This is a genomic window from Janthinobacterium svalbardense (assembly GCF_002327145.1).
Lineage (GTDB): Bacteria > Pseudomonadota > Gammaproteobacteria > Burkholderiales > Burkholderiaceae_D > Janthinobacterium > Janthinobacterium tructae.
Window position 1 is genome coordinate 5500875 of record NZ_CP023422.1, and the last position, 115088, is coordinate 5615962.

Below are 115088 nucleotides of genomic sequence, written 5' to 3' on the forward strand. Positions count from 1 at the left end.
ACAAGGCGGCGCCGGAAGGCACGGGCAAAGCAAGCCTGCAAGACGTGAAAGAAGCCGGTTACGCCTCGTCACAGCATATCCGTGGCTGCCTGGCCACGATAGCACTCGATGGCAAGAAGATGGGCTATGCCTATACCGTCGCGCGCGACGACAGCGGCAGCAAGAGCCGCATCAGCTATACGGGTGCGCAACCGTTGCTGGTCAAGGCGCGCTTTGGCACCATCCGCGATGGCGACTTTGCCCAGCAAGCCAAGCCCCTGGGGCGCGAGGCGCTGGAAAAGGCTTTCCGCGACGGCATGGATGGTGCGCGCATCATGCCCCAGCCACGGCAAGCGTTTTCGCTGACGCAATCGATGGAGCGCACGCGCGAAATCGCCGAAATCGAACCGCTGGCGCCATGCAAGGAAATCTCGCCGGGCATCTATTCCTGCCGCCTGCTGATCGAACGCAATGACGCCTTGCTGGGCATGCTCAACGGCGGCACGGCGGTGATGCAGGAAGGCGAGTTTACCTTCCAACGCGACGCTGCCGGCAATGGCTGGTCGGTAACGCCACAATTTGCCCTGGAGCTGCGCCAGGCCAAAATAAAAGAGTAAATAAAAGAGTAAATTCATGCATACCGAACCACCCCACGCATCGCTGGACCAGCTGCACCAGCTGGGCCTGATCACCGCGCAGGAACTCGACGAGGCCAACTCGGAACGCGATGTCGCCGCCCATGAGCGCCTGCACCCGCCCGAGGAGCCGGTCGACATGCCGGAACTGGCGCAGGACGCCGACCTGGTCACCACCCTGGGCTGGCTGCTGCTGACCGATCTGCTGCCCAAGAATGACTTCGACAAGCGCGCGGCCACACTGCCACCCCGGCAACAGGCGCTGGCAGCAGAGGGGGTGCGGTACTACAACCGCCGCGAGGTCGACGCCTTGTACGAGCTCGATTTGCTGAACCAGTTCCAGCGCGATGCTGCACATGCGGCGGTGCCGGCCGACCGCATGTTGTATACGCCGTGGATCGCCATGCGCTGGCTGGTGGTAAACGACATCCTGCCGACGGCGCAGTTCGAGGCGCTGGAAGTGCACGTGCGTGAACATGGCAGCGCACTGGCGCGCGAAATCATGGAAGCGTCCAGGCTGCGTCATGGTCACGACCGCATCCCGTACAAGCGGCCACCGGCCTGGAAAAGCGCCTTGATCGTGCTGGGCATGATCCTGGTGATGTCCGTGCTTTACGGGGTTGTGACCGGAGGCCTGCGGCCATGAGCACCGATCCGCGCCTCAAACCGCTCGGCGAACTGCGGCAACTGGACCTGATCACCAGCGACGAATACGACGATACGCTGGCCGAGCTGCAGATCATTGAGATCCAGCGCGCGCACAACGCCGCCGAAGACATCGATGTGCCCGAACTGGCGATGAATGCCGACCAGATCAAGACGCTGGCCTGGCTGCTGAGCGCCGAACTGGTGCCCGAGGAGCGTTTTTTCAGGACGCTGCGCAAGCTGCCCGCCGATGAACCACGCCGGCAACTGGCCAGCGCCGCGCTGCGGCAGGTGAACCGGCAAGCGGTCGATGCGCTGTACCAGCAGAACCTGATCAACGCCTGGCAGCGCGACGCCGCCCACGACAGCCTGCCGGCCGATCACCTTGCCGCCACGCCCGTCACGGCCTTGCGCCAGATGCTGAAACAGGGCACGCTATCGCCGCTGCAATACAAGGAGCTGCAAGCGCGCACGCGCGCGAACGGCTCGCAACTGGCGCGCTTGATCGTCGACGCCGCCGGCAAACCGCCGACTCAATATGGCCGGCCCCGCCCGCGCCCTTCCACCATCATGGCTGCGGCACTGCTGCTGGCGATACTGACGATGCTGACGTATGCAGGACGCGCATGGTTCAAGCGCGAGCAAGCAGTGCCTGTGGCACCGCTGGCGCAGCCGGCCGACACGATCGAACGCACGGACCTGCAACAGCGCGCGGCAAGCATGGTGGAGGGCGCCCGCCAGCCAGGCGCGGATGCGCCCCAATTTGAGGTGCAGGTAATACAGGACAAGCCGCCTCAGTAAAGCAGGGCCGGCAACAGCATCGCCGGTTTTGCTATCACAAAAATCCGTTACAGGGTACAATCCGTCCTTACTTTTTTATTTCGGCCTCGTCGGCCCACGCGATGTCGTCAACTCCCTCTCCTTCGGCCGTCAAAGCCTATTTGCTCGATTTGCAAAGCCGTATCGTGCAGGCGCTCGAAGCGCAGGACGGCAAGCCGTTCCTGACCGATGCCTGGCAGCGCCCCGAGGGCGGTGGCGGCATTTCGCGGCTGATCGAGGAAGGCAATGTGTTCGAGCGTGGCGGCGTGAATTTTTCGCACGTCACCGGCGCCGCACTGCCGCCATCGGCCGCAGCCGCGCGCCCTGAACTGGGTGGCAAGGCATGGGAAGCGATGGGCGTGTCGCTGGTGCTGCATCCGCGCAATCCCTACGCACCGACGGTGCACATGAACGTGCGCTTTTTCAGCACCGTGAATGCCGATGGCGCTCCCGTATGGTGGTTCGGCGGCGGCATGGATTTGACGCCGTACTACGGCGACGCGGGCGACGTGAAGCACTTTCACCAGGTATGCCATGCTGCGCTGGCGCCGTTTGGCGCGCAGCTGCATCCGAAGTTCAAGCAGTGGTGCGATGATTATTTCTACCTGAAGCACCGGCGCGAAGCGCGCGGCGCCGGTGGCATCTTCTTCGACGACTTCAATGCCCTGGGCTTTGACGACAGCTTTGCCATGCTGCGCAGCGCCGGCGACGCCTTCATCGACGCGTATGTGCCGATCCTGGCGCGGCGCAAGGACACGCCCTACGGCGAACGCGAACGCGATTTCCAGTGCTACCGGCGCGGACGCTATGTCGAGTTCAACCTGGTATTCGACCGCGGCACCCTGTTCGGCCTGCAGTCGGGCGGACGCACCGAGGCGATCCTGATGTCGATGCCGCCCGTGGTCAAGTGGCGCTACGACTGGCACCCGGAAGCGGGCAGTCCCGAAGCGGCGTTGTATACTGACTTCCTCGTGCATCGCGACTGGCTGCAGGCGTGACCGAAGTTGGCACGGCGGGTAGTACGGCATGCGTGGCGCTGCTGGGTGGCAGCTACGATCCGGTGCACATGGGCCATGTCGCGCTGGGCACGCATTTTTCCAGCCTGCTGCACGCCGATGAGCTGCGCGTGATTCCGGCGGGCGCGCCCTGGCAAAAGAGCAAGCTGGGCGCCACCGGCCAGCAGCGCGCCGAGATGGCCGGCCTGGCTTTTGCCGGCCTGTCCTTGCCCGTGGTGATCGACCGCCAGGAAATCGAGCGCAGCGAACATGGCCAGGCCAGCTACACCATCGATACCTTGCGCCAGGTACGCGCCGAGCTGGGCGCGCGCGCTTGCATCGTTTTCCTGATGGGCGCCGACCAGCTGCAGCGGCTCGCGACATGGCGCGAATGGCAGCAATTATTTGAATACGCGCATATCTGCGTCGCGGCCCGCCCCGGCTTCGCGCTGAATGACACAGCAGTACCGCAAGTGGTCGCCGACGAATTTTCGCGCCGCCTGGGGTCGCTGGACAGCATCCGCAACACGCCGCACGGTCTGACTTATCTGGCACAGGACTTCGCGGTGGATATCTCCGCCACCGAAATACGTGCGGCATTACAACGGGGGAATCGGGCAAACTCGCTTGTTTCCCCGCTAGTGCTAGACTATATTGAACAACATAATTTATACAAAAGCTAAATGGACATCAAAAAACTGCAAACCCTCGTCGTTGACGCCCTTGAAGACGTCAAAGGCCAAGACATCGCCGTCTTCGAAACGAGTCACCTGACCAGCCTGTTCGACCGCATCGCGATCGTCTCCGGTACCTCGAACCGTCAAACCAAGGCGCTGGCCGCCTCGGTGCGCGACAAGGTCAAGGACGCTGGCGGCCAGATCATCGGCATGGAAGGCGAGGAAACGGGTGAATGGGTGCTGGTCGATCTGGGCGACATGATCGTCCACATCATGCAAGCGCCTATCCGCGCCTACTACCGCCTGGAAGAAATCTGGGGCGACACCCCGATCAAGCTCGGTGCCGCCAAGCGCGCGCCGAAAAAAGCCGGCGACGATGAGCCGAAGAAAATCAGCGGCCATCTGGCGGCGAGCAAGGCCAAGGTCGAAGTTTCGCCTGTGATCGAAAAGAAAACACCAGCGAAGAAAGCCACGACAGCCTCCGCCGCCAAGAAAGCCCCGGCGAAAAAAGCCGCCTCGAAAGCTGTCGGCAAGACCGTGAAAATCGCACCGACCAAGACCGAAGCGGCTGCCGTGAAAGCCTTGAAAGCGCTGCCAGAGAAAAAAGTGCGCACCCCGCGCGCGGCCAAACCGGCAGCCGATGCTGCACCGGCAAAAACCGTGATCAAGCGTATCAAAAAAGTCGAAGCGTAAGCCTCGATGCAGCTCATCATCGCTGCGGTCGGCCATAAAATGCCGGCCTGGATAGAGACGGGCTTCGCGGAATACGCGAAGCGCATGCCGCCGGAACTGCGCATCGTGCTGAAAGAAATCAAGCCGGTGGAGCGTTCCGGCAGCAAGACCGCCGCTACGGCGATGGCGCTGGAACGCGAACGCATCGAAGCCGTCCTGCCCAAGGGCGTGCGCATCATCGCCCTCGACGAACGTGGCAAGGATCTGACCAGCGTCGGCCTGTCGCAGCAGTTGATGGCGTGGCAGCAGGATGGCCGCGACACCGCCTTTTTGATCGGCGGTGCCGACGGCCTCGATCCGCAGCTCAAGGCGCGTGCCGAAGGCATGCTGCGCATTTCCAGCATGACCCTGCCGCACGGCGTGGTGCGCGTGATCCTCGCCGAGCAGCTGTATCGTGCCTGGTCGATCACGCAAAACCACCCCTACCACCGCGTCTGAACTCCCCCATGAAAACGGCTGATCACAAGATCTACCTCGCTTCCAAAAGTCCGCGCCGGCGCGAATTGCTGCGCCAGATCGGCATCGATTTCGAATTGCTGCTGCTGCGCAGCGATGGCCCGCGCGGCGCCGACGTCACCGAGGAAGTCCTTCCCGGCGAATCGGCGCTCGACTATGTCGCCCGCGTGGCGAATGAAAAAGCCGCCTTCGCCTGGGACCTGGTGCGCCGCCGCCACCTGACCCCGCGCCCCGTGCTGGCGGCCGACACCACCGTCACCATCGACGGCGTCATCCTCGGCAAGCCGGCCGACCGGGCGGAAGCTGTGGCGATGCTGCAGCAGCTGTCGGGCCGCACGCATCAGGTACTCACCTCGATCGCCGTGCACTACAAGGACTTCGCCGAGCAGCACACGCAGGTGTCGCAAGTGCGCTTCGGCGTGCTCTCGCCCGCGTCCATCGCCGCGTATTGCGCCACGCCGGAGCCGTACGACAAGGCCGGCGGCTACGGCATCCAGGGCAGCGCCGCGCTGTTCGTCGAACATATCGAAGGCAGCCATTCCGGCATCATGGGCCTGCCCCTGTACGAGACGGCGCAATTGCTGCGTGAAGCAGGTTTGCCCCTGCCCTGATCCCGGGTATGATGTCATTCGTTGCCTCCACTACCGCGCCTCCATGAACGAAGACATCCTGATCAATATCACGCCGCAAGAAACGCGCGTCGCCCTCATACTCCAGGGCGCCGTGCAGGAATTGCACATCGAGCGCACGCTCACGCGCGGCCTGGCCGGCAATGTGTATTCCGGCAAAGTGGTGCGGGTATTGCCGGGCATGCAATCGGCCTTCATCGACATCGGCCTGGAACGCGCCGCCTTTCTGCACGTGGCCGACATCTGGGAAGCGCGCGGTCACGAGGGCCAGAACGCCACGCCCGCTCCCATCGAAAAAATCCTCTTTGACGGCCAGGTGCTGACGGTGCAGGTGATCAAGGATCCGATCGGCACCAAGGGGGCGCGCCTGTCGACGCAGATTTCCATCGCCGGGCGCATGCTGGTGTACCTGCCGCAAGACAAGCACATCGGTATCTCGCAGAAAATCGAAAAGGAAGCGGAACGCGAGCAATTGCGCGTGCGCCTGCAAAGCCTGCTGCCGCCCGATGAAAAGGGCGGCTACATCGTGCGCACCATGGCCGAGGACGCTTCCGACGCAGACCTGAAGGCGGACGTCGACTACCTGCGCAAGACCTGGAGCACGATCACGCACGGCGCACGCACGCGTCCCGCCACCAGCCTGCTGCACCAGGACTTGAGCCTGGCGCAGCGCGTGCTGCGCGACTTCGTCGGCGATGAAACGGCCACCATCCAGGTCGACTCGCGCGAAAACTATGTGAAATTGCGCGAATTCGCGGAAATCTACACGCCAAGCGAACTGACGCGCCTGCAGCACTACACGGGCGAGCGCCCCCTGTTCGACCTGTACGGCGTGGAAGAAGAGATTCTGCGCGCACTGGGCCGCAGAGTCGACCTGAAATCGGGCGGCTACCTGATCGTCGACCAGACGGAAGCGATGACCACCATCGACGTCAACACGGGCGGCTTTGTGGGTGGACGCAATTTTGCCGACACGATTTTCAAGACCAACCTGGAAGCGGCGCACGCCATCGCGCGCCAGCTGCGCCTGCGCAACCTGGGCGGCATCATCATCCTCGACTTCATCGACATGGACAATGCCGAGCACCGCAACGCCGTGCTGGCCGAGCTGAAACGCACGCTGTCGCGCGACCGCACCAAGGTGTCGGTGAGCAATTTCTCGCCGCTGGGCCTGGTGGAAATGACGCGCAAGCGCACGCGCGAGTCGCTCGCCCACATCCTGTGCGAGCCGTGCCCCGCCTGCGCCGGCAAGGGACAAGTCAAGACCTCGCGCACGATCTGCTATGAAATCCTGCGCGAACTGCTGCGCGAAGCGAAACAGTTCAACCCGCGCGAATTCCGCATCCTCGCCTCGCAAGAAGTCGTGGATTTGTTTTTAGAGGAAGAATCGCAGCACCTGGCCATGCTCGGTGATTTCATCGGCAAGAAAATTTCGCTGCAGGTGGAAAATGCCTACCACCAGGAGCAATACGACGTGATTCTGATGTAGCCATGCCGGGCACTGCCTTCTTCTGGCGCGGCCCGGCGCTGCCCCACGTGGAGAGCCGGCGCGCCTGCCACAGCCGGGCGTGCTACAAGCCGCACAGCCATCCCACGTTTTCGATTGGCGCCGTCGACGCTGGCGGTAGCATCTTTACGGGCAGCAAAGACGGCAAGGTCGCCCTCGGCAATGGCAGCCTGGTGCTGGTGCCGGCCGGCTGCGTGCACGCCTGCAATCCCCTGCCTGACGCCTTCTGGAGCTACCAGATGCTGCATCTCGATGCGCAATGGCTGCAAGCACACGCGCCGGCGCTCGATGGCGACACGGCGACGGTGTTGCACTGCCCGCGGCTGTACGCGCAATTTTGCGCCATGCATGCGCTGCTGTTTTCAAGCGCCGGCGCAGCAGAGAAGGATGCTGCGCTGCTGGCGTTCCTGGGCGCTTGCGCCGATACCCGTGCAGACCTGCTGCCATCGGAACGCAAGCCGCTGCCGCTGCAACTGGCGCGCGTGCTCGAAACGCTGCAGGCGCGCCCTTCGGCCAGCCTGCGGCAACTGGCGCAAGCGGCGGGCCTGAGCCCTTATCAATTGATCCGCGCTTTTCGCGCCGCCACGGGCATGACGCCGCATGCCTACCAGCTCAATATGCACGTCAACCGCGCGCGCAGCCGCTTGCAGACGGGGGCAGCGTTGGCTCAACTGGCGCATGAGCTGGGTTTTGCCGACCAGAGCCATCTGCAGCGCGTCTTCAAGGCGCATGCAGGCATCACGCCGGGGCGCTATCGCGGCCAGGGCAGCTGAGACGCCCGCAATTTTCTTCAATACAGACTGTCGTCAGCCCCGGCATACTCGCGCATCGCCATTGCCGGAGCCAAACTCCATGCAGGATTTCCTCTTCATCGCCGCCGCCCACTTTCTTTCCCTGCTGTCGCCCGGTCCCGATTTTTTCCTGATCGCACGCACCTCGCTGGCCCACGGCTGGCGCGGTGCCGCTGGCACATGCGTGGGCATTACGCTGGCCAATGCGGTGTTTATCGTGGCGGCGTTTGCGGGACTATCGGTGCTCAAGGCGGGTAGTACAGCATTTCTGGTGGTGCGACTGGCCGGATGCGCCTATCTGCTATACCTGGGCTGGCTGTTCTTGCGCCATGCGGGCAAGAGCAGCCTGGATGCAAAGCCCGCCACCGGCAAGGCGCGCTGGCGCGGCGGTGTCGCGATGGGATTTGTCTCCGCCATCCTGAACCCGAAGAATGCGCTGTTCTACGTCAGCCTGGCCACCGTGCTGGCCGCCAGGCAGACGAGTCCCGTTGCGATGGTGGCGTATGGCGCGTGGATGATTTTTGCCGTGCTGGCGTGGGATATGGCGGTGGCGCTGGCCATCGGCAGCAGCGCCCTGCGGCAGCGCTTTGCGCGCGCGCTGCCGCTGCTGGAACGGCTGTCGGGCGTGATGCTGATCGTGCTGGCGGTGGTGCTGCTGGCGGATCAGGCTGGCAATGGATCCAGGTAAAACACGGCGTACACTTTCAGTGGCGACGTCTCTGTCGCTTTTTCCGAGCGCACGACGGAGCAGTCGTCGGCGGCCAGGCTGCGCCAGTTCTGGATGCCCGCCTTGGCGAACATCGCGTGGGCCGGGGCATTGGCGGCCAGGTCCAGCACCAGGCAGGCGTTGCGCGGGCCGGCGCCGTAGTTGACGGCGCGGATCTCGATGCCGAAGGTCGTCATCCACGGTTCCCACAGGCCTTTTTCCTTGCCGGCGGCAATACGCTCCAGCATTTCGCCAAAGCTCAAGCCTTTCTTGACAGTGTCGCGCAGGGCTTGCAACGACGGCGCCAGACGGGGATCGGGCTGCTTGTTGCCAGCGCGAATTTCGGCGATCGCCTTCAATTCCTTGATGATGGCCGCATCGCGCTCCGTGTAATCGCGCATGCGTGCGTAAAACTCGGCATCGAGGAAAGGATTGACGGTCAGCTTGGCGACGCCCTCTTCGCGGCGTTTCGGGGAAGGCGTGGTGGTTTTGGTCATGGCGGTGGAGGGCAAAATACGTTGAGGGGCGCCAGTGTACCACCTTGCAGCGGCGCGGCCACTGGTGTTGCATCAGCCCCTGGGAGCGGCCGTCGATTCGCGCACCACCAGTTCGGGTTTCAGGCGCACATCGAGCACCGCGGAATCGGGCGAGGCGATGGTTTGCAGGATCAGCCGCGCCGCTTCCGTGCCGATGCCGTGGTGGCGGATGCGGATGGTGGTGAGCGGCGGACGGATCATGTCCATGTACGGCATGTCGTTGTGGCCCACCACGGAAATATCTTCCGGGCAGCTCAAGCCCAGTTCGCGGATGGCATCGTAGCAGCCGATGGCCACCAGGTCGCTGCCCGTCACCACGGCCGTCGTCTGCGGCGACTGGCGCAACAGCGCCAGCAGGGCCGCCTTGCCGCATTCGCGCGAATAGCCGCTGCTTTCAAACACGAACGCTTGCGAGGGATCGAGTTCGCTGGCCTGGATGGCGGCCAGGAAACCGAGGCGGCGCACATGCCCCGTGGACAGGTTTTCCGGGCCGGCAATGTGCGCGATATGGCGGTGGCCCAGCGCCAGCAAGTGCTCGACGGCCAGGCGCATGCCGACCACGTCGTCGCTGACGACGCAGGAAGCAACGCCCGTCTCGTCGCTGCGGTTGACGGTGACGACAGGCACATTCTGGTCGATGCACATCTTGATGACAGGATCGTGGCGCCGTGCGGTAGCCAAAATCAGGCCGTCGACCTGCTGCCCCAGCAGCCGGTTGATGACGAACAGCTGCTCTTCCTCGTCGGCACCGACGTTGGCGACGATGGCCAGATAGCCATGCTTGCGCAAGCCTTCCTCGATGCCCAGCAGAATCGGTGGAAATACCGCATTGGTAATGTCGGGCAAGACCACGCCGATGATGCGCGACTTGCGCGTGACCAGGGTGGAGGCGGCGCGATTGGGCCGGTAGCCGAGCCGGCCCGCTTCGGCCAGCACACGCGTGGCCACCTCGGCGCTGACCATTTGCCGCGTTGCCGGGTTCATCACGCGCGAGACGGTGGAAAAGTGCACGCCGCTGGCCCGCGCGACGTCGCTTAAGGTGGGGTTCTTGTTTGTCATGGGCTTCCCGGATCGCAATACGCTGATTTTATCGCAAAAAATGCCCATGCCGTCAAAAACCGAGCAAACGCTTGCATTGTAATAATGCCGTTGCCCAAAGCGGTTTTGAGACTCTTAAGTACAATCCAGCCTTGACAGCGTGCAAACGCTTGCATAACATGACCCGGATTGACCACTCGGGCCTGGTTGCCCTTCCCAGAATTCTTATGTCTACTTCCCACAGCAAGCACGCCGAACAGAACGGCGAAACCTTCAACCTGAAAGAAGCCGCCCTCGCCTATCACGCGGAACCCCGCGCAGGCAAGATTTCCGTGACGCCAACCAAACCACTGGGCGACGCCCGTGCCCTGACCCTGGCGTACTCGCCGGGCGTGGCCTTTGCCTGCGAAGCCATCGTGGAAGATCCGCGCACGGCCGGCATCTACACCTCGCGCAGCAACCTGGTGGCCGTGATCACGAATGGCACGGCGGTGCTGGGCCTGGGCGATATCGGCCCGCTGGCCAGCAAACCGGTGATGGAAGGCAAGGCTTGCCTGTTCAAGCAATTTGCCGACGTCGACGTGTTCGACATCGAACTGGCGGAGAACGATCCCGACCTGTTCATCGACACCGTGGTGCGCATGGAGCCGACCTTCGGCGGCATCAACCTGGAAGACATCAAGGCGCCCGATTGCTTCTATATCGAGCAGCAATTGCGCAAGCGCATGAACATTCCGGTCTTCCACGACGACCAGCACGGCACGGCCATCATCGTCGCAGCCGGCATCCTGAACGGCCTGGAACTGGTGGGCAAGGATATCGGCAATGTGAAAGTGGCCGTCTCGGGCGCCGGCGCAGCGTCGATTGCCTGCCTCGACCTGCTCGTCTCGCTAGGCCTGAACAAGTCGCTGCTGAAAGTGTGCGACAGCCAAGGCGTGATCTACCCGGGCCGCGATGCCAGCATGGAAGAGAACAAGGCGCGCTACGCGAACGACACGAGCGACCGCGACCTGGCCGACGCCATGCTCGGCGCCGACATCTTCATCGGCGTCTCGAAGGGCGGCGTGGTCAGCGCACAGATGGTCGAATCGATGGCCGCCAAGCCTTTGATCTTCGCCCTGGCCAATCCGCATCCGGAAATCGCCCCGGAAAAGGTGCATGCCGTGCGCGACGACGCCATCGTGGCCACGGGCCGCTCGGATTACCCGAACCAGATCAACAACGTGCTGTGCTTCCCGTACATCTTCCGCGGTGCGCTCGACGTGGGCGCCACCACCATCAACGAAGAGATGAAGCTGGCCTGCGTGCGCGCCATCGCCGCGCTGGCAAAAGAACCATTGCCGGGCCACACCACCAGCGCGCTGACGCCGCTGCAACTGATACCGTCGCCGTTCGACGAGCGCCTGCGCAGCTGGGTCGCGCCTGCCGTGTCGCAAGCGGCCATCGCCACCGGCGTGGCCACGCGCGTGCCAGCCAGCGCCTGAAACGCATGACCGGCCTGCCGGGCTTGGCAAAATAACAGCAAGTTACCATTGCTTACAAAAAAACCATGGCTAAAAACCATGGTTTTTTTCATTTCGCCCTTGAGACCACCCATATAGTTATCGAAGAGTAAATTCCCGCTGAGCGTTTTTGCTGCCACCTTCGATTACAATGACGCCTACTTTATGTTGCTACAGTTGCCATAATGGCGACGTCGTGCGTTACCAAGGATATTCATGTTCGGCCTGACTTCTGTTTGTGTTTTTCTTTTTTTGGCATTGGCGCTGGCTGTCAACAGCGGATACTCCCTTGGCGCGCTGCTACTGCTGCTGGCCAGCAGCTGGCTGCTATGGAAACGCCCCCGCCTGCATCTGCAGCGCCGGGACTATCTGCTGATGGGCGTGATGCTGGCTTACTTCCTTATTTTCACCGCCAATATGCTGTACCACGGCGATCCTGGACGCGAATTCGACATACCATTGAGGGCGCTGCTGGCCGTGCCGGTACTGCTGCTGCTGCTGGCTTATCCGCCGCGGCCAGAGGCTTGGTGGAGCGGTGTCCCCATCGGAGCCGTTGCCGGAGCCGCACTGGCTTTTTGGCAACTCATTATACTGAACGTGGAACGCCCCCAGGCGGCAACAAGCAACGCTATCCATTACGGCAATGTGAGCATGTTGCTAGGCATGCTATCGCTGAGCGGCCTGGTCTGGGCCCGCGAACAACGCCACCGCGCGGCATGGTCTGCACTCTTGCTGGTCGGCGGCCTGGCCGGGATACTCGGCTCTGTCGTCAGCGGCAGCCGCAGCGGCTGGCTGGCCTTGCCCGTTTGCGCTGGCATCATTGCCCTGCATTACGCGAAAAAGGATGGCAAACGCTATATCGCCAGCGCGGCCATCGCGATCGTCGCGCTGGGTGCGGTCACTTACTCCATGCCTGATTCCCAGATACGCAAGCGCATGCATGCCGCTGTGGAGGAGACGCAGAATTTTGAACATGGCGCCGATCTCAAATGGTCGTCTGTCGGACAGCGCCTGGAAATGTGGCGCACGGCCTTGCTGATATCGCGTGACCATTTGGTGGTGGGCATAGGCCGTACCGGTTACCTGGAAGCGAAGCGCGTGCTGGTGGCGGAAGGTAAGATGAGCAATGTCATCAGCGACTACACGAATGCGCATAACGACTATCTCGACACCTTGGTTAAACGCGGCATCACCGGCGCAATGGCCCTGCTGGCCCTGTTCCTTGTACCGCTGGCTCTCTTCGCGCGCGCCTTGCGGCGCGGCAGCGCCGCGGCCCAGCCCTATGCGCTGGCCGGCGTGGTGCTATGCACGTGCTACATGATTTTTGGCCTGACAACGAACTCGCTCACCTTAAATATCGGCATCATCATGCTGGTTTTCCCGATGGTGATATTGTGGTCCATGCTGCGCCAGCAAGAACGCACTTCCTGAGCTCGTTTTCCGCCTGACCGTTTTTGCTGTCCCCTGCAAGGAACCATACCGATGCTCACGCCCGACCTGAAGCGCCTCACCGCGCTGCACGCGCCCTATAAGAAACACCTGGCCCTGGCCTTGCTGGCGATGGTCGTCACGGCGGCCACGGAGCCGCTGTTGCCGTATGCACTCAAGTTACTGCTCGACAATGGCTTTGGTGGCAAGGTCAATTTTTCCTTCTGGCTGGTGCCGCTGATCGTCATCGGTATCTTTGCCATGCGCGGCGCATCGACGTTTGCCAGCAGTTACCTGATGAGCTATGTCTCCACACGCATCCTCAACGAACTGCGGCGCAGGATGTTTGCCAGCATGCTGAACTTGCCCATCGACTTCTACAACACGCACACGGTGGGCAAAGTCATCAACTCCATCATGTTTGAAGTGCAGCAGATCATCGAAATGGTGACCAAGGTGTTTACGTCGATCGTGCGCTCCTCGCTGACAGTGCTGGGCCTGCTGGCGTGGCTGCTGTACCTGAACTGGGTGCTGACCCTGGTGACCCTGGTGCTGCTGCCCCTGCTGACCATCGTCGTGCGCACCACGGGCAAGCGCCTGAAAAAACTCAACCGCGACTCGCTGGCCGTCAATGCCGAGCTGACCCAGGTCATCGAGGAAACCACGCGCGCCCAGCAAGTGATCAAGATCTTTGGCGGCCAGGAATACGAAAAATCGCGCTTCGAAGAGCGTGCCGAGCAATTGCGCCGCTACAGCATGCGCATGACGACGACCTTTTCCGCCACCGTGCCCATCACTCAGGTGATCACTGCCGCCGCCGTGGCCCTGGTCATCGTGATGGCCCTGTTCCAGTCGGAGCAGGGCCAAATCACGGTCGGCGGCTTCGTCTCCTTCATCACGGCCATGCTGATGCTGCTGACACCGTTAAAACAGCTGGCCGAAGTCAATGGCCCCCTGCAGCGCGGCATGGCCGCCGCCGAGGAAGTCTTCCAGCTGATCGACAAGACGCCGGAACGCACGGGTGGCAAGCCGCTCGCTGGCCGCAGCAAAGGCCGCATCGAATTCAAGGACGTGAGCTTTGCCTACCCTGGACATCAGGAGCCGGCCCTGCGACATATCGACCTGAGCATCGCGCCAGGACAAACGGTCGCCTTTGTCGGCATGTCAGGTGGCGGTAAATCGACCCTGGTCAGCCTGCTGCCCGGCTTTTACTCGGCCAGCAGTGGCGAGATCTTGCTCGATGGACAGAATATCGATGCCATCGCCCTGACCAGCCTGCGCAGCCAGATCGCCATGGTCAGCCAGCAAGTGGTGCTGTTCGACGATACCCTGGCCGCGAATATCGCGTATGGCGATGCGGCGCCGGACCGGCAGCGCATCGAAGCGGCCGCCGCAGCCGCCTTCCTGTCGGACGTCATCGACGGCTTGCCCGATGGCCTGGAAACACGCTTGGGCGACAACGGCTCGCGCCTGTCCGGCGGCCAGCGCCAGCGCGTGGCCATCGCCCGCGCCATCTACAAGGATGCGCCCATCCTGATCCTCGATGAAGCCACCTCGGCACTGGATACGGAGGCGGAACGGGCCGTGCAAGCGGCACTGGAGCACCTGATGCAAGGTAAAACCACCTTAGTTATTGCTCATAGGCTATCAACAATTGAACGTGCGGACCGTATCGTGGTATTGTCACATGGGAAAATAATGGAAACCGGCAGTCACCAGCAATTATTGGATGCCAACGGCGCGTATGCCAATCTGCATCGCCTGCAATTTTCCCAGCAAGTAGTTTGACACCATCGAATGAATACCTGAAATCGTACTGATACATGACGCCTTTGATTCCCGCCGAACTTCTACAAAAGTCGGACAAAATTCTTTTCATCGCCCATCTGGCGCTGGGAGACTTTACCTACCTGCAAAACGGTTTCCGCGCCTTTGCCGCGGCCTATCCCCATATGCAGATCCACCTGTGGGTCGACGAAGTGCGCCGCACGTCCGACGCCAGGCAATGGGAAGGCTTGCGCACCTATTCGCTGTATGACTGGGTAGAACAGTCGGGCCTGTTCTCCAAGGTATACCGCAAGACCTACAGCCCCGCGCTCTACGAAGAGTCACTGCGCGAAGCGCAGGCGGAGCACTATCCCGTCGTCGTGTCGCTGGCCCACGTACGGCCGCAGCAGTACGCTGATCTTGCCCGCGCGATCAGCCCGCGTGGGCTGGTGATCGGCACGCGCAAACCGTTCAGCCCGCTACGCCCCTGGCATTACCTGGCCTACCGCAAGATTGACGCCGTACTGGCCTCGTATGCGGGCCAGGATGCCGGCGAGCACCATATCAGCAGCGTGTATGCGGACTGGTTCCATCAATTGACGGGACTCGACATTCCCGTGGCAGAACGCTATCCCTTCGTGCACATTCCCGAACTCGCGTTGCAACAGGCGCAGGAACAGTTGAACGCCTGGGGCTTCGCCCCGCGCCAGGGTCCGCTCGTACTCCTGAACCCGTTTGCCAAGTCGCACAAGCGCGGCTGGCCGCTGGAGCGCATCGTCGAGCTGATCGCGCGCATGCAGGCCATGCCGAAGTGGGCAAATGCCTGCTTCCTGATCAATGCCATGCCGCAGGAACTGGCCAAGGTAACTGCCGTGGTACAAGCGCATGGCTTGCCGCGCACGCAGGCATTCAGTGCCGTCGACAACTTTTTCCAGCTGCCGGCCATGCTGGCGCAATGCGACCTGATTATTTCGGTGGAAACGTCGATCATGCATCTGGCGAACGCCGTGCATGTGCCCGTAGTGGCGCTGATGCGCAAGAAAAATCCGGAATGGGCGCCGTTCGACAGCGCCAACAGCACCGTCATCACGGTGGCGCGACGCAGCGACTGGGTCAAGGCGATCTCGGTCGATCAGGTATTGCAGACCATCGCCTAGACAACGCTGCAGCGGCTAACCGGTGCCCAGCATGCTGATGCGCACCAGGTCGGCCACATTATCGACACCGAGCTTGTCCATCAGGCGCGCCTTGTGCACCTCCACCGTGCGCACGGAAATGCCCAGTGCCGGGCCGATATCGCGGTTGTGCTGGCCCGTCACCACCAACTGCATCACCTCGCGCTCGCGCGGCGTCAAGGCGCGCAGCAAGGCTTGCCCTTCCACCTGGCGCTGCAACTGGCCGCGTGCGTGCGCCTCGCGCGAAAACGCTTCATCGATGGCGGCCAGCAGCTTGTCGTGGTCAAATGGTTTTTCCAGGAAATCGCTGGCCTGCGCCTTGAATGCCTGACGTGCCAGCGCCACGTCGCCATGCCCCGTGATGATAATGACGGGCAGCATGCAGTTGAGCTCCAGCAGGCGGCGCTGCAGACTCAGGCCATCCATGCCCGACATGCGGATATCGATCAGCAGGCAACCGGCCCACTCGGGCCGCCAGCTGTGCAGGAAATCCTCGCCACAAGAAAACAGGGCCGTGCGGTAGCCGCGTATGCCCAATAGCAAACCCAGCGCATCGCGCACGGCGGGATCGTCGTCCACGATAAACACCGTCAAATTACTTGTCACCACACTCTCCCGTCGCGGCTGCCCTGGCGTGCGCCAGGGGCAGGATAAAACGAAACATCCCATGCTTGCCCACTTCGGCCCATAACTGGCCGCCATGCGCTTCGACGATGCTGCGGCTGAGCACCAGCCCCAGCCCCAGGCCGCTGGCCTTGGTCGAGACAAACGGTTCGAACAGGCGTGCGGCCAGACTGTTGGAAATGCCGGGCCCGCTATCTTCCACGGACAGGCGCAGCCGGCCACCCTCGAGCGGCTCGGCCGAGACCGTGATGCGGCGCTGGCCGCGCGGCTGGCCCATCACCGCATCCTGTGCATTGGCCAGCAAGTTACGCAGTACCAGCTCGATTTGCAGGCGGTCCGCATTGACGGCCAGCGGCGACGGCGACGCCAGCAGCAGCTCGATGCCATGTTCATGGAACAGCGGCGTAAACTGGCGCGCCAAGCCTTCGATCAAGGCGCTTGCCTCCACCGCCTCGAGCTGCATCGCGCCGGTACGGAAAAAGTCGCGCAAGCGGCGCACCACGTCTGCGGCGCGTCCCGATTCCACAATCATATGCCCCACTGCGCCCTGCAGCAAGGCGCCGGTCTCGCCCCGCTCCAGCAGGTATTCACACGCCTTGCCATAGGTCGACAGGGCCGTCAGCGGCTGGTTCAGCTCGTGCGCCAGGGCGGCTGCCATTTCGCCGGCGGCCGCCAGGCGCATCGTGTGCTTCAGCTCGTCAGCCACCTGGCGCATTTCATCGACGACGATGCCGATAAAAAATCCCACCAGCGCCAGCACAGCATCGAGCAGTTGCAATTCATAAAACTGAATATCGACCGCATGCGACCATTTCACCAGGGTGATGATGCATAGTTGCAATACAAACACGGCCAGCACGGCGCCATGCAGGCCCTGGCGCGAGGCGGCCCAGATCACGGGAAGAAACAGGAAATAGAAATGCTTGTATTCGGAACGCACGATGGAACCGAAGACACTCCACAGCACGAAGCTGGCCAGGGCCAGATACGCCAGGGTTTCCCAGCGCCAGACGGCGGCATGCAGGCGCTCCCGCCCGCGCTCGCTGAACAGTACCCAGATCAGCGGCATCGACACCAGCATGCCGACCGTGTCGCCGATGCCGAAACGCCATACGGCCGTGCCCCACTCGCCGGCCGGTATGCGTCCCGTGAGCGACAGCAATGAAATATAGCCGAGCGCATTGAGCACGGTGCCCAACAGCACGATGGCGACCCAGGCACCCAGGCGGCGCCGGTTGTCGAAGATATCGCCGCTGCTGAAACTGCGGCGCAAAGCGGCGCCGATACCGCCATAGCCGAGCACCAGCCACGCCGAACAGAGCAAGGTCAGGGGCAGACCTGCCGGCGTGCCGCGCACCAGCACCTCGCCAGCCAGCAAGGCAATAAACCACGGCAATGCCGCCTTGCGGCCGTGGATCAGCCAAAACACCAGGCCCAGCGCGGGATCGGGATTCCAGGGGGTGATGTTCAGCCCGTACATCGGGTCGATGTACGTGGCCCAGTCAAACAGCAGATACAGGCCGACAAAGGCGGGATACGGCAGGTAGCGGGACAGGAATGGGCGCATAACGGTGTTTTTTTAACTGTCCCGCATTATGCATCGCAAGCGTGCGCCACGCCATGTCATCTTGCGTTGTAAGCACATGCAATAATCTTCATGCAATGTCGCAAGGCGCGCCAGCGCCCTCAGGCCTCGGCCAGCGGCAAGCGCACCTCCACCAGCAAGCCCAGGCCGCCATTACCTCTGTGCAACTGAATCGTGCCGCCGTGCTGGCGCACGACGGAAGCGACGATGGACAAGCCCAGGCCGCTGCCCGGCTGCACCTGCTGCGGCGCACGGAAAAAGCGGTCGAACACGCGTTCATACAGCGCCGGCGCGATGCCCGGCCCCTGATCGGCCACATGCAACACGGCCTGGCCCCGCTCCGCATGCAGCGACACCGTCACGCTGCTGCCGCGCGGGCTGTACTTGATGGCGTTTTCCACCAGATTATCGATCAGCGAAACCAGGCTCTCGCGCTGTCCGGGCACGCTGAGCGAAACGCTGGCCTGCAACTCGAGCTCGATATCCCCCGCCTGGGCCAGGCCGGACAGGGCCGCCAGCCGATCTTGCAGCAAGGTATCGAGCGCCTGCCGCCGCGGCAGCTCGCCAGCACCAGCCTGCACTTCGCTGCGCGTCAGCTGCAGCAGCTGCCCCACCAGGCGCGCGGCACGGTTGCCACTGTTCAAGATGCCGTCCAGCAACTCTTGCTGGCGCGGGTCGCTGGCCTGGGCCTGCAAGGCCTCGACATTCACGCGCATGGCCGCCAGCGGCGTGCGCAGCTCATGCGTGGCGTCGGCGATGAAGCTGCGTTCACGCGCGGCACTGGCATCGACCCGTTGCAGCAGGGCGTTGATATTGTCGACCAATGCCGCCAGTTCGCCATGCGGCGGCTTGAACGCCAGCGGACGCAAATCCTGCGGCCCGCGCGCCGCTACCTCCTGCGCCACCTTGCGCCACGGGCGCATGGCAAGACGGATCGACAGCCAGGCCGGCACCAGCAAGAACGGCAGGCTGATCAGCAGCGGCAGCAGGTAATAGCCATGTGAATTGATCGTGATAAAAAACTGCCAGGGGCCGCCCACCTCGAGCACCGTCACGCGCGTGGCCCCCTCAGTCAGGCTACGGCTGCGCCAGGCCTGTCCCTTGATGTAGATCACTTCCATCTGATCAGGACCGGCGCTGCGAATACCGCTGGGCGCTGCGGGAGACTTGTAGACCAGCTCGCCGCCGCGCCAGACCAGGATGCGCGGCGCCAGTTCCGGCACTTTCCCCATTTCAAACTCTTCGCGCAAGGCTTCGTCGATGGCGCGCAAGCTTTGCTCCTGTCGCTGCGGCTGCTCGGCCAGGTTATCGGCCACGCTGATAATGGCGTGCAAGACGCCACGGCCCACATTGCTCGCTTCGCCCGTACCATCGATCAGCACATACGCGACCGCCAGACTCCACAGCACGGTCAGCATCAGCATTTGCGCCAGCATCAAACGGCGCAGCAGCGTAGGCCGGCGCAGCATGGCCCAGACACGCCCCATCATGCGCCGGCACCCGGCGGGGTGGATGTCTCGCCTTGCTGGTCGATGACATAGCCGACGCCGCGCACGGTGCGGATATAGCCCTCGCCTATCTTGCGGCGCAAGTTACCCATATGCACATCGAGGGTATTGCTGGCGTTGGCCAGGCCACCGGGCAGGATATGCTCTTCCAGCACACGGCGCGTGATGACGCGGTTGGCGCGCATCAGCAAGGTCTTCAGCAAGGCATATTCACTGGCGGTGAGCTCCACCGGCCGCCCATGCACGCTGACACGGCGCGTGGGCACCTGCAGCAGCAGGCCGCGCAACTCGATGGTGTCGCCATCGAAGCCATAGCTGCGGCGTGCCAGGGCGCGCACGCGCGACAGCAGTTCGGCCAGCACAAACGGTTTCACCAGGTAGTCGTCGGCGCCGCCATCGAGGCCGCGCAAGCGCTGTTCCAGCGTATCGCGGGCGCTGAGGATCAGCACCGGCAGGCGGGCTGCGCGCAGCCGGGCCAGCAAATCGAGGCCATCGCCGTCCGGCAAGCCCAGATCCAGCAGCACCAGCTCGCAACTGTCGTGTTCGATGCTGCGCGCAGCATCCTCCAGGCTGCGCACCCACACCACTTGCATGCCCTGGTCGCGCAAGGCAATCCGCACGCCATTGCCCAGGTCCATGTCGTCTTCTATCAGCAATATCTTCATGTGGCGTATTAAACCACCGCAAGCTGAAGAATGGGTAAAGAAGCGCTCTTCATGCAATCTTAATAAAAGGCTCATTTTTCCTTCATGGCACAGGCCGATACTAGCCGCAGTCAATCGAGCCACTCCGGACTCGGTTCTCCACCTGACGGATAACTCCATGCACGCACCTACAACCCTGTTGACCTCGCTGGCACTGGCCTGCGGCCTGAGCCTGAACCCCCTGGCCGCCGCGGCGGCCGAACCGGCTGCGGATAATGTCTTCACCATCGGCGGCGGCGTCGCAGCCGTGTCCAGCTATTCCGGCTCCGACAAACTGTCGGCTTCGCCGCTGATCATCCTCGACTATGCCATGGCCAATGGCCTGTTCATCAGCACCTCGCGCGGCATCGGCTATGGCGGCCAGGCTGGGTCCTTCAGTTATAGTGCCGCGCTGGGCTACCGCGGCAAGCGCGAAGACCACAAGCGCACGGGCGTCAACGGTTTCGGCGGCAGCGATTACCTGAAAGGCATGGGTGAAGTCAAGGGCAACGCCAGCGCCTTGCTCAGCGCAGGCTATTCGCCATTGCCGGGCCTGTCGCTGAGCGTGTCGAGCGACATTCCCCTGTCGAATCGCGAAAATGGCGCGAACGTGCATTTCGGCGCAACAGGCCAGATCTACGGCCGCAACGATGCCAAAGGCGTGCAGCAGGACAGCGTCAGCATCAGCGGCCAGCTGGGCTGGGGCGAACGCAAGTACGTGCAGACCATGTATGGCGTAACGGCCACCCAGGCCGCAAATACTTCGTTCAAGCAATACACGCCCAAGGGCGGTTTCTATGAAGCACAGGCCACCGTCAACTGGGAGCACCGCTTCGATGCGCGCTGGGGCATCAATACCCTGGTCGGCGTCGAGCACCGCATGGGCGACGCGGCCGAGAGCCCCATCGTGCAGCGCAAAACATCCCCGATCGGCGCCGTATATGTCACCTACCGCTATTAAAACCGGGGCGACATAAGGGGAACCCGTACGCTGTTTCGCTAATTTACAGAGGGGAATGGCATGGATAAGATGACATGGTTTTCCGACTATGGCCATCCCTTCCATGCATGCATCGCGCCTTGCCCCGCACAGCACCGGGGGCACCCGGCCTATCCAAATACACATGGAACCCTTTGATGACACAAGCCATTACCCTGCATGCGGGCCTGAGCAATATGCAGCCGGGCATGTCCCGCGTGCGCGAGCTGCTCAAGCTGCAATTGCGGGCGCAGCTTCAGCGCCGGCAGACGCGCATCTGGTTACAGCTGCTCAATTCCCATCCCGTCTTCAAGGACTTGCTGCAAGCCTATCCGCGCATGATGCACAAGGTGTACCGCCATTACCTGAGCACGAACCTGTCATGCCGCCAGCGCGTCGCCTTGCTGGTCGAGCACTATCATTTCATCCTGCAACAAGGCTGGGGCAAGTTGATGACGCAGGCGGCGCGCGCGCCCGTGCGCCTGGGTAGCGTACCGGGAAAATCGGGTGCGCCCTACCACCTGCAGCTGTGTTCGCTACAACCGATGGACCGCGAAGGCGAGATGGTGCTGCAACTGGCGCATGGCGATGATGTGATCTACTCGGTCGCGTTTTCCTTTTTCGGTTCCCGCGCACGCGCCAGCATGGGCGTGGGCATCGGCTGCCTCCAGGGTCCGCGCGGCGCGGAAGGCTTGCGCCGGGTGCGCGAAGCCACGCGCGACCTGCATGGCATGCGCCCCAAGGCCCTGATGGTGCGCCTGGTGCGTCAGCTGGGACATGAACATGGCTGCCGCAACATGGTGCTTGTAGGCAACGCCAATCGGGCCGTCCACCATTCCGCCAAAAAGGGCAGGCTGTTCGCCGACTACAATTCCCTTTGGCAAGAACTTGGCGCCCAGGTACGCAAGGATGGCGATTTTGAGCTGCCATGCGAAAACCTGCCCCTGCCTGCCCTGGAAGACATTCCGTCAAAAAAACGCTCGGAAGCACGCAAACGCCACGAACTGACGCTGGCCATGATCGGCAGCCTGCGTAGCGGCCTCGACGCCCATCGCAGCCCGGTGCAGGTCGCCACGGCAGGCGCTGTGGCAGCCGCCAACGAGGCACGGCAAGCGACCGACCTGGAAGACAACGATTACGCTGCCGCCTGAGCCCCCTGCGGCACACGCTTCAACCCATGCGCGGCCCAATCCTGTTACGCTAGCGCTATCGGTATGCATTACGGTGCGCCGGTTCCCCCAACGTTTACTAGGAGGCATTCATGCGCGTAGACATCTACCGCCGGGCCGAGCACGACGGCATTTTTTCCTACCTCGCCGTGCCGGAAGGAAAGATCATTCCTGAAGAGGTGACCAATACCGACTGGCAACTCGAAGTACGCGCCAGCGAAGTGGCCGACGATGCCGAGATCTTGCCCGACTATCATATCGAACAGCCGCACCAGCAGATCGCTGCCAAGGGTTACGCGATCACGGGCCTGAAAGACATGTAAACCAATAAAGCCAAACCAGCATGTCTGCGGTTTGGCTTTGTTGTACGCGCCGGGCGGTGCTGGTCAGTATTCGACCGCCACCTCTTGCGCGCCCAGCATCTGCTCGAGTGCCATCTGCAATTCATCCGATGGCGCCACTTTCCACTCGTCCCCGAACTGCAGCACGCAGCTGACGCCTTGCGGGCTGACCCGCGCAGCGATCGGCAAGCCCGTCTCGGCCCGGTGCGGCATGATCACGTCACGGATACGCTTGGCGTCCAGCGTGGCCGGCAAGGTCAGGCCCAGCTGGCGGCCATACTGCACGCGCGCGGCGATGATGTCGAAGGCGCTCTCGGCCGTGATACGCAAGCCGCCCGAGAAACGGTCTTCCGACACCTTGCCCACGACGGCCAGAAATTCATCTTCCTTGAAGATTTTCCGGTTGGCATCGAACAATTCGCCATACACGGTCACTTCCACCGTGCCGCTCTTGTCATCCAGGGTGACGATGAGAATCTTGCCGCGCTGCGTCATCTGCGTGCGCAAGCCCGTGATGACGCCGGCCATCATGCGCGGTTCGCGCGACGGCGACAATTCAGACAATTTCGTGCGCGCAAAACGGCGCGCCTCGGGCGCATACGAATCGAACAGGTGGCCGGACAGATAGAAACCCAGGGCGATCTTTTCTTCCGTCAGGCGCTGCTTGTCACTCCACACGGGCACTTTGACGTACTCGGGCGGCGCCACCATGTCGCTGTCGTCGCCGCCGAACAGGCTCACCTGATTCGCCGCCTTGGCGGCCTGGTCGGCGCATTCCATGGCGAACGCCACGGATGCGAGCAGGATGGCGCGGTCGACCTTCAGGCAGTCGAAGGCGCCGCTGCGTATCAGGGACTCGATGGTGCGGCGGTTAATTTGCTTTTTATCCACCCGCTTGCAGAAATCGAACAGACTGGTGAAGGGGCCACCCGCCTCGCGCGCGGCGATGATGGCTTCGATGGCGTTCTGGCCGGAACCTTTCACGGCGCCCAGGCCATAGCGGATCTGCGTGACTTTCTTGCCGCTCACGGACGGCGCCGCGCCGCTCGGCGTGAAGCGGTAGTCCGATTCGTTGATATCCGGCGGCAACAAGGTCAGCTTGCAGATTTCCAGCGAGTCTTCCACCAGGATCTTGATCTTGTCCGTGTCGTCCATGGCCAGCGACAAGTTGGCGGCCATGAAAGCGGCCGTGTGGTGCGCCTTCAAATACGCCGTGTGGTACGACAGCAGGGCGTAGGCGGCGGCGTGCGATTTGTTGAAACCGTAACCGGCAAACTTTTCCATCAAGTCGAAGATCTCGTCGGCCTTGGCGGCCGTCAAGCCATCCTTGGCCGCACCGGCACGGAAGATCTCGCGGTGCTCGGCCATCTCTTCGGCCTTCTTTTTACCCATGGCGCGGCGCAGCATGTCGGCGCCGCCCAGCGAGTAGCCGCCGACGATCTGCGCCATCTGCATCACCTGCTCCTGATACACCATGATGCCGTAGGTTTCGGACAGAATCGCTTCCGTGCGCGGATCGGGGTAATCAAAACGCTCGCCGTGCTTGCGCTTGCAAAAATCGGGAATCAGGTCCATCGGGCCCGGACGGTACAGGGCCACCAGCGCGATAATGTCTTCGAAACGGTCGGGACGCGCGTCTTTCAGCATGCCCTGCATGCCGCGCGACTCAAGCTGGAACACGGCCACGGTCTTGGCCTTGGTCAACAGGTCGTACGACGGCTTGTCGTTCAGCGGCAAGGTGGCCAGGTCGAAATCGGCTTGCGCGGGATCGAGCTGCTTGATGTAGCGCACGGCGCGGTCAAGGATGGTGAGCGTGGTCAGACCCAAAAAGTCGAACTTCACCAGGCCAACGGCCTCCACGTCATCCTTGTCGTACTGCGACACGACACCCGAGTCGCCACCCTGCGTGTACAGCGGGCAAAAGTCTGTCAGCTTGCCGGGGGCGATCAGCACGCCCCCCGCGTGCATGCCGATATTGCGCGTGATGCCTTCGACTTGCTGCGCCAGCTCGAGCAACTGCTTGACCTCTTCCTCGTTTTCCAGGCGCTCCTTGAGCAACGGCTCTTCCTCGATGGCGTCGGCGATCGACACGGGTTTACCCGGCTTGAACGGGATCAGCTTGGAAATACCATCGCAGAAGTTGTAGCCGAAGTCCATCACGCGGCCCACGTCGCGGATCGCGCCCTTGGCCGCCATGGTACCGAAGGTGGCGATCTGCGAGACGGCCTCCTTGCCGTACAAATCCTTGACGTGCTGGATGACGCGGTCGCGCCCTTCCTGGCAAAAGTCGATATCGAAGTCGGGCATCGATACGCGTTCGGGATTCAGAAAACGCTCGAACAGCAGGTTGTATTGCAGTGGGTCCAGATCGGTAATCAGCAGCGAATACGCCACCAGCGAACCGGCACCCGAACCGCGGCCCGGGCCGACGGGCACGCCGTTTTCCTTGGCCCACTGGATAAACTCGGCCACGATGAGGAAGTAGCCGGGAAATTTCATGTTGCAAATCGTATCCGTCTCGAACTTCAGACGCGATTCGTAGCGCGGACGCTCCTTTTCGCGGCGCTCGGGATCGGGATACAGCTGGATCAAACGCTTTTCCAGGCCGGCCTGCGATTCGGCAACGAGGAACTCGTCGATCGTCATGCCGGGCGGCGTGGGGAAGTTCGGCAGTTGCGGCTTGCCCAGGACTAACGTCAAATTGCAGCGCTTGGCGATTTCCACGGAATTGGCCAGCGCGGCGGGCAAGTCGGCGAACAGCTCCGCCATATCGGCCTGCGACAGGAAGCGCTGGCTGTCATTGAAACGTTTCACCCGCTTGGCGTTGGCCAGCATTTCGCCTTCGGCGATACAGGTGCGGGCTTCGTGGGCAATAAATTCCTCAGGGGAAATGAATTGCACGGGATGCGTGGCAACAACAGGCAAGCCCAGCTTGGCCGCCAGTGCCACCGCATGGCGTACCTGCGCTTCCTGGTTGGCCTGGCCGCCGCGCTGGATCTCGACATAAAAATGCCCGGGGAAAATCTCGGCCCAGCGCTGCGCATTGCGCTCGGCCAGGGCCAGGTTGCCATTCTCGATAGCAATACCAACATCGCCGAAATGCGCGCCGGACAGGGCGATCAAGCCATTCGCCGCGCTTTCGCCCGGGTACAGGTCGTAGGTATTCGTCGCCAGCGCCTGCAGCCACTCGGTGCGCAGTTCCGCGCGTCCCTTGTACTGGTTGGTCAGCCAGGCCATCGACAGCAGTTCGCACAGTTGCAAATAGCCCATGCGATTCTTCGCCAGCAACAGCAAACGCGACGGCTTTTCGCGGTTGTCGTCATTCGTGATCCACACGTCGACGCCGACGATGGGCTTGATGCCCTTGCCGCGCGCTTCCTTGTAAAACTTGACCATGCCAAACAGGTTCGACAAGTCGGTGACGGCCAGCGCCACCTGCTTGTCCTTCGCCGCCGCCTTGACCACGTCGTCGATGCGCACCAGGCCATCGACGATCGAGTACTCCGAGTGCACGCGCAAGTGGACGAAGGCGGGCCCTTGCGGGGCTTGCGGTGAACCTGCCGGAGCGCCGGCCTCTTGCATTACCATTTCCATCTGTGTGTACCGTTTCGTGCAAAATTCAATGGGGTCTATTCTACCGCGTCGCGCGTACGGACCGGGTATCCGGCCTGGCCTGTCGGGCTTATAATATCGGCTGTTCAGTCTAAGCCGATCGCCATCATGCAAGCCATCACCCCAGCAACACCCGCCGTTTCCGCCGCCGTCAGCCCGCTGGCCGCCACGTTTGTCAATATCGCCGCGTATAAATTCATCACGCTAGCCGATACGGAAGCCATGCGTCCCTTGTATCAGGAGCAATGCCTGGCGCTGGAACTGAAGGGGACGATCCTGCTGACGCCGGAAGGCATCAACATGTTCCTGTCGGGCACGCGCGAGCATATCGACAGCTTCCTCGCCTGGGTCCGCAGCGACGAGCGTCTGGCCGATCTGGAATGGAAAGAAAGCTTATCGAATGAGCAATCGCACAAGCGCATGCTGGTCAAGCTAAAAAAAGAAATCATCACCATGCGCATGCCGCTGATCCAGCCGGAACTGGGCCGCGCCCCGTCCGTCGATGCGCACACGCTCAAGCGCTGGCTCGACGCCGGCGTGGACGACGCGGGCAAACCCGTGGTCATGATGGAAACGCGCAACGCCTTCGAAGTGGACGTGGGCACGTTCAACAACACGCTTGATTATCGTATCGACAAGTTCACGGAATTCCCGGCTGTTGCCGCCGCGCACAAGGAAGAACTGGAAGGCAAGACCGTCGTCACCTTCTGCACGGGCGGCATCCGCTGCGAAAAGGCCGCCATCCACATGAAGGAAATCGGCTACGACAGCGTGTACCAGCTCGACGGCGGCATCCTGAAATATTTCGAGGAAGTGGGCGGCGAGCACTATACGGGCGACTGTTTCGTGTTCGACTACCGCACGGCCCTGAACCCGAAACTGGAACCGACGGAAACCGTGCAATGTTTCGTCTGCCGCGCCGTCGTCACCCCGCGCCAGCAACTGGCGCCGGAATATGTGTACGAGGTGTCTTGTCCGCATTGCTACGGGAAAAAGACGAGCTGAGAGCACCACGGCCACCAGCTGGCCGTAGTGCCCTCAGCCTGACTAGGCAAAAATTTCAGCCAACCAACTTCTCAAGCTATAGCGGCAGTACATATCGTCAGGCAAACTGACGTAGGCGGTGCGCAAGAAATCCGCGGGCAAGTCAGTCGTCTGGCGGTCCACCACCAGGATATTCTCGGGACGGTAAAAATCATAGCTGACGACATCGGCATTCGTCGTGATCATTTTTTTACCGGCTCCCAGGCACTCGATGGTACGCATCGTCAAGCCCGTCTGCCCAGGGTGATGAATGTCGAGCACGATCTCGCTACGCGAAAACAAGTCGAGAATCTGTTGCTTGTTCAGCGAGTGCCATTGGACATCCTTCCACGGTATGGCGCGAAAATCACGATCAAACAATTTTCGAACTGCCATCACCCATTTGCTTTGATAATAAAAATGCGTGTAGACGGGCAGCGTCATGCCCGCGCGCCGTGCTGCCGCCACAATGCGCCGGACTACTGCGTAGCGGTCAGAATGCACTGTGCCGAGAAACAGCATGCCAATATCGTTGGTGTTTTTTTCCGCCTGCCTGGCCGCCATCGCTTCATACACACTGATATAAAACAGCGGCAGGTGCCGCACGTGCGGGATATTGACGGTGTCTAGCCGGTCGAAACTGTATGCCTTGTCAAAGTACGATAGCTTGACTTCGCCATTCTTGAAATTTTTTAAGGAATCCCACGAATAATAAAGGAAACGTGCCGTTGGCTGGCTTTCGCGCAGCATCCTGAGCCGCTCCGCCGAAATGGCTTCGCCCTTGATGACAAACACGGCATCGTAGGCAATGGCACGTGCGTCATGAATGATGCGGTCGAAATAACGGTCGCACATGGTGGCCACCAGCTCGGGCCGAAAACGTATCAATGCCTTTACCAGCGGCGTCGACGCCGGGCGGTCATCATGCCAGTCGACTTGACAGCCCGCCAGTTCCAATTCCGCCTTGATTTCTTTCTCGTAATCGAACGTCCTCGGAGAAATAAATAAAACGCGCGCTCCCTTTTGAATCATGTGACTTCGCCTTGCTTGAGAATTTTTGCTGGAATACCGCCGACGGTAGCGCCTGCGGGGACATCGGCAAGCACCACGGCATTGGCGCCCACGCGGGCACCATTGCCGATCATGACGCCACCAAGGATCTTGGCGCCGGAACCGACGATCACGTTATCGCCCACAGTGGGACGCGACTGCTCGGAGAAATTCACATCGATTTCACGCGCGCCAAAGGTGACATTATGGTAAATCGTGGCGTTTTCACCAATGCTGTTTACGCCAATCACCGTGCCCTGAGTGTGCGGAAGATACAAGCCTTTGCCAATATCACAGCGGATGGCGATTTCGAGACCGAACACGACAAAATTGAGCAATGAAAACAACTTGGCCAGCGGTGACAGTTTGTGCCGGTAAAACCAATGGGACAGCCGAAAAATTACCACCGGCGCGAAGCGGGGCGACAGGGTTCCCAGTATCACGCCCATGATGCCCGGCATGCGGCCAGGCTGGCCATTGGCCGCATATTGCCGCGCCAAATCGGCCAGCAAGGTTTTTTTTAACGTCATGGTTGACGGCTGGAGCCCATCAGCCCCTTGTCGGCAAGTTCACTGACCGAGCGCGCATAGGCGGCCTTGTCTTCTGCCGGCTGCTGCGAAGCCCAGGTCAGGAAATGCTTCAAGCCGTCCTTGAACTGTACGCCTGGCGTAAAGCCCAGGACGTCAGCGGCAACCGAAACATCGGCGATATTATGGCGAATGTCGCCGACGCGGAATGCGCCGGTGACGGTAATCTCGCTATCGCTGTTAAAGAATTGCTTGATCTCTTGCGCGACGGTCATCACGCTGGTGGCTTGGCCGGAACCGACATTGAGCGCACCGACGAAAGGGCCGGCGTGGTTGACACTGCGCACCGTTGCTTCAACAACATCGTCGATATACACAAAGTCGCGCGACTCTTCGCCATCTTCATAGATTTCGATCAGTTGATTCTGCCGCGCCAGATTCGAAAACACTGCCAGGATTCCGGTATACGGGTTCTTCAGCGACTGGCCCGGACCATACACATTCTGATAGCGCAGGCCAAAACCGTTGATGCCGCGGGTACGCGCAAACAACAGCACGGCCTGTTCCTGCACCTGTTTGGTCAGGCCATACATCGACATCGGCAGGAAAGGCGCCGTCTCCGCCGTCGGCAACAGCGCCACCGGCTTGATGCAGACAGGACAGACGGGTTCAAACATACCGGCGGACAGGTGTTCGCGCGTACGCTGATGCGGGAACACCGTGCCATGCGATGCGCACTGGTAAGCACCTTCACCATACACGGCGCGGCTCGAGGCCACGACGATGGAGCGCAAGTCCTTGGCGCAATCTTCGTTCTGCAGCAAATCTAGCATCGTGGCGGTCCCCTGCACGTTGACGCTGAAATAGCGGTCGATTTCATACATGGACTGACCGGTGCCCGTTTCGGCAGCCAGGTGCACGATGGCATGCACACCTGTCAGTGCCTGCTTCATCGCATCCCGGTCACGCACATCGGCCTTGATCAGTTCAACCTTCCCGGCCAGATCGTCAGGCAGGACATCGCTTGCATGAATCTGCGGGCTGAAATTGTCCAGCACGCGCACCTGCATGCCCTGGCCAAGGAAGGCGCGACACAAGCGTTGTCCGATAAAACCCGCGCCGCCGGTAATGAGTACTGTTTGGTTCATGCCATTCTTCTTTCTTACGTAATGAATCTGATGGTTGGTGTTATGCCCTGCCGAGCACTTTCAACAGGCAATAGGCCCGGAACTGCATTTTTTTAAGAAAACTATTAGTGCTGGCACTACCGCCACTCGAAACGTTGGCACCGTGACGGCGATACAGGATCAGCGGCTCCGCGATAAGTTCTACCCGATAATAAAGCTCGGCGACCAAGGTCAGCCACAAGTCGTGCGGGCACAGCTTGCGATTGCCGGGAAAGGGCAGCGCCTTGCGCAGAATGCTGCGCTTGAAGGCCATGCAAGCGCCCAGATAGCGTGATTTAAGCAGGTTTTTCCAGAACCCCTGGCCGCCGCCACGCAGGGAAAACAAGGTCGTGTCCAGTGGCGTCAGGACATGGTCCGTGAACTGCGCATTACACACCACCATGTCGCAACGCTCCAGGGCGGCCAACATTTTCTGCACCCGGTCGGCGAGCCAGACATCATCCTGGTCGGACAGGAAAATCACCTCGCCTGTCGCGTGCCGGATGGCATTTTCAAAATTGCCGCTATACCCCTTGTCGAGCTCATTGGCGATGATACGGATGCGTGCATCGCCACATGTCCGGATCTTCTCCAGCGTCAGGTCCGTCGACCCGTCATCCGACACGATCAACTCGTCGTCAACGGACAGTTGTCCGAGTATCGATTCAATTTGCTCCAGAATATATTTTTCGCCGTTATATACGGCCATGCAAACGCTTATTTTAGGCATACGGCTATCATCTTATTCTAGTTTTCAAGCGGTCCCAGGCGGCCAATGACACCATGCACAAAGCCGCGGCAACAATACACAATGTTTTTCAGATGCTGATCGCCAAACAGACTGAACGCCACCATATAGCGTAACGATTTGAGGAAAATACCCAGGCGCACACCCGCTCCCAGATATTTCTTGCCCAATGCAATGGCAATGCCATTCCTGACAATATAATAATTGCGCTGCGGCGTGTGCAGCGAATACGTTTTCGCGCCCACCTTCACGGCGCCATCACCCAGGGTATGGCGGATAACCACGTTGCGGCAGCCGACGATACGATAGCCATGGGCGCGCGCGCGCCAGCACCACTCGAAATCGACCCAATCGATAAACAGCGCCTCGTCCATCATGCCCACGTGGGCCAGGGCCGCATTATTGATGATCATCCCCGAGGCAATCACTTGTGCAACCTCGACCAGGGATTGGCTGGACGTCACCTTGACCGAGTTGACCCCCTGAAGTTCGAAAAAACCTTCTCCCTCGCCGCTGGCCTTGTTTTCCTCCTGAAAATCTGGGGCAATCGCCGCCAAGCGGCCAGCATCGCCAAGACTGCGGTAGTTCTCGAGCATGTTTGCCACATAGTCATGCGGATAGATGGTGTCCTGGTCGCTCAGCAAGGACAGGTGGGCGCCCTGCGCCATGGCCTTGACCATGCCCATGTTCTGCGCCTTGGCAATGCCGACATTACTCTCCAACAGCAACAGCCGCGTGTTCGGCACGTTCGCTTCCAGCGCCCGCAATTTATTGGCCACTTCAGCACTGGCTGAATTATCTACAATATAAATCGTGCGGACCTGGTTTTTTATACTATTCAATGCCTGTTCAAAAACAGAAAAATCCGGCCTGTACGTTACGAAAACGGCATCAATATCATAAACCATCGATTTTCCTAAAAATTGAATAATTCATGCAAGATGACATTATTGAAAAATATGACAAAAAGCCATGCATACGCGATCAACAACACTTCGTTGCGTCCCCTGATCTTGTGCACCAGCGCCGGGATGACAATGACAATCACCACTCCCAGCATTTCAGAGATACGCACGGCGACCACCGGCAGGAAAGACATCGCATAATAAATCCCCAGCGACCAGCCGAGTATTTTTATGCAAAGCACTTCATATTTCGAACTGAATTTATGTATGTTAAATATGCATAAATAATAAACAAAAATCACGCTCAGATAGTACAGGCTGAAAAGGTTAATGGGCGCCTTTTCCTCGCTCTCCAACAATGTCAGATAGATCGAAATCTTGTAACCCAGCACTTCCGGCAACGCCAGCGCGAGAAAAGCCATTGCCTGCAACAGCAAGCCATTCACCAGTGAAAATGCGAGCGTTGCCAGCGGCAGAATCGCATACAGCTTGAAGTCGAGCCTGTTCAAACGGATCAGGTAAAGGGGAACCAGAATAATCGCCGAGTAATGGAACAAGGTTGCCATCCCCACCTTGATGAGAAAATCCTTGAGGCGGCGATCCGCAATATCGGGGATTGCCAGCAACAACAGGCCACAAGCGATGCTGGCCCGAATTTGTGTCATGGTGTGCAATGGGAAGTACAAAAAGACAAAGCAAATCAGCGCCATGATGGGATATGGCGAGATTTTCTGGATGGCCTTGACGTTGATCGCCATTCCCAAAGCAGCATACGCCAACAGGACCCAGCGGAATCCATCGCCGGGCAACATCTTGGCTATCGCCGTGATCAGCCAGAACGTCGGCTCCCGCGTTTTGAAGTCGGCGCCCAACAGCCCTGAAAATTGCTGATAGCTCTCCAGATATTGCAGGGAGTCACGGTCAAATCCCACTTGCCGAAAACCGGCGATGCATACCAGCAAAAAAGCAAGTCCCAACAGCAGGCGGGTTTGCGATGTGTCCGTCAAACGTATCGGCTTCATTTTTTCGCGTTGTCACCAAACAGGGTACGCACGAAGATCGCCATCATCTTGGCCGATACGGTTTTCCACGAAAATGCCTGTGCAGTCAGCAATCCCGCAGCGATCTTCGCCCGGCGCGCGGCTCCATCCCGGACCAATTCCTGTATGCGCTCAACAATAGTTTGCACATCCTTGTTTTTCACAAGCCAGGCAGTATCTTCCGTCGCGCCCATATAGCCGGTTGTCACCACGGCCGCACCCGTTGCCAGTGCCTCCAGCACGGGATAATGGGGTGCGCCATGCTGAACCGTACCAGGAGAAACAAGAATATCGACGCTGCGGTAATAATCGGCCAGTTCGGCATCGCTTTTGGGCACGACGACTTCACATTTTTCGTGCTGCCATCCTTGCGGCAAATTTCCATACGCTACGCGCAAGCGGAAACGCGGATCGAGTTTCGCCAGTTGCTCAAACGCCTGCAACACGTAGATGGTGCCTTTTTCAGGTTCATGGCGCCCAATGCAGCCGATGATGATGGTCTCGTTGCTATCGATATCGCGGGGCACTGCCAATGGTTTAAAGATGTCAAGATCCATTCCAGGTGGAACAAAATCGCTGGCCCGCAGATTTTTATAACGGAAATATACCGGCGCATTCACGATTCTCTTGAGCGGCAACTGGTATGACAGGGCGGAAATCGCTGCCAGGACCAGGTCCTTGGCCGTCTTCATGTTGACATAGTATTCCGCCTCATACGCCTGCACGTAGTAGGCCTTCCTGGCGTTGCCGCACGATGCCAGGGCCACGGGCCATGCTGTCAGCGACTGATTGGCCAGAATCAGCTCGTACTCGGCCCCCACGGCCTTCAGGCCCGCATACAGCGATTGCAAATGATAGCGGCCACTGGGCTTGGCCAGTGGATTGCGCTCGGCCGCAATCTGTCCTTTGTCATTCACCCACAGGATCCGGGCAATAGTGGGAAAGTAGGGAGCGTCGCTACTGTCAGGACACAAGAAGGCCACGTCGTTTCCTGATTTGACCCATTCATTCGCCAGCTCGGACAATACCCTGCTACCGCCTGAACGGGCAAAAATCAAAATGGGAATCAGAATCTTCATGTAACTTTCTCAGGGTATATATACGATCGAATGGAAATGCATTGCCTGGCATTGCGCCCAAGCGGCGCGGTCTTCGCAACTGTCCGCTTTCAAGCGAGCGGCGCACTGCCTCTCAGCGGGAAAAATTCCGGACGTTTGCCCAGGCAAATATCAGGTAACAAAAATAGCTGACCGCATAGGCCGCGTTTGCACCATGCGCGCCATATTGGCCAATCAAAAATAGGACAATACGATAAACAGCAGGGCAAAAATCACTTCGGCAGCCATGAACCAGCATGTGGCGCCTCTGGATACCATCGGATAGGCATACAGAAAAGACAGTATTTTTAGCACGTCGCCGACAAGCTGCATGGCGAAAAGATCACGCGCAGCACGGAATGCTTCGGTAAACAACAAGGTGAGCGCGACATCGCGCAACACATAGACGCCCACGGCAAGCAGAGCCACGATCGGCATGACGATCTTTGCGGTGCTGCGGATCTCTTTCAAGATCGCATCACTCCCGGTCAGTGAGACCAGTTTGGGCAAGAAATACGTGCTCAGCGCCATTGTGATCACCCCAAGATACACTTCGGAGATCTTCCACACCGCCTGCCATTGGCCGGCCTGCTCCCATCCCGTTTTACTGACCAGAATGTTACGTACCACGAGCAAGGCCATGGGCATGGTCAATGCCGTTGTCACCGCCATTACCACATAGGCGCCAATACCGCGCAACTCAGCCTTGCTGGCCCTGCCCCACCAGAAGCGCAGGCGGCACCATGGCTGCCGTATTACACCAAGCAACATGACAAGGCCGGAGATGCCGGAGAATAGCACTGCCGCGATCAGGGCGCCATTCAGGTTCTCGCGCACCACGAGCACAACCATGATCACCGTGGCAATCAGCACGGAAACAATGCCCAAGCCCACGTAACGACGATATTGCTGCTGGCCGTTGAGAATCGACGCGATCAAGATATTCGCAGCAGAAAATGGCAAAGCCAGGGCCACCATGATAACCAGCCAGAAATAGCGCGCCTCGCCGAACACCAGGATGGCCAACGGTTGCGCGCACAGGCAAATCACAGGAATCATAACTGCCATCAACAAGCAGATCCAGTTCAGCGCCGCCTTCCACCACGGTGCGCATGCCTGCGGGCCAGCTTCATGGTGCTGGGCCGTATAGCGCACGACACCGTTGCCCGCAGGCGCCGCCACCACGCCGTTGAGAGCGGTGATGAGGCTTTGAACTTGCCCGAGCATGGCGATGCCGCTCGGTCCTGTGTACACCGCAACAACCTTGGCAATGACAAAACCGCTGGCCATGCGCAGCAACGTCAGCAAGCCACTGAACAAAGTGACCGTCAGTAATTTCTTCACTATCGGATCATATCAGACTGCTGAGCACGGCATCGACGACTTGCTCAACGTCCGATTCCGACATGGTTGGCCCCATGGGCAAGCTGATAATCTGCTGGTGCACCTGTTCCGCGATGGGAAAATCGCCCGTCTTGTAACCCAGCTCAACATAGGCGGGCTGCAGATGCGGCGGTATCGGGTAATGGATCATGGTGCCGATGGACTTATCGCCCAATGCCGCTTGCAGGGCACCCCGTCCTGGCGTGCAAATGACATACAAATGCCAGACAGGGTCGCACCACTCAGGCACATGGGGCAAGACGATGCCAGGGACATCCTTCAATTTGTCATTGTAAATGCGGGAAATCTCGCCACGCCTGCTGTTCGAAGCGTCAAGATCTGGCAATTTGACGCGCAGCAATGCCGCCTGCAACTCGTCAAGACGCGAATTGAAGCCCGCCACTTCATTATGGTATTTGATACGCGAGCCGTAGTTACGATACACGCGCAGATTGTCCGCGAGGACGGCATCATTTGTCGTCACCGCACCCGCATCGCCCAGCGCGCCGAGATTTTTCCCGGGATAAAAACTGAACGCCGCGGCATCGCCCAGGCTACCGACACGGCGGCCCTTGTACAAAGCGCCATGCGCCTGGGCCGCGTCCTCGATCACTTTCAAGCCATGCTTCTGCGCAATGGCATTGATGGCATCCATGTCGGCAGGCTGTCCGTACAGGTGGACGGCAATGATGGCCTTGGTATTCGCGGTGATGGCAGCTTCAATTTTCGTCGGATCGATGTTGTAGGTACGTGCGTCCGGCTCGACGGGCACAGGCACTGCGCCACAATGCGTCGCCGCCAGCCAGGTGGCCACATAGGTATTGCTGGGAACAATCACCTCGTCGCCAGGTCCGATGCCATAGGCCTTGAGGATCAGAAAGATGGCATCAAGTCCATTGGCCACGCCAACCGTGTGGTCCGCTTGGCAATAACGAGCAAACTCTTGCTCGAAAGCCTCGACTTCTTTGCCCAGCACATACCAGCCGGAATGCAGCACACGGTGAAACGCGCTTTCAAGTGCTGCTGCATGCTCAAGATTAATTGCTTTTAAATCAAGGAAAGGGATAGCCATAATTATTTTTTCTGCTCAATCGGTGAAGATACCGGATCCGCACCGGATAAGGATGCGGTAATGCGAAGGAAATCGCTGTAATCGCGAATATAGTCGTCCGCATCATACACATGGGATGCAAAAACCAGTAACACGGCGTCTGGAGAGTATTTGTATTGCACACCCCAGGTGAGCGGCGGCAAATAAATACCCAGGTTGGGAGCGTCCAGCATATATTCCTGGCGCACATTGCCATCATCCGCTACGACAGCGCAAGAACCATGAACGCAGATCAGGAATTGATGGCATGCATGGTGTGCATGTTCGCCGCGCAGCTCCTTGCTGGGAACGTCAAATACGAGGAAATAGCGTGCTGCATCAAAGGGGATTTCCTTCTGGAATTCACCCACAGACAAGGAGCCACGAATGTCCTTAATCAAGGGGAACTTGTACAGACGCACGCCATTGACATTCGAAAGCGCTCCGTCCTTGGTAAATTCCGACGAAGCGGCGGTGCCAAGCAGTGGCCCATGCTCTGTACTCGGACTGGCGTTCGTATAGCCGACCACGCGCGCCGGGTTGCCGACGACGATGGCATGAGCCGGGACGTTCTTGGTCACGACCGCACCGGCACCCACCATCGCATTTTCGGCAATGATGATACCAGGCAGGATGACAGCGCCGGCGCCGATAGAGGCGCCGCGGCGTATGCTTGTCCGCGCGACTTGCGCCAGATACTGTTTGCTTCTGGGGAATTTGTCATTGGCAAAGGTCGCGTTCGGACCGATGAAGACATCGTCGCCAATGGTGATCCCATCCCATAATTGCACGCCACATTTGACGGTGACCCGATCGCCCAGCACCACGTCATTTTCAATGAACACATGATCGCAGATATTGCACTCGGCACCAATGCGCGCACCACCCAAGACATGCGCAAACGCCCACACATTGGTCGCGGCGCCAATCGAAGCTCCTGGCTCGACAATGGCGTGGGAATGGATATGTTTTTTTTCAGTCATTAAAGGCCTTGCAATCGCGATTATCAAAAATACCACTTCACTTCGTATCCCCCCCAATAGCCGTCACTCGCAGGGACGGCTCTGTGGGCATCAATGCATGCACAATCTTAGTGCATCGTCCCATGCAGGCAAATCACAAAATGCCTGCTTCAGGCGCTCGCAAGACAAGACAGAGTACGCTGGGCGGGGCGCAGGCAATGGGTACGCATCGGTCGTGATTGCCGTGACAACCGGCGACTTGGCCAATGCGGCATTGTCCAGGATTGCCTGTGTGAAACCGGCCCACGTTGTTTGCCCCTGTGCCGTCAGATGATAAACGCCGGAATGCCGTTGCCACCAGGACTGCAGATCGCCACTCGCCTGTGTTTGCGCGAGAATATGCGCTGTCGTATCGGCAATGGAACGGCACCATGTTGGCGATCCATGCTGGTCGCCAACAATACGCAATTCATCGCGTTCCTGGGCAAGGCGCAGCACGGTCAGCAGAAAATTCTTTCCACGCATGCCATAGACCCAACTCGTGCGGAAAATCAGATGGGGGATGCCAGCCGCCTGGATAGCTTGCTCACCAGCAAGCTTGCTGCGGCCGTACACATTGATCGGACAGGTCGGGTCATCTTCCACGTACGGGCTGCCTTTAGTGCCGTCAAAGACATAATCGGTCGAGTAATGAATCATTGCAGCCCCAAGCGTCTTCGCCTCCTGCGCCATGACGGCCGGAGCTTCCGCATTGATGCGCATGGCCAGTTCAACCTCGGTTTCCGCCTTGTCGACTGCCGTATATGCGGCAGGATTGACGATCAACCCAGGTTCTACCGTGCGAATGACATCGCGTATCTGGTCAAGATTCGACAAATCAAGTTCGCCGCGCCCCAAGGCCACGATCTCGCCGAGCCCCTGCAAGCTGCGCTCAAGCTCATAACCCAACTGGCCTGTATTTCCCGTAAGCAAAATCTTCACTCAAATACCTCGGCATCAGCCAACAACTTGCCAAGTTGATCCTTGGCGGACAAGAGAGGAGCTTCTCCCTCATGGAGTGGCCAAACGATGTTCAGTGCAGGATCGTTCCATAAAATACAGCGCTCAAATTCAGGCGCCCAGTAATCTGTCGTCTTGTAGAGAAATTCCGCGTTGTCGCTGGTCACCATGAAGCCATGTGCAAAGCCAGTCGGTATCCACAACTGCCGCTTGTTCTCCGCAGACAAGACTACGCCAACAGACTGACCGAAAGTGGGCGAGTTCTTGCGCAGGTCAACGGCAACATCGTAGACGCTGCCCGCAGTCACGCGAACCAGTTTACCTTGCGGCTGGCGGATTTGATAATGCAAACCGCGCAGTACGTTTTTTGCGGATCTGGAATGATTGTCTTGCACAAAGTCGGGCGCAATTCCCGCCAGCTTTTCAAACTGCGCGGCATTGTAACTCTCGAAGAAGAATCCCCGGTCGTCGCCAAACACCTTGGGTTCAATAATCAGTACATCGGGTATTGCAGTCGCATGGATTTGCATAATCAGAAGATCTTTTCATTCAATAAACGCAAGAGATACTGCCCATATGCATTTTTCTTCAAGGGCTGGGCAAGCTGAAGCAACTGCTCCGCATTGATATACCCTTTGCGATACGCGATTTCTTCAGGACAAGCCACTTTCAAACCTTGGCGATTTTCGATGGTGGCAATGAATTGTCCCGCTTCCAGCAGGGATTCATGCGTACCGGTATCGAGCCAGGCCATGCCACGTCCCATGCGCTCGACATTGAGCTGGGCGCGTTCCAGATAGACCCGATTGACATCGGTAATTTCCAGTTCGCCCCGCTCCGACGGCTTGATCTCAGCAGCGATATCACAAATCTGCTTGTCATAAAAATATAAGCCGGTTACCGCATAGGAAGACTTCGGTGCTGTGGGCTTTTCCACGATGCTGATCGCCCGGCGCTGCGCATCAAATTCCACTACGCCGTAACGCTCCGGATCATGTACATGGTAGGCAAACACCGTGGCACCTTCATGACGGTTGCTCGCGGCGCACAGTTGCGCCTCGAAATCATGGCCATAGTAAATATTATCGCCCAGTATGAGTGCCGAAGGCGCATCGCCGATGAAGTCGCGGCCGATGATGAATGCCTGCGCCAGGCCATCAGGCGTGGGCTGCACCGCATAGCTCAAGCTGATGCCCCATTGACTGCCATCTCCCAGCAGCTCTTGGAAGCGCGGCGTATCCTGCGGCGTCGAAATGATCAATATTTCTTTAATGCCCGTCAACATCAAAGTGGTCAGCGGATAATAAATCATCGGCTTGTCATAGACAGGCAATAACTGTTTGGACACGGCCATCGTCACTGGGTACAGGCGGGTGCCAGAACCGCCGGCAAGGATGATGCCTTTGCGCGCCAGCACTGGCGCGCTCATGGCGCCTCCTTGCGCGCCGCGTAATTCTTTTCCATCCAGTTCAGATAGGCGCCCGATTGCACATCGGCCACCCATTCCTGGTTAGCCAGATACCACTGCACCGTTTTTTTGATGCCACTCTCGAAGGTTTCCGCAGGCCGCCAGTCCAACTCCCGCTCGATTTTACGGGCATCAATGGCATAGCGACGGTCATGACCTGGACGATCCGCCACATACGTGATCTGCTCCCGGTACGATCCGCCAGACGCCTTCGGCGACAGCTCGTCGAGTATGTCGCACAGGGTATACACGACATCCAGGTTAGCTTTCTCATTCCATCCGCCAATGTTGTAGGTCTCGCCCAAACGCCCATCCTCAAGTACGCGGCGAATGGCGGCACAATGGTCACTGACATACAGCCAGTCGCGAACCTGTTGTCCATCGCCATAAATGGGCAGCGGTTTGCCAGCCCGCGCGTTGGCGATAATCAACGGAACCAACTTCTCGGGGAAGTGATACGGCCCATAATTATTCGAACAATTTGTCGTCAGCGTCGGCAAGCCATACGTATGATGATAGGCGCGGACGAGATGATCCGAAGCGGCCTTGGAGGCGGAATAGGGGCTGTTGGGCGCATACGGGGTCGTTTCGCTGAAAGGCGCATCATCTGGCCCCAGCGTACCGTACACCTCATCGGTTGATACGTGCAGGAAGCGGAAAGCGGCCCGCTCCTCGTCAGGCAGGCCAGACCAATACGTGCGGGCGGCCTCGAGCAAACTGAATGTGCCGTTAATATTTGTATTGACAAACTCACCAGGGCCGAGAATAGACCGATCCACATGGCTTTCGGCAGCGAAATGAACAATCGCACGCGGCTTGTTGTCAAAAAACAACGCATCGAGCTGAGCACGATCACAAATATCGCCTTGCACAAACATGTGCCGGGCATCCTCGCTCACCGCCTTCAAGTTATTCAAATTTCCTGCATAAGTTAGCTTATCCAGATTAAGAATCGGCTCGTCGCTGGAGGCAAGCCAGTCATTTACGAAATTTGATCCTATAAAGCCAGCACCGCCGGTCACTACAATCATTTCAATACCTCATACGTCAAAAAAATGCAACAATTTTAATACATGGAAGTGCTTTTTCAAGCAAAATACTGACGCATCATAAAATCTGCTGGAGTTACCTGCACCTTAGACCCTGACGACTGCAATATTTTCAATACTCATCACGCCCTCTCGGGACTGCCCCATATTTTACGCAGTCACATGGAGTTGGGGCAAATACTTGCGCACACATGGCCGAAGAAAACGCTACTTCCAAAGCAATAATTCCAAAAAGAAAATATACTTACCCGTCAAAAGCACGTTCAGTCCGATGTACTGCGGAATCATCCGCAGCAGGAGACTTCGCATAGAGTAAAATATATATTTAACTAATTCAAATAGTTGATTTTTTCGCATCAAAAAAAACCTACCATCTGATAATTCAAAAAAATTTTACGAAATTTACAACATTTTTAAATAAAATAAAAGCTTAGTTACGTCCGGTAACAAATGTATCCAATTAAATATTTTCAAAAATGAAGAAATAAAATAAATTACCCACTATCTGTTTTACAGTTCTTTTGCTCAGCCGCAGAATCGGCTATGATCAGGCATGACTGGGAAATGGTGTTTTGCGAATCCCGAACTTTGGATAGCAAGCCTGGCGTGACTGCCGTTCGGCGACGCCCAGGAACAGATCAATCTGCCGCACGCGCCCGGACAAGCAGTCGACGCCATGCAGTAGGCAGGCTCAACGCTCGGACCGAGGTGGATCATGCAGGCCTTGGAAGCGATGGAGAGCGAGGCAAACCGATGCTACGTTAGATAGCTCTCGCACAGCGCAGGTCTTGCCGGCCTTGAGTCAGCGCCGCCACAGCCGCAAACCGCGCCGCGTGACAAGTACGGCAACCAGACTCATTGATGGATTACCCTGCTCCATAAAATTTATAACGCCTGACAAAACCGTAACATGCAAAGAAGTTACGGTAAAAACAGCGTAATGGAACAAAAAGCAAGTATCGCACCGCGAACCACGGTACGCAGCAAGTTTCTTCAATAGGCGCTCCCAGTCGGGGTTCTTAGTCATTTTTTAATTGGATATTATGCTTTCAGTTGTAGTCAGCTTCATCACCGCATTCTTTGCAACACTCTTTATTATCAAGCTATCCAGAAACATGAAGAACATGCTGGATCATGACCTGGCCAGTGTGCAAAAAATTCATGCCAGACCCGTGCCCCGTATCGGCGGACTGGCAATTTATGCGGCGACATTCACCGGCACTGCGGTCACTTTCTGGAGAACACCAGAGGTGGGCGCATGGGTGTTTCTATTGGTTCTGTGCGCTAGCCTGGCATTTGGCTGCGGCATTGTTGAAGACTTCACCAAGCAAGTCAGTGCATTCCGCCGTTTGCTGCTGACCATGATCTCCGTCGTCATTGGTTATTATGTGATGGATGCGAAGATCGTCCGTATCGATATTCCCCTGGTGGATGCCTGGCTCAAATATGCCTGGATTGCATTGCCGTTGACCGTGCTTGCGGTGTCAGGCATCGCGAATGCCATCAATATCATCGATGGCTTTAATGGCCTGGCAAGTGTCGTGTCGATTTTCATGCTCCTTTCCATGGCTTATGTGGCATTTCTGGTCGGGGACTTTCATGTTATGGCAGCCTGCTTGATACTGATTGGTGCGATTGCCGGCTTCTTTGTATGGAACTATCCGAACGGGCTGATATTCCTGGGCGATGGGGGAGCGTATTTCATCGGCTTCATGCTCGGCGAACTGGCGGTATTGCTGGTTGTGCGCAACAAAGATGTTTCTGCCTGGTATGCGGTCCTGCTGATGATTTATCCCGTCTTTGAGACCATCTTTTCCATCTACCGCCGAAAATTCATTCGCGGCGTCTCTCCGGGATTACCTGATGGTATCCACCTGCACATGCTAGTATTCAAGCGCCTGGTGCGCTGGACGATAGGCAAGCGCGACGCCCATGCATTGACGCGCCGCAACTCGCTGACCGCTCCATATCTGTGGCTACTGTCACTGACTGCAGTCATCCCTGCTACGCTTTTCTGGCACTATCAATGGGTACTCGTCGCCTTTTCACTGCTGTTTATCGTCACCTATGTGTGGCTGTATACTCAAATCGTGCGTTTTAAATCGCCGCAATGGATGATTCTAAGGCAGCGTTTGCGCAAGAAAAAATAGGCCCCATCAGCGGGACATGGCGCACTGCGCCGCCGAGCTCACCCGGCGGCCTGACAAATCCTCACAATTTGGCCTCCTGTCGTTGCCAGCGACATTTATAATGTGCGCTTGCGGTATCCGTGGATAGCAAGCGCATACGGCGCCCTCATTGCCATACCAGGGCCGCACAGCGCAGTCGTCTGGCTACCATTGTTGGCTCCGGCGGGGAAGGCCCGCAAGTCAGCTATGTCTCTGAATAAATATTTTCCAGCAGCATTGGGCCTCTGCGCCACCTCGCTCATCTCAAACGCTTTTTATTAAAGAAAATTTCATGGACCAATCTTCGCAATTAAGGGAAAAAGGGAATAATCCTGCAGACGAAAGCATTAATTTCAATGATTTCCTGACTTCTCTATGGCATTCCCGCCGTGTCATTCTTGGCGTCACCATTTTAAGCGCGGCCATTGGCGCTGCCACTGTGTATGCATTCCCGAAGTATCGCAGCGAGGGATTCTTTCAATTCGGCGGTCCAATCCCCGTTACCGTACAAAAGAACATAAAAGATCCTGAACCGAATCCTGGCATCAGCCTGGCGAACTATAAACGCTATGCTGCCGCGTTCAATACGAGCGGACGCTTTGTCGAATTTTCGGAAAAGAACAAGACACTCGATGCGAAAGATTTCGAAAAAATGCGCCGCGCATTCTCTGCGCGAGAAGGCATCAGCCAAATGATCGAACCTGTTTTTCCGTTTACCAAACTTGATGCCAAAGAATTAGCCGGCGAGGTAAAAGACGGAAATAACAATGTCATCGGCCTGCGGATCAGCGCAGTCAACGATACTCCTGAGGGAGCCCAGCGCATGGTCGCGCTGATGGGACGCTATGCGATCGATACGATCATTTACCTGATTTATTCAGATAATTTGCGTTTCAAACAAACTGAAATCACCACAAAAATCACCAAGCTCGATAACGACATCATCAAGGAAAAGGAAGGACTGGAAAAATTCAAGCGCAAGGGTAGTGACCTGAAACAGATCGTCAATCGTTACCCAGAGCCAGCCAGTCAGGCATCACGCCAGATCGTCACGATCAATGACGACAATGCCCGCTATCTTTCGCCAGTCACGCAATTGATGACCAGCGAAGTGGAAATCTCAGAGGCCACCGAAGCCATTCTGCAGGCGAAAACGGAACAAAGTAAAAATACCTTGCTCCTCGAATACTACAAAAAGGCAAAAGACCTGATCAACAGTACCAGCTCGGGAGAAGAAGTGCTGCGGGGACTGGAACCACTGAAAATCGAAGTATTCAAGAACAAAAATATGGATGATGAGGTTATCAAGCAAGTTTACAACTCGATCACGATCGACAATCAAAATGCGCTGAATATTTACCTCGAAAAGAGCCGTTTCATTGCCGGTCCAAGCCTGCCAGAAAATCGTGCCGACCGACTCTCTCAAGTTGTCGGCAAGGCGGCACTTTTCGGCCTGCTCTTATCGCTGATATTTGTTATTGGCCGCAACTGGTGGCGCGAAAACAACCTCAGTCTGCTCAAGTAAGACATTCGCGACAAATGCAGACAGTGCCACGCTCATACCGGGGCACTGCGTAGGCCGCCGGTACATGCCGCTTCCTCGCCAGCAAAAAAACAGCCAGGTACAAGCCTGGCTGTTTATCATTCCTTCGCAAAACATTGGTACGTGTCTAACTCCATGCCATCCACGTTTAATGTTTGACTAGCCCACCCAACAACGCTGCCACCTTCTGCTTCGGCTTGGCCGCGGCAGGCGCCATGCTGGCGGCAGCGGGAGCGGCGGCCTTGGCAGGTTCGTACGGCTTCAGGAACCAGGGATCGGCCTTTTCGCGGCGGGCGCCGGGACCAAAGGCAGGACGCGTACTGCTGCGCTCGGCAGAGCGGCTGTCGCGGCTGCTGTCGCCAGCATGGCGGCTCTCGGGTGCGCGCGCGGGACGCGCCTCGCTACCTTCGGTGCGGCGCGGCGGACGGCGTTCGCTGTCGCTGCTGCGGGCAGGAGCCGGATTGAAGCCCGTCAATTCGCCGCGCTTGATGCTTTGCTTGATGAGTTTCTCGATATCGACCAGCAAGCGCTCGTCTTTATCCGAATAGATCGAAATGGCGTCGCCCGAGGCGCCGGCGCGGCCCGTACGGCCGATGCGGTGCACATAGTCTTCCGCGTTGTACGGCAAGTCGAAGTTGATCACGCAGGGCAGGTCGGAAATGTCGAGGCCGCGCGCCGCCACATCGGTGGCGACCAGCACGTCGATCTCGCCCTTCTTGAACGATTCCAGCGCCGCCATGCGTTCCTGCTGGCTCTTGTCGCCGTGAATCGCCGTGGCGCTCATGCCTTCCTGCTCCAGCACGCGGGCCAGGCGCGAAGCGCCAATCTTGGTATTCGAGAATATGATGACCTGCTTCAGGTCGCGCTGGCGCAGCAAATGGGCCACCACGGCGTGTTTCTGATCTTCCGTCACCTTGTAGACCACTTGCGTGACCTTGTCGGCCGTCTGGTTGCTGCGCGCCACTTCGATCGTCAGCGGATCGTTGAGGAAGGTGGCAGCCAGCTTCTTGATTTCTGGCGAGAACGTGGCCGAGAACATCAGATTCTGGCGTTGCTTCGGCAGCAAGTTGATGATGCGCTGCAAGTCCGGCAAGAAACCCATGTCCAGCATGCGGTCGGCTTCATCCATGACCAGCATCTGCACCTGGCTCAGGCTGATGTTCTTTTGCTCGATATGGTCGAGCAAGCGGCCCGGCGTGGCGATGACAATTTCCACGCCGCCGCGCAGGATGACCGTTTGCGGCTTCATGTCCATGCCGCCGAAAACGACCGTCGAACGCAGCGGCGTGTGCTTGGCGTAGGCCTTGACGTTTTCCGCCACCTGCACCGCCAGTTCGCGGGTCGGCGTCAGGATCAGCGCGCGCACCGGATGGCGCGCCGGCGACATGCTGCTGCTGGCATGCGCCAGCAGCAACTGGATGATCGGCAAGGAAAAACCGGCCGTCTTGCCTGTGCCCGTTTGCGCGGCGCCCATCACATCGCGCCCTTGCAGCACCACGGGAATGGCTTGCTCCTGGATCGGTGTCGGACGGGTGTAGCCTTGATCGGTCAGTGCGCGCTGGATTTCAGGCGCGAGGCCAAAGTCGGCGAAAGTCAGGGTGGGAGCAGCGGATGCTGCAGGTGCAGGTGCAGCGGCGGGCGCCGCTTCAGGGGCAATCGCCGGGCTGGGCGTAGGAGTCGATTCGGTTTCAGACATAAATTTTCTGGTGTGCCTCCGCACTGCGGAAGCCATGCTTTCTCAATAAACAACATTTCGGGGCACAGGCAGCTCCGTCTTGCAAGCCATGGATCATTGTTCTTGCGGCACCTCCGTGCTCCGGGACATGCTGTATGGCGTATGCGGGAGCGTCGAAGAGATGTGCTGCGATGGCGGCGGAGATCGCGCCGGCGGAACATCGCGCGCAGAAGATACAATATCAGTGCTGTAAACGATACCCTAATTCACCGCAACTGTACACGGAAACCGTGATTTTTGAGCAAAAAGCGTTCCAGCAACGGCACGTCGGGATGCCGTATGATGCCAACTTCGATGCCAGCTCCGCCGTCGCCTGCCCTCACCATGCCCACCCCGCCCTTACCCCACGATCCGCAACCGCAAGCGCCCAGCAAGCCGGGCAATGACGAGTGCTGCCACAGCGGTTGCACCTTTTGCGTGCTGGAAATGTACCAGGAAGACCTGGCCGCCTACGAAGATGCCCTGAGGGCATGGCAACAGCGCCAGCAAGCCGCTGCCGCGCCCGCCACCCAGGGGATCAAGAAACCGCGCAAGCGCGCTTGACTAGAAGCTTTCCCACTCATCCACTGGTGCCGTGCGACGCGCCGTGCTGGCCAGTTGACGCGACACCGGTGCGGGCGCGACAGCTGCCGGCACCTTGACTGGCGCGCGCGGCCGGCTCACGGCGGCGCTGGCAACATCGAGTTTGAAGATGCTGACCACTTCGCTCAGGCTGGCGGCCTGCTCCTGCATCGATTCAGCCGCTGCCGCCGCCTCTTCCACCAGGGCCGCATTTTGCTGCGTCACCTTGTCCATCTGGGCGATGGCCTGGTTGACCTGCTCGATACCGGCGCTCTGCTCGCTGCTGGCGGCAGTGATCTCGCTCATGATGTCCGTCACGCGGGTGATGCTGGCAACGATGTCATCCATCGTGCGGCCCGCCTGGTCCACCAGTTTCGATCCCGCCTCGACTTTCTCGACCGAATCACCGATCAGAACCTTGATATCCTTGGCCGCCGCAGCCGAGCGCTGCGCCAGGTTGCGCACTTCGGTGGCCACGACGGCAAAGCCGCGCCCCTGCTCGCCCGCACGCGCTGCCTCGACGGCGGCATTCAGGGCCAGGATATTGGTCTGGAAAGCAATGCCGTCGATGACGGCGATGATGTCGACAATCTTGCGTGACGAAGCATTGATCGACGCCATCGTGCCCACCACTTCGCTGACGACCTTGCCGCCCTCGATGGCGATGCTCGACGAGGTCAGCGCCATGGTGTTGGCCTGGCGCGCATTGTCCGCATTCTGTTTGACGGTCGAGGTCAGCTCTTCCATCGAGGAAGCCGTTTCTTCCAGCGAACTGGCCTGCTCCTCCGTGCGCGACGACAAATCCTGGTTGCCGGCGGCAATCTGGCTCGACGCCGTGGCGATGGTATCGGTGCCACTGCGCACCTGGCCCACCAGGTTCTGCAGGCTGGCATTCATGTCTTTCAGGGCCTGCATCAATTGCCCCGTTTCGTCTTGCGATTGCACAACGATATGCGCCGTCAAGTCGCCGGCCGCCACCTGGCGCGCCACGCCAACGGCCGCGATCAGCGGACGCGCCACGCTGCGCGCCACCCACAGCGCCAGCAGCATGCCGATAACGACGATGCCCACCAGCAAGCCGATCAGGCTGGCGCGCGAGGCCGCATACGTCGCATCGGCGCTGGCACTCGAGCGCACGCCGCCGTCTGTGTTAATCGACACCAGTTTATCCAGTTCCACCATCATGTCCGCCATGACCTTGGCCGACGGTCCCACGGCCAGCGCGCGCGCCTCTTCCTTCTTCATCTCGCGTGACAGGCTCAGCATGGTTGCGTGCAGGCGCATGAATTCATCGTTGAGCGCCAGGAAGCGCTCGAAGACTTCTTGCTCGCCCGGTTCGGAAATCAGGCGACGGTAATTGTCCCCATCGGCCTTCAGCTTGGTCTGCGTTTCCGTCATGCGCGTTTCGTTCTGCGCCATGTCGGCATCCTGCGCGGCCAGCATGTGCGCCAGTTCCCAGCGGCGGAAATCGCTGACATCGCTGCGCATGGACATCGCTGCCAGCACGCTGGGCATCCAGTTGGCGGACAGGTCCGTCGACGCGGTATTGATACGCGCCATGGAAAAGATCGCCGACACACCCAGCGCCGCCGTCAACAACAGCACGGCGCCAAACGACAAGATCAGCTTGGTGGCAATTTTCAAATCAAAAAACCATTTCATGCGTTGCTTTCCTTCATTAAACGGGTAAACGGGACAAGAAAGGTGCGCGCACCGGCATATGCACGGCGCGGGCAATGAGGGCAATGAGGGCAGGATGAAGCGGAAGTGACCAGGGTTGAAGAGCAAGCGCAGCAACTTCTATCGAAACGCGCACCGAATTTCCGCAAGGCAACATTTTATCACCGTTGTGCTACCACGCAGAGTGGTTTGACCGCTGCGTGCAGTCAAAGTTCGCGTGTAGCGGGCAGCGTGTCGCATTTTGCCCAGGCACCGTTGTTTCCATAGAGAAAAAGGCAGAAGCAGGCGTAGGAGTTGGATGACACGAGGCAATGTTCCTAGCCTACATAAGCGCGTCGGCTCATCCGATGCCCACCCGCGTCCCCTGGTCCTATAGTGGATACAAGATTCAGCACAACGCTAGCAAGCCAGAAAAGCAGCGCCATCCAACAAAATCAGAAGACGAGGCTACCATGTACAAAGCTTATAGCAACCTGACCCCAGCAACGAATAGCCACGCCGCCGCCCAGCACAACTGGCAAGCCGCGCCAACAACGCCCATGATCAGCATCACGGGCGCGCAACAGAACGAATTGCTGCGCGCCTTGTCGCGCGCCGATCTGGAGCGCCTGTTTTGCCAGTTGGAACTGGTGGCTCTGCCTGCCGGCAAGCACCTGTTCGATTGCGGCGGCAAGATTGAATACACGTATTTCCCTACCAACGCCATCGTTTCCCTGCTGTATGTGATGGAAGACGGCGCCACCACCGAGATCGCCGTCATCGGCCGCGAAGGCGTCGCTGGCGTGGTGCTGTACGAAGCCGAGCGCGCCACCTGCACCGCCATCGTGCAGACGGCAGGCTACGGCTACCGCTTGAAAACAGCCTTCCTGCGCGAAGTGTTCAATGAGGGCGGCGCGCTGGCGCAATTGCTGATGCGCTACACCAGCGCCATGTTTGCGCAAATGGCACAGAATGTGGTGGGCGGCCGTCATTGCAGCATCGAACAAAAACTGTGCCGCTGGCTGCTGGACCGCCTCGACCGTTCGCTGTCGAACGAGCTGAAGGTGACGCAAGACACCATGGCCAACATGCTGGGCGTGCGCCGCGAAAGCGTCACCGTCACGGCGCGCAAGCTGCAAGACGAAGGCTTGATCCAGTACCGCCGCGGCACGGTCGAAGTGCTCGACCGCGAAGGCCTGGAAGCGGCCGCCGGCAATTGCTACAAGGCAGCGCGCGCCGGTTTCGAACAATTCCGTAGCGGCATCAGCGCACACAACTAAGTAATCAGCGCTAATTAATCAGCGCGAGCACGCTTCGGCGTGCTTTTTTCATTCCCGGGCGTTAACTCTGCTGCAAACCAGATGCCCCTCATCAGCAGCGGCAGTGGCGACCAACCACCAATGCGGCTTGCGATCTTCAAACGAGTGGTATTCGGGCGCAAACGCGGCTTGGCCAGGATCATCAAAACTGCCCACCAGCAAGGCCACCGTGGGCGCATCGTCGATGGCGCCGATGGAACTGCCGCAAGCGGCGCAAAAGGCCCGGCTGGAATACTCGGAAGAGCGGTAAGTGGCCGGTGCGCCGGCCGTGCCCGTCCAGCGTACTTGATCGCGCGCAAACTCCACCCACGCCACCGTCGAGGCGCCGGTGTGCTGCTGGCAATTTCGGCAGGAACAGCTGTGCGGATCGCTGCCCTCGCCTGTTACTTCGAAGCGCACGGCGCCACATAAACAACCGCCTGCCTGCACCGCATTCGCCATTGCGTCTCCTCGTTTGCACCGTTGCGTACCCCGCCAGCTGGCACGGTCCCGGTACAATATTGCCATAACCCCAAACCTGGCGCGACCCGCAACGCAGCGCGCCGGCATTACGAAAGAATAAATGGAAGACATCAATTGTGTAGGCTTGCCGCACATCCGCGTACTGGCAGGCGAAAACAGCGACGGCCCCGTGTATGAAACCCTGCCAGCGCGCCAGATCGACGAACACGTCTACGAACTGCTGGCCTCGCCCGGCCTGACCCTGAACCTGGCGCGCGGCGACATCGTGAGCATCGTCGACCCGCTCGCCCCCGCCGAAGTCTTAAAGCGCGGCGGCAACTTCTGCATCCAGATCTATGCCGACGACGTGCCGCAAGAAGCAGTCGACCAGCTCGAGCGCGACGTGCAGGAGCAACTGGGCGGCACCATGGATGGCCAATACAAGGGCAATCTCACCTTCAGCGTGCCGGGACACCACGGCATCTACAGCATCAACGGCCCCTTCGACGCCTTCCGCACGGCGACGGGCGTGGAATGGTATTTCGCCAACATCTACGTCAACCTCGACGACGACGATGATGAAACCTTGCTCAACTGGTGGGTGGATATGTAAACGTCACTCAAGAATCTGGCACTAAGCCATCCTCGCCACCCGCCAGCACTCCCTGTGGCGAGAAATAGACGAAGTTGCCCGTGGCAGGCTGGTACAGCAAGGGACCCTCGTCAGAAATGGCTAGCAAGCAAGGCCAGCATGCGGCAAGCGCGGCCGGTGTCAGCGCATAAGCAAGCGTGCGGCTGGTCATGAAAAAAACGGGTGCGGCTTCTGCAGCATGAAAATGGGAAGAGAGAAACCTTGCCACGCGACCCGCCTGCGCCGTATCCTCGCTGGAAACGGCATCGAACTCGGCCAGCCAGTCCGGCCCCGATACTGTGGGCTGCAAGCGATGTCCCTCGCGCAACTGCATGGGGTGTATTTCATCGGCATGGACCGACACATGCCGCGTCCACAGTTGCGCCGCCACATCGGGCGTCAGCGCCTGCACTTGAGTTAGCGTCTCTGCCGAGATAGCGAAATCGGCGTCGAAGAAGGCCCAGTCCCGCTCAGCTTACAGCGGCAGGCTGCCGTAGCCGTTCAAGGATGCGAAGGTTGACATATTTCAAGGTAGCGGCCCAGCACCTTGTCCATGCCCAGCTCAAGACATTCGACCACCAGCGCATGGCCGATCGACACTTCCAGGATACCGGGAATGTCCAGGAAACGCGTCAGGTTGTGCAAATCGAGGTCGTGCCCGGCATTCACGCCCAGGCCCACCGCCTGTGCCCGCAGCGCCGCCTGCAAATACGTCTCAAGTACGGCATCGCCTTGCTCGCTGCCATGGCTTTCGGCAAACCGTTCCGTGTACAGTTCAACGCGCGCTGCCCCCACCTCGCGCGCCCATTCCAGCGTCGGATAATCGGCATCGACAAACAGGCTGACGCGGATGCCCAGGTCGTTCAATTGCGCAATGGCGGGACGCAACAACGCTGCATGCTGTTCGATGTCCCAGCCGTGATCGGACGTCAATTGCCCCGGCATATCGGGCACCAGCGTGCATTGCGCGGGGGGGGCCTTTTTCACCACATCCAAAAAATCCGCCGCCGGATAGCCCTCCACATTCAGCTCGCATCCCCGCTCCGCGCACAGGCGCTGCAATGGGGCAACATCATCGTAGCGCGCATGGCGCTGGTCCGGGCGCGGGTGCAAGGTGATGCCGGCGGCGCCCAGATCGAGAAAGCGCGCGGAAAACGCGAGCAGATCCGGGAAATTACGGCCGCGCGAATTGCGCAGCAGGGCGATTTTATTGACGTTGACGGAGAGCTGGGTCATGGCAGGAATGGAGTGAAAGTGACGAGTCTGGCAGCGATTGTAGCGGATCGTCCGCTCGGGGCACCGCCAACCGAACTCAGCGCTACGTGCTACGATGCAAGACAAGTTCCTTTCAATACATACCATGACCTACCAGCTATTCCTGTTTGACCTGGACGATACCCTGCTCGATTTCCGGGCGTCCGAAAAACGCTCGTTCCTGCACACCATGCACGAACTGGGCTTGCGCGACAGCATCGACGCGCTGTTCACCCAGTACCAGGCGATCAATGTCGACCTGTGGAAACGTTTCGAGATGGGTACCGTGAGCAAGGACTTCCTGAAGGTGGAGCGTTTCCGCAAGACGTTTGCGCTGAACGGCATCGCCATCGACCCGGAACTGGCCAGCCGTTTGTATCTGGAATCCCTGCCGGACACGGTCGTGCTCATTGATGGCGCCAGGCAAGTGTGTGAAACGCTGTCGCGCATCGGCGAAGTGGGCATCATCACCAACGGCGTCGAATCCATCCAGAACCGCCGCATCGCTGCCTCCGGCCTGAGCGACTACATTTCCTTCGTCGCCACCTCCGAAGCATGCGGCCACGCCAAGCCGGACGTGCGCTTCTTCGAATACGCCGTCAACATGGCGCGTGCATTCCGCAAGGAAACAACGATCATCATCGGCGACCGCCTGGACGCCGACATCCTCGGCGCCAACCGCTACGGCATCGACAGCTGCTGGTTCAACCCGGACAGCATGGCCAATACCTCGGCCGCCATCCCCACTTGTGAAGCGGCCAGCCTGCATGACATCGTGCCAGCGCTGAACCTGAAGCAAGTCAAGCTGAAGCAGGCTTGATCTTCCACAAGCGCACCAACTGAAATACGCTGGCAGCGGCACGAAAACAGGCCGCTACTCGCGTACCATCAGGACTCGTCCATCCTGGTGCCATCCCATGCCGCCCTTCATTGTCCTGCTCGCCATCGCGGCCTTGATCCTGTTCTTTGCCATGCTGGCCAAGCGCCAAACTGGCAAGTCGCGCAGGCCGCTGGGGCTGCAAAGCAAACCCGTCATGACGGCACGCGAGCGGCAAATGTACCACCTGCTGCAGACGGCCTTGCCGGAATGCACGGTGCTGGCGCAAGTGGCATTTTCCGCGCTGGTGACGGCAAAAGGGTGGGGAAACAGAAACCGTTTCGACCGCAAGGTGGCCGATTTTGTGCTGTGCAGCCAGCAACTGCACGTCATCGCCGTGATCGAGCTCGACGACCGCAGCCACGCCGGCCGCGAACGCGAGGACAAGGAGCGCGACGCCATGCTCAGGCTAGCCGGCTATGTGACCTTGCGCTATGCCAACTTTCCCACGCAACAGGCGCTGCGCGCCGATGTCGAGCAACTGCTGCTGAAAAAAGCCGGCGTCGTATCTGCCTGATTGCACCATCCAAACATCAATCGCGCGTCAGCACTTCCAGCAACTCAATCTCGAAGATCAAATTGGAATGCGGCGGTATCAAACCCACCTGCCGCTCGCCATACGCCAGATGCGCCGGCACCCACAGCTTGCGCTTGCCACCGGCCTGCATGCCGTGCAAACCCAAAATCCAGCCCTGGATGACCTTGTTATTGCTCAACACACAGCGAAAAGGCTCGCCCCGCTTGTGCGACGAGTCGAATTCCGTGCCATCCTCCAGCCAGCCCCGGTAATGCGCCGTGATCAGCGCGCCACGCGCCGCCGCCTTGCCATCACCGACGACGATATCGTCAATCTTCACTTCAGCCGTCATCTCGTTTCATCCTTGATCAATCGCCATGCCGCGATTGTACGACAGCACGAAAAAAGCCCCGGCAGTCACCCGCCGGGGCTCATTCTATTGCTGCAAATTCTGGTGGGCCTCCCGTGAGTCGAACACGGCACCAACGGATTATGAGTCCGCTGCTCTAACCAAGCATGAGCTAGAGGCCCAAGGGGGACTGCGGCGTGGCGGCGCTGTTGATGCCCGCCTCGCGCGGCCGTTTTGGAAACGGACACGCGAGGATAGGGGTATCAGGGGCGCACGTCAAGCCCTATTGGCTTCTAGTTGCCTTCCAAGAAGCTTTTCAGCTTGTCGGAGCGCGATGGGTGGCGCAGCTTACGCAGCGCCTTGGCTTCGATCTGGCGGATGCGCTCGCGCGTCACGTCAAATTGCTTGCCTACTTCTTCCAATGTGTGATCGGTGGACATTTCGATGCCGAAACGCATGCGCAGCACTTTGGCTTCGCGTGGCGTCAGGGAGTCGAGCACGTCCTTGACGACGCCCCGCATGGACGCGTGCAGCGCTGCGTCGGCCGGTGCCAGGGTGTTGTTGTCCTCGATGAAGTCGCCCAGGTGGGAATCGTCGTCGTCGCCGATCGGCGTTTCCATCGAGATCGGTTCCTTGGCGATTTTCATGATCTTGCGAATCTTGTCCTCGGGCATTTCCATCTTGATCGCCAGGGTGGCCGGATCGGGTTCCGCGCCCGTTTCCTGCAGGATCTGGCGCGAGATCCGGTTCATCTTGTTGATCGTCTCGATCATGTGCACGGGAATGCGGATCGTGCGCGCCTGGTCGGCGATCGAGCGCGTGATGGCCTGGCGGATCCACCAGGTCGCATACGTCGAGAACTTGTAGCCGCGGCGATACTCGAACTTGTCGACGGCCTTCATCAGGCCGATATTGCCTTCCTGGATCAGATCGAGGAATTGCAGGCCGCGGTTCGTGTATTTCTTGGCGATCGAAATCACCAGGCGCAAGTTGGCCTCCGTCATTTCGCGCTTGGCCTTGCGCGCTTTCATTTCACCGGCCGCCATCTGGCGGTTGATGTTGCGCAAGTCCGGCAGCGGCAGCACGACGCGCGCCTGCAGGTCGATCAGGCGCTGCTGCAGTTCCTTGACGGTCGGAATGTTGCGGCCCAGGATGGCGCTATACGCGTGTCCTGCGTTGACTTCGCCATCGACCCACTCGAGGTTGGTTTCATTGCCGGGGAAGACCTTGATGAAGTGGGCGCGCGGCATGCCGCAGCGGTTCACGGCCACGTCGAGGATCTGCTTCTCGATATGGCGCACCTCGTCGACCTGGCCGCGCAGGGTGTCGCACAGCTTTTCCACCACCTTGGCCGTGAAGCGGATGCCCAGCAACTCTTGCGAAATGGCTTCCTGCGCCTTGGCGTAGGGCTTGGAGTTGTAGCCTTCTTTTTCGAAAGCGCGGCGCATCTTGTCGAACTGATGCGAAATGACGGCAAATTTTTCCAGCGCCGTGCGTTTCAGCGTTTCCAGCTGCTCGGCGGAGAAGCCGGCCGCGCCGGAAGCGTTCGCCTCTTCCTCTTCTTCGACTTCCTCTTCTTCCGCTTCGCCTTCTTCCTCGTCTTCTTCGACGGGAGCGGCCACGACAGGAGCGGCGGCGACCGGTTCGCTTTCATCGACGAGGCCGTCGACGATTTCATCGATCTTGATCTCTTCGTTGGCGATGCGGTCGGCGGCGGCGATGATCTCGGCGATCGTCACGGGGCAGGCGGAAATGGCCTGGATCATGTCTTTCAAGCCATCTTCGATGCGCTTGGCAATCTCGATCTCGCCTTCACGCGTCAGCAGCTCGACCGAGCCCATTTCGCGCATGTACATGCGCACGGGGTCGGTGGTGCGGCCAAAGTCGGAATCGACGGTCGACAATGCGGCCTCGGCCGCCGCTTCCGCCTCGTCGTCGCTGGTGACGACGGCAACGTTATCGGACAGCAACAACGTTTCCGCATCGGGCGCGTGTTCGTAGACGGCGATGCCCATGTCATTGAAGGTACCGATGATGCCTTCGATGGCTTCCGGATCGACGATGTTTTCGGGCAAGTGATCGTTGATTTCCGCGTAGGTCAGGAAACCACGTTCCTTGCCGAACTTGATCAGGGTCTTGAGTTTCTGGCGCCGGCGCTCGAGTTCTTCCTCGCTCGCTTCCGTATCGGACGAGAAAGCGTCTTTCAGCAACGCGCGCTCTTTTGCCTTGCGATCCTTGGCCTTGGCCTTGTCGACGGCCTTCAGTTCGGCCCGCTCGACGGCGTTCAGGGCGGCGACTTCATCATTTTCTGGCTGGAATTCTTTTGGCTTGCGGCCGCGGCGGCCTGGTACTTTTACCGACGGCAAGACATACCCGGACGTATCGATGGCCGCCAAGGTGGCGGCGTCGGTGGTCTGGCTGACCACGGGCGCGCTGGTCACGCGCGCTTCTGGCCGGTCGAGCGCCTTTTCGGCTTTCGTGGTAACTTTAGTGGGCTTTACAGCCGCTTTGGATTCGGGTTTCTTGATTGGCACAGGCGCTTTCGATTACACAACGACTTGCTTTACGGTGGATTAGGATAAAGTTTGCTGCCAGTTCCCTGTCTACCTGCGGGAACCACCATCTTCGAACCTGCCGACAACGCAAATCCGACACTGTTACGTTACTTACACCTCATCGGCCACGATCCGCGGGAAGCGCAGCAATTCCTGTCCACCGGCTGTTGCCAGCCGTCTCGGCAAAAATTCCTGCATCGACCGCGTTGGGAGCGAGAGCCTGGCGCGGCTTGCCAGCGTCTGCGAGCCTTGCCCGCAACGCCGAAAACGCCAGTTGGCCCTGGCTGCCGACACGATCCACCGCGCCGATCAAGAGCCTAACTTACTGAAAACAAATACTATTTACGAAACAGAACTAGCTTGCCAAAGCACACAATACTTAGCATTTAATTATAGCACGCGAAAAATGTTTTTCCAGTGCGCGCCATACCCTCAGAGCAAGATTAGCGATTCACCAACTCGGCATCGCGTTCGCGTTCCAACTCGCCTTGCTCCTGCGTGATTTCGCGGTAGCGTACACCAATTTTCTCCGATGGCAAACCCGACGCAAACAATTGCTGCAATTCCGCCTTCAAGGCATTCAATTTGATCTCGCGGATGGTGCTCACCAGCCACGACAATTCGCTGTCGTAATCGGATTCCGTGCCGGCCGCGATCTCGCCGATGATCTCGTCGTATTCGCTGCCCAGCTCCTTCAACTGCTGCGCCAGCGCGGCAAAACTGCCGTGTTCGCCCAGCGCCTGACCCACAGCCACCAGTTGCCCCAGACTATGGGCTGCATCCGGCCCCAGGTGCTGGAAAGCGGTCAGGGCGGCCTCGTCGATGCGCAGGCTCAGGGGCGGATGCGCCACCAGCATGCGCATGATCTTCAATTCCAGTCCCACGGGCACAGGGCGACCCGATTTCGGCGGCGCGCGGCGCGCCACGGCAACCGGTTTCGCCAGCTCGAACAGGGCTTCGATTTCGGCCGGCGTGGATTGCGTCAGCTGCGCCAGGCCGCGCACGATCTGCAGGCGCAGGGACGACGGCGCCATCAACTGCAGCAGAGGCTTGGCGTCGAACTGCACGCGGGCGCGCCCTTCCGGTTCCGACAGATCATGCTCGCCAGACACTTCTTTCAGCAAGAATTGCGACAGCGGCATGGCTTCATGCACTTGCTGCTCAAAACCTTCGGTGCCGAATTCGCGGATATAACTATCCGGATCGTGCTCCGATGGCAAGAACAGGAATTTGATGGTCTTGTTGTCCGACACGTGGGCCAGGCTCGCTTCGAGCGCGCGGCGCGCGGCACGACGGCCGGCCTTGTCGCCGTCGAAGCTGAAAATCACGTTATCGGTCTGACGCAGCAGTTTTTGCACGTGGGTGGGCGTGCACGCCGTGCCCAGGGTCGCCACCGCCTGCGGGAAACCCATCTGCGCCAGCGCCACCACGTCCATATAACCCTCCGTCACCAGCACATAGCCGGCGTCGCGGATGGCCTGGCGCGCCTCGAACAACCCATATAGTTCGAAACCCTTGGAAAACAAGGGGGTTTCCGGCGAGTTCAGGTATTTCGGTTCACCATGGTCGAGCACGCGGCCACCAAAGGCGATGACCTGGCCTTTGGTATTGCGAATCGGAAACATGATGCGCTCGCGGAAACGGTCATAGCGCTTGCGGTTATTGCCCTCTTCATCGACCTTGTCGATCACGAGACCGGCCTCGGCCAGGGCCGTCACGTCGTAATCAGGGAAGACGGAACGTAAATTATCCCAGCCGCCGGGCGCAAAACCCATGCCGAAGCGAGCGGCCACTTCGCCCGTCAAGCCCCGGTTCTTCAGGTAGGCGATGGCTTCCGGCGCGTGACGCAACTGGCCACGGTAGTAATCGCAAGCCTGCGTCATGGCGTCGGACAGGGCCATGCTTTGCGCCTGGATCTGCGCGCGCTGGGCTGGCGGGATCTTGTCATCAGCTTCCGGCACGACCATGCCCACGTTTTGCGCCAGGTCCTTGACGGCATCGACAAAGCCCATGCCCGAGTATTCGATCAGGAAGCCGATCGAGGTGCCATGCGCGCCACAGCCGAAGCAGTGGTAGAACTGCTTGGTGGGGCTGACGGTAAAGCTGGGCGATTTTTCACTATGAAACGGGCACAAGCCCATGAAATTGGCGCCACCTTTTTTCAGTTGCACATAGCGGCCCACCACATCGACGATATCGACGCGGTTGAGCAAATCGGAAATGAAGGATTGAGGTATCACTGGCTAGGGCGGGTCTTGTTATAGGTCAGACTATACTACCGCACGTGGCCTGAGGTTGAGCCAGGTCAACGTGTGGGCGATTTGAGCGGCTGCCAGCATGGGCCGGCAGCCGATTACTAGATTACTACTATGACATGCTTACGCTGCTGGCGTCAGGGCTTTCTTGACCAGGGCGGACACCACCGTCATGTCGGCGCGACCGGCCAGCTTCGGCTTGACGATGGCCATGACCTTGCCCATGTCTTGCGGACCGGCGGCGCCCGAGGCGGCCACGGCGGCAGCCACTTCGGCCGCCACTTCTTCATCCGACAGACCGGCAGGCATGTAGCCGGCCAGGTGCACCAGCTCGGCTTTTTCGATGTCGGCCAGGTCGGCACGGCCACCGGCTTCGAACTGGGTGATCGAATCCTTGCGCTGCTTGATCATTTTTTCCACGATGGCCGTCACGTGGGCATCCGTCAATTCGATGCGCTCGTCGACTTCCTTGCGCTTGATTTCCGCCAGCAACAGGCGAATCGTGCCCAGCTTGCCCGCTTCCTTGGCGCGCATGGCGTTTTTCATGTCTTCGGTAATTTGTTCTTTCAAGCTCATGGCAATCCTCGTGTTGGTAAGTGGTAATGGGGCTCGATGCTAGTGCGCGCAGGCTAAGCAGGCGGCCACAAAAGCGAAAACCCGCTGCGGCGAACCGGAGCGGGTATGCGACTCATCTGAAGTATCACTCCAGGCGAATCAAAACAAAACCCGTGGCGAACAATGCGCCGTACTACCCGGGTTGGTTCTGACTGGACAGTCTTAGAATAATTTTTTCGGCAGTTGTTGGCTGCGGATGCGTTTGTAATGACGCTTGACAGCAGCTGCCAGCTTGCGCTTGCGCTCAGCTGTTGGTTTTTCGTAGAATTCGCGAGCACGCAATTCGGTCAGCAGACCAGTTTTTTCGATGGTGCGTTTGAAGCGACGCATTGCGACTTCGAACGGCTCGTTTTCTTTAAGGCGAATAGTGGTCATGTAAAATTCAAACCGTTGAGGTGGTGTATAGGAAGAGATAGATAGTAGCAGCTTTTATTCGAAAAGGGAAGTCCCATCCCCACTCGCGTGCGGCATGCAGCCTGCGATTACTGCCCGGATGTGGCGTAAACCACGCATCGGGCAGCCGGCATTGCTTAAACAGCGCTCTTGCGGCGGCGCGCCATGAAACCCAGCAAACCCAGGCCGGCCAGCAGCATGGCATACGTGCCCGGTTCCGGCACGGCGCTGACATTCATGCTGACGCCGTCCAGGAAGGCCGAGGTATCGCGGGCATTGCCCGGATTGGTGCCGGCAAAGCTCAGGGTATGGTTGCCTGCGCCGATGTTGAGCGCATTCACATTGAAGCTGGTCCAGCCCGTGTTGCTCACGCCATACTGGCCCAGTTGCGTGCCGTCCAGGCTGACCGTCACGGACTGGCCCTGGTCGTAACCAGGGCGCAGCGCCAGGTTGAAGGCGAAGGTGTAATTGGCCGCGCCCGCGCTGACGAAGCTTTGCGAGACCGATGCCGTGTTTTGCAGGAACGCAAAGGCGTTGCCTTCCTGCGCCACGCCATTCCAGGCCGTGTAGCTGGCCGACACGCCGGCGCCACCGGTGAAACTCCAGCCCGGCGCCACGTCGCCATAGACGTAGCCGCCACCGACGGTATTGTTTTCAAAACCGCCATTGCTCAGCACGGGCGTGCTGGCAAAGGCGCTGGTGCTGAGCAAGGCAACTGCAGCGGCGGCGATCAGGCGTTTCATGGTGACTCCAGGGTAATGTTTATTTAATTGCCATCAGACACAGAAAATGTCTGGAAGTCAATTTACATGCCAAGTATTCAACACCGTTTCATTGAAGTCAAGAAAATTATCACCTGTGGTCACAAACTGCGGCCATGCAACAACCAAGTATTACTGCAAGGCAATTCCTGCCGCCACGCCCGAGGCCCAGGCCCACTGGAAGTTGTAGCCGCCCAGCCAGCCCGTCACGTCGACCGCTTCGCCGATGAAATACAGGCCCGGCACTTTATTGGCCATCATGGTCTGCTGCGACAGTTCGCGCGTATCGATGCCGCCCCGCGTCACTTCGGCCTTGCGGTAGCCTTCGGAACCGTTCGGCACGATGGACCAGGCATTGATGGCCTGCCCCAGCTTGCGCAGCTGGGCATCGGGCATGTCGGCGATGCGCGCATCCGGCGCCAGGCCGTTGACGGCCAGCAAGCAGTCAGCCAGGCGCTGTGGCAGCCATTGCGCCACGATATTGCCCAACTGCTTCTTCAAGGTGCCCTTGCCTTCGATGAGGGTCTGCGCCACGTCCACTTCCGGCAGCAGATTGATGACGACGGGCTCGCCCGGCAGCCAGTAGCTGGAAATTTGCAAAATCGCCGGACCGGACAGGCCGCGATGGGTAAACAGCAAATCTTCGCGGAAACGCGCACCCGTTGCCTTGCGGCCTTTCAGGCTACCCGTTTCCACATCCACTTCCAAAGCGATGCCGGACAGTTCCGCGAACGGCGCCCAGCTGTCCGCATCGAACGTCAGCGGCACCAGGGCCGGACGCGGCTCGACCATCATCAGATCGAATTGTTTGGCGATGCGGTAGGCAAAATCCGTGGCGCCGATCTTCGGGATCGACAGGCCGCCCGTGGCGATGACGATGCTGGCCGTCTCGATGTCGCCGCTATCGGTCTGCAGCACGAAGCCGCCATCATCTTGCTGGACAACATTGTCGATCTTGCACGGCATGCGCCAGTGCACGCCGCCAGCGGCGCACTCGTCTTTGAGCATGTCGATGATCTGCTCGGCCGATTCATTGCAGAATTGCTGGCCCTTGTGCTTCTCGTGGTAGCCGATGCGGTATTTTTTCACCAGCGCGAGGAAATCCTGCGGCGTGTAGCGCGACAGCGCGCTTTTGCAGAAATGCGGATTTTCCGAGAGGAAATTTTGCGGTGTGGCGTTAATATTGGTGAAATTACACCGTCCACCACCCGAGATGCGGATCTTTTCGGCCAGCTTGGCCGCGTGATCGATCAACACCACGCGCTTGCCTTGCTGCGCGGCCACCGCCGCACACATCATGCCGGCCGCGCCCGCGCCGATCACTGCCACATCAAATTGTTTTGCCATAAGAATTCCGCTCACCGCTGATTACAAAGACGCCATTGTAAACTGCGGCGACGCGGCTAGCGCGGCCGTGCTGCAATCTGCCGCGATGCCATCAGGCATTGCTCCACTTGCCCGGCGATCGACGGCGGCACGGGCACCTCGCCGCGCAGCACGGCAGCGATCCAGGCGGCCGTGGTGGCCGCATCGCGCTCGGCGGGCAAATGGGGCAACTCCTCGACCAGCAACTGCTTTTCCACCAGCACCGTGCGTTCGCTGCCTTGGAACCAGTCGATCTGCTGCGCCTTGTTGGCGTTGGCCACCGTCTCGCCTTCCGTGCCGCGCATCAGGAAAGCGTCGCCGCGCGCGGGATCAGAGGCAGTCAGGAAATATTCACCGAGCATTTCCAGGTATTCCGGGTGCGTGTACGACACCAGGCGCAGGGCCGGCCCGGCGAACGGCTGCATGATTTTCACCAGGGTATGCGTGGAATTGCGCACGCCCAGCACGCGCCGCAGCGACAGCATGTGTGCCAGGCGCGGCGCCAGCGCTTCGATGGACAAAAAGGCGGCTTCCCCGCGCATCATGGCGGCCTCGGCTTGCGCATGGTCCGGCGAGGCGGGCACGCCCAGCGCGGCCAGCACTTCTGCCGTGGTGATGCGGCCCGGGTCGCTCGCCACGCCATGCACGAGCACGGGCGCCCCCGCGCGCGCCAGCAGCAGCGCCAGCAAGGCCGTCAGATTGGCCATCTTGCGCGCGCCGTTATAGCTGGGAATGATGATGGGTGCGTACTCGCCGGCCGGCGCGGCCAGCGGGGCGAACGACGCTTCGGCCGCATCGAGGAAACCGGCGATCTCGTCCACGGACTCACCCTTGATGCGCATCGACAACAAAATGCCGCCCAGCTCCAGGTCCGACACGCGGCCCTCAAGCATGGCGCGGTACAGGGCGCGGGCATCCATGCGCGTCATGCTGCGCGCGCCGTTCTTGCCGCGTCCTATTTCTTTGATGAAACGTGCAGCGGGGAATGGCTCACCGGCCACATCGGTATGGGGGATGGAAACAGTCGTCATGGCGCCAGCTTACACGGATTGGCGCCGATGCAACAGCCGGGCAAGCGGAAGCGCGGGCGTGGCGGCCTAAGTAGGCCAGCCTGCCACAATAACAACTCATCCGCTGCCATTTGGCGGCCAGCCACGCCGCCAGGCCGCATTTCCGCTACACTATTGCCTCTTAAAGAACGCAATAGCGAAAGCCGAGCCAGAATCATGAATACGCCAGACATCGAAAATATCAACGTCACTTCCTTCGCGCCCATGCCGACACCGGCCGAATTGCACGCCAAACTGCCGCTGTCGGAGAGTGCCTTCGACACCGTCAGCCGCGGCCGCGAAGCGCTGCGCAACATCATCGACCGCAAGGACCAGCGCCTGTTCGTCGTCGTCGGTCCGTGCTCGATCCACGACCCCGTCGCCGGCCTCGATTACGCACGCCGCCTGAAAGCGCTGCAAGAGGAAGTCAAGGACACGATGCTGCTGGTGATGCGCGTGTATTTCGAAAAACCGCGTACCACCACGGGCTGGAAGGGCTATATCAACGACCCCTACATGGACGATTCGTTCAAGGTCAACGAAGGCATGGAAAAGGCGCGCAAGTTCCTGCTCGACGTGTGCGAACTGGGCATGCCTACCGCCACCGAAGCACTGGACCCGATCTCGCCGCAATACCTGGGCGACCTGATCGCCTGGACAGCCATCGGCGCGCGCACCACCGAATCGCAGACGCACCGTGAAATGTCGTCCGGCCTGTCGACGCCAGTCGGCTTCAAGAACGGCACCGATGGCGACATCAGCATCGCCGTCAACGCGATCTTGTCGTCGGCGCACCCGCACTCCTTCCTGGGCATTAACGCCGAAGGCAATGTCGCCATCGTGCGCACGCGCGGCAACGCGTATGGCCACGTGGTGCTGCGCGGCGGCGACGGCCGCCCGAACTACGATTCGGTCTCGATCGCCATCGCCGAACAGGCGCTGGCCAAGGCCAAGCTGCCAGCCAACCTGGTGGTCGACTGCTCCCACGCGAACAGCTATAAAAAGCCGGAACTGCAGCCGCTGGTGATGGCCGACGTGGTCAACCAGATCCGCCAGGGCAACCACTCGCTGGTGGGCGTGATGATCGAATCGAACATCGTTGGCGGCAACCAGAAGATCCCGCAAGACCTGTCGCAACTGACCTACGGCTGCTCCGTCACCGACGGCTGCATCGACTGGGACACGACGGCGACCATGCTGCGCGATGCGCATGCGCATTTATTGAACCGCCCGGCGTAATACGCCTGTGTTTATGAACGGCGCCCTGTGCGCCGTTTTTTTCTTCACACTGCCATCTGCACATGCGGCAGCACGGCGTACGATCCCGCCAGCGCCTGTTCGGCCTTGCTGGCCGGGATGTTGAGTTCATTGACGTCCAGGTAGATGCGCCCGTCCATGATGCGCACGGCGTACATGCGCGCCATGCCCTGCACGGGCGCCACCAGGCGGCCCGAATCGAGCTCGATGATCCAGCTGTTCTTCGGCCCCATCAGGTTTATCTCCATCAGCACCCCGTGCGCCAGCGGGCCGCCCAGGCAGGGCACCGTGTCAAGCAGCGCGTACACCGTATCGTCCACCGCGCGAAACAGCGCCACGCCCGGCAAGTCCTGCCACGCCAGTCCCCGCTGCACCATGCGCGCGCCCGCCTGCGGCATGTCCTTCAGGCGGCAAATCATTTTCCATTGTTCCGGCATTGCTAGCTCCTTGAAAAAGGCACACGCTTGCCTAAGCAAAAGCGATGCCAGTGCCAACACAGGCAAAAAAAGGGGGAAATCGGGAACAAAACACCAGTGCGGCGCACTGCGCAAGTGCACACTGCCGCCGAAATGGTGCGCCGGCCGCACGCTGGACTGCCCGGCTTTCCTTTACAATGGCGGATTACTCCTCCCTACCCCGCACCTTCATGATTGTTCTTGGCGTCGAATCCTCCTGTGACGAAACCGGCCTGGCCTTGTACGACACGCAACGCGGCCTGCTGTCGCACGCCCTCTATTCGCAAGTCGCCATGCACGAGCAATATGGCGGCGTAGTGCCGGAACTGGCGTCGCGCGACCATATCCGCCGCGCCATCCCGCTGCTGGAAGAGACCTTGGCCAAGGCCGGCATCACCCTGCCCGAGATCGACGCCATCGCCTACACGCAAGGTCCTGGCTTGGCTGGCGCGCTGCTGGTGGGTTCCTCCGTCGCGTGCAGCCTGGGCCTGGCCATCAACAAACCGGTGCTCGGTATCCACCATCTGGAAGGCCATCTGTTGTCGCCGCTGCTGGCGTCCGAGCCGCCGGAATTCCCCTTCATCGCGCTGCTGGTGTCGGGCGGCCACACACAACTGATGCGCGTCGATGGCGTGGGCCAGTACACCATGCTGGGCGAAACGCTCGATGATGCGGCAGGCGAGGCGTTCGACAAGTCAGCCAAGCTGTTGGGCCTCGGTTATCCGGGCGGCCCCGCCATTTCGCGCCTGGCCGAATTCGGCGATCCGCTGGCGTACAAGCTGCCGCGCCCCATGCTGCACTCGAAGGATTTCAATTTCAGCTTTTCCGGCCTGAAGACGGCCGTGCTGACGGTGGTGAAGAACCACGAAGAAAAAGTCATCGCCAATATCTGCGAGCAGGACAAGGCGAATATCGCGCGCGGCTTCGTCGACGCCATCGTCGACGTGCTGACGGCCAAATGCGTGGCTGCCCTCAAGCACACGGGATTGAAGCGCCTGGTGATCGCCGGCGGCGTGGGCGCCAACGCGCAGCTGCGCGCCTCGCTCAACGCGGCCGCCGCCAAGAAACGTTTCAAGGTGTATTACCCGGAGCTGGAATTTTGCACCGACAACGGCGCCATGATCGCCTTTGCCGGCGCCATGCGCCTGCAGATCAACCCGCAGGCCGCCAAGTACGATTACTCGTTCAATGTGCGCCCGCGCTGGCCGCTGGACGAAATCCGCGAAGTCTGATCACTCCAGCAGAAAGTTGCGCGAGCCCGCCAGGGCCGCGCCCTCTTCCAGCGTTTCATCCTTCAATGCCACGCCCGACAACTGCCGGCTGAACGCCTGCGACAGCAGGTAGTGCAGCCGGTACGCCGCTTGCGCATACGCCAGGCCCTCGGGACGCACGTTCGAGATGCAGTTGCGGCGCTCGTCCAGCAAGCCCACTGTGGGTGCCCACGTCAGATACAGGCCCAGGCTGTCTGGGGAACTCAGGCCCGGCCGCTCGCCGATCAGCACCAGCACAGCCTTCGCCTGCAGCAACTGCCCCACCTCGTCGCCGATGGCCACCCGCCCCTGCGCCACGACGTACACCGGCGACAGCGTCCACGCTTCTGCCGCCAGCCGTGCGCGCAAGGTGGCCAGGAACGGCGCCGCGTGGCGTTGTAGCGCCAGCGCCGACAGGCCATCGGCCGCCACCAGCGCCAGGTCGACTCGCGTAGCACCGGCCACCAGCCGCGCGCGTGAAGCGTCGTCGAGCCGGCGCCCCAGGTCGGGGCGTTGCAGATACTCGGCGCGCGTGGTGGCGGCGCTGTGCAGCTGCACGCAGTCTTGCCCTTGCGCGGCCAGGGCGCGTGCCAGGGCCTCGCCATCGAGCGCCAGGTGTACGGCGTCGCGCGCCTGTGCGTGGGCCAGCTGGAACGCCAGCTGCGCACTGGTCGGCACGCTGACGCCGTGGCGCCCGAGCGCGATGCGCGCCGCCGTATGCCGGCGCAGGGCTTGCCAGGAACTGTCGCCAAAGGTGTGCTTGTCAGCCATGTCATCCTCCCCGCGCATGCGTATCCTTGCTACACTGCGCCGCTAAGCATGTTATCACCGTCCCTATCCATTCGAGGAGTGCCATGATTGTTGCAGCCGATGCCACGCTGTGGGACCAGCAATACGACTTGCCCCTGCTTGAACGTCTCGGTCCCGCCCAGGATGAAATCATCGCCCATGTGGCGCAAGTCAATGCGTCCAACGGCGTGGCCGCGAAGCCTGCCTCGACAGAAGTGCGTGCCGACTTTCACGCCGATGTGCGCGCGGCGATGGCCGGCATGCCGGCTTGCGTGCTGGCCCTGCTCGATGGCGTGCTGCTGGGCGTGCGTTTTGCGCGGCAACTGGGTTCTTCGGCCATCAGCGATATCGTCGCCAGCGCCGAAGGGGTGATCCTGGGCGTGGTCGTGGCGCTCGATGTGGATGCGTTCGAGGCGCGCACGGCGAATGCCTGGGCGAGCTGGAAAGAAAATACGCCGTTCACGCCAGTGCACGGCTACCGCCTGGAAGCGCAGATCGCCGCGCCACAGGACGATCACCGCCAAGGCGCGCTGCAATACCTGCTGTTGCATGAATTCGGCCATGTGCTGGCCGCTGGCAGGGGCTTGCTGCCCGAATGGTGGAACGATGCGCAGGCCATGCGCGAGACGGACGACTACCGTTACCTGCCCCTGGCCTGGCGCATCACGCCGGAGAAAGAGGTCGTGCCCCTGTCCGGAAACGACTTCCCGCTACGTGGCGATATCGCGTACTACCAGGCGCCTCGCCTGGCCGCCAGCCAGATGCAGGACGCCTACGCGCAGCTGCGCAGCGCGAACTTCGCCACCCTGTATGCGGCCACCAGCATGCATGAAGACTTTGCCGAATCATTCGCCAGCTACGTGCACGCCGTCATGCTGGGCAAGCCGCAGTGCATTCGCATTCACCGCGATGGCAAACTGCTACTGCAGTTCGACAACTACTGGGAGGCCGGGCGCAGCGCGGCCAAGCGCCGGCTGCTGGAGCAGCTGCTCGGCAACTGATCAGTTACCGGCCGCCGCCCGCGCCAGCATGGCGCGAAAAGCAGTGAATACCTTGTGCATGGCCGGACGCTTGTACGGATACATCTCTTCGGCATCCATGGCATGCACGATCATGGCGTTGTCGGCCTCAAAGACCAGCAACTCGCCGTCGCGGGTTTCGGCACAGTCGATACCCAGGTAGGGCATGCCCATGCGCGCATCGATGGCGCGCAGTGCGGCAGCATGGCGCCGCGCGAACGCATGTTCGAAGTTCAGCATGCACTGCGCTTCCTCGGCACGCTTGGCAGCGCTTTCATCCATACCCGCGTTCAGGTAGTGAATCATCCAGTGCGACGAGACGGCGAAGTGGCAGATGTATGGCAAGCCGTCGATCAGCACGATGCGGTACTTGCGGAACTGCCCATCCTCGCCACGATAGTCGACAAAACGGGAAATATAAAAACGTTCCGCGTCGACGGTTTGCAGATACGCGAGCAAGTCACTCGCCTGCGTCATCTTTTCAAGGTCATGCCCAGCATGCGAACCGAGAGGACGCACAATCAGGGGAAAGGCGTCGCCGGGAAGCACCGCGTCGAGTGGCATTTGTCCGGATGCAAGCGCTGCCAGCTGTTCGCGGCTGATACGCGCCGTACGCGGCATGGCCACGCCGGCCAGCCCCTGCAATTTGTCGCACAGGCCATCACGCGAGGTATGCGCGATATGCTGCGGCAGGTTGACGACGGGGCGCGGCCAGTCCCGCACGAATTGCGCCAGGCGCGCCAGCAAGGGCTGGTTCGCATCCGATTCAGCCACACCGATCAGCAGCACGTCATGCTGCGGCACTTCGTCCGGCCAGGTCCCCTCTGCCGTGACATACAGCAGTTCGAGCGTCACGTCAGACTGCTCGACGAGAAATTCAATCGGCGTATTTGACATCAGGTCTCCCGGCCCCGTCAGCATCAGCACCTTGATGCCCGGCCCGGATGCCGGCGCTTGCGCGGGCAGTACATACAACTGCTGCAGTTCGATCGCCTGCGCCTGTACGGCCAGCGCCATCTCACGCTGGCCTTTCAGCTGCAGCACGATGGAAAAATCCATGTAGGCATGCGCGTCCTCGGGATGCGCCTGCGCGCGCGCCAGCAGCGCTTCCCCCAGCGGCGCCAGGTCGTGCCGCAGAAAGGCGTGGCGCATCAACGGCGCCAGCCCGATCAGCGGCGCATACGGCGTGGCCGCGTGTTGCATCAAATCGTACATGGACATTCCCTTCAAGACAGGCGCGCCGCGCCGAAGCGCAGCACGCCCGCAAGCAGCGCGTCGATATCCTCGGCACGCGTGCGGTGATTGACGATGGCGGCGCGTATGGCCAGCTTGCCGCCGATGGTGGTGGTCGATGGCGCAGCGATCCCCGACTCGTGCAGGTCGGCGACGATCTCGCCATTGAAGGCGTCGCCATCGCCGCTGGCCACGCCGCGATGGCGGAAGCACACGATATTCAACGTCACGGGCGCCAGCAGTTCCAGTTCCGGCGTGGCTTGCACGCGTTCTGCCAGGTAGCGCGCCAGCGCACAGGTGTGGGCGATCGCCGCGCCCATGCGCTCGGCGCCATGCACCTTGAAGGTGAACCAGGTTTTCAGGGCACGGAAACCGCGCGACAGATCGGGGCCGAAGTCGCAGGGCCATGGCGAACCGCCGGCCAGTCCACGCGCCTCGCGCCGCAGATACGCGGCCGGCGCGGCAAAGGCGGCCATGTGCCGCGCGCCATCGCGCACCAGGAAAAAGCCCGCGTCATAAGGCACCTGTCCCCACTTGTGAAAATCGAAGGCCAGCGAATCGGCCAATTCGATCCCAGCCAGCAGGGGGGCTATCTGGGGCGAGAGCATGCCCAGAGCACCATACGCGCCATCCACGTGGAACCATAGCTGTTCGCGCGCGGCCAGCGCGGCCAGCGCTGATAAATCGTCGATGGCGCCCGTATCGACGGTGCCGGCCGTGCCGGCGATGAAGAAGGGACGCAAGCCCGCCGCGCGGTCCGTGGCGATGGCATGGGCCAAGGCAGCGACGTCGATCTGCAGGCGCCCATTGACGGCGACGCGGCGCAAGGCGGCCGTGCCCAGGCCCGACAGGTCCATGGCCTGCGCGATGCAACCATGCGCGGCGGCCGAGGTGTAGGCCACCAGAGGCGCGCCTTGCAAGCCTTGCTGGCGCGCGGCCACGCCCAGCGTCTGCGTGCGCGCCACCAGCACGCCCATCAGGTTGGCCATCGAGGTGCCCGTCACGAAAATGCCGCTGGCCGTATCCGGAAAGCCGAACAGTTCGGCCATCCAGCGCGAAATCTGACGCTCCACCTCGACCGGCATCTGGTTGCGCCCACCCACATTCGCATTCAGGCCAGCCGCCAGCATCTCGGCCAGCATGCCCACAGGCGTGCCGCCGCCATGCACCCAGCCCATGAAGCCGGGATGCACGTTGCCGACGGCATAGGGCAGCACGTCCTGCAGGAAGCTGGCGTGGGCGTCGGCCAGTGCGCCCGGCGCGCGTGGCAGCGGCTGCGCGAAGCGGGCACGCGCGCTGTCGGGCGCCGGCTGCCAAACGGGCCGCTGGCGGATCTGCTGCTGATAGTCGAGCATATCGTCGAGCATCTGGTGGCTTTGCGCGCGAAAGGCGTCCCAGTCCTGTGGATCGAGGGAATCGGGGTCGGGTGGCAGCATGTTGGCGTCGGATGGGGAGATTGCCGATTATCGCACCAGCGCAGCGGCGCAGGGCGTCAATTTACACTTGCGCCCCCAGGCGATGCAGGGCCGCCTGGAAGGCCGGTGCCAGCGCCGTGCGCAAAAGGCCCTGCGCATCGGTGATCTGCATGCGCGCCAGCCAGGCTGCGAATTCGGGCGCCGGACGCAGGCCCAGCACGCGGCGCGCATACAGCGCGTCGTGGAACGAGGTGCTCTGGTAGCCCAGCATGATGTCGTCCGCGCCCGGCACGCCCATGATGAAATTGCAGCCGGCCACGCCCAGCATGGTCAGCAAGGCATCCATGTCGTCCTGGTCCGCCTCCGCATGGTTGGTGTAGCACACGTCGCAGCCCATGGGCAGCCCAAGCAGCTTGGCGCAGAAATGGTCTTCCAGCCCCGCGCGCATGATCTGCTTGCCGTCATACAGGTACTCGGGGCCGATGAAGCCCACCACCGAATTGACCAGCAGCGGTTGATACGCGCGCGCCACCGCATACGCGCGCGCTTCGCACGTCTGCTGGTCCATGCCGTGATGCGCGCCGGCCGACAGGGCGCTGCCCTGCCCCGTCTCGAAATACATGACGTTGTTGCCCACGGTACCGCGCCCCAGCGACAGGGCCGCCGCCTGTCCCTCGGCCAGCAGGGACAAGTCGATGCCAAAGCTGCGGTTGGCCGCCTGCGTGCCCGCCACCGACTGGAACACTAGGTCGACGGGCGCGCCGCGGCGTATCGCTTCGATGGTATTGGTAATGTGCGTGAGCACGCAGGACTGGGTGGGGATTTGGTACTGGTCGATGACGGCATCGAGCAGGTGCAGCAGCGAGACCACCTGCGCCACATTGTCGGTAGCGGGATTGATGCCGATCACGGCGTCGCCGCTGCCCAGCAGCAGGCCATCGAGGATCGACGCCGCAATCCCCGTGGCGTCGTCCGTCGGGTGATTCGGTTGCAGCCGCGTGGACAGGCAACCATCCAGGCCCAGAGTATTGCGAAAGGCCGTGACGACTTTACATTTCCTGGCCACCAGCACCAGGTCCTGCAGGCGCATGATTTTTGAGACGGCGGCCGCCATTTCCGGCGTGATGCCGGCGGCGACGCGCGCCAGCGTTGGCGTATCCGTCGCGTCGTCGAGCAGCCAGTCGCGAAAGTCGCCCACGCACAGGTGCGCGATGGGGGAAAACGCGGAGCGCTCATGGCTATCGATGATCAGGCGCGTGACTTCATCGTCTTCGTACGGCACCAGCGCTTCATTGAGGAAGGTCAATAGCGACACTTCCGCCAGCGCCAGCTGCGCCGCCACCCGCTCGCGCGCGCTGGCCGCCGCTACGCCCGCCAGCACGTCGCCCGAACGCAGCGGCGTGGCCTTGGCCAGCAGCTCCTTCAGGCTGGCGAACTGGTAAACATGGCTGTCTATCGTATGGCTGAAGCGGGGCATAGATTGTGCTCCAAGGCATATCCAATGCCCCATTCTACGCCAGGCTAGAGGCTGCGCAGCGCGCCTTCCAGCTGCGGATGGCGGAAGACAAAACCGTCGGCCAGCAAGCGGCGCGGGGCGATCCTTTGACCTTCCACCAGCAAGTCGGCCTGCTCGCCCAGCAAGGCGCGCATGAGGAAGGCTGGCGTGGGCATGATGCTGGGGCGGTGCAGCACGGTGCCCGCCACCTGGGCGAAGCGGCGCTGTTCGATGGCTTCGGGCGCGCAGAAGTTAAAGGCGCCGCTCACCGCGCCCTGTTCGCTGCGGCGCGCCAGATGGGCGATGCCGCGGATCACGTCGCGCACATGCACCCACGACACCCATTGCTTGCCGCTACCGAGCGGGCCACCCACGCCGAAGCGGATCGGCAAGAGCATCTGCGGCAGCGAACCCTGGTGGCCAAACACGAGGCCAAAGCGCATGCAGCCCACCTGCACGCCAAATTTCTCCGCCTGGCGCGCGGCCGCTTCCCATTCCTGGCACAGCTGCGACATGAAGATGGCTTGCGGCGCGTCGTCTTCAGCCAGTTCCGTCGCGTCGCCCTGCGGCTGCACGCCGTAATAGCCGATGGCCGACGCCGACAGCAGCACGCGCGGCTTGTGCTGCGCGCGGGCGATCCACGCCACCAGTTCCTGCGTCAGCACCACACGGCTGCGGCGCAAGGCGGCCTTGCGCGCGTCCGTCCAGCGCTTGCCGACGATGCGCGCGCCGGCCAGGTTGACCACCATGTCGATGCGCTGCGCATCCGCCAGTTCGTTCAGCGACTGAATGCAGCGCACCCGGCCGTCGAAGGTCCACGCGGCCTGCTTCGGCTGGCGCGTCAGCACCGTCACCGCGTGACCGTCGGCCAGCAAGGCGCTGACCAACTGCTGGCCGATGAAACCCGTGGCGCCCGTTACCAGCACGGACTGCGGTGTACTGGCAAACTGCAAATCCTCCGTCTCTTTTTCCGCCACCTCTTTGCGCCGCCCCAGCTGCCACACGGCATACGCGTCGCGCAGACCGGACAAACCCACGCCCACGCCGCACAGGGCGAGGAAGACGCTGAGCCAGCCATACGGCTGCCACACGAGGGCCGTCGGCAAGGTCGCCCACTCGCTGCTGTTCAGGGCCAGCAGCGCGATGAAGGCGCCTGCATTGATCGCCAGCACCGTGTGCGTGACCCGCTCCGTGGCAGGCAAGAGGCGGGTCTGGTCTTCCACCACGAAGTCCCACAGGGTCAGCACGATTTCCACGCCAAACACGATCACCAGCACCCAGGCCCAGGCGCCATGCCACTCCCAGGCGGCCAGGCCGACGAACAGCAGGCTGTAGATCAGCGCACGCGTGGCGTGGATGGTCAATTCCAGGCGCGCCGAGGCCTTTTGCGGCAACGCTTCCGTGATTTCATGGTGGTAGATGGTGTCGAAGGCGCCCAGGCAGCCTTGCGCCGCCATCAGTTGCAGGGCCAGCAGATGCGTATTCATGGTGTCTCCTTGTGAATTTCCGGCGCGGCGGATTCGCGGAACACGCCGACCTGGGTAAACGTGGTGCCGAACAGGGCGTGGCGGATCTCGATGCGGATGTTGAACTGCTGCGGCGTGTCGTTGCGGTGGCACAGATAGGTCTTGCCCGGCGTGAGCACGCCGGGCAGCGGCAGGCGCCAGCCGAAAAGATCGAGAAAATAGCCGTCGCTGGTGAAATGCAGGTTGCCATCCTCGACGTGCAACAGCAGCTTCATGCCCAGGCCCATGCCCACGTATTCGAGCACTTCGCCTTTTGCGCTTTCGGCCATGTAGGACGTGAAGCGGATCGGCGCGCGGCCATGCAGGCGGTAAGTGCGCTGCTTGAAGATGAAGGGGCACGCGGGACGCGAATAGACTTCGATATCCACGGGGAAGTCGTGATCGTCATACGGGATCAGGGCGCCGTCGATGAAGGGGCGCGTCAGCCAGCCCAGTACCTTGCCCAGGCGCGAACTGGTCAGCTCACTGAGCTCGCCCCGGTAGTACAGGGGCTGGCCCGGCGCGGGATTTTTCTCGAAGCGGCGACGGATGTCCGGGTGCAGCGTCAGCCACTGCTCGCCCATGACCTTCCTGAACAGCTCTCCTTCGGACGGGCCGTTCATGGTTTTTTACCTGGCTTGCCCGGCTTGTCGTCCGGGCTGAGGAACTTGGCCACCTTGCCGCCCATGGACAGCATGCGCTGCAGGGTAGCCGGCGGCAGGTTTTTATAGTCGCTGTAGGTGCTGCTGAGCATTTCCAGGAAGGCCAGCACTTCGCCCATGCGCGCGAGCGTTTCCGGCGGTATCGCCGCATCCTGTTCGCCCTCGATCGCGCATTCGCGCAGCACCGTCAGGGTGGGATCGATCTCGCGCCGCTTGCGCTCTTCCATGATGACGCGGAAGATTTCCCACACATCCTGCAGGGCGACAAAGTGGTCGCGCCGGTCTCCCATCACGTGCGTGATGCGCGCCAGGCCCCAGCTTTGCAATTCCTTCAGGCTGTTGCTGACGTTCGAGCGAGCCACGTTCAGGCTGGCCGCGATGTCTTCCGCCGTCAGCGGTTCGTTGGCCAGGAACAGCAGCGCGTGGATTTGCGCCACCGTGCGGTTGACGCCCCAGCGGGTGCCCATCTCCCCCCAGTGGAGGATGTATTTCTGAGTAGTCGGGCTTAATTCCATGATTTCTCTTATTTCTGTCGTTGCAGAAATGTAAGACGAAACAGAAATCGAGTCAAGCACGATTCGTCAGGTGCGTGCGGGCGGCTGCCCCATGGCGCGCAGGAAGGCTTGCTGCGAGGCGTGCAGTTGGCTGTAACCGAGTTCGCGGTACACGAGGCCGTGGCGTGGCGCCAGTTCGGCGATGATGCGCGCCAGCGCCGGGTAGTGGCGGTGGTTCCAGGTGGGGAACAGATGGTGCGTCAGATGCAGGTTCAAGCCGCCGAGCCAGTAGCCGAGCCAGCGCAAACGGCGCGGTTGCGGCGTCCAGTCGCAAGCCGTATAAAAGGTGTGCTGATACCAGTCGTGCGGCAGGGTGCCGTCCGCACCCGGCTGGAAAAACTCCACTTCGGCCCAGTGCGTGCCGAGGATCAGCGCCACCAGCGCGCACGAGGCGAGCATCTGGCCCACGAAATACGCGCCCAGCACCACGCCCCAGCCTATGCCCTGCTGCTGCAGCACCCACATGGGCAGCGCCAGCACCAGCGCCACGTGGCCCAGCTTCCAGCCCAGGAACGACAACCAGCCGCGCCAGCCCTGCAGACGGCTGTGCGCCGCCACGGGCGTCTTGCCGAAGCGGTCCAGCCAGTCGCCATACCAGTTCAGATAAGGCAGCGACAGGGCCGCTACCACGGGCCAGTACAGGTATTGATAGCGGTACTGCGGCGACCAGCGTTGGAACGGTGTCTGGCGCAGGAAGGGGTTCGGTTCCGTGTCGAGGTCATAGCCTTCCACGTTGGCATACGTGTGATGAAAGTGCACGTGACGGATGGTCCAGAAATCCGTGTCCACGCCCACGGGCAAGCCCACCAGGCGGATCAGGATGCGGTTCAGGCGTCCCCGGCGGAAGACGGCGCTGTGGGCCGCGTCATGCAAGGCATTCATGGCCAGCGCCATGGCCGCGACCAGGCAGGCGACATAGCTGGCGACAAACGGCCAGGTGCTGTCGGCGTTCAAGGCCAGCGCATACAGCCCCACCGTCAGCGCGGCCAGGAACACGGCTTTCGCATGCAGGCGCAGGTCGCCAAAGCGGTGCGTTCCTTCGCTGGCGAGATAGGCGTCGGCGCGCGCGCGCAGTTCGCGGCGGAAGGCCGAATCGCGCGCGGGCTGGAAGCGCAGCGGCGGCAACGAAGGCAAAGGCGTCACGCGCGCGTCCCTGCCGCTGCGGGCCACCACAGGCGGCGCGCGCCGTCGAGGCCATGCGCCAGCAGCGCGGCCAAAAACACCATGCCCCAGGCGTCGCGCGCGCCATACCAGCCCAGATACAGGATCGGCATGGCCAACGCGATGGCGACCCAGGCGATGGCACCCCAGCGCCGCGCATCGGACAAGCCGCCCAGCGCCAGCGTACCGCCAAAGATCAGCGCGAACAGGATCGCCTGCTGCGCGCCGGCCAGCGCCGCCTCGTGGTTGACGTAATAGATCACCAGGCCAAACAGGATCACGCCGCCGATGCCGATGAACAGTTCGGGTACCTCGAAAGTGCCGCGCGACTGCCAGTGGGGAAAGCGCGCGCGCAGCCATGTAAATAATTTTCCGTTGCTGGCCAACAGAGGGTTGTGCGTGGGTGTCATGCCCTTCACGCCATAGCGCATTTCCACGCCGTCGAGTTCCGGTTGGAAGCTGCCGAACAGCCTGTCCCACAGCAGCAGGGTGCCGCCGAAATTGCGGTTGATGTAGCGTTTATCCGTGCCGTGGTGCACGCGGTGGTGCGACGGCGTGACCATGAACTTGTCGAGGATGCCGGACTTGTTCACCAGTGCATTGTGGTTATACAACTGCACCGTGTAATGCAGCGACGAGACGACGAGGAAGATTTCCAGCGGCACGCCCAGCACGGCAAGGATGGCAATGAAGGGAAAATTCGTCAGCGACGAATACCAGGAATTGCGCACGCCCAGCGACAGGTTGAAATGCTCGCCCTGGTGGTGCACCACGTGCACGGCCCACAGCAGCGGGATTTTATGGTGCAGCCGGTGCATCCAGTAAAAGCACAGGTCCCAGGCAAAAAAAGCGAAGACCCATTGCACGGCCACGGGCCACTGGTCGACGATGTGCAGGTTCACATGGCGCAGCAGCAGGGCGAAGGCCGCAACTTCCACGCCACGGAACACCCACATCAGGATATGGCCGGAATTGAGATTGAAAATCACGTCTTTCCACGGCACCGGCGTCTTGCGCACCCATTTGAGGATCAGCAGTTCGGCCAGCACGAAGGCCAGCATGATCAAAAACGACAGGGCAAAGGGATTCATCATGATGCGGTTTCAGTGGAAATGGCGCGGCGGGTAAGCCAGAATACCTGCATTTTCGCCAGCATGCCGCCAGCGATGCCAACAGCCAGGCCGGCGGCCAGGTCTATGCTGACATGCCGGCGCAGCGCGATGATGGCGTAGCAGATGGCCACGCCCAGCACCAGGGCCAGCGCGGAGCGCAGCAGGTGGCGTTTGTCGTACAAGGCCCACACGCATAATAATGTCAGGGCGCCGTGCAGCGACGGCAGGCAGTTTTGCGCGGAGTCCGCCGCCTGCAGCATGCGCAGCGCCTGCGTGCTCCAGGCATTCCCGTCACCCACGGGCGGATACGCGAGCGTGGTCGGGTACAGCAGGAAGACCACGCCGCAAGCCAGCGCGGAGAGCGCCATGGCGCGCGCCAGCCAGCGCACTCTCGCCGCATCGGCCGCCAGATAGGCGTACGGGATCAGGATGAAGAAAGACAGATACAGCCAGATGGCGGCGTCGCTGTAGGGAATGGCGCGATCCAATGCCGTTTCCGGCAGCAGCACCCCCTGCCCTTGCAGCACATCGCTGGAAAAATACACGAGGCAGACGCTGCCCCAGCCAGCCAGCAAATGCAGCAGGCGGCAAGCTAAAGTCATGGAAGAAGGGTTCATGCGCTTGCAAGGCGCCGGATGCGGCGCCGTTTCATGGTGGGGTCAAAGGGAGGCAGTTCGCCACTCACCGTCCAGGCCAGGCCGTCGACGGCCACGCCCAGCCCGCGCAGCACCGCTGCCAGATGTGCGCGCAAGGCCGCCAGGCCAGCGTCGTCCAGGGCCGCATGCAGCAGCAAGGCGCTGTCGCCCTGCTGCACCAGGCGGTAGTCGGCGTCCGGCGGCAAGGCTTGCGCGAAGGCGCGCGTCAACACGTCGGCAAACACGGCGACGGGGGCGGCGCCGCGCGCGGACGGCAGCAGCAAAAGGTCGTCGCAGCGCCCTTCGATGCCATCGATGGCGCGGGTGGCGCGGCCGCACGGACATGGCGTGGCACGCGCGAGCAAAATATCGTCGAGGCGGTAGCGCACGATGGGCTGCGTCATGCGCGTAAAGTCCGTAATCACGGGCACAAAACGACGTTCTTCAGCGTCGAGCCATTGCGGCTCGATGTGTACGTATTCCTCGTTCAGGTGCAGCACGCCGTGTTCGCAGCTGCTGGCAAGAAAACCCTCGGTGGCCTGGTAGATTTCATGCACGGCGCCGAACGCCTGCACGATCAGCGCGCGGTCCTGCGCTTCCAGCACTTCGGCGACCGAGATGACCTTTTTCGGCGCCAGCGCCAGGCTGCCATCGATGACACGCAAGGACAGCTGGCGCAGCACCTGGGCCGGCGCGACGATGACGGAAGGTTGATAGCGCGCCAGCTGCGCGCACAGGCTGTCGAACGGTTTGAACAGGTCGTAGAACGCAAAGGTCAGCCACGGCGAGCGCACGGCCGTGTACAGATTGCTGTTCGCGCGCAGGAACAGCGCGACTCGTTCGCCGGAAAACAGGCCGTCGGGCAGCGCCTTGGCCAGCATCACACCAGCCCATTGGGCCTTTTCGCGGGGGCTGATGGTAAACACGGCGCGCCGCGACGAGGTGCCGGACGACAGGCCTACGGTGATGTCGCCGACGGCGGGCGTGAAGTCGCGGCTATGCTCGGCCGCCATGGCCGCGTCCATGGCCTGCGCCAACGTGACGCCCTCCGTGTTCATGGCGTCGAAATGCTCAAGCATCAGCGCCTTGTTCATGGTAGGCCACTGCGCCAGGGGAAGCGCGCGATAGGGAGCGAAATAGCGGCTGCGCGCGCACAGGGTGTCGATGAAACGCGCCAGCTGCTCCTGCTGGTAACTTTCCAGCTGCGCGCGGTCGGTAAAACGCAGGCGGCGCGTGCGCCAGTACGACAGCAATAACCAGAAAATACGCTTCACGGACGGCCCGCCACAGGTAAATAATCGAGCGTATCTTCATGCGTGATGCGAATCTGCGCATTGCCCGACTGGTGCAGCTGGTGCAGCCGGTTCAGGGTGGCGTAGTATGGCGCGCGCTTGTGCTGGATGATGAACGACAGTTCGGACGGCCCGCGCAGCTGCTGAAAACTCTCCGGCACCCAGGCCGCGTCCGAAGCCAGCAAGGTCCAGCCGCCGTCCTGCAGCACGAAGGCACCCAGATGGCCGATGGCGTGGCCGGGCAAGTCGACGATGTAAATCTCGCCTGTGCCGCTGACGTCGCGCCCGTGCGTAAACGGCAGCAGGGCCGCCGGCAAGGCCGTCTCGGGCACGCTTTCGACAAAAGCCAGGCGGTCGGCAATATCGGGCGGCAGCAGCTCGGGCACGAAGGCCTGGCGCACGGCAGCCACGCCGGACAGGCCGCGCACGGCGTCCCAGCCGGTTTGGGAGGCCATCAGCCGCGCGCCGGGAAAGTCGCGCAGGCCGGCGATATGGTCGGCGTGGAAATGCGACAGCAGCAAGGTGTGGATGTCGCCGGGCGATACGCCGTGCGCGCGCAACTGGCCATGCAGCGATTCATTCTCGTCAAACGAAATCGGCGTCACCCACGCGTACAGGCGGTACACGCCTTTCGATGTGGCGGCGCGGAAGTGTTCGGCGTACCCCGTGTCCCACAGGTACAGGCCCGCGCGCGTTTCGATCAGGTAGGCGCGCGAGGGGAAGCAACGGCTGGCCAGCCCGCTGCCTTTCAAGACCATGCACGAGGGATGTGTGCAATGGCCGACGCGAAATGCGGTGATGCTAGCCATTGCGTTCCTTGCCCACCTTGTGCGCCGCCGCTTCCTGGCGCATCCACTGCGCCGTCAGGGCGATGCCTTCCTGCAGGCTGACGATGGGACGGTAGCCGAGCACCTTGCGCGCCTTGGCATTATCGAGCGTCATGTCGAAACTGAGCGCGCCGATGCTGTAAGGCGTGAGCGATGGCTCGCGCCCCGTAAAACGCGAAGCGAACTGCATCAGGCGCGCCGCCAACGCCAGCACGCGGTAGGGCACGCTGACGATCTGGAACGGCTGCTGCAGGTGCTCGCAAAACAGCGTATGCAAAATGTCGCACAGGCGCGCCGGTTCGCCATTCGTGATGTTGAAGGCGGCACCGGAAGCGATGGTCTTGTGCACGGTGGCCAGCCACATCGCGTGCACGACGTTGTCGACATAGGTGATGTCGATGCTGACCGCGCCGCCATTGGGCAGCGGCAGCTTGCCGCCGCGCTCCTGCAGCACGCGCGCCAGGCGCGGAATCAGCACCTGGTCGTACGGGCCGAAGATGGCGCGCGGGCGCAGGATCACGCACGTCATGCCGCGATGCCGGTCGACCGACTCCTGCACCAGCTTTTCCGCCATCGCCTTGGAGCGCGCATACGCGTTGACGAAAGCGTCGGGGCGGAAGGTTTCCGGCACCTCGTAGCGGTTGCGGTAATCGAAATACATGGCCGGTGTGGAGATGTGCACGAAGCGCGCCACGTGCAAGCTGGCGGCCGCGCGCAGCAGCTGGCCCGTGGCCGTGACGTTGGCGGCGATGAAGTCGCGCTCGGCGCCCCACGGCGAGGACAGCGCGGCGCAGTGCCAGACGGTGTCCATGCCGCGCACCAGCTCATCGACCTGGCGCGGCGAGGCTTGCGCCAGATCGAGCGCGACGAATTGCGCACCCATGCGCTCCAGTTCACGGCCGACAGCGGCGTTGCGGCCCGTGGCGCGCACTTCCACGCCCTGCGCCAGCAGAGTGCGCACGGCATTGCGCCCCAAGCCGCCCGTCGCTCCCGTGACCAGTATCCGCCTCATCGCACCACCTTCACAGATCAAGAATCATGCCGCCGATGGTCAGGCCTGCGGCCGTGCCCATCATCAGCAAACGCTGGCCGGTCACGGCCCGCCCCGTCATCACCGCCTCGTGCAGGGCGGTAGGCAAGGAGGCCGCCACCTGGTTGCCATGCGTTTCAAAGATCTTGATGATTTTAGCATCGGGAACGTCGAGGATGCGCGCCGCATGCGCGAGGCCCAGCGGGCTGGCCTGATGCGGCACGACCACGTCGACTTTCTCCAGGCCGGCGCCCGATTCCTGCATGAGTTCCGCGAGGAAATCTGGCATCACCTTGACGGCCAGGCGGAACACGGCCTTGCCATCCATGCGGAACAGGTAATCGCCCGGTTCGCAGCCGTTGCGCGGATTGCGCTCGGTGCCGCCGCCGCGAATTTCGCAGTAGCGCCGCCCTTCCGGATACGTGCCCATCTTGTAGGCGCGGATGCCGGCGCTGCCGTCACCGCGCTCGACGATGACGGCGGCGGCGCCGTCGCCAAAGATCATCGACGCTTCCGGCTCGCTCCAGTCGACCCCGCGCGAGGCGAGATCGGACGAGACGATGGCGATGCGCCGGTAGGCGCCACCGGCCAGCATGGACGCGGCCACGCGGAAGGCGGCCATGAAACTGAGGCAGCTGGCGTTGACGTCGAAGCTTTGCGTGCCTGGCGGCAAGCCCGCATGTTCGGCCACGAAGCAGGCCGTGTTCGGCAAAGCCTGCTCGGGCACGCCGCAGGCGCAGATCAGCAAGTCGATGTCGGACGGACGCAGGCTGGCGTTCTTCAGCGCGTCGAGCAGGGCAGCGGCGCCCAGCTGGCTCTGCGATTCATCGGGCGCGGCGACAAAGCGCGACAGCACGCCGCTCTTGCGCAGGGTGTAGCCAGCCGGATGGCCCAATTTCAGGTCCAGGCTGGCGGAAGTCACGCTATGCGACGGCACGGCTTTGCCCGTCGCGATCAGGCGAACTGGAATCATGTTGGCCTTAACAAAGTAAAGTAAATACGGTTGATGAAGGGTTTATCAGCTAATCGCGTGCCAGCGGCGGCAATGCAACGCCGCAGTTCTTGCAGAAATTGGCATCGTCATCGAGCCCTTCTTTCAGGCACGTGGGACAGGTACGCGTGGTGACCAGCTTGGAACTGCGCTGTACCGTCATTTCGGCACTGATAATGCCGGTAGGCACTGCCAGGATGCCCCAGCCGAGCAGCATCATCAGAGAAGCGATGGTGCGCCCGATGTCGGTGCGCGGCGTGATATCGCCAAAACCCACCGTGGTCATGGTGCTGATGGCCCAGTATATCGACGTGGGGATGCTGCTGAAACCGTGATCGGGCCCTTCCACGACATACATCACAGTACCCAACAGAAAGACCACCATCATGACAAAAGACAAGAAAATGAGGATCTTGCGCCGGCTGGCCACCAAGGCCCGCCCCAGCACCGTGTATTCATGCACATACGACGTGAGCTTGAGGATACGGAACATGCGCAGCAGGCGCAAAATACGCACGTCGATCAGCACATGCGCGCCCGGCAACAGCAAGCCGATGTAGGTCGGCACGATGGCCAGCAAGTCGATAATGCCGAAAAAACTCTTGGCGTAGCGCACCGGATGCTGCAGGCATGCCAGGCGGGCACAATATTCGATGGTAAACAAAATGGTGAAAAACCATTCCAGCGCCGTCAGCCAGGTGCCATAGCGCTCGGCCACGGAGGCGACACTGCTGAGCACGACCACCGTCACGCTGATCAGGATGGCGGCGATCAGCAGCAGGTCGAAGGCGCGGCCCGTGCGCGTTTCCGCCTCGAAAATGACGGTGTACACCTGCTCGCGCCAGCCCCGCTCGGGCTTGCCAAATTTTTGCTGCGTTTCCTGCGCCGCCAATTGCTGCGGCGTCAAGGGTGCTGCTGCGCTCTTCGTCGCGGCTTTCATGTGGGTAGTGTGCTCATATACTATTATTGTATAGATAATTTACAAAGCACGGCGACACGCACGCTTGCGCTACAGCTTTCACTACAACAACACTACGACAGCTTTTTCGCCAGCAACACGGCATTACGCCGGTCGCGTTCGGCCTGCACGATGTCCGTCGTGCGCGCTTCCGACAGGCCCACCGTGTGCAGCACGGTGGCCGTCAGCTGCAGCGCCGACTCCAGCGCCTCGGGCACGACCAGGGTGGCGCCCGCCTGTATCAGGGCCACCGCATGCGCCTCGTCGCGGGCGCGCGCATACACGGGCAGCTGCGGATATTCACGGCGGATCGATTTCACGGCATGCAGCACGGAGGCCGCGTGGTCCATGGTCAGCACCACGGCAGCAGCCCGGTCCGCATTGACTTTTTGCAGCAGTTCCGCGCGCGACGCATCGCCGAAATACACGGGGAAACCGCGCGGATGCAGGGTCGTCACCAGGCGCGCATCATTTTCAATCGCCACATAGGCGATATCCTGTTCCGTCAGCACCTTCGCCAGCAACTGCCCCACCCGGCCAAAACCGGCGATGATGACGGTGCTGCCCTGCGGCGGCAGCGCGCCGCGCGACAGGTCGGCCAGCTGATGGTGGTGGCGCTTTTCCCACCAGTTGCCGAACGCGCGCGCCGCCTTGGCCAGCGCCGGCGTGGCAAACAGGCTCAGGCCCACCACCAGCATGACGAATTGCGCCACCTGCGGACCGATCAGCTTCGTGCCCAGCGCATAAGCGACGACGATGAAGGCGAACTCGCCGCCCTGCCCCAGCAGCACGCCCGTTTCCACGGCACGCCCCCAGTGAAAGCCGCCGAGGCGGAAAATCACGCTGATAACCAGGGTTTTCAACGCAAACAGGCTCAGCACGGCCAAGGGAATCAGAATCGGCGACTTGAGGATTTCGCGCACGTCGATCTGCATGCCCACGGACATGAAGAACAAGCCCATCAGCAAGCCCTTGAAGGGCTCGATCGTCACTTCCACTTCGTGGCGAAATTCCGTCTCCGCCAGCAGCAAGCCGGCCAGCAGGGCGCCCAGCGCCATCGACAGGCCCGCCAGATACGTCAATCCCGCGATGCCCAGGGTGCTGAGCAGGGTCAGGGCCATGAACACGTCCGGCTGGCGTTTCTTGACGAAAAACTGGAACAGGGGGCGAATCACGCGGCGCCCCAGCAGATAGATCAGCAGGATGGCGCCCGCCGATTTCACGGCCGCAAAGCTGAGCAGATACGCCAGGTCGTCGCTGCGCCCGCTGGCGAACACGTCGATCAGGATGAACAGCGGCACCACCATCAGATCCTGGAACATCAAAATGGAAAAGCCCGCCTGGCCAGCCGGCGTCTGCAGCGAGCGCTGGTCGGTCAGCAGCTGCATCACCACGGCCGTGGACGACAGCGACAGCACCAGGCCCAGCACGATGGACGCTTCCAGCGACAAGCCGAAGTAATACGCCACGCCGCCGATCAGGCAAGCGCTGACCGCCACCTGCCCCACGCCCGCGCCAAACACCCAGCGCCGCAGCGCCCACAGCCGTTCCGTCGACAGTTCCAGGCCGATCATGAACATCAAAAACATCACGCCCAGCTCGGCCAGGCCGCTGACCTGCTCGGCGCGCACGAACGAAAAATACGTCAGCCACGTGAAATCGCCGGCCCACAAGCCGAAGCCGAACGGGCCGAACAGGGCACCGACGGCCAGGAAACCGAGCACCTGGTTAACTTTCAGGCGTTGCAATAGCGGAATAAAAATCCCGGCCAGGGCAAGAAACAGCAGGGTTTCTCGCAGATAGGGTAAGGCGTGTTGCTCTTCCAAAATAGTCCTAACTAAATATCATTCTTGCTGAATTGGTAGTGTCGCATGCTGGGCCACGGCGAAGCAGGCCCACACGCGATATTTTTTTCCTAAAAGCAACACATCCGTTCTCTATTTCGGCGGCGCCAGCATGTCGGCACGGGGGCGGTCCCAGCCCGGCACGTAGGCGGGACACGGGCGGCTGCGGAACTGCGCCAGTTCCACGCTCGTAAAATTGGGCAGCATGCCGGGGTTGAAACGCACGTCCGTCAGCTTGTCCGCATGCAACCGGGGCATGCGGGCAAAGCGGAACCAGGCGTCGACATAGCAATTGTCCGCCTGCAAGGTGCGCAAGGCGGCCAGGCTGCCCGCCGCCTGCGCGGAGACGGCAATGCCGGGCGCCAACGGCTGTCCTTGCTTGCCCGTCTCGGCCAGCCCCGCCGGGCAGGCGGCAGGCGCCAGCGATTCGGGCAGCAGGCTCAGGGTGCCGCGCCGCAGGGTGTACACGTCCGTCTTGCTGTCGAGCGAGACATAGATCCAGCACAGCGGGTTGCTGGGAAACGCCGTCATCGCCACATCCCACACGCGCGTGCCGGGGTCCAGGCGCTGCACGGCCGCCTCGATGCGCGTACGGCCGATGGCCGAGGCCACGCCCTGCGTGCCGATGAAGGTGGCCGCCAGCGCGAAGGCCAGCAGCAGCGCTCCCCGTCCCCGCTCGCCGGCGCGCCCTTGCAGCACGGCCAGCACCACGCCCAGCCCCAGCAAGACAGCCAGCGAAGCGGGTGCCAGGTAGGATTGATAGGTGAAGAAACACAGGGCCGCCGCCAGCGCGGCCAGCAGCACGCTTTTGACGATGCCGTAGCGCAAGGACATGATCACGGGCACGCCCAGCAGCACCCAGAACATGGGTTCGACAATGAAAACCATGTCGCCATACAGCCAGCGGCTGTCGAACGGATAAAACGGGTGCAAGCCATAGGAATTGAGGAAATCCATGCCCATATGCAAGCAGAATCCCAGCAGCAAACAGGCCGCCAGGCCCACTCTGGCGGGCACGCTGTCCTTCAACAGGCGGCGCGCGCCGGGCCACAGCAGCCATAGCAGGGCCAGCAACAGCAGCGCCTGCGGCAAGGCCAGCAGCAAGGTATGCGTATGGCCACGGTGGTGCAGCATATAGCCGAACGGGCGCGGCAGCAGCTTGGTCAGCACCAGGTCCAGGTCGGGCGCGTTGCTGGCAAACCAGGCCGTAAACAGAAACAGCGCACGCCGGGTGCGCTGGGCGGGGGGGTGCGGCTCGGGCGGCAGGCTGCGATGTAGCAGTTCGCCGACCCCGAGGCCGATGACCGAATGCGTAATATTATCCATCGGGCAATTTTACAGGATGCGGCCACCCCAAGAGCAAAGGCCGGGGTCGTACCCTCAGGGTACGACCCCGGATTCTGCCATTGGGTTTGTTCAATCAAGCGGTTACAGTGCCTGTAAATCTTCCCCACGCATGCCCACCAGCAAGGCGCGGCCATCGGGCAGCACGCGGAACTCGCCATAGCGGGCCTTTTCCCAGCGCGCCGCTTCGCCTTCCTTGAAGAACCAGGCATCGCTGACCAGCACCCAGTTGCCATCCTTCGGCGTCAGTTCAAGCAGGAATTCGCCGGGCGCCAGCGCCTCTTTGGTGTACGGACGCAGCAGCTCGGCCACCCCGCGCGCATCGCGCCTGGCCACCACGAGGGGCCGGCCGGGCGCCCTGTCCACGCTGGCCAAAGTACTGAGGACGCCGAGGTTGACAAAATTGAGGCGCATGTAGTCGCCCTGCATCAGCGAGCGGGGATCGACGGGTTCCAGCGCCACGAAGATGGCTTGCCCCTTGGCAATCAGTTGCTCTTTCTGCCAGATGCCGCCATTGGCGACCAGCAGCACCAGCAGCAAGCCCCCCAGTACGCCCAGGCGCACGGCGCGATGCTCGGCCGCCACGCCCGCTGGTTTGCTTTCCACCAGATGCAGCACGGCGCCGCGCGTGGCCAGCCACGACAGGGCGCACAGCACGGCGCCGGCCACGGCCAGCAGCGCCGCCTTGCTGGCCAGTGGCCAGGCAAGCTGGTAATAAAAACTGCCGATGATCCACGCCGCCGCCAGCGCGGCCGCCACGGCCACGCGCGTGCGCCCGCTCGTCACGCAATACGCGAGGATCAGCAGCACGGGCCCGAGCGCCGGCATGAACCACGCCAGCACGACCAGCACCAGCGCCACGCCGATGGCGGGCAACTGGCGCAGCGCTGGCCAGCGCCATGCCGTCCAGGCAGCCGCCGCCATGGCCAGCACGAGCGAGACGCCGTTCAAGGCCTGCGCATACCAGGCGACGGCCTGGTGCCGGGTCACTTCGCGCGCCACGTCGCCGGCAATACCACCGCCGAGCGCACCGCCCAGCATGAAGGTCATGCCGGACCAGAAGACCAGTCCCAGCAAGATGGCCAGGACCCACCCCGTCGACAGCGATTCCAGGAAGGCGGCGACGGGTGCGCCGCGGCCATCGTTGAAGGCCTGCTTCTGCAGCCAGTGCGCGCCCAGCCAGAGTGCCAGGGCCAGCATCCAGGCCAGATACAGTTGCGTGGGATCGTTCTCGAAAATCCAGTCGCGCGTGCTATCGATGATGCCCAGCCCCAGCAAACCGCAGGCGACCAGCCCCAGCAGCACGCGCAGCCAATCGCGCGGCAAGGCAGCGGCCACCACCAGGCAGGCCAGGCACAGCAGCAGCGATGCCGTCTGCGTGGAACAATCGCGGTACAGGGCATAGCCGAGCAAGCTGCCGCCCACCAGCAGGCAGGGCACGGCCAACTGCTCGACAAACAGCGCCACGCCGCGCATGCGGATCAGCAGCACAGACACCACCAGCACGATGGCGGCCACGACATACGCGCCGGGACCGTGGCGCACCACGCTTTCCAGGCCTGCGCCCAGCGCCAGGACCAGGGGGATGGCGGCCAGCCAGGCGCCGAAGGCCGTCATCAGCACCAGCGGCCACGGCCGGACATCCTGCAGCGGCCGGGCAGCGCCTGGCGGCAGCAGGCCGGCGCGCGTGGCGTCGTCGATCAGGGTGGCGAGCGCATCGGCTCGCTGACTGTTGATATTGCTCATGCCGCCTCCTGGCGCGTGCGCCACAAAATGCCTTGCACGGTCAGCGCCAGCAGCACGGCCGCAAACAAGCCCAGCATCACCAGCTTGCCGATGCCATCGCCATTGCCACCGCCATTGAACAGCATGTATCCCAGCCCCCACACCAGCAGGGTGTTCAGGCCCAGCGCGACGGCGCTCAGACCGAACACGTCAAACAAGCTGCGCGTGGCCAGCAGGACGGCGGCGACGGCCAGCAAACCCAGCCCGGCCCAGTACGGCGATTCGACTTCGCTGCCGAACAGGGCGCTGACGGCCGTGCCCGTGATGAGGATGGTGGCGAGTACCAGGCCCAGGCGCAAGGCCCAGCTGCCCGCGCCCGTCCAGCGCGCCAGCAGGGGCGAAACAAACGCACAGGCCAGCAGCACGGCCAGCCAGCCGCTGACGAAAATGGTCAAGTCGGCCGAACTGATGCGCCAGCTGTGGTGCGCATGCGCCTGCATCCACAGGGCGGCGGCCGTCGAAAAAATCAGCATCCACGGTGTCCATAGCACGTCGCTGCGCGCCACCAGGCACAGGGGCAAGGCCAGCGCGGCCCACACGGCGAACAGCTGCCACGGATCGGCGCCCGTCTGGTACGTCTGACCGAAATACGCAAACAGGCCGCCGATGGCCAGCAAGGCCAGCAGCAACAAAGGAACTCTCGCCTTGGGTACGGCAAACGCACCCACGCAGGTGGCTGCCAACACGCCTTGCAGCAGGGCAAAGCGGCCCATGCGGCCCAGATCTTCCCAGTTGGCGGCGACCCAGCAGATCAAGCCCATGCCCAGCAGCGCGGCGCCCAGCACGGCCACGCCGCGCGGCAGCCAGTAGGCCAGGCGCGCGGGTTCGCGCTGGAAGCCGGCCACTTCCTGCAACTGCCGGGTTTGTTGGGCATCGAGCGCATGGGCCGAGGCGAGTTGGTACACGGCGAGGCGTAAGTCCATCGTCTGCTTTCTTGGTCAGGAAATAGGGGGCGTCAGGTCAGCGCTCAACGCTCAACGCTCACGCCGCGCCAGAAGGCGACGTGGCCGGCAATTTGCCTGGCGGCGTCCTTGGGCTGGGGGTAATACCAGGCGGCGTTGGCATTCGTCTGGCCATCGACGACAAGGTCGTAATAGCTGGCCGTGCCCTTCCACGGGCAGATGCTGGTGTGGCTGCTCGGACGCAGGTACTCCTGCGTCACCGCCGACAAAGGAAAATACACATTGTTTTCAACGACTTGCACCTGCGCATCGGTGGCTTGCGCAATGACGGCGCCATTCCAGCTGGCTGTTGGCATTTGACTATCCTCCTCTGAGCCGAGTGTAGCGCAAAAAGTCTGCCATGGCGCGCGCCATTGGCGCCCCGCTCAAGCGCCAGCGATGATCTGGCGCAAGGCTTGCTCAAACACTTCGGGCGGCTGGCCGCCGGAAATCAGGTGGCGCTCGTTGATGATGACGGCAGGCACCGAGTTGATGCCGTTCTGCTGGTAGAACTGTTCCTGTGCGCGTACCTCGTCCGCATAGGCATCGGAGGCCAGCAGCTCGGCCGCTTTCACGCTATCGAGGCCCACCTTGCCGGCCACGGCCAGCAGCACCTCGTGCGAGGACGGATTCTGGCCCTGTGTGAAATACGCATCGAACAGCGCCATCTTGAGTGCCTTCTGGCGCCCTTCGATCCCGGCCCAGTGCAGCAGCCGGTGCGCATCAAACGTGTTGTAGATGCGGCCGCGCTTGTCCATGGCGAAGGTAAAGCCCAACTGCTCGCCGCGCGCGCGGATCGCTTCGCGCGACTGCGCCATCTGTTCCGGGCTGGAACCGTATTTGCGGGCGATGTGTTCGCCGATATCCTCGCCTTCGGGCGGCATATTGGCGTTCAGCTCGAAGGGCTGGAAGTGGATCTCGGCCTGGACGGTGCCGTCCAGCTTGTCCAAGGCTTGCTCCAGCGATTTCAGGCCGATCACGCACCAGGGACAGGAAACGTCGGAAACGAAGTCGATACGGATGGGAACGGGTGTGGCGGAAGTGGAACTCATGGTGGGCAGCCTTTGCGCGAGTCGGTGGCGGCCGCACCGCGCGGCGCCGCAAGCACAGCATATGCGTGCGGGCCGCGGGAAATCAAGCGCTTACTTCTTCTTGCCAGCGGCCTTGGCCGCATCCTTCTTGCCGCCGATCTTGCTTTCCTTGCCAGAGAGCAGGTTAGCGATGTTCTGGCTGTGGCGGTAGGCCAGCAGCACGCTCATGACGATGACAGCCAGCAAGATGGGATCGACGCCGAACAGCAAGCCATAGTAAAACGGCGCGAACAGGGCCGCCACCAGCGCTGCCAGCGAAGAATAGCGAAACGCGTAGGCGATGATCAGCCAGGTCGCCAGGGTCGCCAGGCCCAGCCATGGATTGATGCCCAGCAGCACACCGAGGGCCGTGGCCACGCCCTTGCCGCCGACGAAGCGGAAGAACACGGGCCACAGATGGCCGAGGAAAACGGCGATGGCGACCAGGGCCACGGCCGTGTCGCCCACGCCCAGGGCGCTGGCAAAATGGTCAGCCAGGAACACGGCCAGCCAGCCCTTGGCGCCATCGCCCAGCAAGGTCATGATGGCCGCGCCCTTGTTGCCGCTGCGCAGCACGTTGGTGGCGCCCGGATTTTTCGAGCCATAGGTGCGCGGATCGGCAATGCCGTAGACCTTGCTCATCACCACGGCAAACGATATCGAGCCGAGCAAGTAAGCGGCCACTGTCATTGCCACGGTTGTGATTACTGGATTCATTTCTTCCCTTTATTGTGTTTATTGCACCAGCGTCGAGGCTGGCGCAGCAGAATATACACCATGCTCCATGCCCCGCAACAGGCTTTGGACGATTTCCTTAATCCTGCAGCGCGCACTGCACCGGCTTGGCATTGAGCAAATCCATGAGCACCTGCGGCGCCAGCGAGACGAGAAAACCGCGCCGCCCGCCATTGATGTAGATGCGCGGCAAGTCCAGGATGGATTGCTCCACGTACACGGGCATCGCTTTTTTGGTGCCGAACGGCGAGGTGCCGCCGATCATGTAGCCGGAATGGCGCTGCGCCACCTCAGGCTTGCATGGCTCGACGGACTTGCAGCCGATGCCACGCGCCAGGTTCTTGGTCGACACCTTGCAATCGCCATGCATGAGCACGATCAACGGCTTGGCCGTCTCGTCCTGCATCACCAGGGTCTTGATCACCGCATGTTCGGGCACCCCCAGCTCGCGCGCCGAGACGCTGGTGCCGCCGTGCTCCTCGTAGGGATAGGGGTGTTCATCGAAGGAAACCTGATGCTTGCGCAGCAGCTGCGTCGCCTGAGTTTCGGAAATATGCTCTTTTTTAGCCATGCGTGATACGCTGATCGTTCAGTGAGGAGTGCTAATTATGCAGCAAGAAATCCGCTTTGCCACATTCAATGTCTGCAACCTTGCCCCCGCCGGGGCGAAATTGTATGACAACCTGGACCCATTGAGCCCGGCGCAATACGACGCCAAGGCGGAATGGACGGCGCGGCAAATCGACCTGCTCGACGCCGACGTGATCGGCTTCCAGGAAATTTTCTCGCAAGCGGCCTTGCGCGACGTGCTGTCGCGCACGCGCCATTACCGCGCAGCCACCCTGGCCGGCCACGATGCGATGGATGCGGCAGGACGCATGCTGCCCACGGTGGCGCTGGTATCGCGCCTGCCGCTGGCCGGCGCTGGTGTCACCTGGGCGAGTTTCCCGGCCGGCGTGAGCGTGTCCGCCGATGACAACACCTGCCGCTTCGCCCGCGCCCCCCTGCACGTGCAGGTCATCTTGCCGGGCGGACAACTCACCGACGTCGTCGTGGTGCACTTGAAATCGCGCCGGCCCGACTACCGCCATGGCGACGGCTACGACGCGGCCGCCTACGCACTGGCCAACCTGCGCTCGCTGCAGCGGCGCGGCGCGGAAGCGGTGGCCCTGCGCGTGCTGGCAAGCGAACTGGGTCACAGCAGCCGTCCCCGCATCGTGCTCGGCGACTTCAACGACATCGCCAATGCCGTCACCACGGCCATCGTCATGGGCGCGGGCGCACCGTGCGAACCCGGCATGGAAATGCGAGAACGCCTGTACGACGCCAACGCCATCGCCCTGCGCCAGGATGCGCTGCGCCACGTGGGTTACACGAATATCCACGACAGCGCCTACATGACGATCGACCACATCCTCGTATCCGAGCATTTTCATCACGCCTCGCCGCGCGCCATCGGGGTGCTGCAGGAAGTGACTTATCTCAACGACCATTTGCTGCTGGGCCTGCCACACGCCTCCGACCATGGCCAGGTGCTGGCGCGCATCAAGCTGCTGGGAAATATTGACTAGTTCAATAACTTCGCCAGAACACTACCCTCGACTTGCGCGCTGGCATAGCGTCCCTGGTATTGCTGGCAGCCCTGCCCCCGCAGATAAGCCAGCTGTTGCGCCGTTTCCACGCCTTCGGCAATCACCGTCAATTGCAGTTCGCGCGCCATGGCGATGATGGTGGCGGCCACCATCGTGTCAGACGCGCCGGCTGCGGCAGGCAGGAAGGATGGATCGATCTTGAGTTTATCCACCGGGTAGTGGCGCAGATTGGCCAGGCGCGAATAGCCGGTACCGAAATCGTCGATGGCCAGCCTGGCGCCCAGCGCGCGCAGCTGCGCCAGCACGCCAGCCAGGCGCGCGCCGCCCTTCATTAGCAAGGACTCCGTCACTTCCAGTTCCAGGCAGGCGGCAGGCAGCCCCGACACGGCCAGCGCCTCTTGCACGCTGAGCAATAAATTATTGTGCAGACATTGCGCCGGCGACAGGTTCACGGCCACGCGCCAGGCCTGGCCCGCATCGTGCCAGGCGCGCGCGCGCCGGCAAGCTTGCTGCAGCACCCAGTTGCCAATCGACACCATCAAGCCGCACTCCTCGGCCACGGCGATGAAGCGCTCGGGCGGCAGCACGCCCAGTTGCGGGTGGCGCCAGCGCAACAGCGCTTCGGCGCCGACGACTTTCCCGCTGGCGACATCGAGCGCGGGCTGGAACTCCAGCACGAATTCATCGCGCCCCAGCGCGGCGCGCAAGCCCTGCTCCAGGCTGGCCCGCTCGACGATTTGCGCATTCATCTCGGCATTGAAAAACTGAAAATTGTTACGCCCGCTTTCCTTGGCATGGTACATGGCGATATCGGCGTTGTGCACGAGGGTGTCGATGCTGTCGCCATCGCTGGGAAAGATGGCCACGCCGATCGAGGTCGATACCTGCAGCTCATATTCGCCCAGCTGATAAGGCTGCGTGACGGCATGCAGCAGGCTGGACGCCACATGGGCCACCTGGTCGATACCGCCCACCTCGGCCAGGATGATGACGAACTCATCGCCGCCATGCCGGCTGACGGTGTCGACGCCGCGCACGCAGCGCACCAGGCGCCGCGCCACTTCCTTGAGCAGCAAATCCCCCACGTGGTGGCCCATGCTGTCATTGATGTGCTTGAAGTGGTCGAGGTCCAGGTACAAAATGGCCAGCATGCTGCGCTTGCGCCGCGCGGCCGCCAGCGCCTGCGACAGCCGGTCCAGCAGCAGCACCCGGTTCGGCAAGTCGGTCAGGAAATCGTGCTCGGCCAGGTGGCGCGTGTGCTCCTCGTTTTTCTTGCGCTCGCTGATATCGCTGAGGATGGCCAGGTAATTGCTCAATTGCCCCTGGCTGTCGCGGATGGCCGTCAGCGACAGCCAGGCCGGGTAGCGCCCGCCCGCCTGGCGCTGGCCGGCGATATCGCCTTGCCAATAGCCGTTGGCCTCGACTTCGTCCCACACATGGTCGAAAAAAGCCGGCGCGTCCGGCTCCACGCCGTGCTGGACGAAAGGCTTGCCCAGCATGTCGTCCAGGCTGTAGCCGCTGATTTCGCTGTACGCAGGATTCATGCTGACGACACGCTGCTGCGGGTCCATCACCACGATGGCGACACTGGCATGCTCGATGACCTGCATCGACAGGTACAGGGCCCGCTCGGCCAGTTTGCGCGAGGAAATATCGCGGATCACGGCGTAAAACAGATAGGTGTGGTCGAGCGTGACGGAAGTGAGCAGTACTTCGCCCCAGAACAGCTGGCCCGCGCACGTCTGATAGCGCCAGTCGTAGCGGCAGTTGCCGTCGGCGTGGGCCTGCGCTGCCAGCTGCGTGCCGCGCAACGACGACAAGGCGCCATCGGGCTGGCGCAGCGGCGAAAAGTCGCTGAGGCGGCGCCCCAGCAGCCTTGGCCGGTCTTCACATTGAAACAGGGCAATGGCGGCAGGATTGGCTTCGGCGATGTACTCGTCGCGCAGCAATACGATGGCGTCGGCGGACTTGTCGTACAGCTGGCGAAAATTGTCGCCCATCAGCAGCAAGGCACCCTGCGCGGCGCCATCCTGGCCGCTGGCCGTGATGTCGACATCGATGCACACCACTTGCCGCACACGTCCGGACTGGATGACGGGAAACACGGTGGAACAGATGCAGCGTGGCGCGGCCCCATCGGCGTCCAGCTTCCACAGGCGTGTGCTGCGCGCCTTGCCGCTCTCCCACACGGCCGCCAGTTCGCCGGCCCCCTCCTCGGCCAAGCTGGCGGCATCGGGCAGCGAAGCGGCCACCCTGGCCCACGGCTGGCCCAGCGCAAACTCGGCCGCCACGCCATACAGGCGCGCCGCGCCCAAGCTCCAGTAGCGCACGATGCCGTCGCGGTCGATGCCACGCACGGCCAGGCCAGGCGCCTGTTCGACAGCGGCGACGATGATGGACAGCAAGTCCAATGCCTTGGCGGCCGGCCCGGCCTGCGGCTCGGCAGCGGCAAGCAGGCGCCCCGGCGACGGCGCGGCTCCGACAATCCGATCAGACATCAGGCCCCCCGTGGCGTGGCAACGCGACAACCGGCGGGCGTGTGGCCTGTCCGGTGGCGCAACCATCCCGACCATTCTTGCGCGCTGGCGAATCGGCTTCTTGAGCATGCGCAAGCATCGTGACGTGCGCGGCATGCATGCTGGCAGTGGTCTTTGGTCGCCGTTTTTTGCATTTCAGCCCCGATTTTGTGCAATCTGTCGCACGGCGATGGCGGCCGGACTTGAATCTTCCTAAAGTGGCAACATGCGCATCGCCGTGAACGGCCGCAGCGGCAGGCGTGCTGCCTGCGGCCGCCACGGCGATGCGCTACCCGAATTCCCTCCCGGCCAGCGACAGGCCGGGTCCGTACCGAGACCTGGCGCCGAGCCCCTGCGCCGCTCCTGAAAAAAAATCTATGAAAAACGAGACTCTGCCCCCCGCCTCTCCCCTTGCCGCCACGCGCCGCCGGCGCTGGCGTACCCCCGTGCTGATCCTGGTCGTGCTGGGCCTGGCCGGCGGCGGCTGGACGGTGATGCAATCGAAGCAACAGGCGACCAAGGCGGCCGAACAGCAAGCGAGCAAGAAGAAGGAACAGGAGAAGGCGCCCGTGCATGAGCTGGCGCAGGGCGACGTGGCCGCCATCGATGCGCGCGCACTCAGCATCAGCCTGCCCCTGGCCGGCTCGCTGGCGCCCGTGACCCAGGCCACCATCAAGGCCAAGGTTTCCGGCGTGATCCAGGAAACGACCTTGCAGGAAGGCCAGCAAGTGGCCAACGGGCAAATCCTCGTGCGCCTGGATGCGGCCGACCTGCGCGCCCGCCTGACGCAGCAGCAAGCCATGCTAGACGAAGCGCAGGCGCGCCTGTCCATGGCGGCCAAGAATGAGGCGAACAGCCAGGCCCTGCTCAAGCAAAAATACATTTCGCAGACGGCCTACGACACGACGCAAAACTCCGTCGACCTGGCGCGCGCCAACGTCAAGTCCGCCGCCGCCATGGTCGATATCGCCCGCATCGCGCTGGCTGACACGGTGATCCGCGCACCGATGGCCGGCATCGTCAGCAAGCGCCATCTGCAGGCCGGCGAAAAAGTCTCGCCCGACATGCCCGTCTACACCATCGTCAACCTGGCGCAACTGACACTGGAAGCACCCGTGCCCAGCGCGGACATTCCCCGCATCAAGCTGGGCCAGGACGTGCACTTCAAGGTCGACGGCTTCGGCGCGCGCGACTTTGCCGGCAAGGTCACGCGCATCAACCCCACCACCGAGAGCGGCTCGCGCGCCATGCTCGTCTACATCGCCGTCGACAATGGCGATGGCGCGCTGCGCGGCGGCATGTTCGCCAAGGGCAGCATCGTCACCGAGCGCTCGCCCGTGGCGCCGCTGGTGCCGTTGACGGCCGTGCGCCATGAAAAGCAGGGCCCCGTCGTGTACGCGCTGGTGAACAACAAGGTGGTCGCCCAGCCCGTCACACTGGGACTGCGCAACGAGGATGAAGGCTATGCGGAAGTCACATCCGGCCTGGTGCCGGGCGCCAAAGTCATCGTCGCCAAACTCGATGGCGTCAAGCCGGGACACAGCGTGACCTTCGCCGCGCCCGCCACCGCGCCAGCCGCACCGGCGGCCGTGCTGGCACGGAAGGATTAAGCCATGTGGATGACCAAAGTCAGTATTCAAAACCCCGTCTTCGCCACCATGGTCATGGTGGCGCTGGTGGTGCTGGGCATCTTCTCCTACCGGGGCCTGGGCGTGGAGAGCATGCCCAGCGTGCAGTTCCCGTTCGCCGCCATTGAAGTGAACTACCCGGGCGCCTCGCCGGAAGCCGTGGAAAACGACATCACGCGCCCCATCGAAGACGCCGTCAACACCGTCAGCGGCATCAAGACCATCCGCGCCAACTCGTGGGAAGGACGCGCCGGCGTGTACCTGGAATTCGAGCTGTCGACCAACATGGACAAGGCCATGCAGGACTTGCGCGACAAGGTTGCCCTGGTGCGCCCGCGCTTTCCGAAGGAAGCCAAGGACCCGTTCATCGCCCGCGCCGAGGGCGACAACGAACGCCCCATCGCCACCATCGTGCTCACATCCACCGGGCATGACCTGCGCTCGCTGTCGACCATGACGGAGCAGATCATCAGCAAGCGCTTCCAGGGCGTGGCCGGCGTGGGACAAGTCAAGCTGCGCGGCCTGCGCGCGCGCCAGATCCTCATCAGCATGAAGCCGATCGAACTCAATGCCCAGGGCATCGGCGTCGATGAAGTGATTCGCGCCATTCAGGCGACGAATACCAACTTGCCGGCCGGCTCCATCAGCCATGGCGCGGCCGAACAGCTGGTGCGCGTGGAAGGCAAGATCAAGGATGCGCGCGAATTCGGCAAGATCATCGTGGCGCGCCGTGCCGTCGGTCCCGTCTACCTGGACCAGGTGGCCACCGTGGTCGACGGCGAGCAGGAAGAACTGTCGATTTCGCGCATGAATGGCCAGCAGGCCGTGACCATGGAAATCACCAAGGTGCAGGACGCCAACGTGGTCGAAGTGGGCACCGGCATCCTGAAAGTGGCGGCGGACCTGCAAAAGACGCTGCCGCCCGATATCACCCTGCGCGTGCTGGACGACGAATCGGAGCGCGTGCAAAGCCAGCTCAATAACGTCAAGCGCACCATCATCGAAGGCGCCGTGCTGACCATGGTGATCGTCTTCCTGTTCCTGCACTCGTGGCGCTCGACCATCATCACGGGCTTGACCCTGCCGATCTCCGTGCTGGCCAGCTTCATCGCCATGAAGGCTTTCGGTTTTACCCTGAACTTTTTGACCCTGATGGCGCTGTCATTGTGCATCGGCCTGTTGATCGATGACGCCATCGTGGTGCGCGAAAACATCGTGCGCCACCTGGGCATGGGCAAGAATCACTACAAGGCTGCCAACGACGGCACCAATGAAATTGGTCTCGCCGTGATGGCCACCACGTTCGCCATCGTCGCCGTGTTCGTGCCCGTCGCTTTCATGGACGGCATCATCGGCCGCTTCTTCCTGCAGTTCGGCATCACCGTGGCCGTCGCCGTGCTCGTTTCCCTGTTCGTCAGCTTCACGCTCGACCCCATGCTGTCGTCCGTCTGGCGCGACCCCGTCAAGGACCGCTTCAAGTACGTGCCGTGGCTGGGCCGCTTCATGGCCTGGATCGAGACGGGCATCGACCGCCTGCACGTCTGGTACGGCAAGGTATTGAAAGTGGCCCTGCGCTGGCGCAAGACGACCTTGGCCACCGCCTTCGCCCTGTTCGCGGGCAGCCTGATGCTCGTGCCGATGATCGGCGGCGAGATGTTCCCCGAGACGGACCAGGGCTGGGTCAACCTGCGCTTCAAGACGCCCGTCGGCTCCAGCCTCGAATACACGGACAGCAAAGTACGCCAGATCGAAACGGCGCTGAAGGAATTTCCCGAGATCGACAGCCTGGTGGCCAACGTGGGCACCCAGGATGGCCGCAATGCGGCTGACGTGAACCTGAAGCTGACGGACATCAAGACGCACAAGCGCCGCTCGCAGCAGGAACTGGAAAAACTGATCCGCGAACGCCTGGCGCCGATTGCCGGCATCACCCTGTCGGTCGGCAACCGCCCCATCTTCATCGCCATCCTCGGCACGGATGAAGGCAAGCTCGATGCGGTGGCGCACCGCCTGATGGACAAGATGCGCAACATCAAGGGCCTGGCCGACATGGAATACAGCCAGGAAGGCGCCAACCCGTCGACCACGGTGAAGATCAACAACGAACTGGCCAGCGACCTGGGATTGTCGGTGCAGCAGATCGGCAATGCCCTGCGACCTTTTGTTGCGGGCGACACGGTCAGCCACTGGTTAGCCAGCGACGGGCAAAACTATGACGTCAACGTGCAGCTGCCCAAGTCGGGCCGGCAAAAGGTGGCCGACCTGGCCGACCTGTCGCTGGCGTCCAGCAAGCTTGATGCGAACGGCAAACCGGTCATGATTCCGCTGCGCCAGGTGGTCGAATTCGTGCCCTCGTCCAGCCCGCAGGTGCTGAAACGCCAGGCCTTGCAGCGCCGCGTCGCCATCTATGCGGGCGTGCAGGGCCGCCCTGCCGGCGACGTCGACGCCGACGTGCAGAAAGCCATGAAATCCATCGACCTGCCGCCGGGCGTGCGCTTCGACGTGGCCGGCAATGCGCAGCAGATGGCCGAAACCATGGGCGGCGCGATGATGGCGCTGGGCATTGCCGTGATCTTCATCTACCTGGTGCTGGCCTCGCAGTTCGGCAGCTTTTTGCAGCCGATCGCCATCATGGTGTCGCTGCCGCTCTCCTTGATCGGCGTGCTGCTGGCACTCCTGATGACGGGCAGCACCCTGAACATTTTCTCCGTGATCGGCTTCATCATGCTCATGGGCCTGGTCACCAAGAATGCGATTTTGCTGGTGGACTTCACCAACCAGCGCCAGCGCGAAGGGCTGGGACAGTTCGAGGCGCTGATGGAAGCGGGGCAAGTGCGCTTGCGCCCCATCCTGATGACGACCCTGGCGATGGTCTTCGGCATGCTGCCGATGGCCATCGGCATGGGCGACGGCGGCGAATCACAGGCGCCGATGGGCCGCGCCGTCATCGGCGGCGTCATCACCTCGACGCTATTGACCCTAGTGGTGGTGCCCGTCGCCTATACCTACCTCGACAGCCTGGGCAAGCGCGCCGCGCGCTTTTTCGGTGGCGGCGAACATGCCCATGCCGACGCTGACCAGGCACCCGCAGCCCATTAAGTTTCTACCGGTCGCCTTCACCGTCCCCGCATTGGCGGGGACGACGCGGCGGCTTCCTGAAGAGAGCTTCAGTTGACCAAAGCGGCCCCACTGGCTAGACTGTCCCCCGTTATCAATGATATGGAGTGACTCGTGGGTGCTTGTTCCAGTGACAGTAGTCGATTGACCATCGGCGATCGGCCTTAGGCAAGACGCGCGCATTCCGCCCGCCTGGCCCATGGCAAGGTGCGGTTTTACCAGCGGCGATGTCCATTCGCCGCCACTTCCCCCTCATCGTTTCACCGCTCGTCATCCCCGTCTGCTGGCCCCAATCCGGGCGGATACTCTTCGCCTTGTGCACTCGCCTGTTCCTCCCCAGCCGGGAGAAACTGATGGTGGTATTTGATTTTGCGCTGCGCGTTGCCGCAGCATTGACCCTGGGCGCCATGATCGGCGCCGAACGCCAGCTGCGCCAGCGCATGGCGGGCCTGCGCACGAACGCGCTGGTGTCCGTCGGCGCCTCGCTGTTCGTGATGGTCTCCGTGCTCGAAGGCGATCCCGATGGCCACCTGCGCATCGCCGCGCAGGTGGTGTCGGGCATCGGCTTTCTGGGCGCCGGCGTCATCATGCGTGAAGGGATGACGGTACGCGGCCTGAACACGGCCGCCACCCTGTGGTGCTCGGCCGCCATCGGCGTGCTGTGCGGACTCGGGTTTGCGCTGGAAGCGGCCATCGGCACGCTCTTCGTGCTGGTCGCCAACCTGGTGCTGCGCCACCTGGCGCAACGCATCAATGCGCACGGCAGCGAGGCGGGCATCGAGACGGAAAGCATCTACCGCGTGACGGCCGTGTGCGAGGCGGAGCAGGAAGTGCAGGTGCGCAAGCTGATGCTGCGCTTGATCAGCGGCATGCCGGCGCTGATGCTGCAATCCTTGCACAGCGAAGACGCGGCACAGGCGGGGCGCATCGAAGTGCGCGCCGACCTGCTCACGCCCTTGTCCAGCCTGGGATTGCTGGAGCAGATCGTCAGCCAGGTCAGCCTGGAAGGCAGCGTCTCGGCCGTGCGCTGGGCGCTGGTGAATAACGCGGAATTTGTCGCCGAGCGGGGAGTGTGACGATGAAAAAATGGATGCTGTGGTTCATACAACGGGGGCCGGCCGTCGCCACCTACCGCCTGACCGTCACCTGTCCGGCCGCGCAAGCCGACCACGTGGTGCGCCTGCTGCTGGCCGAACTCAAGGGTGCTGGCCTGGCGCCGTCGCAAATGCTGCGCAGCTGGGACGAGGCCCGGCAGGTGGTGCAGCTGATCGCCACGGTGCTGTGCCAGGCCGTGCAGCGCGCCGTACTGGTGCGCTTCGTCAACCGCGCGGGCGCCTGGCCGCAAGTGCGGCAGGTGCGCTGGGAAGGCGTGGCGCCGTCAATCTGACGCGGGCAGGCGCAGGAGGAACAGCGCGCCGCCCTCCGGGCGGTTCTGCGCCTCGATACTGCCGCCGTATGCGTGCACGATCGCTTGCGACAGGGCCAGGCCCAGGCCGAAGCCGGGCGCCTCGCCCGCGCGCGCCTGGGCGCCCCGGTAAAAACGTTCAAACAGATGCGGCAAGTCTTCCACGCCGATGCCCGGTCCAGCGTCGCTCACACCCACCAGCACATGCTCGCCCTCGCGCGCCACGTGCACGCTGATGCTGCTTCCCGGCGGCGAAAACTTCACGGCGTTATCGAGCAGATTGGCCAGCACCAGGTCCACCGGGCCGGCCGCCACCCGCGCGTGCACGGCCACGCCTGCATCGAAGACGATGCGGATGCCGCGCTGCGCTGCCGCCTTTTCCAGGCGCTGCGCGGCCGCACGCACGAGGGGATTGAGTGCGATGGTTTCCACGGCGTTGCGCTCCTGGCCCACGTCCAGGCGCGTCAGCATCAAGAGTTCTTCCACCAGGGTCGTCAGGCGCTGCACTTCATCGAGGCAGGACGCCAGCGCATCGACATATTCAGCTGCCTCGCGCGGGCGGCGCAGGGTGATTTCGATTTCCGTGCGCAGGCGCGACAGGGGTGAGCGCAATTCATGCGAGGCGTCGGCCGTGAAGCGCCGCTGCGCATCGTAGCCATGTTCCAGGCGCTCCAGCATGGCGTTCAGGGTATCGACCAGGCGGCCGATCTCGTCTTGCGTGCCGGGATGGGGCAGGCGCTGGTGCAGGCTGGCTTCGCCGATCGAATGCGCTTGCTGCACCACGTCGTCGATAGCGCCCAGCACGCGGCGCGTGAGCATTTCGCCAGCCAGCCCGACGGCGGCCAGCAAGGCCAGCGCCATGGCGCCAAACAGCACGGTGGCCGCGGCCAGCACGTGGTTGACGTCATCGAGCGAACCGGCCACCTGCACCGCCAGGCGCTCGCCGGACGCGGGTATGGGGATGGAAACCATGCGCAGCGGCTCCTCGCCGAACTTGGGCAGGGTTTCGAAGACGGTCTCGCCAGCCGCCAGGCGCGCCAGCAGGATGGGTGACGCCGGCAGCTGCGCCGCTTCCAGGTTGCGGCTGCGCGCCAGCACGCGGCCTTCGCCGTCGATGATCTGCACCAGGCGGTCGAGCCGCGTCAGGGAAGGCGGCGCCAGGCCCGGCGCCACCTCGTGCACCTGCACGGGCTGGCGCGGCGCGGCCGGCAGCATGGCCATTTCCGTCTCGGCCAGCGCCAGCAGGGCCGCATCGAGCTGGCCATGCGCGGCGCGCGACAGGCCCCAATAGCCGGCCAGCGCGGTACAGGCGACGATGGCAAGGATGACGGCCAGGTGCACCCGCAGCAGGCGCTTGCGAAAGCTAGCCACCGTTGTTTTCCGCCAGGCGGAAGCCGCGTCCGCGCACCGTGTGGATCAAGGGCGGCAGGCCGGGCGCATCGACCTTGCCGCGCAAATTGCGCACGTGGACGTCGATCAGGTTGTCGATGCCGATCAGGTCCGCCTGCCAGATCTGCTCGGCCAGGCGTGCGCGGCTGACCACCTCGCCCGCCTGGCGCAGCAGGATCAACAGAATCGCATATTCCTTGGGTGTCAGCACCAGCGGCGCGCCGGCCCGCGTCGCCTGGTGGCTGACGGGATCGAGCGTCAGGTCGGCCAGCGCCAGCACCAGCGGGCGGCTGATGTCGGAGCGGCGCAGCAGCGCGCGGATGCGCGCCAGCAGTTCCTCGAACTCGAACGGCTTGGTCAGGTAATCGTCGGCGCCCGTGTTCAGGCCCGCCACGCGGTCGGCCGTGGCGTCGCGCGCGGTCAGCATCAGCACGGGCGTCTGGATGGCGCGCGCGCGCAAATCGCGGCAAAAATCGATGCCCTGTTTGCCCGGCAACATCCAGTCGAGCACGATCAAGTCGTAAGCGACGGCATAGCTTTCGTCCTCGCCCTCTTCGGCGCTGTGCGCCACGTCGACGACGAAGCCCTCTTCCTGCAAGCCGCGCGCCAGCAGGCGCGCCGCCTTGCGGTCATCTTCCACCAAGAGGATTCTCATGCCTGCCTTTCATCGAGCCCTATGTTTTCCATACGCGCATTTTAACGCGCCAGGCCCTGGCGCGACCGAACCTGAAGAATGATTCAGGCGTTCTTGGGAGCTTCTTCAGGACGACATTGCTATGCTTTTCCGGCGCTGTCATATCGCTGCCCGCGCTCCCCTCTGACCGCCCGCCTGGGCACGGCATCCACGCATGCCCCATCACCATCAATAACAAGGAAACACGGGATGAACACGACCACCCGCAACGCCCTGGGCGCCAGCTGCGCCCTCGCTCTCGCCTGCTCGGCCCTGGCCGGCTGCGCCAAACCGACGGCGGCGGCCACGCCGCCCGTCCAGTCGACGCAGCAGGACGACGGCAGCATCACCGTCGACAAGATGTCGCCGCTGCGCCAGCGCCTGCAGATCGCGCCGGCGGAAGAACAGGATATCGCCACGCAGACCGATGCGCCGGGCAGCATCGAAGCCATGCCGGAAAAGCTGGTGAAAATCACGCCGCCCCTGTCGGGCCGCATCACGCGCCTGCAGCGCGCCCTGGGCGACAGCGTCAAGGCCGGCGATGCCCTGTTCACCCTGGATTCGGCGGAGCTGAGCGCCGCGCACGCGGACGATAGCAAGGCGAAGTCCGCCCTGCTGCAGGCGCGCCAGGAACTGCAGCGCCAGAAGACCCTGTTCGAGGCGGAGATTGCCGCGCACAAGGATTACGAGGCGGCCCAGGCGGCCTTCGACCAGGCCAACAGCGATGCGCATGCCAGCGCCGACAAGCTGGCACAGTACGGTGCCAGCGCCGGCGGCACACGAGGCACCCGCCGCGACTACGTCCTGCGCTCGCCGATCGCCGGCACCGTGATCGCCATGGAAGGCGCCCAGGGCGGCTACTGGAACGATATCAACGCACCCATCATGACGGTGGCCGACCTGTCCACCGTGTGGCTGTCGGCCAACGTGGCCGAAAGGGACCTGGCGCAGATGGCCGTCGGCCAGGCGGCCCGCATCACGCTCGACGCCTGGCCCGGCAAAGCTTTCGAAGGCAAGGTCGCCTATGTGGGCGCCGTGCTCGATAGCGAGACGCGCACCGTCAAGGTACGCGTGGCCATCGACAACCGCAGCGGCATTTTCAAGCCGGGCATGTTCGCCCACGCCGGTTTCGCCGGCGCCACGCGGCGCGGCCTGATGGTGCCTGCGGCGGCGCTGCTGCAAAGCGGTCTGGTGACGCGCGTGATGGTCGAACGCGGCCCGCTGCGTTTTGAGGCGCGCGTGGTGCAGGTGGGCGCCAGCCGGGGCGACCAGGTGGAAATCGTCTCCGGCCTGAAGGCGGGCGAACGCATCGTCGTCAAGGAAGGAGTGCTGCTCAATGGTTGATCGTTTCATCGCCACCTGCTGCCAGCGGCGCGGCATCGTCTGGCTGGTACTGTTGTGCGTGACCCTGTACGGCGTGTATTGCTGGAAGCAGCTGCCCATCGAAGCCTACCCCGACATTGCCGACGTCACCTCGCAGATTGTCACGCAGGTGCCGGGCCTGGGCGCCGAGGAAATCGAACAGCAGATCACGATACCGCTGGAGCGCGCCTTGCTGGGCACGCCCGGCATGCATGTGCTGCGCACGCGCAGCCTGTTCGCGCTGTCGCTGATCACCGTCGTGTTCGAAGATGGCAGCGATGGCTACTTCACGCGCGAGCGCTTGCAGGAGCGGCTCGCCAGCGTGAACCTGCCCTACGAGGCCAAGCCGGGACTCGATCCCTACACTTCGCCCACAGGCGAGATCTACCGCTACACGCTGGAATCAAAAACACGCTCCCTGCGCGAACTGTCAGAGCTGCAGTTCTGGACGGTCATCCCGCGCCTGCAAAAGGTACGCGGCGTGGCTGACGTCAGCAATTTCGGCGGCCTGACGACGCAATTCATGCTGGAACTCGACCCTGCAAAACTGGACAGCTACGGCCTCTCGCTGGCGCAGGTGAAGGACGCCATCAACGCCAACAACATCAGTGGCGGCGGCAGCGTGATCGACCGCGGCCAGCAATCGTACGTGGTGCGCGGCGTGGGCTTGCTGCATTCGCTGGACGACATGGGCAACGTGGTCGTCAGCAGCAAGCATGGCGTACCCGTGCTGGTGCAGGACCTGGGCAAGCTCGCCTACGGCAACGTGGAGCGGCGCGGCATCCTCGGCAAGGACAACAATCCCGACACCATCGAGGGCATCACCCTGCTGCTGAAGGATTTCAATCCCTCCGAGGCACTGGCGGGCATTCATGCGGCCGTGGACGATTTGAATAACAATCTGCTGCCGAAAGACGTCAAGGTAGTCGCCTACCTGGATCGCAGCGCGCTGATCGACGCCACCTTGCACACGGTCAGTTATACCTTGGGCGAAGGCATGCTGCTGGTGGCCCTGGTGCTGCTGCTGTTCCTGGGCAGCCCGCGCGCGGCCGCCATCGTGGCGCTGACGATTCCGCTGGCCCTGCTGATCGCCTTCATCTTCATGCACCATTTTAAAATTCCCGCCAACCTGCTGTCGCTGGGCGCGATCGACTTCGGCATCCTCGTCGACGGCTCCGTGGTGGTGCTGGAAAACATGCTGCGCCGCCGCGAGCGCGAGCAGCAGCGGCCCCTCACCATCGATGACGCGATCGAGGCGACCCTGCAGGTAGCGCGCCCCATCATGTTCGGCATGGCCGTCATCATCGCCGCCTACCTGCCCCTGTTCGCCTTCCAGCGCATCGAATACAAGCTGTTCTCGCCGATGGCGTATGCGGTCGGTGCGGCACTCGTGGGCGCGCTGGTGGTGGCGCTGGTGCTGATACCGGGCCTGGCCTGGCTGGCATTGCGCAAGCCGCGCCGCACCTTCCATAACCGCGTGCTGGAACAGCTGGCGACAGCATATGGCCGCTTCCTCGAACGCATGGTGGGCAAGAAGCGCTGGGTGGCGATGGTGTGCGCCGCCTCGCTGGCAGGGTTGGCCCTGCTGGGCGGCAGCATCGGGCGCGACTTCCTGCCCTATCTCGATGAGGGCTCGCTATGGCTGCAAGTGCAGATGCCGCCCGGGATCACCCTGGACAAGGCGTCCGAGATGGCCAGCGAACTGCGCCGCGCCGCGCTGGAGTTCCCTGAAGTGTCGACCATCGTCACGCAGACGGGGCGCAACGACGACGGCACCGATTACTGGACGCCGTCGCACATCGAGGCCAGCGTGGGCCTGCATCCCTACAAAAGCTGGAAGTCGGGCATGAACAAGCAGCAGCTGATCGCCAAAATGAGCGAGCGCTTCGCCCGCATGCCCGGTGTCACCGTGGCCTTCATGCAGCCGATGATCGACGGCGTGCAGGATAAATTGTCGGGCGCGCACAGCGACCTGACGGTGAAGATATTCGGCGACGACCTCGACGAAGTGCGCGGCATCGCCGGCAGGGTGGCGCAAGCGCTGAAAACAGTCCATGGCGCCTCCGATGTGGCGGTGGACGTGGAGCCGCCGCTGCCCAACCTGAAGGTGGAGCTGGACAGGGCAAAGGCGGCCCGCTACGGCATCAACGCGGCCGACGTGGCCGACCTGATTTCGACCGGTATCGGCGGCGCGCCCATCGGCCAGGTATACGTGGGCGAGAAAAGCTACGACATCGCCGTGCGCTTCCCCGCCGAGGTGCGTTCCAGTCCGGACGCCATCGCCAAACTGATGCTGACGGCCGCCAACGGCGCCAAGGTGCCGCTGGCGCAGGTGGCGCAGATCAGCACCACCTCGGGCGAAAGCGTGATCGTGCGCGAGATGGGACGGCGCCACATCATCGTGCGCCTGAACGCCCGCGGACGCGACCTGGCCGGTTTCCTGGCCGAAGCGCGCCCGCTGGTGGCCAGGACCGTCGCCGACGAGCACCAGCGCATCGGCGTCGAATGGGGCGGCCAGTTTGAAAACCTGCAGCGCGCGGAGAGCCGCCTGGCCATCATCTTGCCGATGACCCTGGGCGCCATGTTCCTGCTGCTGTTCGGCCAGTTCCGCAACCTGCGCCAGCCGGCCCTGGTCTTGCTGGCCGTGCCGCTGGCCATGCTGGGCGGCCTGGCCGCGCTGCACCTGCGCGGCATGACCTTGAATGTCTCGAGCGCCGTCGGTTTCATCGCCCTGTTCGGCGTGGCGGTATTGAATGCCGTGCTGATGCTGGCGCAGATCAACCGTTTGCGCGCCGACGAAGGCAAGAGCCTGCGCGATGCCGTGCTGGGTGGCGCGCGCGACCGCATGCGGCCCGTGCTGATGACGGCCACCGTGGCCGCGCTGGGCCTGACGCCGGCCATGCTGGCGACGGGCCTGGGCAGCGACGTGCAGCGCCCGCTGGCCACCGTGGTGGTGGGCGGCCTGGTGACGGCGACGGCGCTCACCCTACTGCTATTGCCGGCCCTGTATTACCTGATCGAGGCGCATCTGGAACAACGCCGTAACCACACTGATGGAGCATCCCATGACACGCTTTAACTTGATCCTGGCGGGCTGGCTGATCTCGCCCGCCATCATCGCCGCGCCTCTGACCTTCGACACCTACCTGAGCGCCGTGGAAACGCACAGCCTGGAGCTGAAAGCGCAGAACGAGAGCATCGGCTCGGCCAGGGCCGGCATCGGCATCGCCGGACTGCGCCCCGATCCGGAATTGACCGTGGGCGCCACGCGCGAGACCGTACGCAGCGTCGAGCACCGTCCCGTCACGTGGAACCCGGCCATCAGCATGGCCATCGAGACGGGAGGCAAGCGCGCCGCGCGCCTGAAAGCGGCGCGCAGCAATGTCACCGTCGCCGAGGAAACGGTGGCCGGCTTCAGGAACGAACTGTACGCCACTGCGGCGGCAGCCTACACGGAAGCGTGCCGCACGCGCGAGGTACTGGCGCGCAAGGAGCACACCATGGCTGCCCTGTCGAAAGTGGTCGAGGCAAACGTGGTGCGGCGCAAGGCAGGCGACGTGGGCGGCATCGAGCTGCTGCAGTCGCGCGTGGAACGCGACCAGTTCCAGGCCGAACTGGCACAGGCACGCAGCGAGGCGCAGGGCGCCATGCTGGAACTGTCGCCGCCGCTGGGGCGCCAGCTCGATGCGCTGTTTCCCGAAGCGCAGCTGGCCTGCGACTTCACCGCCTTTGCGGGCGGCGACACCGGCACCCTCGTACCGCAGGCGCTGCGCGAACGCAGCGATGTGCGCATCGCCCGCGCCACGCTGGACAATCTGCGCGATGGCGCGGCGCTGGTGCGCGCCAACCGCTCCGTCGATCCCACCGTGATGCTGGGCCTGGCCGCCGTGCGCGGCTACCACGACGGCATCGATGCCCATGGCGAACCGGTGGAAGGGTCGCCCCGTTCGCGCGCGCTGTCCATCTCGCTGGCCATCCTCATCCCGCTGTCGCGGCGCGACAAGGGCGACGTGGTGCAGGCCGAGGCCGGCGTCACGCAAGCGATGCTGGCCTTGCGCCAGGCCGAGCTGAAAGCGGAAACGGACGTGCGCGCGGCGCAGCTGCATCTGCGCACGGCGCAGGAGCGGCTGGCGCGCTACCGCGACGGCGTGCTGCTCGATGCGCAAAAGGTCGTTGACGGTATCCGCCTGTCCTACTTCAGTGGTAATGCCTCGTTACTGGAATGGCTGGCCGCGCAGCACTCGGCCGACGACGCCTGGCAGGGCTATCTGCAGGCGCGCGCCGACGTGGCCATCGCCAGCACGCAGCTGCAACTGGCCATCGGCCAGCGGCCGCGCTTATAGCGGAAGGGGAAAGGTAGAACGAAGAGATGCCGGCGCGGCGGCGCCGCACCGGTCATCAGGAACGGGCAATTACTGCGGCTGGGCAGGAGCGTCGCCTTCGGCCGCCGCATCTGCGGCGTCATCGGCATCGGCATCGTCTGCATCTGCTTCTTCGCCTTCAGTGCCATCGGCAGCCTTGGGATTGTTTTTCGCTTCCAGCTTGCGCCTGGCTTTTTCCTCGGCTTTCTTCTTCTTTTCCAGCTCTTTTTGCCGTTTTTCGTATTGGAAATTTGTCTTGGCCATTTACTACCTCTTTAGTTTTTAGATGTTACAGATAAGCACATAAGGCACATTATGACGTAATTGGACCAAACACCAAATGTTTAGCCTCGCGGATGATGCTGCGCATGCAGCAGTTTCAGCCGTTCGCGCGCCACATGCGTGTAAATCTGTGTGGTGGAAATATCGGAGTGTCCCAGTAACAATTGCACAACCCGCAAGTCCGCGCCATGGTTCAGCAAATGCGTGGCGAACGCGTGGCGCAGGGTGTGCGGCGACAGCGGCGCCGTGATGCCGGCGTTCAGCGCATGTTTCTTGATGATGACCCAGAACATTTGCCGCGTCATGGCGCCCCCGCGCCGTGTGACGAACAGCGCATCGTCCATCTGGCCATCAAGGATGACGCCGCGCGCCTCCTTCAGGTAGCGCTCGATCCACAGCCGCGCCTGCTCGCCAAACGGCACCAGCCGCGTCTTGCTGCCCTTGCCCGTGATGCGCAGCACGCCATCGTTCAGGCTCAGTTCCACCGATTGCAAGTCCACCAGCTCCGACACGCGCAAACCGCTCGCATACATGAGCTCCAGCATGGTGCGTTCGCGCAGACCCAGCGGCGTGCTGACGTCGGGCGCCGCCAGCAGCGCTTCCACCTGCGCTTCGCTCAGGGTATGCACGAAGCGCGCTGGCTGCTTGGCCGAGACCATCTTCAGGCAGGGATCAGCCGCGATATGCTTGTGCCGCAAGGCCAACTGATAAAAACGCTTGAGCACGGACAGGCGCCGGTTCGACGACGTCGCCTTGCTCTCGTCGTGGCGGGCGGCGAAATACGCTTCGACGTCGGCCGTGGACACCTCGTACAGGCCCTCGCGTCCGGGCCGCGCCACTTCCAGCCAGCGCGCGAACAGACGCATGTCGCGCCGGTAAGCGTCCAGCGAGTTTTTCGACAGGCCGTCTTCCAGCCACAGGCTGTCGCAGAATTCATCGATCAGGGTGGCGTTATCGGGCGCCAGCAGGCTGTTCATCATAAGTAAGCCGCCACGCCTTCATGCGCCAGCAGCCAGCGCTTCACGCCCAGGTGGAATCCCGTGGCGTCGTCGTGATGGGCAAAGCCGCCCAGGCCGCCAGCGGCCGTGACCCGGTGGCAGGGTATGACCACGGGATACCAGTTGGCGCCGCAGGCCTGGCCGACGGCGCGCGGCGCCGAGCCGATCAGACGCGCCACGTCGCCATACGTGCGCACCCGGCCGCGCGGGATGCCCGCAATCGCCGCCCATACGCGTTGCTGGTAGGCGCTGCCCAGCTCGGCCAGCGGCAAGTCAAAGACATGATCGGGGTCGACGAAATAACGCGCCAGCTGCACGCACGCGCGCTCGGAGACGGCATCCTGCGCCGCCTTTTCGGCGAAGTGCGGCGGCAGGTAGACCAGTTCGCGCAACTGGCCGTCCTGCGCGCGTACGCCCATGGCGCCGAACGGCGCGGCCACGATGGCACTGAACAGTTCACTTCCCTGTTGTTTTTTCATCTGCTGATCATTATTCAAGTGTGGCAAATATACAACTTGCAGGCACACCATGGTGCACTCTGACGATTATGCACCGTCTGCGGACAGGTGGGCGAACGTTTCCCGCGCACGAAAAAAAAGCGCACCAGTCGGTGCGCTTCAAATATTGCTTCACGTTCCCGGTCGTTTGGGTCCGCCGGTGCCGGCTTGTGGCGGCAGACAGCGATAACTCAACAACTTCTGTGAAACGTGTGTCTCCTCAATATATCCCCGGTATCAATACCGTTTTTATAGACTACTCCCCCACCAACCTTGTTGCCAATTCTGTATTTCAGCCTTGCTACCAGGGCGTATAAGCAACTACGTGTTTCCCCTTAAGGCTGCCCATCATAGCGCATTTATTCGGCCGGATCGACTTTTTTTGCACCATGACGGGGACAACTGTTTTAGTTGTAAATTAAATTTGGCAGCCACAGCGAGATTTGTGGTACGTAGGTAATCAGCATCAGGAAGGCCAGCATCGTCAGCAGCCACGGCATCACGGCCACGGTCAACTCCGAAATGCCCATCTTGGTAATGCCGGACGCCACGTACAGGTTCAGGCCCACGGGCGGATGGCACATGCCGACCTCCATATTGACCACAATCAAGATGCCGAAGTGCACAGGATCGATGCCCAGCTTCATGGCGACGGGGAACAAAATCGGCGCCATGATCAGCACAATCGACGACGGCTCCATGACGTTACCAGCGATCAACAGCAGCACGTTGACCACCAGCAAGAAGCTGATCACGCCCAGGCCTTTGCCCGTGATCCACTCGGCCATCGCTTGCGGGATGTTTTCACTGGTCATCAGGAACGAGAACAGCACGGCATTCGTGATGATGTACAACAGCATCGCCGACATGGCGGCCGAATCGAGCAAGACCTTGCCCACTTGCTTGATCTTCAAGTCCTTGTAGACGAAGACGGCGATGATGAAGGCGTACACGGCAGCCATGGCGGCCGCTTCCGTCGGCGTGAAGGCGCCCGAGTAGATGCCGCCCATGACGATGACGATCAGCAGCAGGCCCCAGGCGCTTTTCTTGAAGGTGACGAAGCGTTCGCCCCAGCTGGCTTTTTTCATGCGTGGATAGTTGTGCTTGCGCGCCAAAAACCACGTGGTCAGGCCCAGCAGCATGGCCAGCATCATGCCGGGAATCACACCCGCCATGAACAGCTTGCCCACCGAGGTGTTGGTGCTGACCGAATACATCACCATCACGATCGACGGTGGAATCAGGATGCCCAGCGCGCCCGAGGTGGTGATGACGCCGGCGCCAAAACCGCGTGGATAGCCCTGCTTGACCATGGCCGGCAGGATGATGGAGCCGATCGCCACCACGGTGGCGGGGCTGGAGCCGGAAACGGCGGCAAACAGCGCGCACGCCATCACGCCGGCCAGCGCCAGGCCGCCATGCCAGTGGCCCACCATGGAGCTGGCGAAGTTGATCATGCGCCGCGCCACCCCGCCATGCGTGAGGAAGTTACCCGCCAAAATGAAGAACGGAATGGCCATGATCTCGAACTTCTCGATGCCCGTAAAAATCTTCAGGGCCACCGATTCGATGGGTACGCTGGTCATGGTAAACAGGAACGTCAGTACCGTCAGGCCCAGCGAAATGGAAATCGGCATGCCGGTCAGCATCAGCGCCAGCAGCAACACAAAAATAATCAGCGCGTTCATGCCTTGGCTCCTTTTTCTTCCGCCGTCAATTCCTCTTCCAGCCCCTCGACGTGCGAGTGGTCGTGTTTGGGCAAGGTGCCCGTCTTGATGAAATGCACCATCACCTGCAGGAAGCGGAAGCACATCAGGTAGGAACCGAGCGGGACGGCCAGGTAGACCAGCCACATCGGCACTTCCATGTCGGCCGAAGTCTGGTCCGTGTGGCCGATCGACCACACGAAGCTGGCGCCCAAGGTACCGACGATGCCCGTAAACAGGGCGCCGGCACCGAGGCCGAAGACGATGAAGCGGTCGCGCCAGCGCGGGTTCATGCGGTTGATCAAGACGTCAACGCCCACGTGGATGCCCGTACGCACGCCATACGCGGCGCCGAACTTGGCCATCCAGACGAACATGTAGATGCACAGTTCCTGGGCCCAACTGGTATTGATTTGAATCAGGAAGTCTTGCAGGCCGGGAATCGGCAAGCCGGACAGGTAGCGGTGCACGACCGCAACAAAAATGATGAAGGTGGCAGCGCCCATCAAAGACGCGATCAGCCACTCTTCCAGGTGATCCAGAAATTTCATGGTGGACTTTCAAAGAATGCGGGTACGCTGGCACCCGCGCAGGACGCGCAGGTACCGTTGCTACAGAAAGACAGGCTGTGCCTGACAGCCGCGCCAGGTGGCGCGGCCAGCGCGATTACTTCGCGCTTTCCTTGTTGATGGCCGAGATCAGATCCTTGCCGATGCGCCCTTCCATGGCCTTCTGCACGGGCGCCAGGGCCTTGCGCCACTCGGCCTGTTCCTGCACCGTCAAGGTATAGATCTGCGTCTTGCCCGATTTCTTGATGGCCTCGAGGGCCTGGTCGTTGTCACGCTGGGCGATGGCTTTTTCAAACGTGGTCGCTTCGCGCATGGCTTTTTCCAGTTGGCCGCGGATATCGGGCGGCAAGCCATCCCAGAATTTCTTGTTGACGATGACGGCATAGCCCAGGTAACCGTGGTTCGATACGGTCACGTGCTTTTGCACTTCATGCATCTTTTGCGTGTACATATTCGATGGCGGATTTTCCGTGCCGTCGACCACGCCCGTCTGCAGCGCCTGATACACTTCCGAGAAGGCCAGCACCTGCGGATTGGCGCCCAGCGCGCGCATTTGCGCGTCGAGCACCTTGGACGACTGGATGCGCAACTTCAAGCCCTTGAAGTCGGCCGGGTTGTGCAGCGGCTTGTTGGCCGACATCACCTTGAAGCCATTGTCCCAGTAGGCCAGGCCCGTGATACCCTTGGGTTCCAGCTTCTTCAACAGGCTCTTGCCGATTTCGCCTTCGGTGACGTTGTACAGCGCCGTCTTGGTGGGGAAGATGTAAGGCAGGTCGAACGCTTCGAACTCCTTCACGCCCAGCGGGCCGAACTTGGCCAGCGACGGCGCCAGCATCTGCACGGCGCCCAGCTGCAGGGCTTCAAGCTCTTCCTTGTCCTTGTATAGCTGGCTGTTCGGGTACAGTTCGACCTTGACCTTGCCATTCGTGGCTTTTTCGGCCAACTGCTTGAAGCGCTCGGCTGCCTGGCCTTTCGGCGTGTCGGTCGCCACGACGTGGCTGAACTTGATGACGATGGGGGCTTGCGCGTAAGCGTGGACGCCGGCGGTAGCGCCGATGGCTGCGCACAGCGCGACGAACATGGTTTTCATCTGCATTTTTGTCTCCTGAGTGGTTTTTTAAAAAACTTTATTATTTGTCTACTTGGATATTGTGCCAAAGAAACTGTCCCGGCTATTGTGGTTAACCACAATAGCCAGCTCCCGATAAGCCGCTACCCTGCCAGCCATGCCGACTCCCCCCACCCTTGCACGCCGCTTCAAACTATCGAGCCCGATGCGCTGGCTGCTGCCCGTCATCCTGCTGCTGCTGTTCCTCTCCATCCTGTTCTGGCTGCCCTGGCAGGCGCGCCAGATGGAAAGCAACGAGCGCCAGGAGCAGCTGATCGCCGACACCCTGTGGGTGGAGCAAACCATCCGCTTCCAGCTGGCGCGCAACGAGGAAAGCCTGTTCAACCTGGGCGTGGACATCGCCAGCGCCTCGCTGAGCGCGGAAAAAGTGCACGAACGGCTGCAGCAGATGCTGCGCAATGGCCGCGAATTGCAGCGCGTGCTGTGGCTCGACACCCGTGGCAAGGTGCTGGCCAGCAGCGACAACAGCCTGCCGCACGCGCTGGCGTTTTCGCCCGCTTCGCTGACGGCGGCCGACAATGCGCGCCGCCTGCACCGTGGCCAGTACGCCCAGCCTTCGCAGCAAAGCGGTTTTCCCGACGTGCCGCCGGGCGCCATGCTGATGGATTACCACCAGCCCCTGTTCGATGGCCAGCGCTACGTGGGCAGCCTGGTGGCCACCTACCAGATCAGCAGCCTGCTCGATGAAATGGTGCCGTGGTGGTTCGCCCAGGATAACCAGATTTCACTGATCGACCGCGACGACAAGGTGCTGGCGCGGCGCGCCGCCGCCGGCCCCGGTCACGGCGTGTACACGCACAAGCGCGCGCTCGACGTGCCCGGCGCCAGCATCACCCTGTTTACCGACAGCGTGAAAAGCCAGCCCAAGCTGCTGCCCAATTTGCTGGTCGGCTCCGTCATCGCCCTGTCGCTGGGTTTGCTGTGGAGCTTGCTGGCCCTGTGGCGGCATATTTCGCGCCGCCTGGTGGCCGAAGGGGCGCTGCGCCAGCAGATGCTGTTTCGCACGGCGATGGAAAACTCGCTGGTGACGGGCATGCGCGCGCGCGACCTGGAAGGAAGAGTCACGTATGTGAATCCAGCGTTCTGCCAGATCGTCGGCTTTCCGGCCGAGGAAATCCTGGGCCGTTTGCCACCCATGCCCTACTGGGTGCCGGAAGCACTGGAGGAATACCAGCAACGCTTCGTCAAGGCGCTGGCCGGCAATCCCACGCCGCAGTTCGAAACCTATTTCCAGCGCCCCGACGGCACACGCGTGGCCGTGCTGATCTTCGAAGCGCCGCTGGTGGACAAGAACGGCAAGCAGACAGGCTGGATGGGCTCCGTGCTCGACATCTCGGACCGCAAGCGGGTCGAGGAATTGAATCGCCAGCAGCAGGAAAAGCTGCAAACGAGTTCGCGCCTGGCCACCATGGGCGAGCTGGCCTCGATGCTGG

103 protein-coding genes, 1 tRNA gene and 2 pseudogenes (2 of these 106 cut by a window edge) are annotated in these 115088 nt (G+C 61.8%); 38 read left to right on the forward strand and 68 right to left on the reverse strand.

Going from position 1 to position 115088, the window contains the following annotated elements; genetic code table 11:
• The 11 genes from CNX70_RS24460 to CNX70_RS24510 form a co-directional block, all read left to right on the forward strand.
• Window positions 1-596 carry the final stretch of a hypothetical protein gene (locus CNX70_RS24460; RefSeq protein WP_096237667.1) on the forward strand. 679 nt of this gene lie to the left of the window's left edge, so 596 of the gene's 1275 nt are visible here — the last part of the coding sequence; the start codon falls outside the window, past its left edge; its stop codon occupies window positions 594-596.
• Window positions 597-612: 16 nt separating this feature from the next.
• Window positions 613-1260, forward strand: coding sequence for a hypothetical protein (locus CNX70_RS24465; RefSeq protein WP_096237668.1), 648 nt, complete (start codon window positions 613-615; stop codon window positions 1258-1260).
• Window positions 1257-2060 carry a hypothetical protein gene (locus CNX70_RS24470; protein WP_096237669.1) on the forward strand — a complete coding sequence of 268 codons (804 nt, stop codon included), beginning with the start codon at window positions 1257-1259 and terminating at the stop codon, window positions 2058-2060. The genes CNX70_RS24465 and CNX70_RS24470 overlap by 4 nt, the downstream gene beginning before the upstream one ends.
• Window positions 2061-2161: 101 nt before the next feature.
• Window positions 2162-3076 carry an oxygen-dependent coproporphyrinogen oxidase gene (gene hemF / locus CNX70_RS24475; protein ID WP_096237670.1) on the forward strand — a complete coding sequence of 305 codons (915 nt, stop codon included), beginning with the start codon at window positions 2162-2164 and terminating at the stop codon, window positions 3074-3076.
• Window positions 3073-3756, forward strand: coding sequence for a nicotinate (nicotinamide) nucleotide adenylyltransferase (gene nadD / locus CNX70_RS24480; protein WP_279629329.1), 684 nt, complete (start codon window positions 3073-3075; stop codon window positions 3754-3756). The genes hemF and nadD overlap by 4 nt, the downstream gene beginning before the upstream one ends.
• Window positions 3757-4443: a ribosome silencing factor gene (gene rsfS, locus CNX70_RS24485; protein ID WP_096237672.1), complete on the forward strand. Its 687-nt coding sequence runs from the start codon at window positions 3757-3759 to the stop codon at window positions 4441-4443.
• A gap of 6 nt (window positions 4444-4449) precedes the next feature.
• A complete protein-coding gene (gene rlmH / locus CNX70_RS24490) occupies window positions 4450-4920 on the forward strand; it encodes a 23S rRNA (pseudouridine(1915)-N(3))-methyltransferase RlmH (RefSeq protein WP_034747108.1) in 471 nt (156 codons plus the stop codon).
• An 8-nt stretch (window positions 4921-4928) separates the two neighbouring features.
• Window positions 4929-5549, forward strand: a complete 621-nt coding sequence (locus CNX70_RS24495; RefSeq protein WP_096237673.1) for a Maf family protein — start codon at window positions 4929-4931, stop codon at window positions 5547-5549.
• Window positions 5550-5592: 43 nt separating this feature from the next.
• Window positions 5593-7056 (forward strand): ribonuclease G, encoded by a 1464-nt coding sequence (gene rng, locus CNX70_RS24500; protein WP_096237674.1) that lies wholly within the window; start codon window positions 5593-5595, stop codon window positions 7054-7056.
• A gap of 2 nt (window positions 7057-7058) precedes the next feature.
• Window positions 7059-7847, forward strand: coding sequence for a helix-turn-helix transcriptional regulator (locus CNX70_RS24505; RefSeq protein WP_096237675.1), 789 nt, complete (start codon window positions 7059-7061; stop codon window positions 7845-7847).
• 79 nt (window positions 7848-7926) lie between these two features.
• A complete protein-coding gene (locus CNX70_RS24510; protein WP_096237676.1) occupies window positions 7927-8553 on the forward strand; it encodes a LysE family translocator in 627 nt (208 codons plus the stop codon).
• On the opposite strand, the gene CNX70_RS24515 is transcribed toward CNX70_RS24510, so the two are convergent.
• Window positions 8529-9068 carry a hypothetical protein gene (locus tag CNX70_RS24515; RefSeq protein WP_244198947.1) on the reverse strand — a complete coding sequence of 180 codons (540 nt, stop codon included), beginning with the start codon at window positions 9066-9068 and terminating at the stop codon, window positions 8529-8531. The two genes, CNX70_RS24510 and CNX70_RS24515, sit on opposite strands and share 25 nt — an antisense overlap.
• Window positions 9069-9140: 72 nt before the next feature.
• Window positions 9141-10166, reverse strand: coding sequence for a LacI family DNA-binding transcriptional regulator (locus tag CNX70_RS24520; RefSeq protein WP_096238666.1), 1026 nt, complete (start codon window positions 10164-10166; stop codon window positions 9141-9143).
• 206 nt (window positions 10167-10372) lie between these two features.
• Between CNX70_RS24520 and CNX70_RS24525 the strand changes: the two are divergent.
• From CNX70_RS24525 to CNX70_RS24540, 4 genes and pseudogenes are all read left to right on the forward strand, one after another.
• A pseudogene (locus tag CNX70_RS24525) lies at window positions 10373-11611 on the forward strand (malic enzyme-like NAD(P)-binding protein); the annotation flags it as partial.
• Between the two features lie 252 nt (window positions 11612-11863).
• Window positions 11864-13078: an O-antigen ligase family protein gene (locus CNX70_RS24530; RefSeq protein WP_096237679.1), complete on the forward strand. Its 1215-nt coding sequence runs from the start codon at window positions 11864-11866 to the stop codon at window positions 13076-13078.
• Window positions 13079-13129: 51 nt separating this feature from the next.
• Window positions 13130-14863, forward strand: a complete 1734-nt coding sequence (msbA, locus tag CNX70_RS24535; RefSeq protein ID WP_071075669.1) for a lipid A export permease/ATP-binding protein MsbA — start codon at window positions 13130-13132, stop codon at window positions 14861-14863.
• A 35-nt stretch (window positions 14864-14898) separates the two neighbouring features.
• The gene (locus tag CNX70_RS24540; protein ID WP_096237680.1) at window positions 14899-15999 is read left to right on the forward strand and encodes a glycosyltransferase family 9 protein; all 1101 of its coding nucleotides are present in this window, start codon (window positions 14899-14901) and stop codon (window positions 15997-15999) included.
• 15 nt (window positions 16000-16014) lie between these two features.
• Here CNX70_RS24540 and CNX70_RS24545 read toward each other — a convergent pair whose 3' ends face one another.
• The 4 genes from CNX70_RS24545 to CNX70_RS24560 all read right to left on the reverse strand — a co-directional run bounded on the left by CNX70_RS24545 (window position 16015) and on the right by CNX70_RS24560 (window position 20399).
• Window positions 16015-16623 carry a response regulator transcription factor gene (locus tag CNX70_RS24545; protein ID WP_096238667.1) on the reverse strand — a complete coding sequence of 203 codons (609 nt, stop codon included), beginning with the start codon at window positions 16621-16623 and terminating at the stop codon, window positions 16015-16017.
• Window positions 16613-18208 (reverse strand): sensor histidine kinase, encoded by a 1596-nt coding sequence (locus CNX70_RS24550; RefSeq protein WP_096237681.1) that lies wholly within the window; start codon window positions 18206-18208, stop codon window positions 16613-16615. The genes CNX70_RS24545 and CNX70_RS24550 overlap by 11 nt, the downstream gene beginning before the upstream one ends.
• Before the next feature lie 119 nt (window positions 18209-18327).
• Window positions 18328-19716 carry an ATP-binding protein gene (locus tag CNX70_RS24555; protein ID WP_096237682.1) on the reverse strand — a complete coding sequence of 463 codons (1389 nt, stop codon included), beginning with the start codon at window positions 19714-19716 and terminating at the stop codon, window positions 18328-18330.
• Window positions 19713-20399 carry a response regulator gene (locus tag CNX70_RS24560; RefSeq protein ID WP_034786469.1) on the reverse strand — a complete coding sequence of 229 codons (687 nt, stop codon included), beginning with the start codon at window positions 20397-20399 and terminating at the stop codon, window positions 19713-19715. Before CNX70_RS24560 ends, CNX70_RS24555 begins: the two co-directional genes overlap by 4 nt.
• A gap of 157 nt (window positions 20400-20556) precedes the next feature.
• Between CNX70_RS24560 and CNX70_RS24565 the strand changes: the two genes are divergently transcribed.
• The 3 genes from CNX70_RS24565 to CNX70_RS24575 all read left to right on the forward strand — a co-directional run bounded on the left by CNX70_RS24565 (window position 20557) and on the right by CNX70_RS24575 (window position 22888).
• Complete coding sequence (locus CNX70_RS24565) at window positions 20557-21378, forward strand: MipA/OmpV family protein (protein WP_157751264.1); 822 nt, start codon at window positions 20557-20559, stop codon at window positions 21376-21378.
• A 176-nt stretch (window positions 21379-21554) separates the two neighbouring features.
• On the forward strand, window positions 21555-22547 hold the full coding sequence (locus CNX70_RS24570; RefSeq protein ID WP_157751266.1) for a VirK/YbjX family protein: 993 nt from the start codon (window positions 21555-21557) through the stop codon (window positions 22545-22547).
• 110 nt (window positions 22548-22657) lie between these two features.
• Window positions 22658-22888, forward strand: a complete 231-nt coding sequence (locus CNX70_RS24575; protein ID WP_071075660.1) for a DUF6139 family protein — start codon at window positions 22658-22660, stop codon at window positions 22886-22888.
• 63 nt (window positions 22889-22951) lie between these two features.
• On the opposite strand, the gene dnaE is transcribed toward CNX70_RS24575, so the two are convergent.
• Complete coding sequence (gene dnaE, locus CNX70_RS24580) at window positions 22952-26500, reverse strand: DNA polymerase III subunit alpha (RefSeq protein ID WP_425269210.1); 3549 nt, start codon at window positions 26498-26500, stop codon at window positions 22952-22954.
• Window positions 26501-26626: 126 nt separating this feature from the next.
• Here dnaE and CNX70_RS24585 point away from each other — a divergent pair, with 126 nt between their 5' ends.
• Entirely contained in the window at window positions 26627-27523 is an 897-nt protein-coding gene (locus CNX70_RS24585; RefSeq protein WP_096237685.1) for a sulfurtransferase, read from the forward strand.
• Between the two features lie 42 nt (window positions 27524-27565).
• Here the strand turns inward: CNX70_RS24585 and CNX70_RS24590 are convergent, their stop codons facing one another.
• The 14 genes from CNX70_RS24590 to rfbB all read right to left on the reverse strand — a co-directional run bounded on the left by CNX70_RS24590 (window position 27566) and on the right by rfbB (window position 41007).
• The gene (locus tag CNX70_RS24590; RefSeq protein ID WP_096237686.1) at window positions 27566-28573 is read right to left on the reverse strand and encodes a WaaS/CpsH family glycosyltransferase; all 1008 of its coding nucleotides are present in this window, start codon (window positions 28571-28573) and stop codon (window positions 27566-27568) included.
• Complete coding sequence (locus CNX70_RS24595; RefSeq protein ID WP_096237687.1) at window positions 28570-29121, reverse strand: serine O-acetyltransferase; 552 nt, start codon at window positions 29119-29121, stop codon at window positions 28570-28572. The genes CNX70_RS24590 and CNX70_RS24595 overlap by 4 nt, the downstream gene beginning before the upstream one ends.
• Window positions 29118-30266 carry an NAD-dependent epimerase/dehydratase family protein gene (locus tag CNX70_RS24600; RefSeq protein ID WP_096237688.1) on the reverse strand — a complete coding sequence of 383 codons (1149 nt, stop codon included), beginning with the start codon at window positions 30264-30266 and terminating at the stop codon, window positions 29118-29120. Before CNX70_RS24600 ends, CNX70_RS24595 begins: the two co-directional genes overlap by 4 nt.
• Window positions 30267-30306: 40 nt before the next feature.
• Window positions 30307-31014: a glycosyltransferase family 2 protein gene (locus CNX70_RS24605; protein ID WP_096237689.1), complete on the reverse strand. Its 708-nt coding sequence runs from the start codon at window positions 31012-31014 to the stop codon at window positions 30307-30309.
• Between the two features lie 17 nt (window positions 31015-31031).
• Entirely contained in the window at window positions 31032-31940 is a 909-nt protein-coding gene (locus CNX70_RS24610) for a glycosyltransferase family 2 protein (RefSeq protein WP_096237690.1), read from the reverse strand.
• 8 nt (window positions 31941-31948) lie between these two features.
• Window positions 31949-32959 carry an EpsG family protein gene (locus tag CNX70_RS24615; protein ID WP_096237691.1) on the reverse strand — a complete coding sequence of 337 codons (1011 nt, stop codon included), beginning with the start codon at window positions 32957-32959 and terminating at the stop codon, window positions 31949-31951.
• Window positions 32956-34056 (reverse strand): glycosyltransferase family 4 protein, encoded by a 1101-nt coding sequence (locus CNX70_RS24620; protein WP_096237692.1) that lies wholly within the window; start codon window positions 34054-34056, stop codon window positions 32956-32958. Before CNX70_RS24620 ends, CNX70_RS24615 begins: the two co-directional genes overlap by 4 nt.
• A 213-nt stretch (window positions 34057-34269) precedes the next feature.
• On the reverse strand, window positions 34270-35418 hold the full coding sequence (locus CNX70_RS24625; protein ID WP_279629331.1) for an O-antigen translocase: 1149 nt from the start codon (window positions 35416-35418) through the stop codon (window positions 34270-34272).
• Window positions 35419-35425: 7 nt separating this feature from the next.
• Window positions 35426-36529 (reverse strand): DegT/DnrJ/EryC1/StrS family aminotransferase, encoded by a 1104-nt coding sequence (locus CNX70_RS24630; RefSeq protein WP_096237693.1) that lies wholly within the window; start codon window positions 36527-36529, stop codon window positions 35426-35428.
• Between the two features lie 2 nt (window positions 36530-36531).
• Complete coding sequence (locus CNX70_RS24635; RefSeq protein WP_096237694.1) at window positions 36532-37530, reverse strand: WxcM-like domain-containing protein; 999 nt, start codon at window positions 37528-37530, stop codon at window positions 36532-36534.
• Between the two features lie 90 nt (window positions 37531-37620).
• The gene (rfbD, locus tag CNX70_RS24640; protein ID WP_096237695.1) at window positions 37621-38490 is read right to left on the reverse strand and encodes a dTDP-4-dehydrorhamnose reductase; all 870 of its coding nucleotides are present in this window, start codon (window positions 38488-38490) and stop codon (window positions 37621-37623) included.
• Window positions 38487-39038 (reverse strand): dTDP-4-dehydrorhamnose 3,5-epimerase, encoded by a 552-nt coding sequence (gene rfbC, locus CNX70_RS24645; protein WP_096237696.1) that lies wholly within the window; start codon window positions 39036-39038, stop codon window positions 38487-38489. The genes rfbD and rfbC overlap by 4 nt, the downstream gene beginning before the upstream one ends.
• Before the next feature lie 2 nt (window positions 39039-39040).
• A complete protein-coding gene (gene rfbA, locus CNX70_RS24650; protein ID WP_096237697.1) occupies window positions 39041-39937 on the reverse strand; it encodes a glucose-1-phosphate thymidylyltransferase RfbA in 897 nt (298 codons plus the stop codon).
• Entirely contained in the window at window positions 39934-41007 is a 1074-nt protein-coding gene (gene rfbB, locus CNX70_RS24655; protein ID WP_096237698.1) for a dTDP-glucose 4,6-dehydratase, read from the reverse strand. The genes rfbA and rfbB overlap by 4 nt, the downstream gene beginning before the upstream one ends.
• 1061 nt (window positions 41008-42068) lie before the next feature.
• Between rfbB and CNX70_RS24660 the strand changes: the two genes are divergently transcribed.
• Both CNX70_RS24660 and CNX70_RS24670 read left to right on the forward strand, forming a co-directional pair.
• The gene (locus CNX70_RS24660; RefSeq protein ID WP_096237699.1) at window positions 42069-43175 is read left to right on the forward strand and encodes an MraY family glycosyltransferase; all 1107 of its coding nucleotides are present in this window, start codon (window positions 42069-42071) and stop codon (window positions 43173-43175) included.
• A gap of 310 nt (window positions 43176-43485) precedes the next feature.
• Window positions 43486-44718, forward strand: a complete 1233-nt coding sequence (locus CNX70_RS24670; RefSeq protein WP_157751268.1) for a GumC domain-containing protein — start codon at window positions 43486-43488, stop codon at window positions 44716-44718.
• A gap of 166 nt (window positions 44719-44884) precedes the next feature.
• Here the strand turns inward: CNX70_RS24670 and CNX70_RS24675 are convergent, their stop codons facing one another.
• Window positions 44885-46432 carry a DEAD/DEAH box helicase gene (locus tag CNX70_RS24675; RefSeq protein WP_096237702.1) on the reverse strand — a complete coding sequence of 516 codons (1548 nt, stop codon included), beginning with the start codon at window positions 46430-46432 and terminating at the stop codon, window positions 44885-44887.
• A 318-nt stretch (window positions 46433-46750) separates the two neighbouring features.
• On the opposite strand from CNX70_RS24675, the gene CNX70_RS24680 reads away from it, so the two are divergent.
• Window positions 46751-47014 (forward strand): oxidoreductase-like domain-containing protein, encoded by a 264-nt coding sequence (locus tag CNX70_RS24680; RefSeq protein WP_244198948.1) that lies wholly within the window; start codon window positions 46751-46753, stop codon window positions 47012-47014.
• On the opposite strand, the gene CNX70_RS24685 is transcribed toward CNX70_RS24680, so the two are convergent.
• Window positions 47015-48694 carry a methyl-accepting chemotaxis protein gene (locus CNX70_RS24685; protein ID WP_096237704.1) on the reverse strand — a complete coding sequence of 560 codons (1680 nt, stop codon included), beginning with the start codon at window positions 48692-48694 and terminating at the stop codon, window positions 47015-47017. It lies immediately after the preceding gene.
• 557 nt (window positions 48695-49251) lie between these two features.
• On the opposite strand from CNX70_RS24685, the gene CNX70_RS24690 reads away from it, so the two are divergent.
• On the forward strand, window positions 49252-49971 hold the full coding sequence (locus CNX70_RS24690) for a Crp/Fnr family transcriptional regulator (protein WP_035828139.1): 720 nt from the start codon (window positions 49252-49254) through the stop codon (window positions 49969-49971).
• Window positions 49972-50019: 48 nt separating this feature from the next.
• On the opposite strand, the gene CNX70_RS24695 is transcribed toward CNX70_RS24690, so the two are convergent.
• Window positions 50020-50451, reverse strand: a complete 432-nt coding sequence (locus CNX70_RS24695; RefSeq protein ID WP_096237705.1) for a GFA family protein — start codon at window positions 50449-50451, stop codon at window positions 50020-50022.
• A 121-nt stretch (window positions 50452-50572) separates the two neighbouring features.
• On the opposite strand from CNX70_RS24695, the gene CNX70_RS24700 reads away from it, so the two are divergent.
• Window positions 50573-51064 carry a DUF4265 domain-containing protein gene (locus tag CNX70_RS24700; protein WP_096237706.1) on the forward strand — a complete coding sequence of 164 codons (492 nt, stop codon included), beginning with the start codon at window positions 50573-50575 and terminating at the stop codon, window positions 51062-51064.
• A gap of 7 nt (window positions 51065-51071) precedes the next feature.
• Here the strand turns inward: CNX70_RS24700 and CNX70_RS24705 are convergent.
• Window positions 51072-51539, reverse strand: a pseudogene (locus CNX70_RS24705) (DUF2947 family protein); the annotation flags it as partial.
• A 44-nt stretch (window positions 51540-51583) separates the two neighbouring features.
• Window positions 51584-52318, reverse strand: a complete 735-nt coding sequence (locus CNX70_RS24710; protein WP_096237708.1) for a pyridoxine 5'-phosphate synthase — start codon at window positions 52316-52318, stop codon at window positions 51584-51586.
• A gap of 124 nt (window positions 52319-52442) precedes the next feature.
• Here CNX70_RS24710 and CNX70_RS24715 point away from each other — a divergent pair, with 124 nt between their 5' ends.
• Together CNX70_RS24715 and CNX70_RS24720 are read left to right on the forward strand one after the other, a co-directional pair.
• Window positions 52443-53156, forward strand: a complete 714-nt coding sequence (locus tag CNX70_RS24715; protein ID WP_096237709.1) for a YjjG family noncanonical pyrimidine nucleotidase — start codon at window positions 52443-52445, stop codon at window positions 53154-53156.
• Between the two features lie 97 nt (window positions 53157-53253).
• On the forward strand, window positions 53254-53730 hold the full coding sequence (locus CNX70_RS24720) for a DUF2726 domain-containing protein (RefSeq protein WP_096237710.1): 477 nt from the start codon (window positions 53254-53256) through the stop codon (window positions 53728-53730).
• Window positions 53731-53746: 16 nt separating this feature from the next.
• Here CNX70_RS24720 and CNX70_RS24725 read toward each other — a convergent pair whose 3' ends face one another.
• The 9 genes from CNX70_RS24725 to ybiB all read right to left on the reverse strand — a co-directional run bounded on the left by CNX70_RS24725 (window position 53747) and on the right by ybiB (window position 63054).
• Window positions 53747-54082 (reverse strand): FKBP-type peptidyl-prolyl cis-trans isomerase, encoded by a 336-nt coding sequence (locus CNX70_RS24725; RefSeq protein ID WP_096237711.1) that lies wholly within the window; start codon window positions 54080-54082, stop codon window positions 53747-53749.
• A gap of 100 nt (window positions 54083-54182) precedes the next feature.
• Window positions 54183-54261: transfer RNA gene (locus CNX70_RS24730), tRNA-Ile, on the reverse strand.
• A gap of 111 nt (window positions 54262-54372) precedes the next feature.
• Complete coding sequence (gene rpoD, locus CNX70_RS24735) at window positions 54373-56613, reverse strand: RNA polymerase sigma factor RpoD (RefSeq protein ID WP_096237712.1); 2241 nt, start codon at window positions 56611-56613, stop codon at window positions 54373-54375.
• Window positions 56614-57077: 464 nt separating this feature from the next.
• Window positions 57078-58874: a DNA primase gene (gene dnaG, locus CNX70_RS24740; RefSeq protein ID WP_096237713.1), complete on the reverse strand. Its 1797-nt coding sequence runs from the start codon at window positions 58872-58874 to the stop codon at window positions 57078-57080.
• Between the two features lie 138 nt (window positions 58875-59012).
• A complete protein-coding gene (locus tag CNX70_RS24745) occupies window positions 59013-59465 on the reverse strand; it encodes a GatB/YqeY domain-containing protein (protein ID WP_058049818.1) in 453 nt (150 codons plus the stop codon).
• Window positions 59466-59666: 201 nt separating this feature from the next.
• On the reverse strand, window positions 59667-59879 hold the full coding sequence (rpsU, locus tag CNX70_RS24750) for a 30S ribosomal protein S21 (protein ID WP_008451879.1): 213 nt from the start codon (window positions 59877-59879) through the stop codon (window positions 59667-59669).
• A gap of 155 nt (window positions 59880-60034) precedes the next feature.
• Complete coding sequence (locus tag CNX70_RS24755; RefSeq protein WP_096237714.1) at window positions 60035-60640, reverse strand: FxDxF family PEP-CTERM protein; 606 nt, start codon at window positions 60638-60640, stop codon at window positions 60035-60037.
• 150 nt (window positions 60641-60790) lie between these two features.
• Window positions 60791-62005 carry a BaiN/RdsA family NAD(P)/FAD-dependent oxidoreductase gene (locus CNX70_RS24760; RefSeq protein ID WP_096237715.1) on the reverse strand — a complete coding sequence of 405 codons (1215 nt, stop codon included), beginning with the start codon at window positions 62003-62005 and terminating at the stop codon, window positions 60791-60793.
• Between the two features lie 56 nt (window positions 62006-62061).
• Window positions 62062-63054 (reverse strand): DNA-binding protein YbiB, encoded by a 993-nt coding sequence (gene ybiB / locus CNX70_RS24765; RefSeq protein ID WP_096237716.1) that lies wholly within the window; start codon window positions 63052-63054, stop codon window positions 62062-62064.
• Between the two features lie 195 nt (window positions 63055-63249).
• On the opposite strand from ybiB, the gene CNX70_RS24770 reads away from it, so the two are divergent.
• Window positions 63250-64311: a 3-deoxy-7-phosphoheptulonate synthase gene (locus CNX70_RS24770; protein WP_096237717.1), complete on the forward strand. Its 1062-nt coding sequence runs from the start codon at window positions 63250-63252 to the stop codon at window positions 64309-64311.
• A 44-nt stretch (window positions 64312-64355) separates the two neighbouring features.
• Here the strand turns inward: CNX70_RS24770 and CNX70_RS24775 are convergent, their stop codons facing one another.
• A complete protein-coding gene (locus CNX70_RS24775; protein ID WP_096237718.1) occupies window positions 64356-64766 on the reverse strand; it encodes a nitrite reductase (NAD(P)H) small subunit in 411 nt (136 codons plus the stop codon).
• A 209-nt stretch (window positions 64767-64975) separates the two neighbouring features.
• Between CNX70_RS24775 and tsaD the strand changes: the two genes are divergently transcribed.
• The gene (tsaD, locus tag CNX70_RS24780) at window positions 64976-66016 is read left to right on the forward strand and encodes a tRNA (adenosine(37)-N6)-threonylcarbamoyltransferase complex transferase subunit TsaD (RefSeq protein WP_096237719.1); all 1041 of its coding nucleotides are present in this window, start codon (window positions 64976-64978) and stop codon (window positions 66014-66016) included.
• Here tsaD and eutC read toward each other — a convergent pair whose 3' ends face one another.
• Window positions 66017-66805: an ethanolamine ammonia-lyase subunit EutC gene (eutC, locus tag CNX70_RS24785; protein WP_096238669.1), complete on the reverse strand. Its 789-nt coding sequence runs from the start codon at window positions 66803-66805 to the stop codon at window positions 66017-66019.
• Window positions 66806-66888: 83 nt separating this feature from the next.
• Here eutC and CNX70_RS24790 point away from each other — a divergent pair, with 83 nt between their 5' ends.
• The gene (locus CNX70_RS24790; RefSeq protein WP_096237720.1) at window positions 66889-67824 is read left to right on the forward strand and encodes a hypothetical protein; all 936 of its coding nucleotides are present in this window, start codon (window positions 66889-66891) and stop codon (window positions 67822-67824) included.
• Here CNX70_RS24790 and CNX70_RS24795 read toward each other — a convergent pair whose 3' ends face one another.
• The 22 genes from CNX70_RS24795 to ybaK all read right to left on the reverse strand — a co-directional run bounded on the left by CNX70_RS24795 (window position 67825) and on the right by ybaK (window position 91002).
• Window positions 67825-69057, reverse strand: coding sequence for an ATP-grasp domain-containing protein (locus CNX70_RS24795; RefSeq protein ID WP_244198950.1), 1233 nt, complete (start codon window positions 69055-69057; stop codon window positions 67825-67827).
• Between the two features lie 11 nt (window positions 69058-69068).
• Window positions 69069-70511, reverse strand: a complete 1443-nt coding sequence (locus tag CNX70_RS24800; RefSeq protein WP_096237721.1) for a pyridoxal phosphate-dependent decarboxylase family protein — start codon at window positions 70509-70511, stop codon at window positions 69069-69071.
• 61 nt (window positions 70512-70572) lie between these two features.
• Window positions 70573-71967, reverse strand: coding sequence for an ethanolamine ammonia-lyase subunit EutB (locus CNX70_RS24805; RefSeq protein WP_096237722.1), 1395 nt, complete (start codon window positions 71965-71967; stop codon window positions 70573-70575).
• A gap of 44 nt (window positions 71968-72011) precedes the next feature.
• The gene (locus CNX70_RS24810) at window positions 72012-73472 is read right to left on the reverse strand and encodes a TIGR01777 family oxidoreductase (protein ID WP_096237723.1); all 1461 of its coding nucleotides are present in this window, start codon (window positions 73470-73472) and stop codon (window positions 72012-72014) included.
• Complete coding sequence (locus tag CNX70_RS24815; protein WP_096237724.1) at window positions 73469-74113, reverse strand: DUF4166 domain-containing protein; 645 nt, start codon at window positions 74111-74113, stop codon at window positions 73469-73471. Before CNX70_RS24815 ends, CNX70_RS24810 begins: the two co-directional genes overlap by 4 nt.
• Window positions 74110-74667, reverse strand: coding sequence for a GbsR/MarR family transcriptional regulator (locus CNX70_RS24820; RefSeq protein WP_096237725.1), 558 nt, complete (start codon window positions 74665-74667; stop codon window positions 74110-74112). Before CNX70_RS24820 ends, CNX70_RS24815 begins: the two co-directional genes overlap by 4 nt.
• 66 nt (window positions 74668-74733) lie before the next feature.
• Entirely contained in the window at window positions 74734-75849 is a 1116-nt protein-coding gene (locus tag CNX70_RS24825) for a fatty acid desaturase family protein (protein WP_244198951.1), read from the reverse strand.
• Window positions 75846-76961, reverse strand: coding sequence for a sterol desaturase family protein (locus CNX70_RS24830; protein WP_096237727.1), 1116 nt, complete (start codon window positions 76959-76961; stop codon window positions 75846-75848). The genes CNX70_RS24825 and CNX70_RS24830 overlap by 4 nt, the downstream gene beginning before the upstream one ends.
• On the reverse strand, window positions 76958-77596 hold the full coding sequence (locus CNX70_RS24835) for a phosphatase PAP2 family protein (RefSeq protein WP_096237728.1): 639 nt from the start codon (window positions 77594-77596) through the stop codon (window positions 76958-76960). The genes CNX70_RS24830 and CNX70_RS24835 overlap by 4 nt, the downstream gene beginning before the upstream one ends.
• Entirely contained in the window at window positions 77593-78888 is a 1296-nt protein-coding gene (locus tag CNX70_RS24840) for a F390 synthetase-related protein (protein WP_096237729.1), read from the reverse strand. The genes CNX70_RS24835 and CNX70_RS24840 overlap by 4 nt, the downstream gene beginning before the upstream one ends.
• Window positions 78885-79715 (reverse strand): MBL fold metallo-hydrolase, encoded by an 831-nt coding sequence (locus tag CNX70_RS24845; RefSeq protein ID WP_096237730.1) that lies wholly within the window; start codon window positions 79713-79715, stop codon window positions 78885-78887. Before CNX70_RS24845 ends, CNX70_RS24840 begins: the two co-directional genes overlap by 4 nt.
• Window positions 79708-80745, reverse strand: coding sequence for an NAD-dependent epimerase/dehydratase family protein (locus tag CNX70_RS24850; protein WP_096237731.1), 1038 nt, complete (start codon window positions 80743-80745; stop codon window positions 79708-79710). The genes CNX70_RS24845 and CNX70_RS24850 overlap by 8 nt, the downstream gene beginning before the upstream one ends.
• Window positions 80746-80755: 10 nt before the next feature.
• A complete protein-coding gene (locus tag CNX70_RS24855; protein WP_096237732.1) occupies window positions 80756-81736 on the reverse strand; it encodes a 3-oxoacyl-[acyl-carrier-protein] synthase III C-terminal domain-containing protein in 981 nt (326 codons plus the stop codon).
• Between the two features lie 49 nt (window positions 81737-81785).
• Window positions 81786-82694 (reverse strand): ion transporter, encoded by a 909-nt coding sequence (locus tag CNX70_RS24860; RefSeq protein ID WP_096237733.1) that lies wholly within the window; start codon window positions 82692-82694, stop codon window positions 81786-81788.
• A gap of 92 nt (window positions 82695-82786) precedes the next feature.
• The gene (locus CNX70_RS24865) at window positions 82787-84538 is read right to left on the reverse strand and encodes a cation:proton antiporter domain-containing protein (RefSeq protein WP_096237734.1); all 1752 of its coding nucleotides are present in this window, start codon (window positions 84536-84538) and stop codon (window positions 82787-82789) included.
• A gap of 111 nt (window positions 84539-84649) precedes the next feature.
• Entirely contained in the window at window positions 84650-85882 is a 1233-nt protein-coding gene (locus CNX70_RS24870; protein WP_096237735.1) for a metal-dependent hydrolase, read from the reverse strand.
• Window positions 85883-85984: 102 nt separating this feature from the next.
• Window positions 85985-87646: a GDYXXLXY domain-containing protein gene (locus CNX70_RS24875; protein WP_096237736.1), complete on the reverse strand. Its 1662-nt coding sequence runs from the start codon at window positions 87644-87646 to the stop codon at window positions 85985-85987.
• Window positions 87643-88608 carry a DUF2157 domain-containing protein gene (locus CNX70_RS24880; RefSeq protein WP_096237737.1) on the reverse strand — a complete coding sequence of 322 codons (966 nt, stop codon included), beginning with the start codon at window positions 88606-88608 and terminating at the stop codon, window positions 87643-87645. The genes CNX70_RS24875 and CNX70_RS24880 overlap by 4 nt, the downstream gene beginning before the upstream one ends.
• Before the next feature lie 44 nt (window positions 88609-88652).
• Window positions 88653-88943, reverse strand: coding sequence for a DUF427 domain-containing protein (locus tag CNX70_RS24885; protein ID WP_096237738.1), 291 nt, complete (start codon window positions 88941-88943; stop codon window positions 88653-88655).
• A gap of 69 nt (window positions 88944-89012) precedes the next feature.
• On the reverse strand, window positions 89013-89678 hold the full coding sequence (locus tag CNX70_RS24890; protein ID WP_096237739.1) for a DsbA family oxidoreductase: 666 nt from the start codon (window positions 89676-89678) through the stop codon (window positions 89013-89015).
• Between the two features lie 90 nt (window positions 89679-89768).
• On the reverse strand, window positions 89769-90413 hold the full coding sequence (plsY, locus tag CNX70_RS24895) for a glycerol-3-phosphate 1-O-acyltransferase PlsY (RefSeq protein WP_243136053.1): 645 nt from the start codon (window positions 90411-90413) through the stop codon (window positions 89769-89771).
• A 97-nt stretch (window positions 90414-90510) separates the two neighbouring features.
• The gene (gene ybaK / locus CNX70_RS24900; protein WP_096237741.1) at window positions 90511-91002 is read right to left on the reverse strand and encodes a Cys-tRNA(Pro) deacylase; all 492 of its coding nucleotides are present in this window, start codon (window positions 91000-91002) and stop codon (window positions 90511-90513) included.
• 37 nt (window positions 91003-91039) lie between these two features.
• Between ybaK and CNX70_RS24905 the strand changes: the two genes are divergently transcribed.
• A complete protein-coding gene (locus tag CNX70_RS24905; protein WP_096237742.1) occupies window positions 91040-92002 on the forward strand; it encodes an endonuclease/exonuclease/phosphatase family protein in 963 nt (320 codons plus the stop codon).
• Here the strand turns inward: CNX70_RS24905 and CNX70_RS24910 are convergent.
• Window positions 91999-94521, reverse strand: a complete 2523-nt coding sequence (locus tag CNX70_RS24910; protein ID WP_096237743.1) for a sensor domain-containing protein — start codon at window positions 94519-94521, stop codon at window positions 91999-92001. The two genes, CNX70_RS24905 and CNX70_RS24910, sit on opposite strands and share 4 nt — an antisense overlap.
• Window positions 94522-94916: 395 nt before the next feature.
• Here CNX70_RS24910 and CNX70_RS24915 point away from each other — a divergent pair, with 395 nt between their 5' ends.
• The 4 genes from CNX70_RS24915 to CNX70_RS24930 all read left to right on the forward strand — a co-directional run bounded on the left by CNX70_RS24915 (window position 94917) and on the right by CNX70_RS24930 (window position 100671).
• A complete protein-coding gene (locus CNX70_RS24915; protein ID WP_096237744.1) occupies window positions 94917-96149 on the forward strand; it encodes an efflux RND transporter periplasmic adaptor subunit in 1233 nt (410 codons plus the stop codon).
• A 3-nt stretch (window positions 96150-96152) separates the two neighbouring features.
• A complete protein-coding gene (locus CNX70_RS24920) occupies window positions 96153-99266 on the forward strand; it encodes an efflux RND transporter permease subunit (protein ID WP_096237745.1) in 3114 nt (1037 codons plus the stop codon).
• A 374-nt stretch (window positions 99267-99640) separates the two neighbouring features.
• Window positions 99641-100360 (forward strand): MgtC/SapB family protein, encoded by a 720-nt coding sequence (locus CNX70_RS24925; RefSeq protein WP_208624590.1) that lies wholly within the window; start codon window positions 99641-99643, stop codon window positions 100358-100360.
• 2 nt (window positions 100361-100362) lie between these two features.
• Entirely contained in the window at window positions 100363-100671 is a 309-nt protein-coding gene (locus CNX70_RS24930; RefSeq protein ID WP_096237747.1) for a hypothetical protein, read from the forward strand.
• Here the strand turns inward: CNX70_RS24930 and CNX70_RS24935 are convergent.
• Window positions 100663-102060, reverse strand: coding sequence for a sensor histidine kinase (locus CNX70_RS24935; protein WP_096237748.1), 1398 nt, complete (start codon window positions 102058-102060; stop codon window positions 100663-100665). The genes CNX70_RS24930 and CNX70_RS24935 overlap by 9 nt on opposite strands.
• Window positions 102053-102733, reverse strand: coding sequence for a response regulator transcription factor (locus CNX70_RS24940; RefSeq protein ID WP_096237749.1), 681 nt, complete (start codon window positions 102731-102733; stop codon window positions 102053-102055). The genes CNX70_RS24935 and CNX70_RS24940 overlap by 8 nt, the downstream gene beginning before the upstream one ends.
• A 228-nt stretch (window positions 102734-102961) precedes the next feature.
• On the opposite strand from CNX70_RS24940, the gene CNX70_RS24945 reads away from it, so the two are divergent.
• The 3 genes from CNX70_RS24945 to CNX70_RS24955 are packed head-to-tail and all read left to right on the forward strand — an operon-like array spanning window position 102962 to window position 108456.
• A complete protein-coding gene (locus CNX70_RS24945) occupies window positions 102962-104095 on the forward strand; it encodes an efflux RND transporter periplasmic adaptor subunit (protein ID WP_096237750.1) in 1134 nt (377 codons plus the stop codon).
• Complete coding sequence (locus tag CNX70_RS24950; RefSeq protein ID WP_096237751.1) at window positions 104088-107192, forward strand: efflux RND transporter permease subunit; 3105 nt, start codon at window positions 104088-104090, stop codon at window positions 107190-107192. Before CNX70_RS24945 ends, CNX70_RS24950 begins: the two co-directional genes overlap by 8 nt.
• Window positions 107179-108456 (forward strand): TolC family protein, encoded by a 1278-nt coding sequence (locus tag CNX70_RS24955; RefSeq protein ID WP_096237752.1) that lies wholly within the window; start codon window positions 107179-107181, stop codon window positions 108454-108456. The genes CNX70_RS24950 and CNX70_RS24955 overlap by 14 nt, the downstream gene beginning before the upstream one ends.
• Before the next feature lie 69 nt (window positions 108457-108525).
• Here CNX70_RS24955 and CNX70_RS24960 read toward each other — a convergent pair whose 3' ends face one another.
• From CNX70_RS24960 to CNX70_RS24985, 6 genes are all read right to left on the reverse strand, one after another.
• On the reverse strand, window positions 108526-108738 hold the full coding sequence (locus CNX70_RS24960) for a hypothetical protein (RefSeq protein ID WP_096237753.1): 213 nt from the start codon (window positions 108736-108738) through the stop codon (window positions 108526-108528).
• 80 nt (window positions 108739-108818) lie between these two features.
• Window positions 108819-109736, reverse strand: coding sequence for a site-specific tyrosine recombinase XerD (gene xerD, locus CNX70_RS24965; RefSeq protein ID WP_208624461.1), 918 nt, complete (start codon window positions 109734-109736; stop codon window positions 108819-108821).
• On the reverse strand, window positions 109733-110233 hold the full coding sequence (locus tag CNX70_RS24970; RefSeq protein WP_096237754.1) for a methylated-DNA--[protein]-cysteine S-methyltransferase: 501 nt from the start codon (window positions 110231-110233) through the stop codon (window positions 109733-109735). The genes xerD and CNX70_RS24970 overlap by 4 nt, the downstream gene beginning before the upstream one ends.
• Window positions 110234-110658: 425 nt before the next feature.
• On the reverse strand, window positions 110659-111939 hold the full coding sequence (locus CNX70_RS24975; RefSeq protein ID WP_096237755.1) for a TRAP transporter large permease: 1281 nt from the start codon (window positions 111937-111939) through the stop codon (window positions 110659-110661).
• Entirely contained in the window at window positions 111936-112508 is a 573-nt protein-coding gene (locus CNX70_RS24980) for a TRAP transporter small permease (protein WP_096237756.1), read from the reverse strand. The genes CNX70_RS24975 and CNX70_RS24980 overlap by 4 nt, the downstream gene beginning before the upstream one ends.
• A 115-nt stretch (window positions 112509-112623) precedes the next feature.
• The gene (locus CNX70_RS24985; protein WP_425269258.1) at window positions 112624-113616 is read right to left on the reverse strand and encodes a TRAP transporter substrate-binding protein; all 993 of its coding nucleotides are present in this window, start codon (window positions 113614-113616) and stop codon (window positions 112624-112626) included.
• 136 nt (window positions 113617-113752) lie between these two features.
• On the opposite strand from CNX70_RS24985, the gene CNX70_RS24990 reads away from it, so the two are divergent.
• Window positions 113753-115088, forward strand: the 5' portion of a protein-coding gene (locus tag CNX70_RS24990) for a sensor histidine kinase (RefSeq protein WP_244198952.1). It continues 698 nt past the right edge of the window; 1336 of the gene's 2034 nt are visible here — the first part of the coding sequence; its start codon is at window positions 113753-113755; its stop codon lies off the right edge, out of view.

Excerpts from the sequence above, each read along its gene's own strand:
- CNX70_RS24465 (WP_096237668.1), top strand. The coding sequence starts at position 613 with ATGCATACCGAACCACCCCACGCATCGCTGGACCAGCTGCACCAGCTG.
- CNX70_RS24470 (WP_096237669.1), top strand. The coding sequence starts at position 1,257 with ATGAGCACCGATCCGCGCCTCAAACCGCTCGGCGAACTGCGGCAACTG.
- hemF (WP_096237670.1), top strand. The coding sequence starts at position 2,162 with ATGTCGTCAACTCCCTCTCCTTCGGCCGTCAAAGCCTATTTGCTCGAT.
- rsfS (WP_096237672.1), top strand. The coding sequence starts at position 3,757 with ATGGACATCAAAAAACTGCAAACCCTCGTCGTTGACGCCCTTGAAGAC.
- rlmH (WP_034747108.1), top strand. The coding sequence starts at position 4,450 with ATGCAGCTCATCATCGCTGCGGTCGGCCATAAAATGCCGGCCTGGATA.
- CNX70_RS24495 (WP_096237673.1), top strand. The coding sequence starts at position 4,929 with ATGAAAACGGCTGATCACAAGATCTACCTCGCTTCCAAAAGTCCGCGC.
- rng (WP_096237674.1), top strand. The coding sequence starts at position 5,593 with ATGAACGAAGACATCCTGATCAATATCACGCCGCAAGAAACGCGCGTC.
- CNX70_RS24505 (WP_096237675.1), top strand. The coding sequence starts at position 7,059 with ATGCCGGGCACTGCCTTCTTCTGGCGCGGCCCGGCGCTGCCCCACGTG.
- CNX70_RS24510 (WP_096237676.1), top strand. The coding sequence starts at position 7,927 with ATGCAGGATTTCCTCTTCATCGCCGCCGCCCACTTTCTTTCCCTGCTG.
- CNX70_RS24515 (WP_244198947.1), bottom strand. The coding sequence starts at position 9,068 with ATGACCAAAACCACCACGCCTTCCCCGAAACGCCGCGAAGAGGGCGTC.
- CNX70_RS24520 (WP_096238666.1), bottom strand. The coding sequence starts at position 10,166 with ATGACAAACAAGAACCCCACCTTAAGCGACGTCGCGCGGGCCAGCGGC.
- CNX70_RS24530 (WP_096237679.1), top strand. The coding sequence starts at position 11,864 with ATGTTCGGCCTGACTTCTGTTTGTGTTTTTCTTTTTTTGGCATTGGCG.
- msbA (WP_071075669.1), top strand. The coding sequence starts at position 13,130 with ATGCTCACGCCCGACCTGAAGCGCCTCACCGCGCTGCACGCGCCCTAT.
- CNX70_RS24540 (WP_096237680.1), top strand. The coding sequence starts at position 14,899 with ATGACGCCTTTGATTCCCGCCGAACTTCTACAAAAGTCGGACAAAATT.
- CNX70_RS24550 (WP_096237681.1), bottom strand. The coding sequence starts at position 18,208 with ATGCGCCCATTCCTGTCCCGCTACCTGCCGTATCCCGCCTTTGTCGGC.
- CNX70_RS24555 (WP_096237682.1), bottom strand. The coding sequence starts at position 19,716 with ATGATGGGGCGTGTCTGGGCCATGCTGCGCCGGCCTACGCTGCTGCGC.
- CNX70_RS24560 (WP_034786469.1), bottom strand. The coding sequence starts at position 20,399 with ATGAAGATATTGCTGATAGAAGACGACATGGACCTGGGCAATGGCGTG.
- CNX70_RS24565 (WP_157751264.1), top strand. The coding sequence starts at position 20,557 with ATGCACGCACCTACAACCCTGTTGACCTCGCTGGCACTGGCCTGCGGC.
- CNX70_RS24570 (WP_157751266.1), top strand. The coding sequence starts at position 21,555 with ATGACACAAGCCATTACCCTGCATGCGGGCCTGAGCAATATGCAGCCG.
- CNX70_RS24575 (WP_071075660.1), top strand. The coding sequence starts at position 22,658 with ATGCGCGTAGACATCTACCGCCGGGCCGAGCACGACGGCATTTTTTCC.
- dnaE (WP_425269210.1), bottom strand. The coding sequence starts at position 26,500 with ATGGAAATGGTAATGCAAGAGGCCGGCGCTCCGGCAGGTTCACCGCAA.
- CNX70_RS24585 (WP_096237685.1), top strand. The coding sequence starts at position 26,627 with ATGCAAGCCATCACCCCAGCAACACCCGCCGTTTCCGCCGCCGTCAGC.
- CNX70_RS24590 (WP_096237686.1), bottom strand. The coding sequence starts at position 28,573 with ATGATTCAAAAGGGAGCGCGCGTTTTATTTATTTCTCCGAGGACGTTC.
- CNX70_RS24595 (WP_096237687.1), bottom strand. The coding sequence starts at position 29,121 with ATGACGTTAAAAAAAACCTTGCTGGCCGATTTGGCGCGGCAATATGCG.
- CNX70_RS24600 (WP_096237688.1), bottom strand. The coding sequence starts at position 30,266 with ATGAACCAAACAGTACTCATTACCGGCGGCGCGGGTTTTATCGGACAA.
- CNX70_RS24605 (WP_096237689.1), bottom strand. The coding sequence starts at position 31,014 with ATGCCTAAAATAAGCGTTTGCATGGCCGTATATAACGGCGAAAAATAT.
- CNX70_RS24610 (WP_096237690.1), bottom strand. The coding sequence starts at position 31,940 with ATGGTTTATGATATTGATGCCGTTTTCGTAACGTACAGGCCGGATTTT.
- CNX70_RS24615 (WP_096237691.1), bottom strand. The coding sequence starts at position 32,959 with ATGAAGCCGATACGTTTGACGGACACATCGCAAACCCGCCTGCTGTTG.
- CNX70_RS24620 (WP_096237692.1), bottom strand. The coding sequence starts at position 34,056 with ATGAAGATTCTGATTCCCATTTTGATTTTTGCCCGTTCAGGCGGTAGC.
- CNX70_RS24630 (WP_096237693.1), bottom strand. The coding sequence starts at position 36,529 with ATGGCTATCCCTTTCCTTGATTTAAAAGCAATTAATCTTGAGCATGCA.
- CNX70_RS24635 (WP_096237694.1), bottom strand. The coding sequence starts at position 37,530 with ATGACTGAAAAAAAACATATCCATTCCCACGCCATTGTCGAGCCAGGA.
- rfbC (WP_096237696.1), bottom strand. The coding sequence starts at position 39,038 with ATGCAAATCCATGCGACTGCAATACCCGATGTACTGATTATTGAACCC.
- rfbA (WP_096237697.1), bottom strand. The coding sequence starts at position 39,937 with ATGAGCGCGCCAGTGCTGGCGCGCAAAGGCATCATCCTTGCCGGCGGT.
- rfbB (WP_096237698.1), bottom strand. The coding sequence starts at position 41,007 with ATGATTGTAGTGACCGGCGGTGCTGGCTTTATAGGATCAAATTTCGTA.
- CNX70_RS24660 (WP_096237699.1), top strand. The coding sequence starts at position 42,069 with ATGCTTTCAGTTGTAGTCAGCTTCATCACCGCATTCTTTGCAACACTC.
- CNX70_RS24670 (WP_157751268.1), top strand. The coding sequence starts at position 43,486 with ATGGACCAATCTTCGCAATTAAGGGAAAAAGGGAATAATCCTGCAGAC.
- CNX70_RS24675 (WP_096237702.1), bottom strand. The coding sequence starts at position 46,432 with ATGTCTGAAACCGAATCGACTCCTACGCCCAGCCCGGCGATTGCCCCT.
- CNX70_RS24680 (WP_244198948.1), top strand. The coding sequence starts at position 46,751 with ATGATGCCAACTTCGATGCCAGCTCCGCCGTCGCCTGCCCTCACCATG.
- CNX70_RS24685 (WP_096237704.1), bottom strand. The coding sequence starts at position 48,694 with ATGAAATGGTTTTTTGATTTGAAAATTGCCACCAAGCTGATCTTGTCG.
- CNX70_RS24690 (WP_035828139.1), top strand. The coding sequence starts at position 49,252 with ATGATCAGCATCACGGGCGCGCAACAGAACGAATTGCTGCGCGCCTTG.
- CNX70_RS24695 (WP_096237705.1), bottom strand. The coding sequence starts at position 50,451 with ATGGCGAATGCGGTGCAGGCAGGCGGTTGTTTATGTGGCGCCGTGCGC.
- CNX70_RS24700 (WP_096237706.1), top strand. The coding sequence starts at position 50,573 with ATGGAAGACATCAATTGTGTAGGCTTGCCGCACATCCGCGTACTGGCA.
- CNX70_RS24710 (WP_096237708.1), bottom strand. The coding sequence starts at position 52,318 with ATGACCCAGCTCTCCGTCAACGTCAATAAAATCGCCCTGCTGCGCAAT.
- CNX70_RS24715 (WP_096237709.1), top strand. The coding sequence starts at position 52,443 with ATGACCTACCAGCTATTCCTGTTTGACCTGGACGATACCCTGCTCGAT.
- CNX70_RS24720 (WP_096237710.1), top strand. The coding sequence starts at position 53,254 with ATGCCGCCCTTCATTGTCCTGCTCGCCATCGCGGCCTTGATCCTGTTC.
- CNX70_RS24725 (WP_096237711.1), bottom strand. The coding sequence starts at position 54,082 with ATGACGGCTGAAGTGAAGATTGACGATATCGTCGTCGGTGATGGCAAG.
- CNX70_RS24745 (WP_058049818.1), bottom strand. The coding sequence starts at position 59,465 with ATGAGCTTGAAAGAACAAATTACCGAAGACATGAAAAACGCCATGCGC.
- rpsU (WP_008451879.1), bottom strand. The coding sequence starts at position 59,879 with ATGACCACTATTCGCCTTAAAGAAAACGAGCCGTTCGAAGTCGCAATG.
- CNX70_RS24755 (WP_096237714.1), bottom strand. The coding sequence starts at position 60,640 with ATGAAACGCCTGATCGCCGCCGCTGCAGTTGCCTTGCTCAGCACCAGC.
- CNX70_RS24760 (WP_096237715.1), bottom strand. The coding sequence starts at position 62,005 with ATGGCAAAACAATTTGATGTGGCAGTGATCGGCGCGGGCGCGGCCGGC.
- ybiB (WP_096237716.1), bottom strand. The coding sequence starts at position 63,054 with ATGACGACTGTTTCCATCCCCCATACCGATGTGGCCGGTGAGCCATTC.
- CNX70_RS24770 (WP_096237717.1), top strand. The coding sequence starts at position 63,250 with ATGAATACGCCAGACATCGAAAATATCAACGTCACTTCCTTCGCGCCC.
- CNX70_RS24775 (WP_096237718.1), bottom strand. The coding sequence starts at position 64,766 with ATGCCGGAACAATGGAAAATGATTTGCCGCCTGAAGGACATGCCGCAG.
- tsaD (WP_096237719.1), top strand. The coding sequence starts at position 64,976 with ATGATTGTTCTTGGCGTCGAATCCTCCTGTGACGAAACCGGCCTGGCC.
- eutC (WP_096238669.1), bottom strand. The coding sequence starts at position 66,805 with ATGGCTGACAAGCACACCTTTGGCGACAGTTCCTGGCAAGCCCTGCGC.
- CNX70_RS24790 (WP_096237720.1), top strand. The coding sequence starts at position 66,889 with ATGATTGTTGCAGCCGATGCCACGCTGTGGGACCAGCAATACGACTTG.
- CNX70_RS24795 (WP_244198950.1), bottom strand. The coding sequence starts at position 69,057 with ATGTACGATTTGATGCAACACGCGGCCACGCCGTATGCGCCGCTGATC.
- CNX70_RS24800 (WP_096237721.1), bottom strand. The coding sequence starts at position 70,511 with ATGCTGCCACCCGACCCCGATTCCCTCGATCCACAGGACTGGGACGCC.
- CNX70_RS24805 (WP_096237722.1), bottom strand. The coding sequence starts at position 71,967 with ATGCCCCGCTTCAGCCATACGATAGACAGCCATGTTTACCAGTTCGCC.
- CNX70_RS24810 (WP_096237723.1), bottom strand. The coding sequence starts at position 73,472 with ATGAATACGCATCTGCTGGCCCTGCAACTGATGGCGGCGCAAGGCTGC.
- CNX70_RS24815 (WP_096237724.1), bottom strand. The coding sequence starts at position 74,113 with ATGAACGGCCCGTCCGAAGGAGAGCTGTTCAGGAAGGTCATGGGCGAG.
- CNX70_RS24820 (WP_096237725.1), bottom strand. The coding sequence starts at position 74,667 with ATGGAATTAAGCCCGACTACTCAGAAATACATCCTCCACTGGGGGGAG.
- CNX70_RS24830 (WP_096237727.1), bottom strand. The coding sequence starts at position 76,961 with ATGATGAATCCCTTTGCCCTGTCGTTTTTGATCATGCTGGCCTTCGTG.
- CNX70_RS24835 (WP_096237728.1), bottom strand. The coding sequence starts at position 77,596 with ATGAACCCTTCTTCCATGACTTTAGCTTGCCGCCTGCTGCATTTGCTG.
- CNX70_RS24845 (WP_096237730.1), bottom strand. The coding sequence starts at position 79,715 with ATGGCTAGCATCACCGCATTTCGCGTCGGCCATTGCACACATCCCTCG.
- CNX70_RS24850 (WP_096237731.1), bottom strand. The coding sequence starts at position 80,745 with ATGAGGCGGATACTGGTCACGGGAGCGACGGGCGGCTTGGGGCGCAAT.
- CNX70_RS24855 (WP_096237732.1), bottom strand. The coding sequence starts at position 81,736 with ATGATTCCAGTTCGCCTGATCGCGACGGGCAAAGCCGTGCCGTCGCAT.
- CNX70_RS24860 (WP_096237733.1), bottom strand. The coding sequence starts at position 82,694 with ATGAAAGCCGCGACGAAGAGCGCAGCAGCACCCTTGACGCCGCAGCAA.
- CNX70_RS24870 (WP_096237735.1), bottom strand. The coding sequence starts at position 85,882 with ATGGATAATATTACGCATTCGGTCATCGGCCTCGGGGTCGGCGAACTG.
- CNX70_RS24875 (WP_096237736.1), bottom strand. The coding sequence starts at position 87,646 with ATGAGCAATATCAACAGTCAGCGAGCCGATGCGCTCGCCACCCTGATC.
- CNX70_RS24880 (WP_096237737.1), bottom strand. The coding sequence starts at position 88,608 with ATGGACTTACGCCTCGCCGTGTACCAACTCGCCTCGGCCCATGCGCTC.
- CNX70_RS24885 (WP_096237738.1), bottom strand. The coding sequence starts at position 88,943 with ATGCCAACAGCCAGCTGGAATGGCGCCGTCATTGCGCAAGCCACCGAT.
- CNX70_RS24890 (WP_096237739.1), bottom strand. The coding sequence starts at position 89,678 with ATGAGTTCCACTTCCGCCACACCCGTTCCCATCCGTATCGACTTCGTT.
- plsY (WP_243136053.1), bottom strand. The coding sequence starts at position 90,413 with ATGAATCCAGTAATCACAACCGTGGCAATGACAGTGGCCGCTTACTTG.
- ybaK (WP_096237741.1), bottom strand. The coding sequence starts at position 91,002 with ATGGCTAAAAAAGAGCATATTTCCGAAACTCAGGCGACGCAGCTGCTG.
- CNX70_RS24905 (WP_096237742.1), top strand. The coding sequence starts at position 91,040 with ATGCAGCAAGAAATCCGCTTTGCCACATTCAATGTCTGCAACCTTGCC.
- CNX70_RS24910 (WP_096237743.1), bottom strand. The coding sequence starts at position 94,521 with ATGTCTGATCGGATTGTCGGAGCCGCGCCGTCGCCGGGGCGCCTGCTT.
- CNX70_RS24915 (WP_096237744.1), top strand. The coding sequence starts at position 94,917 with ATGAAAAACGAGACTCTGCCCCCCGCCTCTCCCCTTGCCGCCACGCGC.
- CNX70_RS24920 (WP_096237745.1), top strand. The coding sequence starts at position 96,153 with ATGTGGATGACCAAAGTCAGTATTCAAAACCCCGTCTTCGCCACCATG.
- CNX70_RS24930 (WP_096237747.1), top strand. The coding sequence starts at position 100,363 with ATGAAAAAATGGATGCTGTGGTTCATACAACGGGGGCCGGCCGTCGCC.
- CNX70_RS24940 (WP_096237749.1), bottom strand. The coding sequence starts at position 102,733 with ATGAGAATCCTCTTGGTGGAAGATGACCGCAAGGCGGCGCGCCTGCTG.
- CNX70_RS24945 (WP_096237750.1), top strand. The coding sequence starts at position 102,962 with ATGAACACGACCACCCGCAACGCCCTGGGCGCCAGCTGCGCCCTCGCT.
- CNX70_RS24950 (WP_096237751.1), top strand. The coding sequence starts at position 104,088 with ATGGTTGATCGTTTCATCGCCACCTGCTGCCAGCGGCGCGGCATCGTC.
- CNX70_RS24955 (WP_096237752.1), top strand. The coding sequence starts at position 107,179 with ATGACACGCTTTAACTTGATCCTGGCGGGCTGGCTGATCTCGCCCGCC.
- CNX70_RS24960 (WP_096237753.1), bottom strand. The coding sequence starts at position 108,738 with ATGGCCAAGACAAATTTCCAATACGAAAAACGGCAAAAAGAGCTGGAA.
- xerD (WP_208624461.1), bottom strand. The coding sequence starts at position 109,736 with ATGATGAACAGCCTGCTGGCGCCCGATAACGCCACCCTGATCGATGAA.
- CNX70_RS24970 (WP_096237754.1), bottom strand. The coding sequence starts at position 110,233 with ATGAAAAAACAACAGGGAAGTGAACTGTTCAGTGCCATCGTGGCCGCG.
- CNX70_RS24975 (WP_096237755.1), bottom strand. The coding sequence starts at position 111,939 with ATGAACGCGCTGATTATTTTTGTGTTGCTGCTGGCGCTGATGCTGACC.
- CNX70_RS24980 (WP_096237756.1), bottom strand. The coding sequence starts at position 112,508 with ATGAAATTTCTGGATCACCTGGAAGAGTGGCTGATCGCGTCTTTGATG.
- CNX70_RS24985 (WP_425269258.1), bottom strand. The coding sequence starts at position 113,616 with ATGAAAACCATGTTCGTCGCGCTGTGCGCAGCCATCGGCGCTACCGCC.